We start from the raw sequence: 115,343 nt of genomic DNA on the forward strand, positions 1-115,343 counted from the left end.
GTGCTAAATCTAATCTGCCGCCACCACCTAAAAAAACAATTGGGAATTTAGAGCTTTTTAATAAATATGAACTATCTCAGGGTGTTATGTCTAACTACACAGTTGTAGATTCATTAGGTAAGACATTTACTGGGAAATTAAATAAAGAAGGGTATGCTTTGGTTTCAGGTTTAGCGACAGGGCGTGTACAGATACTTTTTGATAAAGATGAAAGAAATCCATTTGATCCTGCTAGTGAATTTAATAATCAACTTAAATTTGATGTTAAAAAGAAAGCATCAGACGGGCTAAATAATGTGGCTAAAGGATTACAAAAGACTATTAACACTCAATTTAAAGAGCTCTTACAAAATCCTACTCAAATGAAAAATGAAATTAAAAAAATGAAGAATATAAATGGAACTAGTGCTATTCAATTATTTCAAGAATTATCAAATTCACAGATTAAAAACAACAATAATTTAGCATTACCGAATTTAATGAATTTTAGAGGATAAGCTAGACATGAGTGATATTGAAAATAATAATGAACCTGTTCAATTAGCAACAATCGTTGTAACTGCTGAAGCTATTGAAGAGGATGGGGTAAATCTTGCAAATGATTTCGATGCTTGGTTAAGGAAAATTAGTGATGGATATATAACGTTAGACAGACTTGAAACAGTTGCTAGTGTTGTACCTGTCGTTGGTAATGTTATTGCAGCAGCTAGTACTGTATCAGTAATGGTTGATTTTATTGAAAGAGATTTTGAAGTAGAAAATTTAGATTGGGTTTTGTTATGTATTTCTATTTTAGGTATCGTACCCGCGATGGGATCTGCAATAGCCCCATTTAGAGTCACTATAGGGAAAGTTTCTAAAGCAGTTCAAAAGCAAAAAAAAGTATTAGCTAAAAGTAGCCTAAATAAAAATGAGGTTGATTTACCTGAAATTATTTTTAATCTAATTGAAAATGATCTTTGGTTTTTTGCAGCTGGAAATTTAGAAGGCTTTGTAAACGAGGCAAAAGTAAAATTACCGACATGGTTAGATGAAGTTGCAAAAAAAGGTGATGAGCTAATTTCAGGATTAATACAAGGTATTGATGATATCGCCAATAAACCAGCAAGTGATTTTGTAAAAAATATAAATGCAGATATGGAAAAAGACATAGCTGGTTGGTATGAACCTAAAAAGCCAGTGCGTAATTTTTTTAAATATTTAGGAAGCTATTATAAAAACTTTAGTGTTAATACATTTAAATCAACATGGCAAATTGCATTACCAGAAGACATAAAACAAATTTTACGTGAACAATTACCAAAATTAAATAAATTGAAAACTGAATTAATAAACAAAGTAAAGTTTATGGGGGACGCTAAAAATGCCGAAAGTATTGCGTGGTATGTTGAAGTATTTGCAGCTGGTTTAGCCGGAAGAAAAAGTAAAAGAAAAGGTGGGCATGTTCCTGCAAATCAAACGGGGCAAGCCCATAATCAACACGGGCAAAACCCTAGTGAGGTTGTTCCAGGGCAGAAAAAAACACATGAAGATACAACTCCAAATTCATGCTTGAATTGTCCTGCACCTGTAGATACAGGTTCTAGTATTAACTTTGCACTAGGTTATGAGTCTATTGAGCATTTAGATGCGCGATTAAACAATATATTAGGCATAAATGTTAGTCGAAAATATGCTTCAAATTTAGTTCAGCTTGATGAAAGCGAGTTTGGTTCAAGATGGGTGTTGCCATGGACTATACAAATTGTTCAACATCATAAGAATAAAAATAAGTGGCAATTTATTGATGAAAATGCGCGATCTATAAATTTACCTGATATGAAAATTGGGCAGAAATATCATCTGGAAATTGAAAATTTTTCAATCAAAATGATTGATGAAAATACTATAGTAATAATTCGTAGAGATGAAACAGTTTATTATTTTGAAAAGGATTTAAAAAGATTCCGTTTAAGTGCTATTCAATATCCGAAGGGATTTTCTTTAGGAATACGTTATGACCATAAAATAAAAAATAAAGCTGGTTATGATAAAACCTTAATCTCAGATATAGTGCTTAAGCAAGGTGATAAGGAGTTATTCCATATTGCTTGTGAATTGAGTAAAAATGGATTAATAAATAAGTTATGGTTAATTAAAGATAATCAATTATTTAAAAAACTAGCTGAATATCAATATGACATTAATGGAAATTTAACGGAAGCGATAAATGAATATGGAGCATCTCATCGATATAAATATTCAAACCATTTAATTACTTATTATTCAGATTTAACAGGACGTGGAATGAATTTAGCTTGGGATGGTACTTCGTATCTTTCTAGAGCTTTTAGAGAGTGGGCAGATGATGGGAGCTTTGAGGTTACTTTAACTTGGTCAAATCGTTTTAGATCTACAACTGTAAAAGATATTACAGGAGCAGAAACGGTCCACAATTATGACATTGATGGATACACGACATCAATTGAATATGCGTCAGGCTTAGAGGAGTGGTTTTACCGCGACCATGCAAAAAGAATTACTAAGCATTTTGAACCTAACGGTGCAGTAACTTGTTTTGAATATGATGAATCTGGAAATTTAGTTAAAAAGATTCAACCAGATGGCTCGATAATCGTGATTGCATACGATGAAAAAAACCAACCAGTTGCAATTTCTGATGCGAATGGTGGTCGATGGTTCCGAGAATATGATCAAAAAGGAAACATAATAAAAGAAATTGATCCGCTTAAACGAGAGATAAAATACAACTACAATGAATCCGGTTTGCCAATAAGTATTACTGATGCAAAAAATGGAGTTAAAACCTTACAGTATGATAGTGCTGGAAATCTTGTGGAATTTACGGATTGCTCAGGTAAGTCGAGTAAATGGGTATATGATAATGATGGAAGATTAGTTTGCAGTGAAAATGCTTTAGGTCATAAAACTGAATATTTTTACTCAGTCGAAAATCATGAAGATAGTAGTTTATTACGCAATGCAAATGGTCAATTAGAAACTATAAAATCTCCAGATGGCACGGTTGTAAAATATATACATGATGCAGAAGGGCGTGTATTGGTTTTTGAAGATTCAAATAATCAAGTTACTCAATACAAATATAATGAAGCAGGGCTTATTGTTGAAAAAATTGATGCTAATAATCATAAATTGAAATATGAATGGGATTTACTTGGTCGGTTGAAAAATTTATTTAATGAGAATGGAGCAAAATATGAGTTTTTTTATGACAAAGTTGGTCGTTTAGTTAAAGAAATAGATTTTGATGGAAAAAATACCGAATATAATTATCGTTATTCAACTGGTGAGTTGGTAAGTACAGTAGAAAAAGTGGTTTCAGGTAAAGATAGAGTTCAGCTATTCGAATTCGACATTAATGGACGACTAGAGCAACGTAAAATCGGTTTTGGATCAATCGAACATGAATTAGAACAACAATTAATTGAAGAGTTTGCATATGATTCACATGGGAGGCTTATTTTAGCGAAGAACGCTGAAAGTCAACTGAAATTCTTTTATGACCCTGTCGGAAATTTGAACATTGAACATCATGAAGATTTTATAGCTAAAACTACTGCCGTTTGGAAACATGGCTACGACGAAATTAATGATCGGATTAAAACAATACGTCCCGATGGTCAAAATATAGATTGGCTTACCTATGGAAGCGCTCATGCACAAAGTTTGATTGTCAATGGTCAAGACATTGTCAGTTTTGAAAGAGATGATCTACACAGAGAAAGCATCCGTCACTATGCTAATGGGATCAGTCAAGAGCAACATTATGATGTAATGGGGCGATTAGTTCAGCAGCAAGTTATTCGTGATCATGAGTTTGGCTATCAGTCATCGATTAAACAACAAAATAATGCACTTAAAGATTCGCAAAAACTAGTCCAGCGTTTATACAAGTATGATAGAACAGGACAGTTAACAGATATTAAGGATACTCGAAGAGGAAGTATCAGTTATAAGTATGATCCTGTAGGCAGATTGCTAGAGGCGAATGGTAAATTAGGCAAAGAAACGTTTGATTTTGACCCAGCAAATAACATTATCGATCAATATAATAAAAATAAAAACCAACGCGATTCTCAAACAGTTGAAGAAAAACGCTATGGTTATAATCGACTTGTTAATAACGTGGTTCAAGAGTATCTTGATCAGCAATATCAGTATGATGCTTATGGTCAGCTCACTCGGCAAAAATCAAGTCAAGGTGATTTAATTTTAGAATGGGACGCATCAGGGAGATTAGTACATAGCCATAATGCTCAATATACAACTGTTTATCGTTATGACGCTTTAGGTCGTCGGATTCAAAAACTTAGTAAGCACCACTATACAGGTGCTGAACATAACATCATCTATGGATGGGATGGTGACACATTGGCTTATGAATCGACAGAACAAGTCACCAAGCATTACATTTACGAAAAAGACAGCTTTGTACCAATGCTACAAGCTGTCTATCAAAGCCCTATTGAATTACATCAAACACCTGATTGGTCAGATAAACCATATAGTGTACATCGTGATCCACTATGGAAAATCACCAAGCAAAGTAAAGGCTTTGATGATGTATGGTTCTATCACTGTGACCACTTAGGTACGCCGCAGGAAATGACCGACCATACAGGTGCAATTATTTGGAAAGCCGAATATAAAGCTTGGGGTGAATGTAAGGTTGAAAAAGTAAAAACTAATTTCTTTGAAAATTCAGAAATTATTTCAAATAACATTCGTTTCCAAGGGCAGTACTTCGACCAAGAAACAGGATTACATTACAACCGTTATCGGTATTATTCGCCTTATGCAGGACGGTTTGTAAGTAAAGATCCGATAGGATTGTTGGGTGGGCATAATGTTTATGCTTATGCGCCGAATCCAGTGGAATGGGTTGATCCTTTGGGACTCAATCCTAAGAAAACACCTGCGCAGTTAACAGCAGATAGGGCGAGGTCCGAATTAGGTAAAACATCTGGTGCCGCAGCGAATTTACAAGTAGGGAATATCAATATTACAGGTATAAGTGGTAGAGTGGGTAAAGATGTTCATCCACAATTACAGAAAGCTCTTGACAATGTTCCAGAGGATGAACAGGCACCTTGGCATGGCAATTGTGCAGAAGTTGATGCGATTAACAAAGCCTTAAAACAAGGTATTAATGTTGCAGGTGCTACAGTTGATGTCGTAAATATCAATTGTAATGATAAACGTCATGGAACTCATAAACCTGCATGTAGTAGTTGTAGTAATGTTTTGAAACAATTTGGGATACATAGTAATGACAGAAAATGATCAAAAAATTATTGACATATTAGATCAGATGCATGATATGCCGCTAGATAAGTCATATTTAGTGTACATAACTTTTTGTTATAAAATTATCCCTTTGTTAGATAATGATAAAATAGGTTCAGATTATATTTTAGACTCAGTTAGTAAGGCTAAATCTTTTTGGTTTGATAAAGAAAGTAGTGTTACTGAAGATGAAATAATTTCCAGGAGAGTTAATATTATAAGGTATATGAAAGAAGAAAATATTTCATATGATATTAATATTAAACCAGAATTAAAGTTTTCGATTATACCTTTATGGACTAGACCACCTTCAGTGGATATTGGGGATAGTTTAGATTGGGGGCTTTCTTTGCTTAAAATAATTAATATATCGGACAATGTTATTAAAGTTAAACTTTTAGAGGCATTACAATCTGTAAATTAATTAAAAGTATAGAGTAGATTTCTTGCGAAAGTGGTTTTTTAAATCATTTGGCTTTGTGTAATACCTTATAAATCAAAGGTCGTGCCTGCTTACATTTTGACTAACGCAAGACGTCTATTGTACTGCTGAAGTAACTAGAAACAAAGAAATTATAGGATAGTAAAAATTAAATTAATTATTATCTATTTATTAAAATACAATAGCTTATATTTTGAATATGACTGTCACCGCTTCCGCCAAATTTTGAATTAAGCCCTTGTATTTGCAAGGGCTTTTTCTTACCTATGCTTTTGTCCCACATAATTGATCCGTTGGGATTAGCTGGTTTTACAAAGGATGGTAAAGGTAACGACATTCCTTTAGATGCATATAGGATTTCTGATAAGACAATGTTTGAGCCAGACCCTTCAATTAAAACAAAATATAAACGTAAACTAGGTACAACAAGTGATCAAAAAGATTTAGTGGCTGGGCAGCCTTGTGTTGTTTGTGGAACAACAAATAATATTCAAGTACCAGATCATAAAGATGCATTGGTAGTCGAGTATTATAGGACAGGAAATAATGATACTGTTTTACAAAATAGTACCAGTGCTGTACAAGCCCATTGCAGTAAATGTTCATCTATACAGGGTGGTAAAGCTTCATCATTTTCTAAAGAGATGAGAAAGAAATTAGGAATTTAAATTATGAGTAGTTTATTAAATATTCAAGAGGAAATTTGTAAAAAATATGGTTCAAACTTTGAACCATTAGATTCTAATGAGATGGTTGCTATTGCTATTGCTATTGCTATTGCTATTGCTATTGCTATTGCTATTGCTATTGCTATTGCTATTGCTATTGCTATTGCTATTGCTATTGCTATTGCTATTGCTATTGCTATTGCAATTGATCAAATGCCAATTAATGGAATTAGACATTTTTTGAAAGGGAATGAAAAAATATCTTGGTTTATATATTGTGGTGAGTTTTCAGAAAAAAATTGATTTTTTTAAGCCTATGCATGCTGAGCATTTAGAAGATTTTCTAGCAGAGGTAATACCATATTTAGCATTAGAAAAGGGGTTTCGATTTATCATTGATGATACTGGTTATGAAGATGTTTGGACAGCAGATGAGGATTAGATGTTTTGAAAGTTATCAGCAAACTGTTGAAAAAAAGGCTATGGCTACAACCGCTTAGTCAGTAACGTTGTCAAAGAATACCTAGATCAACAATACCAATATGATGCATACGGACAGCTCATTCGGCCATATACATCCCACTCAAGGTTTAAATCGCCTTGACTAGATTTTTTTCGTAATCATCCTCGGTTTCGATTTTTAAATTTGAACACTTATACAAAACAGTTGCAGACCACCACTAATAAAATAATAGATCGACTCATTAATGTTTTCGATAGCTGGATGACCAGAGCGGTCTTGGGAAAAGCCCGATTACGGGAGTAATAAAATTGGAATATCAAGTCAATGATCAAGAAATAGATTGGCAGAAATGGTTTGATCAGGAAATCAAAGATTCGGATAGTTATAGGGGTAGTTTTCTGGAAGCAGAAATGTATCAAAGAAGATTTAATACCGTTCTAAATGGCATTTACTCAGTGACTGATGGCTTTAGTAATTAACTCGAATCCTACTTAAGCCGATATTTTCACAAGATGAATCATTGGCTTGTTTGTATAGTAGTATTGTTAGTCATACAAAATTCCGAAAATTATATAAAACAAAAGAAACACATAATGAATTGAGTGAAGCATTATAGTACTGATTTTTATCTAATTTTATGTTTTGTAATATAAGGTATCCATGGTATTGACTTTGTCTTGTTGTGGTTAAAAAATAGACTTGATAAGAATGATAATCTTGAGTTTCATTCCTTTTTTTAAGCTATGGCAGGTGTAGTGTAGAACGGAAGTTTATATTACACACTTAACCTCAAAATCGGAGGATATGCCATGAATTTCCTCAAATTTTTAATAACTGCTGGATGTATTTCTTTATTATCGCCCATGACTTTCGCTATGGACGATTACAACGGTTCTAATATGGACATGGCAATGCATAGCTCACATTCCGTCGATGATAAAAAAGCGATGATGAGTGCTATGAGTGCAGCACCAATGAATGTCAGTGCAGAAGCGACCATTATGGCAATGGATGCCAATGGGAAAATGCGTGTTTTGCGTAAAGGAAAAAATAACTTTACCTGCATGCCCGATAACCCTGCAACACCTGGCCCAGATCCCATGTGTATGGACCCCGCTGCACTTGCATGGGCAGAAGCTTGGATTGGTCATAAAAAACCAGTAGAAGGTAAAATTGGTTTTATGTACATGCTTATGGGCGGGACTGATGCGAGCAATGTCGACCCTTATGCCACCAAACCAACCGAAAACAATCATTGGCTGCAAACAGGTCCACATGTCATGATTGTGGGTGCATCACAAAGTTTTTATGATATGTATCCCAAAAGTGCGCAACCTGATACCACAGTTCCTTATATCATGTGGTCAGGAACCCCTTATCAACATCTCATGATTCCTGTGAAATAAGCGAATACAGCACTTATTTTTATCTCTTAAAATTGAAAAAAAGCCATGTAATTATCATGGCTTTTTTATGCTGAATATATAGTTGCTATTCATTCAGTACATATTCTGGATTAAATATCCAACATTTAGAGGTTTGAGTAGGGCCTAAGGTTGAGGATGTTTTAAATTAAGCAACGCAATTCATTTGCCGCATGTCTCAACAACGGTAAAACTTGCTGAATTAAATACTCTTCACTGGTACGGTTACTTTGCGACATACAATTAATGGCGGCAATAGTCTGACCTTGTGTATTTAATACGGGTACTGCTAGCGCAATAATACCTAACTCATGTTCTTCTTTAGACAGGCAATAATCCGATAAAGCCACTTTCTCGAGTTCGGTATAGAATTGATTTCTATCGGTAATCGTTAAAGGAGTTAAACGCTTTAATCCATACTTTTCTACCCAAGTCTGTTGCTCCTCTTTCGATAACGCGGCTAATAAAACTTTACCTGTCGAAGTGGCATGGGCAGGCAGGCGATTGCCCAAATGCATACCATATGGATTGACCCGAAACTGATCTTGTTGTGGTAGATAACTTCGGGCAATCGGCACCACTTCATGTTCATCTAAAACCACCATGGAAAAGGTGAGCGATGTCTGTGCACAGAGTAAGTTCAGTAAAGATTGCGCCACTTTAGGCAGATGTGCCGAACTTAAATAAGCGCTGGAAAAACGCAACACCCGCGGGGTGAGCCAAAAATAATGTTCATCGGTTTCCAAATAACCTAAAAACTTCAGGGTTTTTAAATGTCGTCTCGCTGCAGTACGACTGATGCCTGTGCGTTCAGCCACTTGGGTCACATTCAGGCGCTGTCGATCGACTCCGAAGGCTTCCAAAATATGTAAGCCTTTGGCTAAACCTGCAATGTAATCGGCTTGAAGTATAACGTCTTGTGAATGTGGATGTATGACCTTGTTTTGCTCAGCTTCCATACTGCTTATCCTGAAAAATGAATTATTTTTGTCCGATATTCGGACAACTCTAATGGTATACGGTCAATTTCAATATGGCGATATAGCTCAAAAAAACATCCCAGCGTAATCTGAAACAAGGAACGAACAAGGATGAACAGCATGGAAATTGTAAAAACCAAAGTGGCAATTATTGGTTCAGGTCCCGCAGGGTTGTTACTCGGACAGTTACTTTATAAAGCAGGCATTGATCATATTATTATTGAGCAGCGCAGCGCTGACTATGTTGCGTCGCGTATTCGCGCAGGAATTTTGGAACAGGTTTCGGTGGATTTGTTGACTGAAGCAGGTGTCGATCAAAACCTTAAGGCGCATGGTTTACCGCATTCAGGCATTGAAATTCTGACTCAAGGACAAAAGCATCGACTGGATTTAGCTGCACTGACAGGCGGTAAGCAAGTGACCGTGTATGGTCAGACCGAAGTGACTAAAGATTTAATGCATGCCCGTGAGCAAGCGGGTTTGAGCTCATATTATGAAGCACAGAATGTGCAGATTGATGATTTTTATATGCAGCCGAAAGTGACTTTTGAATATCAAAATCAGTCGTATCAAATTGAGTGTGATTTCATTGCAGGTTGTGATGGTTTTCATGGCGTGTGTCGAGCTAGTGTGCCTGAAGACAAGATTAAAACCTTTGAAAAAGTCTATCCTTTTGGCTGGTTAGGTGTGTTGGCGGATGTGCCACCTGTGGCAGATGAGTTGATTTATGTGCAGTCGGAACGAGGCTTTGCCTTATGCAGTATGCGTTCAGAAACCCGCAGCCGTTACTATTTACAAGTGCCATTAACCGATCATATTGATAATTGGTCTGATGAGCAGTTTTGGGATGAATTGAAAAATCGTCTAGACCCTGAAAGTCGGGGAAAATTAGTCACAGGTCCATCGATTGAGAAAAGCATTGCACCACTGCGTAGCTTTGTAACTGAACCGATGCGCTTTGGAAAACTGTTTTTGGCTGGCGATGCGGCGCATATTGTCCCACCGACAGGCGCGAAAGGTTTGAATCTGGCAGCATCAGATATTGCCTATTTATCCAGTGCCTTCATTCAGTATTATTTAGATGGCTCCGAGCAGGGCATCGATGAATATTCGGAAAAATGTTTGCAACGGGTGTGGAAAGCAGAACGTTTTTCTTGGTGGATGACGCATTTATTGCATCGTTTTGAAACCGAAAGCGAGTTTGATCATAAGATTAAACAGGCTGAATTGAGCTATATCCTCGGTTCATTGGCTGGGCAAACCACATTGGCAGAAAACTATGTCGGTTTACCGTATGAAATTAAGCATTTAAGTGAATTTCAGCAAGCCAGTTAACCCATTTTTTTCTATTCTAAAAAGAGAGCACAATGCTCTCTTTTTTATTTTTAAACAGATGGAATTGAGTTTAACCATCCAGAGGATCTAGAGGGGTCGTAAGCGTTAGTTGATAAAATGCGGCATCTAACCAACGCCCAAATTTAAACCCTGCCTGTTGAATCGTGCCTGAATGGCTAAAGCCGAGTTTCTGATGCAACTGAATGCTGGCAGTATTGTCGGCATCGATACAGCCCACCATGACGTGCAATTGTTGCTGTTGTGCTTTTTCAATCAGTGTCTGCATCAGAATTTTACTCAACCCGCAACCGCGATGCTCATGGTGAATGTACACACTGTGCTCAACCGTATATTTATAAGCAGGAAAGGCTCTAAAACTTCCCCATGTTGCAAAACCGAGTAATTTTCCAGTCGGGTTGATAATGCCGAGTATAGGAAAATTCTGCTCTCGTTTGGTCGCAAACCACGTTTGCATATTTTTTAATGTGCGTGGCTGATAGTCATACAGGGCGGTGGAATTTAGTATCGCCTCATTCAGAATCTCTAAAATAGCAACGGCATGCTCGGTTTCATTACATTCAATCAGTTTAAACTCGGTTAAAGAGGCTTCACTTTGTGACATCGTAGGTTCCAAGCAGGTGTAAGGCGCATATTGTATGGGATTTTTCTATCTTCAATCGCTAAAACATAACGATAAGGCTCTACATTTGGATTGATAAAAATAATGGGATGATCTACACAGAGGGCAAGGTCATCGCCCTGATACAGTTGATAAGTTTGTTCACCCAATTGAATCTCAAATTGCCCAGTGATAATCCAGATTGGCTGCTGCATGGCATGATGTCGTAGGTGACGTGTGCATGTACGGGAAAATGCACTTCGACCAGTTGCGTTGAAGTTTTCAAGCCCTGAGGAGGGAGACTACGACGAATATAGCCAGATTCAGGATCTTGCCAAACGGGTTGCTCTGCATGACGTAACAGCGGATCAAAGGATGTGAGGAATTCCATGCCACTGAATACATTGGCAAGCGAAACTCCCAGTCCATTCGTCAGATCTTCCAAGGTATAACCTCGCTAGACCTAGTTCACGAATACGCTGTGAAATCTGTTGATGTATATCCATGTCAGCATCTGATCAGGATTTAAAATCCAATATATTAGAAATAATTTAAGATAATAGATTTTTACCGCAAAATGATGCTAATCAATATCCTGAAGATACAGTTTCGAAGATGGGAATCGAGATCAATCAACAACAGATCACTGGCATTTATTGAAAAATCATCAAGAAGCATGAATGAAGACGGGATTGAATGTGCTTGATATCTTATTGCAAAATCAATAACTATTTGGACATCTATTCTTCATTCATCTGGGCAATTTTTTATTTTTTAGGAGTAAATGAGACTACACAAAACCATGGGGCATTGTTGAATAAGTAATCGTGGAACATGATGAACTATTAAAAAATTCCAAGACATCTGACTTGGGTTTTATTAAGTCAATTAAAATATTGAATTATAATAAATAAAACAAAAAAAATCGTATAGCGTGTATTGTGTTAATTTTAGATTTTCTTAACTTTAGAGGCTATGTATTAGATGAACATTAAAAAAATATTGCCTGCTGTATTCAAACAAGGTTCTCAAATAATCGCAGCGACTACAACTCCATTACTTCAAACATGGATTCCAGACCCTACAGGAATTATTCCAAATTCCATTGGAGTAGTAATGACTACAGTTGGTGAAACCATAGCAGATACATTAGATAGAAATATGTCACAGCAAGAAGTTATGCGTACGAATAAGGCTTATATTTATTTCGTAGAAAAATTAGAAAGAAATTTAAACCAAGGGCTTCAAATAAGAAATGATGATTTTTTTATATCTCCTGTAGGATACAGAAAGCCTGCAGAAGAACTATTTGAAGGGATGCTTGTAAAAGCAAGAAATCAATATGAAGAAGCAAAAGTTGAATTTTTTTCCAATTTATATGCAAATGGATGCGTAGATCCAGATCTTTCCCCACAAATGATCTCATTATTTATTTTGATTTTAGATAGATTGAGTTTTAATCACTTAGATCTACTTAATAGATTCGAAATATTAGGGCAAGAATCTTTGTGGCAGGCTAACGATGTTTATACTTTACAAAAAGAAAATCTACCTCTACTAACTTGTATAGAAGAACTCAAGAATCTAAATCTAATTACTCCTACCTTTTGGGGTGACTCACCTCTATTAATTACTGATTTAGGGGAAAAATTTATCAACTCTATTGAGTTTAAGGATATATTTGAATTTACTCATAATGAATGTATTTCTAGGAATAATCCTGCTAGGTAGTAATTTAACCGAAATAGTAGAGATCAAATTCCTTTAAAATTTCCCCCTATTTAACATAATGGCGATTATACGAAATTAAAATGTTAGAACCCATTTAAAGTGACTAAGTTAGATACGACTCTCTGTTCATTTCTTTGTGAGATCTGGTGTCTATTAGAATAAGAATATGTATCTTATAAAGTAAGCGGGGGTAGAAGTGATTTCTGCTCAATGATCCGTTGAAAATAAACAGATCCAAAACGTCTTATCGTGAGTAAATAAAAAAGCGAAAGGAGAACCTTTCGCTAGAGAGGGTTGAAGTACGCAAATTTATTATGCGTGTTCAGCCGCTTTTTCAACTTGAATACTGTCACGATAATATTGGCAGCCTTTGTACAGTAAGAATGTCCCCAATACGCCCGCTACGGCATTTACAATCGAAATTGAATTACCCACCATCACGGTATTTTGGAAATATTTATCGGTGATTAAAGCAACTGCCGTGGTGCCAATGCCTAATGCAATCAAGTTTGACACCAAAAGGAACTTGGCTGAGACTTGGGCACGTAACTGGTTTGGCGTGAGCATTTGTGTTGCTGCCGCTGAGGCTGGAATCGGGAAGGTCGAGAAGAACATCGCTACAAAAATTAGTGCAAATGAGAGGTATATGTTATCCACTTGGGTGAATAAAACACTTGGAATAATCAGGGCTGCACAGCCGATCATGCCGCTACGAATTGCTGCATCGCTGTAGCCACGTTTAGAGAACCAGTCGATCAGCCAACCGCAGAATAATGCCCCCGACGTATTGGCAACCAAAATAATTATCCCGAGGATATAACCTGTTTGGCTGGCATCTAAACCATGATTACGCATATAGAACGCAGGTGCCCAACCGAGTAAGGCATACAGCATCATGGTGTAAAAAGAGAAACCGATGAAATGACAGAAGAAGGTCTTTTTATGGGTTTTGATAAAGGCAATTGAGTTTTTGAAAGAGGCTTTTACCACTTGACCATCTTGACCAATTTTTAAACCCTTACGCTCAGGCTCACGCACGGTCAAAATCATCAATAACGCCAATAATACCCCGGGTAAACCGACAATCATAAAAGTCAGTTGCCAAGTTTTAATTTCACCAATCAGCGGTAGGGTCACCAAGTTTACATTTTTAAGTAAACCAATCACGTACCCCCCAATCAGGAAGGCAAGCCCTGAACCAATAAAGGCACCAATTGCATATAGACCAAGGGCACGACCGAGTTTTTCTTTAGGAAATAGATCGGCAACAATCGAATAAAACGCTGGCGAAAGCGCCGCTTCACCTGCACCGACACCTAAACGGGACAAGAACATTTGTAGAAAATTCTTGCTTAGGCCGCACGCCGCCGTAGCAAAACTCCAGAAGGCAATCCCAATCGCAATAATTTTAATCCGTGATTTTTTGTCGGCAAGGGCTGCAATCGGTACACCCATAACCGCATAGAACAATGAAAATGCTAAACCTTGCAACAAGCTGAATTGGGTGTCGCTCAGCATCAGGTCATGTTTAATTGGTTCAATCATCAAGGATAAAATTTGACGATCTACAAAAGAGAGAATGTAGGCCACCATACAAATAATCACGACATACCAATGGTAGGCGCTGCTACGGCTTTGCGCGGTTGGTTCATGCGTAGGCGAATGTTCTGAAAGTGGGTCGTGTTCAAAATTTTGTGCTTCAGGTTGAATCGTCCTTTCAACCAGTTCTATATCGATGGATTTATCGTTCATCACGCAACTTCCTGTGCTGACTGTTTGAGGTTATTTGATACTTTTATATTTATATTTATATTTATTGTGTATCGTCTTATTTTTAATCTACGGGTTAAAGCAGGCGGGGTCAATTACTTTGTGATAAAAAGATACAATTATTTTTTATTATAAAAAAAAGAGAATCAAATGATTCTCTTTTGTTATACGTCAGACTTAGGCAGCCCGTTCAACCAAGGTTAAAATATCATAGGTGGCCACCAATTCATTACGCTGGTTTTTGACTTTAATGTCCCAAACCACCACACCATGCGGTTTTTGCTCTGGATCACGCAATGGTTTTGGTGTTTTTTGCTTACAGGTCAATTCGACTTGAATGGTATCGCCAATTTTTACGGGTTCTACAAAACGCAGGTTATCCATACCATAATTGGCAATCACTGGACCTGCTGCGGCGTCTACAAACAGACCAGCAGCGGCAGAGACAATGAAATAACCATGTGCCACGCGATCACCAAACAGAGAATCTGCCGCTGCAATCTTATCCATGTGTGCATAGAAGTGGTCGCCACTTAAGCAGGCAAAATTCACAATGTCTGCTTCGGTTACGGTACGACGTGCTGTAAGTAAACGTTCACCCACACGGAGTTCATCAAAGTCTTTTTTGAATGGGTGTACGCGGTCTTCAAACACTTGTGCACCTGCTGTCCAGCTATGACCGACTTGGGTCATGGCATTTGGTGAACCTTGTAAAGCGGTACGTTGCATATAATGTTTTACGGCACGTAAACCACCAAGTTCTTCACCGCCACCCGCACGTCCTGGACCACCATGCACCAAGTATGGAAGTGGTGAACCATGTCCAGTACTTTCTTTTGCGCTTTCCGCATCCAGAATGTGTACACGACCATGCCATGGGGCAATTTTGGTAATGAGAACTTCGATATTTTCATCTACATTACGCACCACGGAAGCCACCAAGCTACCTTCGCCACGTGCAACTAGATCTGCCAATTCAGCCAGATTTTGATACGGCATCAGGGTAGAAACTGGACCAAACGCTTCCACTTCATGAATATGTTGTGCTTGAGTCGGTTGTTCACAAACCAATAAAGTTGGTGGATAAAATGCGCCTTTATCGGCATTTTTCGCTTGAATTTCGAAGTCTTGGCGTAAGTGACTACCCAATACCACTTTAGCATCTTGGCTAAGTTGTTCCACTTTTTCCGCAACGCTGAACTTTTGTTTCACACTCGCCAAAGCACCCATGGTCACGCCCTCAATTTCAGGGTCGCCCACCACGACTTTTTGTAGCTTAGCCACTAAACGCGTTTGTACGGTTTCGAGTAAAGCTGCGGGAACAAAGGCTCGACGGATCGCCGTACATTTTTGTCCTGCTTTGGTGGTCATTTCACGGAACACTTCACGCACAAACAAATCAATGGTTTCGTCGTTGGCGTGTTCAGTCAAAATCGCACTGTTAACAGAATCGGCTTCCATACAGAATGGAATTGAATAGTGGTTTAGGTGTGGATTTGCACGTAGGCTTTGACCTGTTGCTGCTGAACCTGTGAAAGTTACGGTATCTTGTGGATTTAAATGTTCAATTAAATCATAAATTTGACCGCAGATGAGTTGCAGTGAACCTGCTGGTAGGAAGCCGCTTGCCAGAATGTCTTTTACTACTGCATGGGTAAGCTCAGCACCTTCAGTTGCAGGTTTCACAATACATGGCACACCCGCCAATAACGTTGGTGCAATTTTTTCTAACATGCCCCAGATTGGGAAGTTGAAGGCATCAATATGCAATGCCACACCCGCTTTAGAGGTTAGAATATGTTTGGCACCGAAATTGCCGTGTTTTGATAATGGAATCCATGCATCTTCTACTAGCGCAGTTTCATCACTCAGTTCACGACGTACAAGGCTTGAGTAAGCAAATAAGGTTCCAATCCCGCCTTCAACATCAATCCATGCATCTTTACGGGTACAGCCCGTTGCTTTAGCCAGTTCGTAATAGTGTTCTTTACGTTCTAATAAATATTGCGCCACTTGTTTTAGGGCATTGGCACGTTGGTGGAACGTCCAAGTCGCAATGGCTGCACCTTGCTTTTTCGCATAATCCACAATGGCTTTGGTGCTAATGCCATGGCTACTCACTTGATAAATCGCTTCACCTGTAATGGCATGATAAACCGTACGTAATTCCGCCTGAGAAGAATATTCCTGTCCATATACCAAAGAACTTAGGGTTTTAAGGGGCTGAGCTTGGTGCTCTTCAGTTGTATCGTGTTGCTCCATTGAGTTGTTGTCTAACTCTAGCATGGTAAAACTCCTTTTATGATACGTTTTTAACTGTATTTTAGTTTTGATGTTTCATAATTTGGTATTAAAACGTCTGAAAGTCAATCGTAATTCGTATGTAAAAAAATCAAACTAAAATTTAATTCAAACTAAATTTATTAAAAACAATATCTTAAGCACAAGTGCAAAATTTAATTAAATGATACCTTAAAAATAATATTGATTTTATTTGTGTATCGTTTTAATTTAACTGTAACGACACTTGGGATAAGTGAGGGAAAAATGAATAACCAACAACAAGCTTTTGATCAGCGTATTGAAAAGGACATTTCAATTGAGCCAAAGGATTGGATGCCAGATGCCTACCGTAAAACCTTAATTCGCCAAATTGGTCAACATGGCCACTCTGAAGTCGTGGGCATGTTGCCAGAAGGCAACTGGATTACACGTGCACCATCGTTAAAACGTAAAGCAGTATTGTTAGCTAAAGTCCAAGATGAAGCAGGACATGCCTTGTACCTTTACAGTGCTGCAGAAACTTTAGGTGCTGACCGTGATGACATGATGGATAAGCTCATCGCAGGCCGTATGAAATATTCATCGATTTTTAACTACCCAACTTTAACGTGGGCTGATGTGGCTGCGATTGGCTGGTTGGTGGATGGTGCTGCCATTGTGAATCAGGTTGCGCTTTGCCGTACCTCTTATGGTCCTTATGCGCGTGCCATGGTGCGTATTTGTAAAGAAGAAAGTTTCCATCAGCGTCAAGGCTTTGAAGCGATGATGCAATTGGCAAATGGCACTGAAGAACAAAAGCAAATGGCGCAAGATGCGGTGAATCGTTTCTGGTGGCCAGCCCTGATGATGTTTGGCCCAAGTGATGATAATTCTCCAAATAGTGCACAAAGCATGCAGTGGAAAATCAAATTATTCAGTAACGATGCTTTGCGTCAAAAGTTTGTCGACAACACCGTGCCACAAGTCTTGCAACTCGGTCTAAGCGTTCCAGATCCAGACTTGAAATTCAACGAAGACACTGGTCATTACGAATTTGGTGAGGTGGATTGGAATGAATTCTTTGACGTGATTGCTGGTAAAGGTCCATGTAACCACGAGCGTATTGAAGCACGTCGTAAGGCATGGGAAGGCGGTGCATGGGTACGTGAATCTGCCGCCGTGTATGCCAAGAAACAGCAAGAACAGCAGCAAGCACAGAAAGTTGCTTAATTCAGATCAGAGATGAAGGGAAATAAGGTCATGGATAACAAAAATAACTGGTCACTTTACGAAGTGTTTATCCGTAGTAAACAAGGTTTAAGCCATCGTCATGTGGGCAGCTTACGTGCATCAGATGATGAAGTGGCACTGCAAAATGCACGTGATGTGTATACACGTCGCAATGAAGGCATCAGCATTTGGGTGGTAAAATCTGAACTGATCACTTCTTCTCAACCAGATGAAAAACCAGAGTTTTTTGATCCGTCTTTAGACAAGGTGTATCGCCACCCAACGTTTTACAACATTCCAGATGGCATTGAGCACATGTAAGGGAAGGGAGAAAAACGATGAGTACACAAGTTTTAGCAGAATTCCTGTTACATGTGGGCGATAGCCAACTAATCCTGTCACACCGTTTGGCAGAATGGTGCGGACATGCACCTGAATTAGAGTTGGACATTGCCTTAGCCAATATTGGTCTAGATTTGTTGGGTCAGGCACGCACAGCTTTAAGCCTTGCAGGTCAGATTGAAGGTTTAGGCCGTGATGAAGATCAACTGGCGTATTTCAGAACCGAACGTGAATATCGCAATTTATTGTTGGCTGAACAGCCGAATGGTGATTTTGCACAAACCATCGTGCGTCAATGGTTGATGGATCATTACCATGCATTGTTGTTGGCAGCTTTAACCAATAGCAGTCATGCTGATGTTTCTGCTTTTGCACTCAAATCTTTAAAAGAAGTGAAATATCACTTACGTTTCTCGACCACATGGATGGAGCGTTTGAGTTTAGGGACTGCTGAAGCGCATGAAAAAACTCAAAATGGTTTAAACCAGTTATGGCGTTTTACTCAAGAATTGTTCCAACTTAGCACTGCTGAAATGCAGTTGGTGGATGCAGGTTTAATTCCAAATCTTGAAATTTTAAAAGATCAATGGCTTGAGACAGTGCAGTCAGAATTGGCCCGTATGCAACTCAGCCTTCCAGAGACTGGTGCCTATCGAAGTGGTGCAAAACAAGGACTGCACACGGAACATTTAGGTTACATCCTCGCAGAAATGCAATACATACAACGTTCATATCCAAATATGGCTTGGTAAGACGAAATCACAGGGAGTGAGTCGTATGAATTTAATTCGACATGTCGCAGATGTATGCTGGAGTGTTTTGGCTGAGGTGTCTGATCCTGAAATTCCAGTGTTGTCGGTACTCGACTTAGGCATGATTCGTGGCGTTGAACTCAATGACCAAAATGAAATTGTCGTACGACTCACGCCCACCTATAGCGGTTGCCCCGCAACAGATGTCTTAACGGCAGATATTACCCAAGCCTTTGCAGCCAAAGGTTTGACCCCAGTAAAAGTGGTGGTGGATCTTTCTGAAGTTTGGACCACGGATTGGATGAGTGAAGCTGGCAAAGAAAAATTGCAGCAATACGGAATTGCTCCTCCACAGGGTAATTCTCACAGTTGTGGTACGCATGTCGCTTTGACCGATGGCATTCAGTGTCCGCGTTGCCACAGTCAGCACACCAAATTATTAAGTGAATTTAGTTCGACAGCATGTAAAGCCTTATATCGTTGCCAAGACTGCTTAGAACCTTTCGATTATTTCAAGTGTATTTAAGACAAGACTATTTAATCTAAAACATTGAAAAATCGAAAAGAAAGAGGGAATTTTAGATGAGCCAATTTGTACCATTAACGATTAAATCCATTCAGCCACAAACTGAACAGGCGATTTGCATTTCATTTGATTTGGCACCTGAGCAGTTCGCTGCATTTGATTATCAACCAGGACAACACTTAACGATTCGTCATATGACGGATGAAGGTGAGCTGCGTCGTTGCTACTCCATTTGTAGCGATGTTGCTGAAGACATGAGTATTGCGATTAAGAAAATTGATCAAGGTCAATTTTCAACATGGGCCAATGATCACTTGAAAGCAGGTGATGTGCTTGAAGTAATGCCACCACAAGGCGTGTTCTTCCAAAAAGCTGCCAAAGTGGGTGGACAGAATTATCTAGGTTTTGCTGCGGGCAGTGGTATTACCCCAATCTTATCGATTGTGAAATCGGTACTGAACCGTCAAGCCGATGCACGTTTCACTTTGGTTTATGGCAACCGTTCTTGGAAACAAACCATGTTTGCAGAACAAATCATGGACTTAAAAGACCGTTTTAAAGAGCGTCTACAACTGATCAATATCTTTTCACGCGAAATGAATGACAGTGAAATTTTTAATGGTCGTATTGATGCTGAAAAATTACAGCAACTCATCAAAGCTGGATTAATTAATGCAGACACGGATCATTGTTTTGCCTGTGGTCCAGAAGAAATGATGACGGCTGTAGAAACGGTTCTTCCAGAATTTGGCATTGAACGCAGCAAAATTCACACCGAACGCTTTAATACCGGTACAGCACCACGCGCGACTGCACAGCAGATCGAAAGCCGTAGCGAAGAAAAGGTCAATATTATTCTTGATGGTCGTGAACTGATCATTGAAGTGTCTAAACAAGATGACAGCATTTTAGATGCAGCGCTGCGTGCAGGTGCAGATTTACCGTATGCATGTAAAGGCGGTGTTTGTGCAACCTGTAAATGTAAGGTGCTGGAAGGTCAGGTCGAAATGGCGATCAACTATAGCCTTGAACAAGATGAAGTGGAAAAAGGTTATGTGTTGAGCTGTCAGGCATTGCCAACTTCAGCCAATGTTCGTTTGAGCTTTGACGAATAAGCCTGAACAAGGAGCGGCAAGATGGAATACATTAAAACCAGTTCTCCAAAATCGGGCGTAATCCTGATTGAACTGAACCGACCTGAAAAACGTAATGCCTTAAACAACGCCACCTTGCAAGAAATTGCCGATTATCTACAACAGCTAGAAGCAGATTCATCGGTCAAAGCGGTGGTGATTACAGGTAATTCACAATGTTTTGCCGCAGGTGCAGACCTGAATGAATTGTCTAAGCTGGATGTGGTCAGTATTCAGCAAGATTTGCGTCCACAGTTGTGGAAACGTATTGATGAGTTTTCTAAACCACTGATTATGGCAATCAATGGCTATGCCTTTGGTGCGGGCTTTGAATTGGCACTGCATGGAGACATCGTGCTTGCGGGTGAAAATGCACAATTTGCTTTGCCAGAAATTGGTTTGGGTATGTTACCCGGTGCTGGTGGCACACAACGTTTAGCACGTCTAGTGGGACAGCAATTGACCATGCGTTGGGCGATGACAGGTGAAATGATTTCTGCGCAAACCGCATTGCAACATGGCATTACCAGCCAAGTGTGTCCAGTCGGTTTAACCGTGCAATATGCCGTGGAATTGGCGGAAAAAATTGCCAAACAGGCACCATTGGCGATTCGTGTGATTAAACAATCTTTGAAATCGATTCATGAAGTGACCTTAAGCCAAGGCTTAAAGCTGGAACGTCAGCATTTTGTTTGGTTGGCAGCAACGCAAGATCGTCAAGAAGGCATCAATGCATTTTTAGAGAAAAGAAAACCAGAATTTAGAGGTGTGTAATGGAATACCAAACCGTAATTGTTGAAGAAAAAAATGCAGTGGGCTATCTCACTTTTAACCGTCCACAACAACTCAATAGCTTTAATGAAACTATGCACAAAGAAGTCTCAAGCGTACTCAAAGCATGGTCGAAAGACAGCAATATTCGTGCAGTGGTAATTTCGGCAGAAGGTCGTGGTTTCTGTGCAGGTCAGGACTTAAATGACCGTGTGGTTGACCCCAATGCAGATGCACCCGATTTAGGCTTGTCGATTGAAAAATATTACAACCCGTTGATCAAACTGATTACTGAAATGCCTAAACCTGTGATCTGTGCCGTGAATGGCGTTGCAGCTGGCGCGGGTGCCAACATTGCTTTGGCTTGTGACTTGGTGGTTGCTGCAAAATCAGCATCATTTATCCAAGCGTTTTGCCGCTTAGGTTTGGTTCCAGATTCTGGTGGCACATGGTTCCTGCCACGTTTGGTGGGTCGTGCGCAGGCAATGGGTTTAGCCATGTTGGGCGATAAAATTCCAGCAGAGCAAGCGGTGCAATTGGGCATGATTTGGCAAGTGGTTGAAGATGATGCCTTAAAAGCAGAATCACAAAAACTGGCTGAACATTTGGCGAAACAACCAACTTATGGTTTATCGCTGATTAAGAAAGCCATTCATGCGGCTGCACACAATAATTTAGATGATCAGTTGATTCTAGAGCGTGATTTACAGCGTTTGGCAGGTCGTTCAAGCGATTACCGTGAAGGCGTACAAGCCTTTATGCAAAAGCGTACTCCAGAATATAAAGGTTGCTAAAACATGGATAAGATCAATTTACAGCAGGCGCCCGTCGCTGTAATTGGTGCAGGTACCATGGGAATTGGTATCGCCCAATTGGCTGCGATGCATGGACATCCAACCTTTGTGTATGATGTCGATGCGACGAAAACTGAAGCTGCATTACAGCAACTTGCGGCACAACTCACAAAACGTGTGCAAGCAGGGAAAATGACGCAGGAACTGTATGACAGTACTTTTGCCAATTTAACCGTTGCGCATGAGTTAGCACAGTTAGCACCTGCACAGCTGATTATTGAAGCGATTGTTGAAAAGAAAGAAGTAAAGCAAAGCTTATTTCAACAGTTGGCCGAAGTGTGCTCTAAAGAAACAATTTTTGCATCGAATACCTCTTCAATTTCGATTACAGCCATTGCTGCTGCGATTCCACATCCAGAGCGCGTAGTGGGGTTGCATTTCTTTAACCCTGCACCTGTAATGAAACTGGTGGAAATTATCCGCGGTTTAAAAAGTTCAGCAGCAATTGCAGATGCTCTGTTGGAATTGATGAAGTCATGGAAAAAAGTGCCAGTCTTGGCAAAATCCACCCCAGGTTTTATTGTGAATCGTGTGGCGCGTCCATATTATGCGGAAGCCTTCCGTGCGTTACAGGAAAATGTCATACGCCCTGAACAATTAGATTTTATCCTGCGTGAATGTGGTCGATTTGCCATGGGGCCATGTGAATTGACTGATTTAATTGGTCAGGATGTCAATTTTTCGGTCACACAAAGTGTCTATCAAGAATTCTTTTATGAGCCGCGTTATCGTCCATCACTCATTCAAAAAGAATTGGTCGATGCAGGCTGTTTGGGGCGTAAAACCAAACAAGGTTTTTACGATTATGCGCAAGCAACGCCAAGCCCACAGTTTGAATTGCCTGTACGTTATGCCAAATCGATTGAGAAATTGGCGGTCACGGTCAAAGGCGATTGGAAACATTCTTCAGGTTTGATTCAGCGTTTGGCACATGCCTCGCACCTTGAAGTGAAGTTTCAAGACGGTGTACAGGATGAAATCCTAGTCGGTGAAGTTTCAATTCGGCTTTCATTGGGTGAATCGGTTGATCTGGATTATGCAGATCAGAAAGTCGTGTTAATGGATTGGCATGCAGATTGGGTGCAAGCCAAGGCGATTCCTATTGTAGCTTCAGTGGCATGTTCGGAAGTTGATCAGTCTGTTGTTGATATTTTGTTCATTGGTATGGATGTGATACCACTTTGGACACAGGATCATGCAGGACTTTATGTGTTACGAACTATTTCCATGTTGGTGAATGAAGCGTGTGAAGCCGTTTTACATGGTATTGCATCTGAACAAGATATTGATTCTGCAATGAAATATGGCGTGAACTATCCGCAAGGTCCATTTCAGTGGGCAGAAAAAATAGGATATAACACTATTTTAAAAATTCTAAAAAATCTGTATCGTGTTTATGGTGAAGAACGCTACAGACCAAGTATATATTTAGCGAAGAAAACTGCACGAGGACAGGTGCAAAACAGCCCGCAATCACAACAATTTCTTATTGCCGGCTAAAGGAAGAAGACAAATGGAACAAGTTTATATTTTAGACGGTATTCGTACACCGATTGGTCGCTATGCGGGTGGTTTAAGTGGCATTCGTGCCGATGATTTGGCTGCCTTGCCGATTCAATATTTGAAAAATCAACATCCGCATTTGCCTTGGAATGAATTGGATGAGGTGATTTTAGGTTGTGCCAACCAAGCAGGTGAAGACAACCGTAATGTCGCACGTATGGCATCCTTATTGGCGGGTTTACCTGATTCAGTTCCAGCCATTACCGTAAACCGTTTATGTGCCTCTGGTTTAGATGCGGTAGGACTGGCGGCACGTGCGATTAAATCGGGTGAAGTGCAGTTTGTATTGGCCGGTGGTGTGGAGTCGATGAGCCGTGCACCATTTGTACAATCGAAAGCAACCACAGCTTTTAGCCGTACACCTGAAATCTTCGATACCACCATTGGCTGGCGTTTTATCAATCCAAAATTTAAAGCGAATTTTGGTGTTGATAGCATGCCTGAAACGGCTGAACATGTGGCGGAAAAGTATCAAGTTAGTCGTGATGATCAAGACTTATTTGCCTACCGTAGTCAGCAAAAAACCGCAGTGGCACAGCAAAATGGTGTGTTGGCAGAAGAAATTTTGCCAGTGACCATTCAAGACCGTAAGAAAAACAGCATTACCATCGATACCGATGAACATCCGCGTGCGGATACCACGTTTGAGACCTTGGCAGCTTTAAAAGCGCCTTTCCGTAAAGAAGGCGGTTCGGTGACTGCGGGCAACGCCTCAGGTGTAAACGATGGCGCGGCTTGTGTATTATTGGGCAGCCAAGAGTTTGCAAGCAAGCATGGTTTAAAACCACTGGCGAAAGTGGTGGCAATTGCACAAGCTGGGGTTGAAGCCAAATACATGGGCATTGGTCCTGTGCCTGCGGTACAAAAAGTATTGAAGCAAACAGGCTTAACGCTTGATCAAATGGATGTAATTGAACTGAATGAAGCCTTTGCAGCGCAATCGCTTGCAGTGATGCGTGAACTCGGTTTGCAAGATGATGATCAGCGTGTCAATCCAAATGGCGGTGCGATTGCACTGGGTCATCCATTGGGGATGAGCGGAACACGTTTGGTGATTACTGCGATGAAAGAACTCAAGCGCCGTAATGGAAAATACGCACTGTGTACGATGTGTGTTGGTGTAGGACAGGGTGTCGCACTGATTATAGAAAATGTGGATTAAGGAAATAATCCAAAAACGGAATACCCCGCAGTCAGGATGACTGTATTAGGAGACAGAATATGAATAACAATGCAATGGAAAAAATCGAAACGGTATCAGTAGATGAATTACGTAGTGTGCAATTGGAGCGCATGAAAAAGACACTGCAACACGCCTATCAAAATAGCCCAGTCTATAAAAAGAAATTTGATGAAGCAGGGGTACATCCTGATGATTTCAAATCTTTAGAAGACTTGGCAAAGTTTCCATTTACCACCAAAAAAGATTTACGTGATAACTACCCGTTTGGCATGTTCGCAGTACCACAAGAACAGATTATCCGTATTCATGCATCATCGGGTACCACAGGTCAGCCAACTGTAGTGGGTTATACCCAAAATGATATTAATGTCTGGTCAGATGTTGTGGCGCGTTCATTACGTGCAGCGGGCTTGTCGAATAAAGATACCATTCAAGTGTCTTATGGCTACGGTTTGTTTACAGGCGGTTTAGGTGCGCATTATGGCGTAGAACGCTTGGGTGCAACCGTAATTCCAATGTCAGGTGGTCAAACTGAGCGTCAAGCACAATTGATTCATGACTTTAAGCCGACAGCATTGATGGTGACACCATCGTACTGCTTAAACATTATTGAAGCGCTAGAAAAGAAATTTGGTACAGCAAAAGACTGTTCAATCAAAACAGGCATCTTTGGTGCAGAGCCATGGACCAATGAAATGCGTCGTGAGATTGAAGATCGTCTCGGTATTAATGCCTTGGACATTTATGGTTTATCTGAAGTGATGGGTCCGGGTGTTGCAATGGAATGTCTAGAAACCAAAGACGGTCCAACCATTTGGGAAGATCATTTCTATCCAGAAATCATTCACCCTGAAACAGGTGAAGTACTCCCTGATGGTGAGTTGGGCGAGTTAGTGTTCACGACCATTACCAAAGAAGGCATGCCTGTGATTCGTTACCGTACCCGCGATTTGACCCGTTTATTGCCAGGGACTGCACGTCCTATGCGCCGTATGGATAAAATTGTGGGTCGTAGCGATGACATGATGATTATTCGTGGGGTAAATGTGTTCCCATCACAAATTGAAGAGCAAATTTTACATATTCCACAATTGGTACCGAACTACCAAATTCAAATTTGCAAAAAAGGACACTTGGATACTTTGCATATTCGTGCTGAAATGCGTAGAGATGTGAGTGAAACCTTAACCCCACAAATTGCAGCTTTATTGAAAGCCCAAATTAAGACTATGGTGGGTATTTCAGTGATGGTTGAAATTTTACCAGAAGGCAGCTTGCCACGTTCTGAGGGGAAAGCGCAACGCGTCTTTGATATTCGAAAATCGGCATAAGTTTTAGTTGAATGATAGATCACATGATTTATCATTCCGATCTGACAAGGTAATAGTTGAACGAAATGAATCTAAAATTAAAACAAGTTATTGATGATTTCATTAGCAACGAAGCACTGAGCGGTACCTCTCTGATTATGACCATCTTTGGTGACTGTATTTTTCACCGTGGTGGCATTATTAGTCTTGCCAGCTTAATTCAGTTAATGGATGTGTTTGGTTTTAACGAGCGTTCAGTTCGTACAGCCGTATTTCGCCTTGTCCAAAATGGTTGGCTGATTTCCGAGAAAATTGGACGTACGAGTTACTACCGTGTCACGGAAAGCAGTCGCCAGCGCTTTATTATGGCCGACCAGAAAATTTATAGTTTCACCCAACAAGAATGGGACCAAAAATGGGATTTGGTCTTACTCAGTTCGGTAGAGCTGGAAAATAAAGTCACCTTGAAAAAAGAGTTGGAATGGCTTGGTTTTGCCAACATTGCCACCAATGTCATGGCGTATCCGGGTTGTGATCACCTGAAATTACAAAATTTGTTGCTTAGCCTAAAAATGACCGACCAAGTGGTGATCTTTAAAGCTGAAGCCTTACAGATTTGGCAAGAGTCTTATCCAACTGTGAAGCGCATGGTCGAAATCAATTGGCCTGTACAAGAGCTACATCAGCGTTATGAAAAGTTCATCAGTGATTTCAGAGAATTCTTCAATCTGGTCGAAAGCGAAGATGAACTCGATCCGATGCAAGCGTTTCAAATTCGAATTTTATTGATTCATCAATATCGTCGAATTTTATTGAAAGATCCGAATTTACCTTTTGAATTATTGCCATCGAATTGGCTGTCGCTCAATTCACGTAATTTAAGCAGTAATCTCTATCAAACCGTGGTGCTGGCAGGGGATGAATTCTTCCTCGACATCGCACGGACGTCAGAAGGTTCAATGCCACCTGCACATCCACAATTTTATAAGCGTTTTGGTGGCTTAAAGCAGGAAGAGCCGAGTTACTAAGCTCAAATATAGCCCTACAGTTTAAGGAACAAACTATGCCGTGTTATGCCATCGATGGCGTCATTCCAGTGGTTAGCCCCAAAGCTTATGTGCATCCCACAGCAGTTTTAATTGGGGATGTAATTGTTGAAGAAGGGGCTTATATTGGTCCTTTTGCTGCCTTGCGCGCAGACTTTGGCGGCATTCATATTCATAAAAATGCCAATGTGCAGGATTCCTGCATTATTCATGGTTTCCCAAATAATGTGACCGTGGTGGAAGAGTTTGGTCATATTGGACATGGCGCAATTTTGCACGGTTGCCGTATTGCTAAAAATGTCTTAATTGGCATGAACAGCGTAATTTTGGATGAAGCTATTATTGGCGAAAATACCATTGTCGGTGCCAATAGTACGGTGAAAGCCAAAGCCGAAATTCCAGCAAATTCCTTGGTGATCGGTAGTCCTGCACGCGTGATTCGTAGCTTAGAGGAAAAAGAAATTGCGTGGAAATTTAAGGGTACACAGCAATATATGGATTTGACTCTACGCTGTTTAAACAGTCTACAAGAGGTTGAACCCTTAACGGAAAACGCTGCAACGCGTTTAACACATACAGATTTTAATACTGACCATGTAATTAAGAGCAAAGCAGTTTAAAGTTGAGACTTCGGAATATATGGCTTCACGTGGAGCCATAACATTGTTTAATTATCTATTTTTCCAAATTGTTATATTTAATATTCTTCAACACTTTAAATTTTAGATCGCGAAAATCGTCCTGTTCTGTGTTTGGGGGAAGACAACTTTTCACATCGATTGGATGTGTTAAAAAGTTGAATGGATACAGTCTTTAAAAATCGCCAGTAAGGCATTTTAGAGCGGATTACAGGAATTTGCTTTATAAAATAAAATGTTCCAGTATGATGATATTTCCAACAATAAAATATTGAATATCAATTGGAACTTTATAATGAAAGGTACATTAGTAGATTTTAATTTCCAGATTAATGAAGGCGTGATTCAAGGGGACGATGGAAAGCGCTACAGCTTTTTTGGTTCGGAATGGAAAGACCATACTTCACCCGCACGTGGTCAAAATGTCGATTTTGCTGTGAACGATTTAAATCAGGCTGTCAGTATTTATGTGCAGGCATTTGCGCGTCAGCCTGTTTTTAAAAAAACAAATAATCAGCATGCAGAACAACTACAAACCGAAGAAAACTTTGGTTTCTTCGATTGGGCAATGAAATGTTTAAAAAATTACGTAAATTTTTCGGGGCGTGCTCGCCGTAAAGAATATTGGTATTTCTATTTATTCCAAATTTTAATTGGACTCATCCTTGGTTTAAGTCTAGGTATTATGGGGGTGAGCGAAGGTGGAATAGATGCCATTTCGAGTTTACTTTCATTGTTCTTCTTTTTACCTACACTGGCAGTCGGGGCACGTCGCTTACATGATGTGAACCGTTCAGGTTGGTGGATGCTTTTGGCGCTTACCATTATTGGTCTTATTCCATTGTTAATTTGGGCTGTAATGGAAACTAAGCCTGAGTCGAACCAGTGGGGAGAGCCAGCGAAGTAGTTTGAGTATATGGTTAAGATCTGACAGTGACTATTTTTTAGTGTTGCTGTCAGGTGGATTTACACTAAATATTCTGATTCCTTATCTTTATCTGATTCAATCGAATAGAAATTAATAGAAGTGTAAAGTTATATTCGTAATAAGATTATTTAATGGGTTTGAAGTGAGTAATATATATAATATCTATAAAGTTCTATCTGAAAAAAATGCAGATCTATTAAAGAAAATTGAATCTGTTGGCTTAGTTGAGCAAAAGACTCAAATTTATGAAAATTATGAGATGACTTTCTATTTTTCAGAAAAAACTGAAGGGAATGAAATTTGGTGGTTTGAAACTTATAAAGAATTTTTTAATCCTCAGAAAATGTATCCGAAAAATATATTTTATTTCGCTCTATTAATTTGTAAAAATTTAGATAATTCAAAAGAAGTTTTTGCTGTTAGTTTAGGTAAATCACATTTTTACCTGTCAAAATTCATTGAAGCGGACTTTGGAATTAGCTTGGCTATTCGTATGGCTAATGAGCAGTCTATCCTCCTAAAGAAAAGCCGATATTTTACGGGAACTAAACGCCATGAAGTTTCCTCTTATGAAAATTTTAATAAAGATAGTTATGACTCAGGCGAATCAGTTGAACATTTAAAATTAAAAGCTTCAAATACAGATGTATGGGGAGAGAAAAATATAGTTTTTGCTGACTCTATTCAATTGGATATAAACAAAGAACCTTGTGAGTTATCAAAAATACTTAATGATATTTCAGATAGTATGAGTGGCGATGAAATTATTAGGTTGCCAAAACTAGAGCTTGTATCAGATGAAATATTGATTGATGATCTTAATGCATCGATTTTAAGTTCAATCATTAATAAACAAGCTGATGTCGGCGTGGAAGAAATAAGTATATCAGGCATTAATATTATTTTTAGATTTAATGAATATAATTATGAATTGATTTTTAAACAAGGGCGAAAAGAAGTCGAAAAACTCGATGTTGGAAATAGTTTAGATATTGTAAAGATTTCAAATTTTTTAATACAATACAATATACAAAATATAGATGAAGTAAAAGTAAAATTTAAGCGTGAGGAAAGTAGTAGATTAACCAAAGATTTAAAAGAACTTTTAGATTTTTATACAGAACATGATGGATATAAATATTTTCTAAGAAATGGAAAGTGGTTTAAGTTTAATCAAACATTTATGGAATATTTAAAAAAATCATTAGTAGCGATTGAGATAATAGATGGTGATGCTCTGATTGAGCAGGAGTATTTAGATTGGAAGTCTCAAAAAGAAATTGAAATTGCTAACAATTCTAGTTTGAATAAGTTAACTTATCGTGAATATTACTTTAATGAAAAGATGAGTCGCGATAATGGATATAAATTGTTAGATCGACAATTAGAGGTAATACGATCATTAGATCCAGAGGGTAAAAAATACAAAATAGAGGTTGCTGATTTATATAAAGATAGTGAAATTATTTCCGTGAAAATTTCAAGTACTACTCAGGATTTAATTTATAATATTGAACAATCAAAAAGTTCACTTGAGTTAATTAAACAAAATAAAATTTCACTTGACTGTGAATTAAAGGTTGTAGCGTTATGGGTTGTTTTAGAAAAGCCTATTTCATCTATCATTGAAATTAATTCCATTCAATTCTTGTTAGCTCTTGATTCATGGAAAAAGCGCGTAGAATTTTTTGGATTAAAACCTCGGATACATATTTCTAAACATATTAAATAATGGAATTAATTAAAAAGCCCCTACAATGTAGAGGCTTTTTATTTAAGAATTAAATCTTAAGAAACTTTATCGCCAGCTTTAGCACCAGATTCAGGTGAAATTACCCAAACACCTTCGCCATTACCCGCTGCAAGGACCATACCGTTAGAAATACCAAAACGCATTTTACGCGGTGCAAGGTTCGCCACCATCACCACCAATTTGCCTTTTAAGTCTTCTGGTTGGTAGAACTCACGAATACCACTGAACACATTACGCGGTTCAGCTTCACCGACATTTAAAGTTAACTGAAGAAGTTTGTCTGAACCTTCTACCGTAGCTGCTTCTAAAATTTCAGCAACACGTAGGTCAACTTTCATAAAGTCTTCAATACCAATAATTTCCGCTTCACCGACTTTAGGCTCTGGCTTTTTCTCGACTTTCTTTTCTTTTTTCTTTTCAGCTTTAACAGGTTCAGCAGCAGGCGAACCTAAAGATTCTTTAGATGCATCCACCATTGCCGCAACCGCTTTCGGGTCTACACGTTGCATTAAAGGTTGGAACAATGCAATTTCATGATCTACTAATGCAGTTTTCGCTGAAGCAAAGTCAAAGCGATCTAACTTCAAGAAGTCTTGAACTTGAGCTGCTAAAGTTGGAAGGACAGGAGCTAAGTAAACTGCTAATTGACGGAATAGGTTAATTCCTACCGAACATACATCGTGTACTTGTTGTTCTTCACCTTCAATTTTCGCTAAAGCCCATGGCTTTTTCTCATCAATGTATTGGTTTGCTTTATCCGCTAGTGCCATGATTTCACGAATCGCAGTAGAGAATTCACGTGCTTCATAGGCTTTGGCAATTGAATCGCCTGCATCAATAAAGCTTTGTACCAGTTCAGGCTCTGCACAAGTTGCAGATAGCTTATTATCAAACTTGGTGTTAATGAATTTTGCACAACGGCTGGCAATGTTGACCACTTTACCGACCAAGTCTGAGTTTACTTTCTGAACAAAATCATCCAAGTTTAAATCAGAGTCTTCAACTTTGTCTGAAAGTTTAGATGCGAAGTAGTAACGTAAATATTCAGGGTTTAAGTGCTGTAAATAAGTTTCAGCTTTAATGAATGTACCGCGAGACTTCGACATCTTCTGACCGTTCACCGTTAAGAAACCATTCACAAATAAACCTGACGGCGTACGGTAGTTTGCGCCTTCTAACATTGCAGGCCAGAACAGCGCATGGAAGTAAACAATGTCTTTGCCAATGAAGTGATAAACTTCATTTTTAGAATCTTTTTTCCAGAAATCATCGAAGTTGAGTTCAGGGCGTTTGGTTTTAATGTAGTTTTCAAAACTCGACATATAACCAATCGGTGCATCGACCCAAACATAGAAATATTTGTTTGGCGCATCTGGAATTTCAAAACCGAAATACGGTGCATCACGAGAAATATCCCAATCTGCCAAACCTGCTTCGAACCATTCATCTAACTTGTTGGCAATTGAAACAGGTAAACGACCTTCATCACGCGTCCATTTCTGTAAGTATTCACCAAAGTTTGGCAATTTAAAGAAATAATGATCTGAAGATTTTTCGACAGGTGTCGCACCACTTAAAGTCGATTTTGGATTTAATAGTTCTGTTGCGTTATAGGTTGTACCGCAAACTTCACATGAATCGCCATATTGATCTTCCGCTTTACATTTCGGGCAAGTGCCTTTAATGAAACGGTCAGACAAGAACATGCCTTTTTCTGGGTCAAACAGTTGTGATACAGGGCGAACTGCAATGTTGCCAGCTTCGCGGTTTTTTACATAAATTTCAGAAGCACGGGCACGGTTGGTGTCACTATGGGTTGAATCATAGTGGTCAAAATGTACACCAAAACCGTCAAAGTCACGAATGTGTTCTTTCTGAACATTAGCAATTTGTTGCTCTGGGCTAATACCATTCGCTTCGGCACGCAACATGATTGCGGTACCGTGAGCATCATCCGCACAGACATAAGTCACATCATGTCCCATTGCACGCATGGCGCGAACCCAGATATCTGCTTGGATATAACCGAGTAGGTGACCCATATGGATCGGACCATTGGCGTATGGAAGGGCGTTAGTGACTAAAATATTGCGCACGGATATAACTCTCTCATTCGTAGTTAATGCAAGGGCATTGATTTTACCTTAGTTACTGCAAAGTTGCATAAGGGATTACATGAATTCTTTGCAAATCCACCAGACTTTAGCGCAAGTGCAGATAAAAAAATGATGCCCAATAAAAATGCCAAATGTTTTCCTATCTATCAGCATACTGTATCAAGACGAAGATCAGCGCTTGGGTAGTTGGCGATCCTGACAGTACAAATTACGTAGTATTGGTGATGTTTTAAAGATGTAAAGTCAAGGATGGAAGATCAACTCAACTACGCTACATTCTGTAGCGTCTTTGTTTCAATATGCTGTTTTGTATTTTATTCAATTCAGATCACGGTATAACTATAGACAGGTGCTATAACAGAAAAAGGTGTAAAAATGACCGTTGAAAATAAGATTGATGAAATAAAAGATAAGGCTGTGGAACTTGGCGATGACTTGAAACAAGCCGCAAAAGATGTACAAACAGAAGGTGAAAAGGCAATTGGTGATTTAAAAAGTGCTGCGGTTGAAGTGAAACAAGATGCGGAACAAAAACTGGATGATGTAAAGCAGAAATTGGACGAGCAACAGGCTGCGGACGAAGATGCAGGTTTTGACAGTACCATTGATGATGCCAAAGCCAAATGGGCTGAAGTACAACATCAGGCGCAAGAAAAGTACGAGCATTTAAAAGCAGAAGCGAGCCATTTACTTGATGAAGCTAAGGTCAAATCAGCAGAGCTGAAACAGGAAGCTTCGGTCAAATTTGACGAATTAAAAGTTCAAGCAACAGAAAAGTTTGATGAACTGAAAAAAGCTGCAACCGATACCCTGAACAAATTTAAGAAAGATGATCACGATCAATCTTAAATTTAATGAGTTGTTACAATCTCTCACTCGGCATGGAAGTTGAGTGAGTTTAGCAATCAAAACTCATCCATTTGACCTAATGAATCTGATGATCAAGCACAGTTAGAAAATACAGTTTCTTGTCTATTTCATGAACATAATCTATTACCTTGTCTTTATTCTTTTAGGCAATTGCAAGGCGATGTATCAATAAAATAGGAACAGCCATTTGTATCTCCAGAATAGGTTTTTGTTTAAAATCTGACAAATTTACTCGGTTTTTAGTGATTGATTTAAAAAGCAACGTAGTACAACGCTTAACCTGATTGAAAATAACCGTTAAACTATGTCATTCAGCTGTATATCCAGACTTGGAGTAAATGTATGTCGTGGCTTTCTTCACTTAAATCTGTTTTTTCACCCGCTCAGGAGGTGAAAGAAGAAGAAATCCAGCAAGTTTTACAACAATATCTTCTGCCGAATTCCAATCACGCATTAAAAGACCGTATTTCGCAAATTAATGTGCAAGATCGAGTCTTACAAATCACCATTAATACCTACCCTGAAGAAGCCGATCATTTACAGCAAATTCATGATGATCTGGCAGATGCCCTTGAAAAATGTGGCATTCAGGAACTCAATATGCATGTAATTCAGCAAAAAACAGGACATAAGGCGGGTGGTTGTGGACATGATCATGCCCAAGGTGAGAGTTGTTCTACGCCTGCCAAAAATGAAAAAAGTAATTTACCTCCAGTGATGGATGCCGCTGCATCGACTCAGACTGAAACAGAAACCGATCCGAATAATCCTCCAATTGCTAAAGCTGCACCACAGCAACGTGATGTACCTAAACACCCACGGATTCAAAATGTGATTTTGATATCTTCAGGTAAAGGTGGCGTTGGAAAATCTACGACAACGGTGAATCTGGCGTTGGCATTACAGCAATTGGGATTAAAAGTTGGTGTATTAGATGCTGACATTTATGGCCCAAGTATTCCTACCATGTTGGGTAATGCTGGTAAAACCCCAATGATTGAAGCGGAAAACTTTGTTCCGCTTGATGCTTATGGGCTTGCTGTACTTTCGATTGGGCATTTAACAGGTGACAATAATACCCCTGTGGCATGGCGTGGACCTAAAGCAACAGGTGCATTAATGCAACTATTCAATCAAACCTTATGGCCAGATTTGGATGTGCTAATGATTGATATGCCTCCAGGAACTGGAGATATTCAATTGACTTTGGCACAGCGTATTCCAGTGACTGGCGCAGTGATTGTGACTACGCCACAAAATGTGGCACTTCTGGATGCAACGAAAGGTATTGAGTTGTTCAACCGCGTGCAAATTCCAGTGATGGGTGTGATTGAAAATATGTCGACCCATATTTGCTCGAATTGTGGATTTGAAGAGCAAATTTTCGGTACAGGTGGGGGCGATAAATTGTCAGAGCAATATCACATTCCATTGTTGGGGCGTTTACCGCTTGATGCAGCCATCCGTGAAAATGCAGATGCAGGTCAGCCTTCTGTAATAGCAGGTGATGCAGCAGCAGAAAGTTATTTGGCGATTGCAGAAAAAATCGCGGCTCAATTAACTAAGTCAGATAAAGATAAAAATCGAATTTTTTAAAGTCTAAAAGGGGATGTTAGCAACATCCCTTTTTTTACATAATGATTTTGCAGAGTGTTTCTTTTAGGGATGAAATCTTTTATTCCATTTACGTAGAACTGACCAACGCCAAATAATACGTGTACAAATATATAGAACAAAAGCGCTTAACAAGGCTTCTAACACTAATCCTGTCACTAAAATTTTGGCCAGATGTAAATCAATATGACCATGCCCAAAGTTTTTAACCCAGTTTAAAATTTGGTGTAATACCCCTAAAATCATATCTTTATCAATCATATTGACGTGGAATATTTTGCTGCCTAGCCAAAAACCTAAATACAAAATTGGCACAACAGTAAGTGGGTTAGATAACCATGCAAGGGTTAAGCTTAGCGGTAGATTGACTTCAATGAGTAATACAGTCAGTACAATAAATACACTGTGAAACGGCACAGGTAGAATGCCCCAAAAAGTGCCAATAAAAACGGCATGGGAAATTGATTTTCGATTGACGTACCAAAGCACAGGATTCAAGGTGCGTTGACCAAAAATCCGCATAAACTTAAGTTGATTGACTTTTTCAGGAGAGGGAAGCCACGATTGGAAAAATTTCTTTGCCATACGAAATCAGCTTTTCAGGACAGGGTATTGTGCATGATTTAAGTGAAAAACGATAGTTGATTCACCTTTTTGCTATAAGGAACTGTGCTTTAGAGTTACATACCAAACTGAAAGTAAACTTAAAAAAACTGCTGAATCATGGCTTTAAATTGTATGGCACGACATAAAAATTAAATGAATTGTGACAAAAAATATAAAATATCTTCATAGCGTGACCCATAGGTTTTATTGGGTTTCTTGTTGTTAAAATGATGATTTTTATCGAATATGTTAAAGTCTTAAGAACTTTCCCGATTTTCCTTTACAATATTTTTTTTGCTATATTGAAACAATTCAACTACGCTTCATTTGCTCAAATATGAGGTAAGGGTATGGTTTCTTTGTTTTTTATAGGGTTGGTGGTTTCTTTATTATTAACCCCAGGTCCTACTAATACTCTACTTGCTTCATCTGGTATTCAGGTCGGCATTCGAAAATCATTTCGTCTTATTCCTGCAGAAGCATTTGGTTATCTAATTTCTATAACCGTGTGGGGTATCATCATTGGTACCGTATCGCGTCATTATCCTGTCATTCCCACCGTCCTTAAACTTTTTAGTGCGAGCTATATTTTATTTTTAGCGATTAAACTGTGGAAAACGGCAGATGTAGAAGAAAGTTATAATCAACCGACGATTCGTGCTCGTGAGCTATTTTGTGCAACATTGTTGAATCCTAAAGCGCTTTTATTTGCATCTGCTATTTTTCCTGCAGTTGTTTGGAGCAGTGTGGATGCTTACATTGCACATATGTTGGTATTTTTAATTTTGATTGTCCCTATTGCTTTTTTCTGGACATTTATTGGTTCGATCTTGGCATCTAACCGAGTACGTTGGTTAACTAAATCTAATTTGCAAAAAACAGCATCGATTGTGTTGGTTAGTTTTTCTATTCCATTGAGTTATTCGGCATTATTAAGCCTTTAATTTTACGAGAGCGTAGTTGAATTCGCATTTTGAAAGCATGCTGGATCAACCCTGTCTGTATTTCCATTGCGGCTGAATTAAGTTAAAGTACAGCGCAAGAATTGCTTGAAGTTTTGGAAATAGAATAATGGCTATTAAGTCTGATCGTTGGATTCGCGAAATGAGCGAAAAACACGGCATGATTGAACCGTATGCGGAAAATCAAGTGCGTTTTGATGAGAATGGCGAAAAGCTCATTTCTTATGGCGTGTCGAGTTATGGCTATGATGTTCGTTGTGCACGTGAATTCAAAGTGTTCACCAATGTTCACTCTGCAATTGTCGATCCAAAACATTTCGATGAAAAAAGTTTTATTGATATCGAATCTGATGTTTGCATCATTCCACCAAACTCATTTGCCTTAGCGCGTACAGTGGAATATTTCCGTATTCCCCGTAATGTATTAACCGTGTGTCTGGGCAAATCAACCTATGCACGCTGCGGTATTATTGTGAACGTGACGCCGTTAGAACCTGAGTGGGAAGGTCATGTCACGCTTGAGTTTTCTAACACCACCAATTTACCAGCGCGTATTTATGCGGGCGAAGGTGTTGCGCAAATGCTCTTTTTCGAAAGTGATGAAGTATGTGAGACTTCCTATAAAGACCGTGGTGGTAAGTACCAAGGTCAAACGGGTGTAACTTTACCAAAAGCTTAATTTGTATTTGGTATGACATCCAAAAAACCTGTTTGTTCAATCAAACAGGTTTTTTTTATCGCTAAAAACGCCTCAAGTTCTGAATCTTCATTCATCGGAAAATGTCGACATTTCCTGAGTTTTTTTTGCAATCGTGTAATTATTCAGCATAATGAGGGTTAAAAATGTCTTGGTGAAATGTACCTAATACGGAACATTTGACAGTAAAACAAAGCATAACCAAGTCTAGGATGAACAAAATAATGATGCGGAGCATCAAATAACAAGGAAGGTCGCGATGACGGATCGGCATACGACAATTTTGCGTAGAACATTGCTGGCGAGCATGATTGGGTTCTGTTGTTCTTATAGTTTTGCTTTAGAAGTACTTTCAGATCAGGTATTAAGTAATTCTACAGGTGAAGGCATTGCTATTCTGCCTGAAAATTTCAAAATGGTATTTCAAACTGCCGAAGATGGTTTGAGCGCGGCTCAGAATCAAAGTCGTTTAGCCAACCGAAACTATGACACAGGTTTTGTGCGTTTTATTCCAGTGGGGCCACTTTCAGACACGGCTAAAACCGCGGGTGCAAAAAAAGCAGATGTCTTCCTGTACGGTTTAGCGCTATCGGCATCCGATAATGATCTAAACTCTCGTTTCAGCAATCTGGGCTTCAATTGGGGGCAAGAAACCAATCCTTGGGTATTTAGTGTGAAGTCTATTAGTACTACTGCCAACCGCGTGGTATATGACTTTGCAGGGGTTGCACAAGATTTTAGTTACTTATCTTTGGAAGCCCCTTATGCTCTTGATGGTGCTGCCAATACTGCAGCGGATAATAATATTAAATTAGGCTTGTGGGGAGACTTCTTTGCACGTAATCCTTTGGTTGCTGCACCTGTCGATGCTAAAAACGGTGCACCTGCGAATTTAAATGGTTTAGACAGTCGTTTAAGACTGCAAATGGTGGCCAATGGTTTGTCTTTAAATGGATCTAATTTAAAGTTATTCCAGACCTTGGGGGGAGCAGCCAGCTCATCGCTACCAACATCTTATAACAATACTTTAGGTTTGGCGGCACTCATTCGATTAAATACCAATGATAATCCAAGCACTGCAACTGAAGATAAATCCAAAGCATTGCGTATTAGTACAGCGGAAACCTTAGGCACAGATATAACCAATGATTTAACTACGCCTGCGATTTCTAAAACCTCTGCACCAAATTTTAATGCGAATGATGGCGTGTTTTTATATAGTCCAAATATTAATTTGGTGCTAGGAAGTGTTTATCAGCCTTTGATTGTTGATACCGCAGCAGATGGTCAAAACTTTGTGATTGAATTGACCCGTATTCCGAACAAAGCCAATGTTTATCAACAAATTTATACGGACTACACCGCATTGGCGAGTGGTGCGGCTTCAGCTTATAAGGGTTCAACCTGTAATGTTCAATACTGTGGTGATCCCATCACCATGGGGCAAACTTATCAAGGTAATACAGCCACACACAGCAGTATCTCGATTGGTACAGTCGGTTTTACCAATAACAATAAATTTTTAAAAGCAGATACTAGTACCAATGCAGTAGGGGTGAGTTTTGTTACCCCGACAGGAACCAAGACCAATTTAGGATCCGCAGCGATCGATGGAATGTTAATTCAACATCTGAAAATTACGACGACAGGGCTATAAGGAGAAATAAATGAAACATTATATTTTTGCTGCCCTAATGTTAAGTTCTCAGTGTGCTTCGGCAGCGTTAGATGCATTAGATGCGAACCAATTATCGAATATACGTGGACAAGGCGGGGCAGATTTAAGCTGGTCATTTTCTTTAAATCATAACTTGCCGACCAATACTACAGAAGTCCCTTATGAGTATTCCTGTAATGGCGCAAGTAATGAATTTTGCCGTTTAGCCTTTAACGTGAGTAATCGTAAAGATGCCAGTGGAAACTTGTATTGGCTAGTTTTCAAAAAAATACAAGGCACAATTGCGATCGATAAATTTCAATTAGATGGCACCACTGTGACGACTAGTGCAGGCTATAAAACGGCGATGAAATTGACCTTTCTAGATGGTTATCCAATCCAGATTCGTAATTTTGGTTTTGAAGCACTGGCCATTGAAAAAGACTCAGGTACAAGTGATGCACAAAAAGGTTATTTAAAACAGACAACTTATAGTTCATCGCATGAGTCTGTGTTTGATCGTGGATTAGAGACAGGCTTTACAGGCTTAAATATGCATGGAAATTTAGCCATGTCAGGAACAATGAAGTTTTTTAGTTGTAATTCTACTGCGACTTCACGTTGTTAATTCAATCACATAAGGAACTGTGAATGAGTACAAACAAAATTATAAAACTCAGTGTGTTGGCTTCGAGTGTTTTATTGGCGCAGCAGATTTATGCTTTAGAAGCACTTTCAGATCAAAGCTTGCGTACTGTTTCAGGGCAGGATGGAATTAGCTTAAGTTATGAAACAGACCGAGTCACCATTGACCAATTAAATTGGAAAGACAATACCAATTTCTCAAATGGTACTTCAGGGAATTTGAATCTTTCCTTGAATAATATTGAAGTGAGTAAAATTGATAATAATAAAATTGGCGGAAAAGTTAAGCTTGATGTGGGCACCAATGCCAATAAGACGGGCATGCGGATAGAGGCGGTGGTTAATCCTGCCAATATACATATTGCCAAAGTGGCGGTTTGTGGTGATGGTACACGTGGTGCAGATTGCACGAGCCAAAATACTTTAGGTGCTTTAACTCTGCAAAATCGGGCACCGATGAATTTTGTCTTAGAAACCAGAAGTGGTTTATTTAACTCAAAAGATAAAGCTTATTTGGAATTTGGCCTGCAAAATGCCAATATTTTCCATACACTAAAAAATGGTAATGAATATAACCAATTTATTTTAAAAGATTTTAATTTTAATTTTAAAGGTACAGGTTATTTATATCTAGATGCCAATAAAGGCATGGTGTTATCGACCAACTCTCCAAATGCTTCGGACAGTACAGTGAATGAAGTTGTCCTTGAGCGTGTTCAAGACTTGGATAATCCAGGCAAGACTCGCCCTGGTTTTAATATTGATGTGAGGTATAAAACCAATGTCGGCAATGATGGAAAATTGTATACCGCCAATGAGAATACAGACCAACTCAATTCTATTATCCGTTTAGGTGCATCGGGACGACTCCGAGATGCTGAAATATCTGTTAATGCTGACCGAACGAATTTGGGTGGAGCAGAAGGGGCTTCAACTTCTAGCACTCAAATGGCGGGTTCAACAGGGCTACATCTGAACGTAAAAACCAGTTTTACTCGTGATGAGAAAAATTCATCTGGTGTAGTGACAGCAGAAGGCACAAAATTTGAGCTTGGACATACAGGTAAGAATTCCTATGCAATCGAGTTTGGTAATTTAACACCGTTACAAATTCGTACCCAAAGTGGTTCTAGCTTAGTTGCTAATAATAATTTGGCTTATATTAATTTTGGTGACATTTATATTAATGCGGTACAAACCAAATCATTAGAGTTTGAAATTGGACAAAATATTGCCAAATTATTAGGCAAGCAAGCAGGCATTGGTCGTTATAACTTGAGTAATAATGCACAGAATGCTGTCGCAATTGCAGTACGAGGTATGGATTTTCAAGCCATTGCCCGAAATGCTAAGTTTATTGCCAATAACAGTAATGACGCGAGCCATCAAATTACCTCTCAAAGTGCAACATGGGGGCTGGGTATTCCCATCTATAATTTGAATGCCAATTTAGGTTTATATGGTACGACCTACGGTGCGAATAATGCTGAAGCGATTGGTTTTGGATTAACCATGTCCACTCAGGGGCGTGATGCAGCTGGTACTAAAACAACCTCCATTATTTTGATTGATGGTGCACCAAATAGTTTTAATACTGCGGAAGAGGTGAACTATTATACGGGGCTACGCAATATTGATTTCTTCATGGATACGCAAGGTGTGCTTGCTATGGAGCAATCAGGTATTAAGCTAGACTTGCCTCGTTTAGTTATTGCAATGGGGGCTGAAATTGCATTGGGGCAATTACCTGGCAGTCGCTACGAGGCCGCTGCTTGTGCGAATGTCGCAACAACCAGCTTAAATTGTTTTGTTCCTGCCAATAGTTTTACCAATACGGATGATGTGTTATTTGGCTTGGCATTACGTTTGGACTCTTCAGCACAATTGAACATTTTACCGGGTACAGCAGCAGATAATCATTTGGCGATTCAGGGCAATATTAAGCTGAATGCGTCTGATGCTACCACCAATAAAAACTACCTGCATTTTACCAATGTGCAAGATAATGCCACCATTGGTTTTGATCGAATTCAAGGCGAGCTTGATTTGAATGCCAAAATTTTGGTAGAGAAGGATCAAGTCAAATTTAATAATAACATTCGTTTGAACCCGACTAATCAGGCAGCAGGTGTCTTAAAAGCCGATGTTAATTTATACCCGACAGCAGATCGCGCTCAGAATTTAGGCACAATGGTGTTCACTGGTGGGAATATTCGTAGCAGTTTTGGCATTACACCAAGATAAAAAGAATGAAAGGAATTTAAGTGGTCATGAAGACGAAATTATTATTAAGCATTTTACTGGCTACCGCTATTACACCTGTCATGGCAAAGAGTTTGCAAAGCCTATCTGATCAGGAGTTATCGGATGTATCGGGTCAAGCTTTATTAACCTTGCAGTATTTACAGGGCACTACACAAACCGATCAAAAAGGGGACACTTATAATCAATCTAATATTGGTTTTTATAAGTTAGGTTTGGAAGCAGTTATGGAGTTGAATGCCAATATCAATAAATTGGCACTGGGTTGTGGTGGGGTCAACAACAGCGTGCGTGCCAGTAGTTGTGATATTGATATTGATAATATTTCTTTAAGTGGTTTACCTGCGAACGCAAATTATACTTCTGATGAACGAGCAGCAACTTCGGCTAAAATTACCAATCCATTTTTACAATTTGCGATAAAAAATCCAAGTTCGGCAGCGACGCGTGAAGTGGTGGGATTTCGGGTCAGTGCCGAGAAGATTTCAGGACTCATGACTTTGGGTACAGAAAACTCTGCAACACCCAATGGAATTAACACTTTTAGTGGCTACATGAAGACTAAAACCGCCTCTGGTACAGCTGTAACTCAGGCACGTAACATGACGTATGCAGATACAGGGTTAACGATTAATGGTATTGTGCAAGGCCGATTATTGGGAAGTAGTTCTGGAACAACGTGTGTCGATGGTTTTTTAGACCCTTGTTATGATATTTCTTATACCTCGAATAATTATAATTTAAGCCTTTCTTCAACTTCGGCTCCTTTTACGATTAACTCTACCATTGTGTCGGGAACGAGACTAAAAGATGTAGTTTTAAAAGGCAGCGGGACAGTTGGGCAGATTGACTTTAGCGGACAATTAAAGGCGACAGTGGCTGGTTTTTTGAATTTGGATAAGCAGGTAACAGGCAACATTACAGGTTTGAAAACTGACATTACGGTCAATCAGAATTTGGGTTTAATTCATGCTTTATACTTAAATAACCCTGCATCCTTATCATTACAATCACAAAAGATCTTATGGCCGGGTGCCGCTGTTGCAGCCAATCAGGGGTGGTGGTTGTCGATGGAAGATGAAGTGGAATTGGGAAGTTTAAGTCCAACGACGCAAGTCGCGATTACCAATGAGGTGTTAAAGCAAACCATTGCTGGGATTAATAAAGACTTAACCGAGCATCCACGAAATTGTGGAAATTTATTAACGGGATGTGTAGGAGGCTCTGCTTTGGTGGTGGGTAATGTCCCTATGAATAGCACGACTTTGGATTTCCCACTGACCAATTTAACCTTGCAAGGGCAAAATTTCCGTTCCAACTGTTTTGGTGGCATGAAATTTTGTTAATTCAGTTTTAACAAAAAAATCCCGCAACTTGCGGGATTTTTTTATTCTAAGGAAAAAATTACTTGGCAATTTTTGCTAATAATTCATCTTTAGAAATGTTTACAGATTCTGCATCGGTACGGCCTTTATATTCAAACGTGCCTGCATCTAGACCTTTCTCACCAATCACGATACGGTGTGGAATACCTGTTAATTCAAGATCTGAGAATTTCACGCCAGGACGTTCGTTACGATCATCGAGTAATACATCATAACCCGCAGCAGCTAACTCGGCATATAAAGCTTCAGCAGCTTCTAAAGTACGCGGAGATTTGTGTGCATTCATCGGCACAATTGCGACTTCAAACGGTGCAATTGCTGCTGGCCAGATGATACCTTTCTCATCAAAATTCTGTTCGATTGCAGAAGCCACCACACGTGTAACCCCAATGCCATAACAACCCATAGTGACAGTAAATGGTTTGCCATCTTCGCCCAATACCTTGCAGCCTAAAGCTTCTGAGTATTTTTGACCCAATTGGAAAATATGACCAACTTCAATTCCGCGTTTAATTTGCAACGTACCTTTACCGTCTGGAGATGGATCGCCTTCAACCACATTACGTAAGTCATAAACTTCGGTGAATTGAGCATCACGTTCCCAGTTTACACCAGTTGCATGTTTGTCTGCTTCATTGGCACCCGCCACAAAGTCAGACAGTACCGATGCAGCACGGTCAACAATTACCGTTAAACCTTTTTCAACTAAACCTTGTGGTCCACAGAAACCAGCAGTTAAACCAAACGCTGCAAGTTGCTCGTCAGTTGCAAATGTTAATGGCGATGCAATGAGTGGGTGCTTCTCAGCTTTAATTTCATTCAGCTCATGATCACCACGCAAGAATAAAGCGATAACTGGAGTTTGACCGTTCTCATCTGTTACACCTTGTACCAACAATGCTTTAACAGAGTGTGCAGGATCAGAATTTAAGAATGCAGAGACATCTGCAATGGTTTTCTGATTTGGTGTATCGACAATTTCCAAAGCTTGGGTTGGAGCAGCGCGTTCACCGACCAATATTGCTTCAGCCATTTCAATGTTGGCTGCATAGTCTGATTCGGTTGAGAAAGCGATATCATCTTCACCGCTTGAAGCCAAAACGTGGAATTCATGTGAACCTGAACCACCAATTGAACCTGTATCCGCTTGTACTGGACGGAAATCCAAACCTAAACGGGTGAAAATGTTGCAATAGGTTTGATACATTAAATCATAAGTTTCTTGCAAAGAGGCTTGATCTGCATGGAAAGAGTAAGCATCTTTCATAATGAATTCGCGTGAACGCATTACACCAAAGCGCGGGCGAATTTCGTCACGGAATTTGGTCTGAATTTGGTAGAAATTAATTGGTAATTGCTTATAACTTTTTAATTCATTACGTGCTAAATCTGTAATCACTTCTTCATGGGTAGGGCCCAAAACGAATGGATTATCGTGACGATCTTTAAAACGTAATAATTCTGGACCGTATTGTACATAACGACCAGACTCTTCCCATAGGCTGGCTGGTTGCGCTACGGGCATGAATACTTCAAGTGAGCCTGAACGGTTCATTTCTTCACGTACAATCGCTTCAACTTTATTTAGCACACGTACGCCCATCGGCAGCCAAGTGTATAAACCTGAAGCCAATTTACGAATCATGCCCGCACGGAGCATAAGTTGATGTGAAATAACTTCAGCATCGTTTGGGGTTTCTCTTAACGTTGCAAATAAAAAGCGACTCGCGCGCATGAATACTGTCCTAATATTAATCGTGAAGGATAATCCAATCTAAAATGAAACAGTCATTCGATGCTGACTGTCCATTGAACTGCCATGGATTATGCCATGATTTTCTGTTTGAGACGAAGTAGAAAATTCTTAAAGTCATCTAAGTAGGTAAAGATCACAGGAACCACCACCAAGGTGAGCAGGGTAGAGGTAATGACTCCACCAATCACAGCATGCGCCATAGGGGCACTTTGCTCACCACCTTCACCAAGTCCGAGCGCAAGTGGAATCATACCCATGACCATGGCACTGGTGGTCATTAAAATTGGACGTAAACGGGTTTTACCTGCTTGTAAAATCGCATCATAACGACTGCTGCCAGACTCCATGGCTTTTTTAATAAAATCGATGAGTAAGATGGCATTTTTGGTGACCAGTCCCATCAGCATAATGATGCCAATAATGGAGAATAGATTCATGGTCGAATTGAACAAGAACAGGGCTAAAAATACCCCAATCAGCGATAGTGGGAGTGAGGCCATAATCGCAGCAGGGTGAATAAAGCTATTAAACTGTGAACCTAAAACAATATAAATAAACACAATTGATAAGGTAATTGCCGTGAGTGCATAGCCCGCCGATTCAGCCATATCGGCATTTGCTCCTTGAGTATCGAAGCTATAGCCCGCAGGCAGTTTAAAATTATCCTGAATTTTTTGTATATCGGCACCAATATCACCCGCAGGGCGCCCAGCCGTATTGGCTTCAACTAAGACTTCTCGTGCCAAATCACGACGATTAATCTGAGAAGCCCCTAAGGTTTGTTCTAGGCTCGCGATACTGCCAAGAGGCACTAAAATATTTTGTCCTGACTGATCTTGTTTCGCAGAGTTAATGTATAAATTGCCTAAATCATTCGGTAGGCTACGTTGGCTTTCAGCTAATCGAACATTGACATCATAGGTTTCACCTTTGTCATCTTGCCAAGACGTGACATCATCTCCTGCAATTAACGGGCGTACAACATTGGCAATTTGATTGACAGATAAACCTAAATCATTCGCTAAAACCCGATTAATATGGACGGCCAAAGTGGCTTTAGGTTCTTTGAGTGAACTTTCTAAATCGACCACGCCTCGAACTTGAGCAACTTGTTGCATGAACTGATCTGATATTTTTTGTAGTTGGTTTAAGTCAGGTCCTTTAATCGAAATCATGATCGGTTTTTGTCCGCCAGAAACATTTTCATCGGCAGAGGCAACCGAAGTCACACGAATTCCTGCAATACTTTTAAGTCGATCACGGAATTCATTATTCAATTGAATCAGTGTTTTATTACGATGTTGGCGTGGCGTTACTGTCACATGTAGGCTAACGTGGTTTTTCCCACGATCTGTAACGCCGTTAATCACGCCATAAGTGCCAAGTACTTCAGGATTCTGTCTTAGAATTTGCTCGACTTGTAACAGTTTGGCCTGCGAATATTCCAAAGAGGCATTGACTGGCGTTTCAAATTTGATCCGAATCTGAGCTTTATCTGGCGTAGGTACAAATTCGGTACCAATCATTTTAGATAAAGCGAGAGCTCCAAAAAGGGAGGCAATCGCAATCATGAGCGTGATTAACCGAAAACGCAGTGCCAGTTTTAATAAGTACTCGTAAACGTGGGTAATACGTTCTAGCAGATGTGCAATCGCATCAAAGAAACGGCTTAATAAGTTTGGCTTCTTAGATTTTTTGTCTGAATCTGTCCAATGTGCAGAGAGCATGGGATCAAGGGTGAAACTGACAAACATGGAAATTAGCACGGCGGTACTAACCGTTACCCCAAATTGGTAAAAGAAACGACCGATAATACCGCCCATAAAGGCAACAGGTAAAAATACTGCCACAATGGTTAAGGTAGTGGCTAAGACTGCTAAGCCAATTTCTTTGGTTCCATCTAAAGCAGCACTGACGTGATCTTTACCCATATCGGCATGGCGGACAATATTTTCCCTAACCACAATCGCATCATCAATCAGTAAGCCGATGCTGAGTGACAATGCTAAGAGCGTCATCATATTAATGCTAAAGCCAAAAGCCCAAATCATGGCTAAAGTGCCCAATAAAGAGATGGGCAGGGTCATACCAGTAATAATGGTGGAGCGGAAGGAACCAAGGAAAAGTAATACAATCAAAACCGCAAGTATTGCGCCTTCAAGGATCGTTCGCGTGACATCTTGAATACTGCCACGAATGCCTTGAGAGCTGTCGACTACGACTTTGACACTGACGCCTTTGGGGAGTTGTTGTTCAATTTTGGCTAAAGCTTTACGAGTGCCATCCACCACTTGAATAATATTTGAATCGGAGTTGCGCAATACATCAACCGCGACAGCAGGGTTGCCATTTAAAAACGCGCTAGAGTCAAGTTCTGCCTGACTGTCTTCAACCGTCGCAACTTGTTTGAGAAAAATAGGACTGCCATTTTTGGTGGCAACGATTAAATCCCCAAAAGCGTAGGGATGAATCACTTTGGATTTAATTTCGACCACAAGTTCGGAATTGGCTTGTTTAAGGGTGCCACCTGGAACTTCAATATTTTCACTTTTTAGGGTATTGATGACTTGGTCGATGCCAATGCCGTAGCTTTGTAATTTATAAGGATCAATGACAATTCGAATTTGACGCTGGCTATCGCCCAATAAATTGACTGCACCTACGCCAGATACCGTTTGTAATTCGGGCACAATCCGCTGGTCGATATAAGTACTGAGTTCACGTAAGGACTGGCTATTGGATTCAAAGACAATTGACATAATTGCACTGGCAGTCGGGTCATAGCGTTCTACCACAGGATCCTGAATTTCATCTCGAAATTCAGCAGTCACAGGTGCTATTTTGTCACGAATATCTTGAGCAGCAACAGCAGAGGGAACGTCTAAGTTAAACTCAACAATGATGGTGGAAAGCCCTTCACTGGACTGTGAAATGACCTGCTTTAGCCCTGAAATGGTATTGATCTGATCTTCCATTTTCTTGGTAATTTCAGATTCAATGGTTTCAGGCGAAGCACCAGGATAAGTGGTATGCACAACAACAAATGGAAAGTCGACATCAGGAAATTCCTCTACGCTCATGCGTTGCCAAGAAGTTAAGCCGAGCACCATCAGCGATAACATCATCATGATAGTAAAGACAGGATATTTTACGCTGATACGGGTTAACCACATTTTGAGACCCTAAACTTATTTAGTTCGCTGAATCGTAACGGTTTTATGAAGATCATCATCGTTGAACTTTACGCGACTAATTTGATCGCCATTGGTCAGTCCAGAGACGACAGCCATATTTTCGCTATAGCGCTGTTCAAGTATTTGTATAGGAACGCGTTCAATTTTTTGCTGACGAATCACCCAGACATAAGGCTTTTGTTCAAGGTTTTGAATCGTGTCTAAGGGAATTAATTGTCCCGATGCATAAGGTACTGCCAGGATATTACCTTCAACAAATGCGCCTATACTTAATGGATTAAGCTCTGAGTTTGGTGTGGCATAAAACTCAATTTGACGACTGTTTAAATCTGCCAGTGGTGAAATACGACTGAGAGTCGCGGTCAGTGTTTCAGAACTTCCTTGTATGCGGTATTCAATTTTTTGCCCAACTTTTAAAGCATTGCGCTGATCACTCGGTAAACGCGCTTGAAGTTCTAACTTTGTTGGGTCAACGATTTCAAATAAGGTTTGCCCCGCCGTGACGGTTTGACCAGGTTCAACCTGACGTTTGGTGACAACGCCTGTTATAGGGCTATGCAAAGTCCCATCTTGTTCAGCTTTCAGCGCAATATCAACAGCAGCTTGTTGCGCCTTAGCATTTTCTAATTGCGCCTGATAGTCCACTTGACTTTGTTCAAATTCAACTCTAGAGATAAAGCCCTGATCAAGTAACCGTTGCTTACGTCTCATCATGTTCTGAGCAAGGTTGGCTTGTGCTTTAGCTGCTGCCAAATTTGCTTTCGCTTGAGCTAGACGAGCTTCATTATCTTGATTGTTGAGTTGAATTAAGATCTGACCTTGCTGTACAGCATCACCAACATTGGCACGGACTGAAGTTGCGGTTGCTGTCACTTGAGATTGCAAGCTGCTTTGATTTACAGCACGAATGCTGCCTGTAAATGAGGTTCTTTCTACAGATTGACTGAAATTAATTGCAACTAGATCTTGTTGAATAAGCTCAATCTTCTTATTTCCACTGGGGGGAAGTGTTTCGGGTTGTTTTTGACAAGCAGCGAGTAAAAGACAAATCGTGAGAGCGGATGATCTAAATAAACGGGGTGCATACTGCATCAAAAATGTCCTTACTTCATTGCAGGATTAGTTTTCCATGGCTTTTAAGCGTGCAATTATATTCGCGTATTCTGCTTGCGTATTGTGATAGTTGGTTTGTAACGTCTGAATTTGCTCTTTTTTATTACTGATATTGGCCGCATTATTGTTGAGGTTACTTTTTAAGATTGCTGGAACGGGATCACCTTTACGTAAATATTCCATTTCTTGTCGTTTAAATACAATACGATCACTTTGTAATTGTTTGAGCTGGTCTTGTTGAAAACTGATCTGCTTTTTGAGATAAGCTAAAGCATCATTACGTTTTTGGGTTGCCACTTGGCTGTTGGTGTAGGCGCGTTTTAAGCGTAAATCTGCTTCACGTTGTTTTGCTTGAGCAGCACGTTGAGGTGCTTTTTTTTCTTCTGTTTCCGCATTATAGGGACGATTACGTTTAATCACCTGCATATTGCGGTCGAGAGCTTCATAACCATAACGAATATGATTGGGGGTTACACTGGTGCTGATATTGGCTACACCTTTGCTATCGTAGTAACGATACCAAACAGCTTTTACTCCGTCAGCAAAAGTAAATGCTGATTGGAGGAGCAACAGACTAATCAGCAAAAGTTTAAATGCCGTTTCCTTTTCTGCAATGAAAGCAAGTTTTCGACTAAACTGACTTTTCATTGAATCCCCCACAAAAAGTTAAAGTTGACTAAATTACTTATTTTTAAGTAATAATAAAGTTATATTAGAACTAATCTGGCGAAGAAAAAACCTCTATTCATTAAAAAAAATATTGGAATGAATGAAAGTGTGAAATTGTAGGTTAAATTAATCAAAAGTGTCGAATTAGTTCGAAACTGTTCATTGAAAATACAAGTAAATATATGTTAAAAATGTTAGCAACTTGTAATAAAACTTCATATACCAAATGTATGTACATTCTAAAAATTGGACGGGTCATTAAATGGACGATAAATTTCAAAATCTAAAAGTCATGGTGATTGATGATTCAAAAACCATTCGCCGTACAGCAGAAACATTATTACAACGCGAAGGTTGTGAAGTTGTTACCGCAGTAGATGGTTTTGAGGCTTTGTCAAAGATTGCTGAAGCAAATCCAGATATTGTTTTTGTCGACATCATGATGCCACGTCTAGATGGCTATCAAACTTGTGCATTGATTAAAAATTCGCAAAATTATCAAAATATTCCTGTCATTATGCTATCGAGTAAAGATGGTTTATTTGATCAGGCTAAAGGACGTGTTGTCGGTTCTGATGAATATTTAACAAAACCATTCAGTAAAGATGAACTTTTAAACGCAATTCGTAATCACGTAACAGCATAAGTTTTGTATTGGGGAAGAGCATGGCTCGTATTTTGGTTGTAGATGATTCGCCTACAGAAACATTTCGTTTCAGAGAGATATTAGGCAAGCACGGATTTGAAGTCATTGAAGCTTCAAATGGTGCAGATGGGGTAACAATGGCGCAAGCAGAACTTCCTGATCTGGTACTAATGGATGTGGTGATGCCTGGTGTAAATGGTTTTCAGGCTACGCGTCAAATTGCGCGTGGTGAAACAACCAAACACATTCCAGTTGTGATTGTGAGTACTAAAGATCAGGCTACTGACCGCGTTTGGGGTAAACGTCAGGGGGCATGTGATTACTTAACTAAGCCAATTGATGAACAGCAATTGATTGATACCATTAAGCAGCACCTCAACGCAGGATAAACTATGGCAGCGAACGGATTTATCGAATTACTTCGCTTGGCGAAACGTGGTAATAAAAACTACGTTTCGACTGAGAATGAAGTGAACCGATGGTCAGGGATTGCATTTGAAATGATGGGGCAATATTTCGTTGCTCCTCTAGGTGAGGTTTCGGAAGTTATTTATCCACCTAAATATACGCCAGTGCCAAATACCCAGTCCTGGGTGATGGGATTGGCTAATATTCGTGGACGATTGCTCTCTGTTGCAGATTTGTCACATTATATTTCTGGACACCGAAGCCAATATTCACCGACACAAAAAGTCTTATGTATCAGTCATCATGATCATTATGTCGGATTAGTCGTCGATCAGGTTTTGGGCATTCAACACTTTAATAAGAAAAGTTTCTTTTCTAAACACAAAGATTTAGATAGTAATTTACAAGAATATTGCCAAGGGTATTTTCATCAACATAACCAACAATGGCATGTTTTCTTATTTAGTCGTTTATTGCAAAATCCAAAATATATGAACGCATCTATAAAACTTATAAATTAAATAGTCCAACTCATTAAGAATGAAGGCAAAATTCGGGGAGAAGCTGCATGGGCTTTAAACTAAAAAAGAAAAATGCAGGTGAAAGTACCAACCGTGCGGGTGGTAATGCTTTAGTAGCAAAAATTCAATCACAGACGGAACAGTTTTCACGTGTATTCGGTGACAGTGAAAAGTCCAAACCATTAATTTTGGGTGCAGCGTTTTGTATCATCTTGGCCCTATTCCTTCTGTTATATCTATTCTATAGCGTACCGCGTAATAACGAATTTACCCGTAGTTTGGGTGATTTACGTCTTTTATCACAAACGATTTCGCGTCAAGCGACAGAGGCAACTGCTTCTGGTACACCAGAAGCAATTAAAAAATTGACAGATTCGCAAAAGGCTTTCGCTGAAAACCTTGAAACGGTTAACGATATCCAAGCGAGTACTCCTGCACTACGTGAAGTCGATGCACAATGGAAAAAAGTTTCTGAAAATATTGATTTAATTGCTTCACAACAAAAAATCATTAATCAGTTATATGACACTAACATTGCAATCAGTGAAAGTATTCCAGGTATTCAGGCTGAATATAACTTGATGGTTGACCAAATGGCACGTCAAAATATGCCAAGTAGTCAGGTAGTTATTGCGAAAAACCAGGTGTTTATTGCGGAACGTATTTTACGTTCGATTAACTCGGTATTAACAGGTACTACTAACTCAAGTGCATCAGCAGATGACTTTAGTGCGGATACTGAAACATTTGGTTCGTATTTGAATGCGCAAATTAATGGCAGTGCAGAACTAGGTGTACAACAGATTACAGAACCTGCTTTACGTGAATCTTTAGACGGTATTAAAGCGGAATATGATGAAGTATTAAAATCTGCGGCAGCAACAGTTTTAAAGAATTCCACGCAAATTGTAAAAGTACGTCAAGCTTCTTCTTCAATTTTTGAACAATCAGATGCATTGTTAACAAACTTAAACAAGTTATCTGGCGGTACAGGTTGGTTAATTGCAATTCCTGCCTTGGGCCTAATTCTGGCATTGATTGGTTTCTTATTCTGTGGATTTAAATTACTAGCACTTCGTGGTGAAGCCGATAAGGTTCGTGTATCACGTTTACAAGAAGAATATGACCGTAACCAGAATGCGATTTTACGTTTACTAGATGAAATTGCCGACTTAGCAGATGGTGACTTACGTTCATATGCAACGGTATCTGAAGATTTTACAGGCGCAATTGCCGACTCGATTAACTTCGCGATCGACCAATTACGTGAGTTAGTTTCACGTATTACTGAAACTTCTGCAGAGGTTGCACACTATACGCAAAATACTCAGGTCATTACCAACCAGTTAGCTGAAGCTTCTGAGCACCAAGCACAAGAAATTGCAGGCGCATCAGCGGCAATTAATGAAATGGCAATGTCGATTGACCAAGTATCTGCCAACGCATCAGAATCAGCTACGGTAGCAGAACGTTCAGTACAGATTGCGACCAATGGTGCAGAAGTTGTAAACCGTTCAATTGAAGGTATGGATATCATTCGTGAGCAGATTCAAGAAACATCAAAACGTATTAAACGTTTGGGTGAATCATCTCAAGAAATTGGTAACATTGTTGCCCTGATTAACGATATTGCAGACCAAACGAACATCTTGGCATTAAATGCAGCCATTCAGGCATCTATGGCGGGTGAAGCTGGTCGTGGTTTCGCGGTCGTAGCTGATGAAGTACAGCGTCTTGCAGAACGTTCTGCCTCTGCAACCAAGCAGATTGAAACACTGGTAAAAACGATTCAAACAGATACCAACGAAGCCGTTATTTCAATGGAACAAACGACTTCGGAAGTTGTCCGTGGTGCGAACTTGTCTAAAGATGCTGGTGTAGCACTAGATGAGATTCAAAACGTATCGGGGAACTTGGCAAAACTGATTGCAAGCATTTCGGATGCAGCAAAACTGCAATCAGCATCAGCGGGTCATATTGCAACCACGATGAACGTTGTACAAGAAATTACGTCACAGACTACAACAGCGACTTTCGACACAGCACGTTCGGTTTCTGAACTTGCCAATATGGCGGAATCACTACGTGAATCTGTAACTGACTTCAAACTACCTGAATAAGTTAGCTAATTAATGGTATTCCGATCTGACATAGGTCGGAATACACATCTAGTTTTAAGCATCGAAGCGCTGTACTTGCAAATATGGTGCAGCGTGATGATTACACTCAGGTTTTAGCGCCTTTTATGGTGGCGAGAAACGTAAGAAGCCAAAGCTATGAAAGAAATATTAAAAAATTTAGTCGATACGACAACGCTTCCAGAAGATAGTTATCTTGACCAAGATGCTGAAATTCTAGAGATCTTTGTAGAAGAAATTGAAGAAATTTTTGAAGAATTAGATACCATTTTTGAGCAGTGGTTAGCAAATCCTTCGGATCAGGATACTTTAACAACCATTCGACGCCATTTTCACACTTTGAAAGGCTCGGGGCGAATGGTGGGGGCAAAGTCTGCTGGTGAGGTGGCTTGGGCTGTCGAAGATACTTTAAATCGTGTTATTTTCGGTTCTGTACCTTTAGAACTTAAGATTCAGAAATTCGCTGAAACGGTTTATCGCGTTTTTCAATTTAAGCTTTATCCTCAGTTCAAAGCGGTCAAACCCATAGAAATTGATTTAAGACCTCTGGTGCTATTGGGGCAGCAGCTACAACAAGGTCAATCAATTGAACCTGCACTTGAAGAATTGTTATCTTTAGCAGATCAACTCAGATCTCCAGATGATTTGACTGGACTGGAATTAAATTCTTCTCAAGCAGAAATTGCATTGGTGGAAGAAGCAGTGGTTGCTGAATCAAGCGATCTACAAGAAGTGACGACATCCATTTTCATTGAAGAAGCTGAAGAACATCTTGCAACGATTGACCGCTTCTTGAAACAAGATACTGACGAAGTGCTTGATTATAATGGACTGATTCGTGCCTTGCATACTTTGCGTGGTAGTTCGTCTATGGCGCATATCCAGCAAATTTTTGATGCCAGTTCAAAAGTTGAAAATTTATTTAAGACGCTTTTACAAGAAGAAATCGTTTCAACTTCAAATGAGACAGCATTACTTATTCAATATGCTGAATTTGTGCGTGACTATTTACATATTTTACGTCAGGGTAAAGTTGAAAATTTAAATCAAATTGATCAAACATTTAATCAGGCATGGGAAAATTACGGTTTTAATCAAGAAGAATTTGAATCTAGTGCAAATCCACAAGGTTTGGTATCGAAATTAATAGAATTAGATATTGATCTGTTATTTGATGCAGAGCTAGAGTTTGAAAAACGCATTAAAAATGAATTTCCTATTTATGTAGAGCAATTAAGTCAAAAAGCGAATTTACTCGCGGAGCATACCAATAACCGTGCTTCACAAGGGATTCATGATTTTATTCAGGTTTTAGATAAGTGTTACCAAGCTCTTTTAGCTAAACCAACATTACTCAACATTGACTATGCATATGAGCTATTCGCTCAGGCGCATCAAGAATTTATTTATCTGTTTGATACGCTGGCTGCGGGTCAGCGCATAAGTTTATCTACACCAGTAGAACAAGTGCTTCAGAATTTAACTGCATTTGTGCAGCAAGACCTGGAAATTTTTGATTCAGTTGAAGAAAATCCATCTGTAGAGAATACTTCTGAACTTGAAACAGAGTTAATGAGTGAGTCCAGCCCTCAGACTGCAGCTGTTGACTTTGCGGCTTTGTCAAAACGCCTACATAGTGATGCGAAATTAGTTGATACAGATGAAGCTAATCGTCAATTTGACGATGATCTTTTGGATATCTTCCTTGAGGAAGCAGATGAGCTACTCATGGGGATTGACCAAGATGTACATACATGGAGCAGTGATCAGTCTAATACCGCAGCATTGAATAATTTAATGCGATATTTGCATACCCTGAAGGGTGGCGCAAATATGATTCAAGCGACGCATATTGGTTTAATTGCACATGAATTAGAAACTATTTATGAACGTATTATCAATCAGCAAATTCAGGCATCGCCTGCGCTGATCCAGATTGTTCGTTTGGTTCAGGACAACATTGCTGACCGTATTCAAACGATTCGAGAAGAAAAAGTTGATTATCCAGCTCCTGAAGCAATTGATATTTTAAATAATATTCATGCATTGGTTGCTGGTGCTGTGGTATCTACTGATACGGAAGTGGTTACAGAACAAAAACTACCTGCTGTTGAACATGTGGTTGTATATGAAGCTGCGACCAATGAGCCTCCAGTTGTACAGCCTGTACATGCAGAAGTTAGTTCATTTGAAGAAGAATCTGAAACTCCAGATTGGGTTGAACCCGTACCACAACCGAACACTGTTGAGCCATCAGTTCAAGACGTTGAATCTTTAGCATTTGATGAGAGTGTACGCTCAATTGTTGAAGAAACATTCTTTGAAGAAGCGGCAGAAATTTTCGATACAATGGAAAAACTGTTGCAGAATTGGTTTGAGCAACGTAGTGACCGTAGTTTATTGCTTCAATTGCAACGCGCAGCGCACAGCCTCAAAGGTGGTGCACGTATGGTTGAAATTGAGCCTGTAGGGGCGATTGCATATCGTTTAGAAAGCGCCTTCGAACAGTTCGCTGTTCATCACTTCAATTCAAATATTTATGATCCACTACTCAAAACCACGATTACATGGTTAAGACATGCTATTTTTGATCATGATTATAGTAATTTTGACAGTTTAAAAGCAGGTTTGGAAGCGATTGAATATGCAGATGTTACTGTTCAATTACCAACGCGAAACAGCCCTGATTATGCACCAATAACTGCACCAAGCTTTGAGTTTATTCAAGGGGATGGAACAGAGCCACCAGCTATGATGGGTGAGTGGGAAAGTTTTGGGGCCAATGATCAATCGAATGAAATGATTCGAATTTCAGCAGATTTGATTGAGAAAATGATTGATTTATCTGGTGAAAATTCGATTAACCGTTCACGTATTGAAATGGATCTTGGTCAATTAGGCAATACATTGAATGAAATGGAATTGGCAATTAAGCGTCTTGCCGACCAGTTGCGTCGAATGGAAGGTGAATTAGAGTCACAAATTATTGCCAAACATGGCAGTGAAGGCGGGCGATATGCCGACTTTGACCCATTGGAAATGGACCAATATTCATCATTAAATCAGTTGTCTAAATCCTTGGCGGAATCTGCATCCGACTTGGTCGACTTCAAGAGTACATTGGCTGAGAAAATTCGTGATACAGAGGGTTTGTTATTACAGCAATCCCGTATTCAGGCCGAAATTCAAGAAGGCTTAATGCGAACTCGCTTGGTTCCATTCTCACGCTTATTGCCTCGTTTGCAACGTATTGTGCGTCAGACTGCTTCAACTCTAAACCGGCCTGCTGAGTTAATTGTAAATAATACTGAAGGTGAGTTGGATCGTACTATTCTTGAGCGTTTAGTTACGCCGCTTGAGCATATGTTACGAAATGCCATCGACCATGGTATTGAAGATCCTGAGCAGCGTCAGTCGGCAAACAAACCTGAAATTGGGAAAATTGAACTCAATATCAGCCGTCAAGGTACGGATGTTGTAGTCGAATTCCATGACGATGGTAAAGGGATTGACGTAAATCGAATCAAGGAAAAAGCCATTTCTTTAGGTTTGATGAAAGCAGATCAATTACTTGAAAAAGAAGAAATTTTACAGTTGATTTTCCATCCAGGTTTTAGTACTGCACAGCAAATTACCCAAATTTCTGGGCGAGGCGTTGGTCTGGATGTCGTACAAAGCTCGATTAAGGCGTTGGGTGGTCATGTCACTGTAGATTCAACCCTTGGAAAAGGAACAAGTTTTAGTATCCGCGTTCCAACGACTGTAGCAGTAAGTGATGCCTTAATGGTGAAATCTGGGGATCAGCAATTTGCAATTCCTTTGGCACAAATTGAGCGCATCATTCGAATTGCACCAACGACTTTGGAAACTTACTTTAATAGTAAAGAAGATTATTTCAAAATTGATAACCAAAGCTATAAGTTACGTTATCTTTCTGAATTTGTTTCCAATCAGCCTTTACCGCGTTTAAGCAATATTGCTCATTCGTTACCTGTATTGTTGATTAAGGGTAATAGTGGTCAAACGATTGCCTTATTGGTTGATCAGTTGATCGGCTCACGTGCGCAAATTGTCGTGAAACCAATTGGCCAGCAATTTGCTGCAATTGGTGCGATAGCAGGTGCAACGATTCTAGGTGATGGACAAGTGTGTTTGATTCTGGATGGACAAAATATTGCCCGTCAAGTGCAAACCACACAACGTGTGAAACATGGCCATGATCAACGTGATTCTTATCGTTATAGCAATACACGTCGTTTAATCATGATTGTCGATGACTCGGTTACAGTACGTAAAGTTACTTCACGTCTATTAGAGCGCCAAGGTTATGATGTCGTCACTGCGAAAGATGGTGTGGATGCCATGGAGCAGTTAGAAAATGTCAAACCTGATTTAATGCTGTTAGATATTGAAATGCCACGTATGGACGGATTTGAAGTAACTAACTTAATTCGTCACCACGAAGTTCATAAGCAACTCCCAATTATCATGATTACATCACGTACGGGTGAAAAGCATCGTGAACGAGCATTTAGTTTGGGTGTAACTCATTATATGGGTAAACCATTCCAAGAGGCTGAATTGTTGAATAACATAGAAAGTCTTTTGACTGTGAAACAGGGGTAATTTGATGAGTGGAAAAATCGCGAATAAATCGGTTTTAGACCAAATTAGTCAGCAAGAGTTACATCATCTTATTACAGTTTCTACTGGATTTATTGATGCTTATATCATTCAGTGTTATGGCAAAGTTGCGATGTTATTACCTCAAAACATTGTACTTTCCGCATTGGATAGCCAGACACATGTTTCTTCAGTAGAGTGGCACGATGTAAAATTACCTGTTTATGCGGTGAATGATCCTGCAAAAGAGACAGGTGTTGCATTGGTGATTGAAGGTGATGAAGTAGATCAGCGTTTTGCCTTGATGTGTAATGAAATGCCGAAATCTGTACGTGTTCGTATTTCTGAGGTGGTTGACGAAGAAATGACAGTTACTGATCCTATGGTGTTTCAGTATGTGAGAATGGGCGAACAAACGTTCCAAGTCCCGAATGTAGTCCAGATTCAAGCCAGTTTAGGTATTAACTCATAAAAGCTTTAACAATAAAAAACCCATGTTCAACATGGGTTTTTTATTCGCTGTTTATTCAAAAGTCTTAAGCTAATAAGCCTTCTAAAATTTGCTCATAAATTTCAGCCAAAGGTTCTAAATCTGCTACATTAACGTGCTCATCAATTTGATGTATGCTGGCATTAAGTACACCTAGTTCAAGTACTTGAGCGCCTGTAGGTGCAATAAAACGACCATCTGATGTTCCGCCACTGGTCGATAATTCAGTTTCACGACCAGTAACATTACGAATTGCATTTTTCGCAGCATTTACCAACTCGCCTACTGGGGTGAGGAATGGTAAGCCAGAATGTGTCCATTGGATTTCGTAAGTTAAACCATGACGATCTAAAATTTCTAACACACGTGCTTTTAATTCTTCTGCTGTGACTTCTGTCGAATAGCGGAAGTTAAATGTTACCGTCATTGTCCCAGGTACCACATTGGTTGCACCTGTACCCGCTTGGATATTAGAAACTTGGAAAGAAGTTGCAGGGAAGTACTCATTCCCTTGATCCCAAACGGTATCGCATAGTTCTGCAACAGCTTTAGAAGCCATGTGAATTGGATTAATCGCAAGGTGAGGGTAAGCCACGTGACCTTGCTTTCCTTTTACAGTCAGTACTGCATTTAATGAACCACGACGACCATTTTTTACAATATCACCTAAATGATGCGTACTTGATGGCTCACCTACAAGGCACCAAGTCATTTTTTCTTGGCGAGCTTCTAGCGTTTCAATAACTTTGACAGTTCCATTAATCGCAGGACCTTCTTCATCAGAGGTGATTAAAAATGCGATTGAGCCTTTGTGATTTGGGTGCTTAGCTACAAATCGTTCTGATGCCACCACCATTGCCGCCAATGCAGTTTTCATGTCTGCACTACCACGACCATAGAGTTTGCCATCACGGATTTCTGGAATAAACGGTTCTGAGTGCCAAGCATTTAAATTGCCTGTTGGTACTACATCTGTATGCCCTGCAAAACAGAACACTGGAGCTTCAGTCCCTTTGCGCGCCCAAAGATTATCAACATCATCAAAACGCATAGGTTCAATGTTAAAACCAATTTTTGCTAAACGCTCAGCCATAATGTTTTGACAGTCATGATCGACAGGCGTAACAGAGGGTTGGCGGAGTAATTGCAGACTAAGTTCGAGTGTTTCGGAGTGGTTCATACAGAAAAGCAAATGAAAAATATGCTGCTATGATAGGCGAATCGAATCAAGAAAGGGAGTTTTGATATAAAAAAACCTTATCGTTTTGATAAGGTCTTGATGTTCTTTTGGGGGATTATAATTTGTCTGCTGATTTTTCCGCGCTGTCTGTAACCACATCCCCAACTTTGGAAACGTCTTTACCTACACCTGCGACCGTATTACAGCCTGCTAGAAAAAAAGTGAGTAGTAATGAGATCGCGATTGCTTTTTTCATAGTGTTCTCCAAAACATGAATTATTATCTTGAGCACATATAGATTAAAAAACATTCAGCATAAACAGTACCATGATTTCATTATAAAAAAGTTAAAGAATGTATATGGCGTCATTTTAATGCTGAGCATAATGCTGTAGCAGAGGGCGGTTGCGATACATATAAAAATTTTGTTCCTCATCTTTATCTAAATAACAATACAAACCATCAGTCCAGAGCAGAGGTGTTACACTGGTTGCAGCAGCATGAGGGCAGAGCCATTCGTGGCGTTGTAAGCGATAGGGGAATGCTGTTTGAGGAATAAAATCATAGCCCCACAAGCCTATTCTTCTATGTGAGTTCAGCCAATGTGGGATTTGCTCTGTGGTTGCATGCAAAGGCAAATACAGTTGCCCCTTTAAGATGACAAAGCGTTGTTGTATTGGGTAATTCAGTGCTTGATCAAATTGAAACTGCTTTTGGGTAAAATGGTTTAATTTACGTTTTAATGTATCTGTCCGATTAAGCCCATACCAATGCGGAAAAGAAAAATCACATTCTGCTAAATAGTATTTTAAAGCCACTTCCCAATGTTCAATTTGATTGGTCTGCGTATTTTTAAGTAAAAAATCCAATTCGCCTAAAGTTTTAGGGCCTGCAATTTGTTGGATGCTGTGCCCTAAAAGTTCATAAGGGTGATAATTATGATCACATAACCAAAACCAAATAAACATTTCAAAGCGTAATCCTAGTCGAGTGCTTTTTAATTGATTTAAAAAGTTTTCTAATTCAGTTGGATGTTGATCTAAATAATCTAAACGAGTTTGGTAGAGGTGAAAGTACTGAGTCCAAACCGACTCTGTATGAAATTGAAATGCCTGTTGAACGTCAAATTGCTCGGGATAAGCACTTAGAATATTGGGGCTGGCAAGGCTAAAAGCCAATTGCCTCACCAGCGGATTTTTAAAATTGAGCCATGGTTCAAAAAGATGGTCTTGTTGTAAGGTTGGAAACATAGTGAAAACCGAAACGGCAGAACAATGTACAGAATTTAAAAAGGATAAAGTGTAAAAACATTTTATACTAGCGCAATTCTAGATTAGGGCTTGAAGATGAAGATAGTGTTTTGGCGAAGTTTAGTGGTGCTTTTTGTCATCCTTGGCTTTATTGGTGCTGTACTACCTGGTATGCCAACAACAGTATTTTTAATTTTAGCCGCGTGGGCAGCCTCAAAAGGTTGGCCACAAGTAGATGATTGGTTGTTAAATCATCCAAAGCATGGCGCAACACTTCGAGCTTGGCGTGAAAATGGCACTGTACCACGCAAAGCCAAATGGATTGCTTCCAGCATGATGCTGCTCAGTGGCGTATTGATGCTATTTACAACAGCGCCTTTTGCGGTCAAAGTCTTTACAGATTTGACCATGTTGATTGTTGCAATCTGGTTATGGTTGCGCCCAGAACCAGTTTCGAGTGAAGCACGATAGATAATACCCATAACAAGTTGTACGTTTTTTAGGACAGTTCAATGCAATATTCATTACAACAAGCAGATATTTTAATCGATTTAGCAGAGCAAATTTTGCAACTGCCTAAGCATAATAAGTTTTATGTGATTTCATCGGGTAAAAATGGGATTGGTGAACAAGAAAATAGTGGCAAGACACCAAGAGGATGGCACCAAGTAGCGTTAAAGTTTGGTGAGTTTGCACCAATCAATGCGGTCTTTATTGCACGTAAAGAAACAGGGGAGGTTTATGATCTGGAGCTTGCCACAGCGTTTCCAGAACGTGACTGGATCTTGTCACGTATTTTATGGCTTGCGGGTTTAGAGCCACAGTTTAATCAAGGTGAGGGATGCGATACCTTCAATCGTTATATTTATATTCACGGTACACCAGATAGCGAACCCATGGGTATTCCAATGTCGCATGGTTGTATTCGTATGCGCAATCAAGATGTCATCGAATTATTTGAACTGATTCCTGAAAATGCATTGGTCTATATTTCGGAACAAACTTTAAATTTAAGTTAAAGCGTCGTCATTTTCATTTATGGCATCAAAAATAAAGATAGGGCTATGTGTGAAAATTACGCATATTTTTGAAATAACTTGCAGAATTTGCTTGTTTTTATAGCAAAACACTTATTTTTTAATCACTCAAACATAAAATTATGAAAACAGTGAGAAAAGCGTTTGACACTCGGTCAGGATTCTCTATAATGCACCACACAAACGATGAAGACGTTAAGGGCGCTTAGCTCAGTTGGTAGAGCGTCTGCCTTACAAGCAGAATGTCGGCGGTTCGATCCCGTCAGCGCCCACCAAGCCTTTACGTTAAACTCTCAGTGCAGCGGTAGTTCAGTTGGTTAGAATACCGGCCTGTCACGCCGGGGGTCGCGGGTTCGAGCCCCGTCCGCTGCGCCACTTGATGAGTTTAATAATTGTTTGTACCACAAATGCGATATTGTGTAAGTGCAGCGGTAGTTCAGTTGGTTAGAATATCGGCCTGTCACGCCGAGGGTCGCGGGTTCGAGCCCCGTCCGCTGCGCCATTTATACAAAATAGCTTTTGAGGGCGCTTAGCTCAGTTGGTAGAGCGTCTGCCTTACAAGCAGAATGTCGGCGGTTCGATCCCGTCAGCGCCCACCATATTCTTTGCGATGCAGCGGTAGTTCAGTTGGTTAGAATACCGGCCTGTCACGCCGGGGGTCGCGGGTTCGAGCCCCGTCCGCTGCGCCATTTCAAAGAAGTTTTACAGTCTGACAAGCTGTGTTTTAAAAGATAATCCCTAGTGTTTATCTTGCATCCTAAAAATAGTGATGCTATTTTTAATGCCTTAGGGCGCTTAGCTCAGTTGGTAGAGCGTCTGCCTTACAAGCAGAATGTCGGCGGTTCGATCCCGTCAGCGCCCACCATAATTTTGACAGATTATGGATTTTGGTTTTAAGAATTCCGTGTTGCAGCGGTAGTTCAGTTGGTTAGAATATCGGCCTGTCACGCCGAGGGTCGCGGGTTCGAGCCCCGTCCGCTGCGCCATTTTAATATCTTATTTCCCTGAATAAGATGTTTAATCCAGATAAAGTACCTTTATCTCGGTTTTGTAAAAATAGGTCTCTATTTTTATTCTTCAGGGCGCTTAGCTCAGTTGGTAGAGCGTCTGCCTTACAAGCAGAATGTCGGCGGTTCGATCCCGTCAGCGCCCACCATATATCTCCTTCATGTTGTCTAGACTCAGTCTTTTATATAGAATTTATTATTCAATAATAATTCAATATATATCATTGATATGAGAAATCCTTATCAGCGTAAAGCTGCATCTAAAAGTCATAATTCTAGCCCAAGTGCGAAGAATATCTATCAGCAATTTATTGAAAACATGGTTGCTCAAGGATCTGTGAGTGCTTTATATCAGGATGGTTGGGCGTTATGCGCGACCCCAACAGGGCAACGTGCATTTGCAATTTGGCAAAATAAAAATTTAGCTAAATTGTTGATTAGAGACAATTGGGCAGATTATCAATTGAAAGAGATCAGCCTCAAAGATTTGGTAGAAAAACTGATTCCATATTTAAGAAAGGAACAGACCACCATTTCTTTGGACTTAACGCCTGAGGGGCAAAATATCTTGGTTGCGCCAGAGAAATTGTTGTTAGATTTAAAAAACTATTTATACCAAGTCTATATGCAAAAACCTGAGTTGTTTCAGGACATGAAGCTTCCTCTTCCTCGTCATATTCGTCTGAATTAATCCTTAAAACTCATTTAAGAGCCAACCACTACCATAAGCAAAATATTCTCTAAGCCATGAATTATAACGGTTAATGAAAGGTGTGGGCGCGGCTACAGTAATGATATGACGATAGCCTTGTTTATGGGCAATTGCAGCAGCTCTTAAGGTATGGAAATCACTGGTAACGATAGCAATAGGTTCATTCAATTGAATATTGAGCTGAGCAAGAATGGGTTTGCTATTCTTTAGATTTAAATCGGTACTGGTGCTTTTGTCTTCTAACCAAATACGAGTAGGGGATATCGAGAAGTTTTGCTGAACATACTTTGACATTACTTCTGCTTCAGTGAATTTTTCTCGAAAATCTAAACCGCCCGTCATAATGAGGGGGATTTTGGGTTGTTGTTTTGCCAGTACGGCAGCTCGATTTAAGCGCTGTGCTAAGGTGGCGGAAGGTTGACCATGCTCGATACCACTCCCCAAAACAATAATAGCTTTCACAGGCGTAGTTTGAGAATTGTTTTGGCTTGCTAGATGCAAATAGATGAAAAAGCAAAGTACGCTTGTACTCCAAAGTAAAAATCCCCAGCAACCTATACGCCAGATGATATGTCTATATCGAGTTTGGTGAACAAAGAGTTGAATTTTAGGGTATAAAAGTGCAAAGACCAGCAGTCCTAATCCAATTAACAACGGCAGTACAGTACCTAAATGAATTTTATTGAGACTAATTAAATAAGCCCCATCTAGGAAGAGTGCAGTTCCAATAATTGCTGCGAATAGTCTTTTTAATCGTATTGATTGCATAATTCTAGATTGGTTTGATGTGGTGAAGATAAATGCTTATGACATGAAACGTATTGTGGAATGGATAAATAAAATGATGAATAAAAAACCGAGCCTATTTAAGCTCGGTTTTTTATTTTATGCTACTGCTTTTTAGTATACATCACGACGATAGCGCCCTTCATGACGAAGTTGTTCTACCGTATTTTCACCCAGAATGTCGATGAGGGCATGCTCGACATCTTGGGCCATTCCCTGAATGCTACCACAGACATAAATGACTGCACCACGATTGAACCATGAGATTAGCTCTGCTGCTTGATTACGCAAAACATGGTGTACATAAACCTTTTCCGCTTGATCACGTGAGAAAGCCAAATTCAGGCGTTCTAACATGCCTGTGCTTTGCCACGCTTCAATCGTAGTTTGATAGAAAAAGTCATGTTCTCGTTGCCGTTCACCGAAGATCAGCCAGTTTTGGGTGTAATCAGCACGGACACGCGCATGTAATAGACTCATCAGTCCTGCAATGCCTGTGCCATTACCAATACAAATGATTGGACGATTGTCATCAATGAGGTGGAATGACTCATTATTACGAATACGAAGTGCAATCTCTTGACCAATTTCAGTATGTGCTGTTAGCCAACCCGAACCTAAGCCAAGTTCACCCGTATGATCACTTTGCTGACGTACCACTAAACGTAGTGTTTGCTGCGAGGGAATACTGGCAATCGAATATTCGCGTGAAGCTAAAGTGTGTAGTTGCTCAAGCAAATGTTCCATGTTGGCAAAAGGTTCAACATCGGTATTTAGTTGTTTATCCCATAATGCCTGCTCAATTGAAACAGCTAAGGATTCCACCTGAGTTTGGGGGGCAATTTGATGTTTTGCCATAAATTCAGCAATACGTTTTGCACTGTTGCCGGGTTGAATTTCGGCAATATCACCCGCTTGCCAATGTGCTTCATGCTGGGCTTGAAGTTCGATATTAAATGCAGGTGCACCAAGACTATTTGGGTTCAATAAATCACGTTGTGTTAATGTCCAGCGATCAAACGTTTTATCAATGTGCATAGCTTGTAGATCAAGCTTGCTGCTTTTTGCAAGTGCGTTATTCCAACGCTGTATATCTTCAGGGTTGGCATTATCGACTTCTATGGTGTCGAACAGTGCGTGTGCTTGATTTTGTTTAAGCCAAGCCGCAATGGCATGTCCGAAGCTACAATAACTGTCTAGATATTCTTTGGAGCCTAAGGCCAATACGGCAAAGTATGCATGGCTTAAATCTATTTGACTATTCAGTATTTTCTTGGCAAAACCTGAAGCAAGATCAGGTGCATCGCCGGTACCGTAGGTGCTTGCAACAAACAAGATTTGTTGAGCAGATTGCAGATCTTCTGGGGTTAGTTGTTGTACCGTTTTAACCGTAACAGGTTGGCGAGCCTCTTGTAAACTCGTGGCTGTACGCCAAGCCAACTGCTCAGCCACACCTGTTTGGGAAGCATAAGCAATCAGCCAAGGTTTTGCATTTGGATCTACAGTGATGCTGTGATGGCTTGCACGAGCTGCTAAGGTTAATTTTTTCTGCTTACGACGTTTAAGATATAGCATCCACCCAGTGACAAAGAACAATGGCATTGCAAATGCAGCAAGCATGGCAAAGAAGTGATATACAGGCCCAAAGAAGCTACCACGGTGTACGGGCAGCATACTGCTCATGATTTTTTCATTGAGCTTTTTGTCTGCATATAATTCAACATTTTTTATAGTCGCGGTTTGATAGTTATAGACGGCTTTATTTCGTGCTCGGTCATGTTGTGGAACTGGGTCGAGAAAACCAAGTTCAACTTTGCCATCTGCTTTTTTGGGAAGATTTAAGGTTAGTGTTGAATAGTCATGTCCCAGTTTAGCTTGCACGCCTGTCCATGTTTGTGAAAGTACCATTTGCATTTGTGCTGGACTGAATTCAGCATGGTCTCGAGCTTGTATATTGGCATTATGAGAACGGCCCTGTGAGGCATGTTCACCACGTTGTTCACCTGATGCTCCACGTGGACCTTGGCCTTCAGGTTTACCGCCTTGCATTTCTGGTTTTGGTTGTTCAACATCCATCACTTTAAACATGCCGCTACGCCACCAATCATAAGACCAGTAAAGTCCTGTACATGCCATCAGTAAATAAAATACCACCACCCATGTACCCACTACAGCATGTAAGTCCCATAGGAAGTTGCGACCTTTGAGTTTTGGCTTAACAAAAAGCCATTGTTTGACCGAGTGTTTTTTGGGCCAGCGTAAATATAATCCACTCAGGACAAAGAAAATCAGCATGAGTGTACACGCAGCTGTAATTTGTTTCCCTACAGGACCAACAGTCAAATTACGATGCAATTGCTGCACAAACTGAAAAAAACCTTGTCCCTTTATTTCTGGCAGAACTTCAGCAGAGTAGGGGTTGACCATCATGTTATAGCCGCGTCGTGCCCCTTCTTTGACAATATTGACCGTGCTTGATGCTGTCGGGTCTTTCGCAATTGTGATGCTATTAATCTGGATCTTTGGATCGGCTTGCTGAAAATGTAAATAGAGTTCAGCTGGTGTAAGCTTATCTCGATTTTCCGCCTGTACAACATAACTATCCGTATTGATCCATTGAAGGATTTGCTGATCATAAGAATAAATAGCGCCAGTCACGCCCATAATGGACAGTATTAATCCAGCGGTAATCCCCATAAACCAATGAATTTGGAAAAATATTTTTTTCAACATGATGGTCAAGTGTTGGAAGTGTCAAAAAATTGGCGAAATTATAACTTAAGATTTAGCAGACAATGTGGATTTTGAAGATAATATTTATTCTCATTATCGTTTTTAATTGGTTTTGTAAAAAAGCCTTCATATTTCAGAAGGCTTTTCAGGAATCGGGTCGCTTAGATTTTCTTCGCTTCACCTACAGATTCATTTAAATGCTTGCGTATGGTTTCAAAAGAGAAATTACGTGAGTCCATGCGCTTAGGTAAAATATAGGCACCTTGTTGACCTTTGACTTTAAAGTTCAACAACATAAATTCTGGCGTGTTGTACCATTCATAAATGTCTTTCCAGCCAATTGCACCAACGCCTTCTTGCATACCCATTTGCTGGCGCATCACGATACCGTGAGGTTGTACACCCAGTTTTACACCTTTAATTTCCTGAACAGGAAACTCATTCATTTTGCGTTTAACATACCATTCTAAGCCATAAGTGCGGATTGCAAGGTATAAAGCCACCCCGACAATTGCCACCCAGCAAAAAATAGTTGAGTAGTTTTTTAATAAGATGATGCCCACAATCGCAAGAGCTACGATGGCACCCATAATCATCCATGCTTTGGTGCTAATTTTATTGGTACTACGCCAAATCACCATCTGAGCATGGCGTTGCTCAGCTTCAGAGATTTCGTAGTTCACAGGTTGTAGCGTATAAGCGTATAAATTTTTTGCGGTCATAGTGAAAAGAGCAAATTTAAAACTAGAGAAAGTTTAGCATTAAATAGTCAGGGTTGATACGTTATAAATGCATTGTATTGCGGGGAAATTGCTGCTTTTTTAACAGCAAAATTTTGGATGCCCCGCCAGCCAATCTATGATTTGTAAAATTCGATATTCATTATAAAGATGCAAACTCGGTCGCCTGATCATCACGTTCATTGCTCAAGTTTTGCTTGAGGTGACTCAATTGCTGCAAAATACTGAACATTAACGATAATTGCTGCAAAATAATCAAAGACAATTGATCTTCTTTTTTATCTTGTGTGAGGCGTTGCCGAATGGTTTGCAACATATTTTGTGCAGTTAAATCAGGCATTTCATCTTTCAGTAATGCACCTTGAATATCTTCCTGTGCCTGACTGAGTAAATTTAGAATTTCAGGATCTGTGATTTGGGCACGATGTGCACCGAGGGCCGCAATATAACTCAAAAAGGTGTGATTCAAACAAAGAAACTCAAATGCCTGACTTTTTTGTGTAGGGTCAAAGTCGGGTTCGGTGGCAAGGGTTGAAATCAGGGAGGCGACATCGGCATCGGTGTTATGTGCGGCACGTCGCACCACACGATAATTCAAACCATTATTACGACCTTGTTTGTATTGCTGAATCACTTCATTTAAGTAGGCACATTGCGCCTGTAAGCTACGTTGGATACTATGCGGTAGCCGACGGAATTTCCAATCTGGAAAAATAAAGCTCACGCCTAACCATGCCAAGGCACAACCGATCAAAGTATCAATCATTCGAGGTACAGCGGCTGAAAAACCAAGACCATCTAAATTAAAATTAATTAAAGCCAAAATGGTGATAAAAGCTGTCGCTTGTGCATACTGTTTACTGCGTAATTCAAAAAACAGCACGCCACTCAAAACTAGCAGCAGTAACTGACCTTCAACCGAAGGAATAAAATACAACACCGCTTCACCAATGATGATTCCGATGAGTGTGCCGACGACTCGTAGACGGAGTCGGCGTTTGGTGGCATTAAAGTTGGGTTGGCAGACAAATAATGCGGTTAGAATAATCCAGTATCCGTATTGAATCTGCGTGACTTGTACAAAAATATAGCCGACCAGTAAAACAATTGAGAGTCGGATAGCGTGACGGAACAACACAGATTCAGGTGTAAGATGTTGTTTGATTCGGATGACAATATCATCCCAACCTTTAAGATCATCATCTTTAAGCTGGTTTTCAATCTGTTTACTTTTATCAAAAACGATATTTTGTTCAGTTTCCAAGTTACGCAGTTGTGCATCGATCGACTTCAGGTTTTGGTATAAAGAGAACAGGGCATTCACCCAAATCGGATCGTAATGGTTATCGTCGCGTAATTTTTCTAAAGACACTTTTAGATTTTGAAAAGAATGTTTAAAGCGCTTGTTATGTTTATAGTTTTTCCGTAATAAGATGCTTTCGCTCAAATCTTTACAGGCTTTACCCTGAATAGTCAAAATTCGTTGGAAGCGAAATAGGATATCGCTGTGTTCAAAAACTTTGGTTAAAATTTGATAGTCAATGTGGGCAGAATCAGCGCGTTCATGGATATCTTGTGCGACAAAATAATATTGTAAACTGCGTCGAGTATCGCGTTGACCGCGGTCACCTTTTAAGCGAGTGAGCAGGGCAGTTTTCATTTCGTTGAAAATGCCCACCAATTTGCCATTTTCCAGTGACAAATCAATCATGCTTTGCTGATAGCTTTGTGGGGTCATGTCTACATCAAATAGATTGGATTTGGCAAAGAGGAAATTGCCCAGTGAGGAATAGCATTCGGACAACTTGTCTTGTACTTGACGCACAGGGAACAACAAGAAGCTGATGGTGGAAATGACACCATACCATGCGGCACCTGCGACCAGTAGTGAAGGTTGCATATACCATTGGTCAAATAAATGTACGCCCAACATGGAATACACAGAAATGACCAAACAACCATAAGAAATGGTGGCATAGCGTCGACCCAAAGAACCCAATAAAATAAAGCCAATACAAGAGATGATCAGCCCGATGGCAAACAGAATCGGGTGCGGGAAAAGAAAATAAATAGAGGTTGCTGTAACAAAAAAACCGATATAGGTATAAACCAAATTTAAAAGACGCACCGAGAAGCGGTCATCAATATCACTGAGACCTGCGGCAACAACACCCAGTGTAAGTGGGATGGTGGCCAGTTGATAGTCTAAAAAATAAGGAACAAATGCAGTCCCTGCGAACGCAATAATCATGCGCACGTTATACATAAAAGAGGTGTTATAAGTGGTTTGCTTCAGACGAGTAAGCCAAGTGTTCAAGTGGTTTCCTTCAAGAGATGTACATCAAACCTTTATGCAAAAAGTAGGCTTGAGTCAGGATTTAATTTCACTTTTTTGATCAAGAAATAATACTATGGAGAGTGTAAGCTTGTCTTGTTTCTTCGTAGTTAAAAATTAAATATGAATGCTGCTCAATCTCCCGTAAAAAAAACCTATTCGACTTCTTGGATTATGTTGTTGGCGTTATTAACTGCCTTAGGTCCACTCTCCATTGATATGTATTTACCTGCTTTGCCGCAAATGGCCAAAGACTTTGGGGTTAGTACCCAAATGGTGGCAAATACTTTGCCTGCTTATTTTTTGGGACTCGCAATTGGGCAGCTTATTTATGGACCATTGAGTGATCGGATTGGGCGTAAGAAACCGCTGTACTTTGGCTTAAGCTTATATGTCGTTGCCAGTTTGCTCTGCGTGCTTGCGAGTAATGAATGGGCACTCATAGCTGCCAGAGTATTACAAGCATTAGGAGGATGTGTAGGGGTGGTAATTGCACGAGCCGCTATTCGAGATCGTTTAGATATGAATGCCTCTGCACAGGCTTTTGCCAGTATGATGATTGTGATGGGGGTGGCACCAATTTTGGCACCAACTTTGGGAGCATTGGTGCTTAGTTATTTTAATTGGCACGCCATTTTTGTTTTTCTAATGATGATTGGCGCTGCATGCTGGTTGTGTATTCATTTCTTTTTTCAGGAAACCTTACAGCCTGAACATCGCCTACGTTTGAATTTACCTCAAGTTTTCCAATTGTATGCAGCTATTTTTCAAGATCGTAGTTTCCGTATTCCAATGCTGGCAGGCTGTTTCTCGGGTGGTGTGCTGTTTTGCTATATCAGCTCATCTGCATCGGTGCTGATGAATGGCTATGGTTTAAATCAACAGCACTTTGCAATTGCTTTTGGTTCGAATGCCTTTGGGATTATGTTGTTATCGACCCTAAATAAAAAAATGGGTAAACATCTTTCTGTCTTTACCCGTCTGAAAATTGGCGGATTTATTCAGCTTACAGGTGCTTTAGTGTTAGTACTTGCAGGTCTGTTGCAACAAGCTCCAATTGAACTGGTGTATGCAGGCATGTTCTTGGCGGTTTCAGGGATTGGTTTTACAGGCCCAAATGCGATGGCATTGGCGATGTCTGAACAAGGTGCACGTGCAGGAACAGCGAGTGCGGTGATGGGCAGTATGCAATTTGCTTGCGGCTTGCTAGGCGGGGTGATTCTGAATTTCTTAGTTTGGACAGACTTAATGAATATGGCAACCTTGATGCTGTGTTTCATTGCCATCGCAATGTTAGCAATCTTTAGTTTATCTCCAGAAAAAGTAATGGCTCAATCATAGGGCTGAAGCGAAGTAAGACAGCCATCATCATGATTGAAAAAAGATGGCTGTTTTTGAATACGCAGCTATGGGCTATTTACGAAGAAATTGCTTAAAGTTGCGCAGAATACGGAAGCTGACATACAAAGCAATTAGCGCAAAGATAGCAATCCCGAAGACCACATATTTTAACTGCTGAATGTCTTGTTGGAAGAACGTTTGGATTTGCGCATCAGTATAATTAAAACGGCTGACTTTCTGAGTTTGGCTGTCATGAAATTGAATATGTTGAATATAATGTTGCTGCCCAATTTTTTTTAAACCCAAAGTGTCAATTTGACGTCGATGGGTTTGATTCTCTGCATCGATACACAAGTCTTGTGCATAGTGCTCGCAGCTCATTTTGGCGATAAAGCCTTGGTTGGCGACGAGAATAAAAACAGATTCATCGGGTTTCTGATTATTGGTAACCAATACCAGAGGTTTAGCTCTAGTTGACTTTAGTTCAAACTGTTGCGCTTGAGCCAAAGCTTGAGTCGCATTTTTAATTTCTAATGTTTTGACGATACATGTCCAGACCAATGCCAACGTAATTAAAAAAATACTGGTTGCGAAACATAGGCGAAATACGGTTTTAATGGTCTGGTGCATAAATTAGCCAATCTCCTAAAAGTTTAAAGGGCAAAATAGTGGGAGTCATTTGAATAGGGATTCAATCTAAACGCTTTGTTTAATCCTGTACAAGTTTTATGTTAAAAAAATTTAACGAAACTAGGAGGCTAGCTTTAAAAGACGGTACACTGAAATGTAAAGAATAGTGTTTAAGTCAATATTTAGTTCGCAAATCATTGAGTTCATTCGCTTGATTTTATCTCTTGGTTAGCATCGGAACTCGCATGGGTAATTTTTTATTTCTTCAAATTTTCACGGTTATTTTTGCATTATCAATTGCGACCACGATTTTTAACAAGCGAATTTTAGGTTTTCCACAAGCCATAGGTGTTCCGATTGTCTCCGCAATTTTTGTCTTTATTTTGCAGTGGGGGGCAAGCCTGTTAAATGGTAATCAGTTTATTACCATCAATATTCATAATATTGAAAATGCCGTACGCCACATCGATTTCTATGATTTTCTGATCAACGGGGTGATTTGTTTTATTCTGACCTCTTCTGCTTTGAAGTTCAAAGTGTCTGATTTGCGCAGTTATTGGAAGCCGATCAGTATTTTAGCCAGTATCGCATTGGTACTCTGTGCCGTGTTTTTTGGAGTGGTACTTTATGGCTATCAATTCTTAGTTGGGCAGCATGTCGACCTATTGGTATTGTTGCTTTTGGGTGCAGCCTTAGGTGCAACCGATCCGATTGGAATTAAAGGGGTCCTAAGTTCAGTCCGTGCACCGCACCATTTAATGGTCAAGTTAGAAGGTGAATCCTTATTTAATGATGCTATGTGTATTGCCTTATTCATGACCTTGCTGAATGTGTTACAAGGCGAGCATTTTAGTTTAATCGGTACACTACAAACTTTACTCTATGAAATTGTTGTCGCAATTATTATTGGTTGGGGTTTTGGTCTGGCTATTCTGAGATTGCTTCGTGGCAAACATGAAATGGAATCTCTTATTTTAACGACCGCTTTACTGGCATGTGGATCTTACTTGGTCGCACTTTTTGCACATGCTTCTGCACCAATTGCCTGTGTGTTTGGTGGATTAGTGGTTGGGAATCGTTGGAAAGAAATCCTACAAGAACGTGAAATTCGGGAGGTCAATCACTTTTGGCATACCGTTGAGGGAATTATTAACTCCTTCTTATTTACCTTAATTGGTTTAGAACTCTTTATTCTAGATTTAAGCGTGAGTCTGATTTTGGGTGGCATTATTGCCTTTATTATTCTGCATGCATCACGTTTTGCAGCGAATTATCTTGCCTTTGCTTTTTTCCCAAGTTTCCGACACAAAAGTTATAACGGAAGTTTAGCGATTCTGTCTTGGGGTGGGGTGCGTGGTGGAATTTCACTGGCTTTAATTCTTGCTGTTGCCAATATTCCGCAATTGAGTGAATACAGCAGTATCCTGATTGGATACACTTTTATTAGCGTACTTCTATCGGGTTTGGTCTGTGGATTAGGGCTCCCTGCTGTGATGAATGCTTTTTATTACAATCCGAATGAAGAGACAGAGGGCTTTAAAGGTTGGTATCAGCGTTTGTGCCATAAGATGAACCGTAAAGGTTTTCAGTATATTGTCGGGGAAGATGCGACAGGCAATGAAACCATCACCATTTATAACCCAGATGCCTTTGTTGATGTAAAAGCAGAAGATGGTGTTGCTGCTGTACATAATCCAGAAAAAGTCCAAGAAGTAAAACGACTGGAAAGTCCTGGAAACTTCTAACTTCTCTGTTACGAAGGGGTTATATTGATATCAATGACTCAATCATCTTCAAAAGAATTAGCACAGTTAATTCTGCAAGTGGTTGCCTTAATTCCTTATGGAAAAGTTGCAACCTATGGACAAATTGCCAAGATGGCGGGTTTGCCTAAACATGCTCGTTTGGTTGGGCGTGTATTGCAACAAGTTGAAGATAAGCCCTTGCCTTGGCATCGTGTAATTAATTCACAAGGTAAAATTAGCCTAAGCAAACTGGATGCTCAAGGGGATAATCTTCAAATTATAAAATTACAAGCAGAGAATATTGTTGTGAATGCAGGGAAGATAAATTTGAAGCTCTATCAGTGGGATGGAGAAATTTCTAAAGTTATTTGAAGGGTCTTACATCCAATGCTGAGTATGAATGTAAGACCAAGTTGATGAATCAAATTATTGACGAACCACCAATACAGGTACGCTAGTCTCCCCCAGAATTTTTTGTGCGACACTACCTAAGAAGAATTTTTTCAATCCTGTACGGCCATGTGAACCAATCACGATTAAATCAGCATTGATTTCTTTAGCAGCATTAATAATTTCTTGATGGATCATTTGCCCTTCAAGTAAACGCGTTTCAACATTTAAGCCTTCCGCACTAAATTTAGCTTTGGCATCTTGAAGTGTACCTTCAATTGATGAACGAGCACGTTCAATCAAATCATTGGTCTGTGCCGCAGTAATATATTCGGCAGCAATGTATGGGTCTAAGGCAAGTACTTGAACAACAGTAATTTTACTACCAAATACTTTGGCGAGTTCTGCTGCTTGTTTTACTGCTGCAAAAGAAGTGTCTGAACCGTCAACTGGAACTAAAATATTTTGATAAGCCATCTGTATTACTCCTTGTTTTCATTAAAAACTTTTTAGAAGCTGCTTTATTTGAGAGTTGCGACTCAAAACTATTGTTTATACTTTTATACTAACGCTAATTTTGATTTTATAAAACCTAGTATTTTCATAGGGATAAGGCTTTATAAACCGTCGATTCCATAACTTAACTTAGCATGTTTTTTGCCTAAAAAGTATGCATTGTTGTACTAAAGTCGGGTAAAAATTGTGAGAAAAATGAAATGGCTATTAAAAAGAGAAAAGAAGGGTGCGAAAATTATAGGAATTGTATCTAGGCAGCGAACTTTATTGAAAATTAAGATGCTTGAATTGATTCACTCAACTACTCTTTGAGAGGTATTGTATTAGGGCTTCTACATCATTCGTCTGCAATTGCTCGCGCATTTTTAAAAACTGCTTTTCATCTAAGTCATAAAGTTTGAGGGCAAGCAGTTTTTGAATATCATCTTCTGGAAATCGGTATTTAATAATTTTTGCAGGTACACCACCTACAACCGCATAAGGTGGCACGTCTTTAGTGACTACAGCACCCGTCGCAACCACAGCCCCTTCACCTAGTGTAACCCCTTGCATAATCATGGCACGAGAGCCAATCCAGCAACCATCGCCAATAATAGTATCTCCAGCAGGGACAAAACTACGCGTGTCAAAGGGGAAAGCTGAAATCCAGTCGGTACGATGCAGTTGATTCCCTCCCATCATAATCATGCATTCAGCACCAAAACAGACAAAATTGCCAATATAGAGTTGATCAATTGGTTTTCCGAGCGTAGATGGTTTGTCATGCAAATAACGCACGACACAACGTTCAAAACCTTGGTCCCAATAGGCTGAATAATATGAATAATTCCCTTTGATATGAATATTCGGATTCTTCACGGTTTTTGCGATGAATTCGAATTCGCACCAGTGTTTGACAGGGGAGTTAATCAAAGGTTCAGACATACAATGTATTAGGTTGAAAGAAATGATGTCATTGTATATGACTTACCAGAAATTTCTATGTAATCATGATGCGAAGTAAATGCGTTGCTTGAGTATGTCGTATGCCATCTGCCCGCTGATGAAAGTACCGTTCTGTAATTTCTTTACCAGACAAATCTTCCAATACGATGTATCCCATTTGAAATAAAGCTTGATGCAAATGTTCGGTGTTTAACGCCCCAACAATGGGCTCATTTAAAATATGGGTAAATTTAGATAGGGCAAGTACGCCCACACGTTCTATCCCTTTCAGCGTTGTATAGTCTAGAGAATAGTCCAATACCAATTCGCTATTTGGTGCAGCATAGGAGGCAATATTTTGTAAGGTTGCTAAAGTTATTTCGGGTTTTAAATAGTGTGTAGTACCTAACCAAGAGAAAAAGCCGGTTTGTTTAGACTCAAAGCTGCTGTGCTGTAATGCAGTAGAAATGGCTTCATTCTCAAAATCAATAGGAACAAATTCCACATTGTTTGGAATTTTTCCTAAAAGCCTCAATTTATTAATTTTCAAGGCTTGAGTATCTGGATGATCAAGTTCATAGATTTTTAATTCAGGATAGAGTGCCGCTTGCCGTAACACAAAAGAATCTAATCCAGCACCAATCATGACATATTGTTGTATACCAAGTTCAATGGCTTCTGATAGCCAGTCCTCAGCATAAATGGAACGTCCTGTAACTTGGGCAGTTAATAATCCAAAGCTACGGTTAAATAGTCGTGAATTGAAGGCTTTCATAAACAACGGATTGGAAAGTAAAGTACGCCATCCAGAACTGGTCATTTTCCAAGCATAGGGATCTGAAAAAACAGGATTTGTATTATTCAGATAATGATTAGCACGAATTGCGGCTGCAGCTTCGGCAGTTTTACTCGCGTGTCCAGTTTTCATATTTTTGATAGTCTTAATTTTTTATTGGGTTTACTTTAAAGGAATGGGCTAAATCTACAATAGTCATTAAGCTCCTTGAACTGGCAATTTTGCTCATTTTGTATTGGAGCTGATTGCACATACCGAGATTTTAGATATTCATGGTCTTAGTTTATGAAAAAGCCCCTCAAAAGAGGGGCTTGAATCGCTAATTACATAAAATTAGAGATATTCAACGCTCACAATTTCGTATTCAACTTCGCCATTTGGTGTTTGAATCTTTGCTTCGTCGCCTTCACTTTTACCTAAAAGACCACGTGCAATTGGAGAATTGACAGAAATCTTATTAATTTTGAAATCTGCTTCGTCATCACCCACGATCATATACGTCTTTTGTTCTTCGGTATCTAAGTTTTCAATCGTCACCGTTACACCAAAAACAACACGACCATTTTGTTCAAGTTCTTTTACATCAATAACTTGAGCTGCACCCAATTTACCTTCGATGTCTTGGATACGACCTTCACAGAAACCTTGTTGCTCACGTGCAGCATGGTATTCCGCGTTTTCTTTTAAATCCCCATGTTCACGTGCTTCAGCAATGGCTGCTGTAATACGTGGACGTTCAATACTTTTTAATTGATGTAATTCTTTCTCTAAGGCTTCTTTGCCTTGGGGAGTCATAGGATAACGTTGCATTGTTGTCCCTCAAGTTTGTGAGTGTAAAAAATACAGGTTTATAAATGAAAAAAGCCCGCCACCGATAAGGTGACGGGACTTATCGGAAACGAATTAAACTACGGTTTGTAAATCTTGCAAACGGTATACATCCATTGGTAATTGGATTCCAAATGCTTGGCAAACTGCTTCAGCACCGTTAATGGTGGTTGTGTAATACACTTTACCTTGTAACGCAGCGCGACGGATCATTGCTGAGTCATACTGAGCACGTTTGCCCTCAGTGGTATTGACAATAAGGTGTATTTCACCATTTTTCAAGCGGTCTACAATGTGCGGACGGCCTTCGGTGACTTTATTTACACGTTCACATGTTAAACCTGCTTGGCTAAGTACATCATGTGTACCACCAGTAGCTACAAGTTTGAAGCCGAAAGAAACAAGCTTCTTCGCAATATCAACAATGTATTTCTTGTCAGATTCACGTACAGACAAGAATGCGTGTTTAACTTCGCCTTCTGTTGGTAAACCTGGTAAGCGTTCATTTGAACCAAGCACTGCTTTGTAGAATGCTTCACCAAATGTTTTACCTACACCCATCACTTCACCTGTAGATTTCATCTCAGGGCCAAGCATTGGGTCTACGCCAGGGAATTTAGCAAATGGGAAAACTGCTTCTTTTACAGCAAAGTGAGTCGGAATAATCTCTTTAGTGAAACCTTGAGATTCTAAAGACTGACCCGCCATACAACGTGCAGCAACTTTTGCCAAAGATTCGCCAATACATTTTGATACGAATGGAACTGTACGTGAAGCACGTGGGTTAACTTCAAGAACGTAAACATCATCGCCTTTAACTGCGAACTGAACGTTCATCAAACCAACCACACCAAGTTCTTTTGCCATCGCAACAGTTTGACGACGCATTTCATCCTGAATTTCTTTAGATAAAGAATAAGGAGGAATTGAACATGCAGAGTCACCTGAGTGAATACCCGCTTGTTCGATGTGCTGCATGATACCGCCGATTACAACGTCTTTACCATCAGATACACAGTCAACATCAACTTCAGTTGCGTCATCTAGGAAACGGTCAAGAAGAACAGGGGCTTCGTTCGATGCCTGTACTGCTTCACGAAGGTAACGTTTAAGTTCTTCTTCGTTGTATACGATTTCCATTGCACGGCCACCCAATACATAAGATGGGCGAACAACCAACGGATAACCTACTTTCGCAGCTTCAGAGATACCTTCTTCAGCAGATTTTACAATGCTGTTGTTTGGTTGACGAAGCTGTAAACGTTGGATCATTTGCTGGAAACGTTCACGGTCTTCTGCACGGTCAATAGCATCTGGAGATGTACCGATAATTGGAGCACCCGCTTCTTCTAAAGCACGCGCCAATTTCAACGGAGTTTGACCGCCGTACTGAACGATAATGCCTTTTGGCTTTTCAGTGCGAACGATTTCTAATACATCTTCAAGTGTAATCGGTTCGAAGTACAAGCGATCAGACGTGTCATAGTCAGTTGAAACCGTTTCAGGGTTACAGTTCACCATAATTGTTTCGTAACCGTCTTCACGCATGGCTAAAGCAGCGTGTACACAGCAGTAGTCAAACTCAATACCTTGACCAATACGGTTAGGACCACCACCGATGACCATGATTTTGTCTTTAGTTGACGGGTTTGCTTCACACTCTTCGTCATAAGTTGAGTACATGTAGGCTGTATCAGATTCGAATTCAGCGGCACATGTATCTACACGTTTGTAAACTGGAGTTACGCCCAAGTTCCAACGATGCTTACGGAATTGCTTTTGTGAAATACCCATCAAGTTTGCAATACGAAGGTCAGATAAACCTTTACGTTTGAATGAACGGATGTTTTCAGCAGTTAAGTCACCAAAACCTAAAGTTTTAATTTCATTTTCAGTTTTGATGATGTCTTCGATTTGAATCAAGAACCATTTGTCAATTTTGGTTGCTTCAAACACTTCATCTAAAGTGAAGCCGTGACGGAATGCATCCGCAACGTACCAAATACGCTCTGGACCCGGAACTTTAAGTTCAACCAGAATCTTTTCGCGCGCACCTTCAGCACCGATTTCGATTTTCTCATCGAAACCACAAACACCAACTTCTAAACCGCGAAGTGCTTTGTTCATCGATTCTTGGAAGTTACGGCCAATCGCCATGACTTCACCCACAGATTTCATCTGTGTCGTCAATACTGGTTCAGCTTGTGGGAATTTTTCGAAGTTGAAACGTGGAATCTTAGTAACAACGTAGTCAATCGCAGGTTCGAATGATGCAGGAGTTGTACCGCCAGTGATGTCATTTTTCAATTCATCAAGGGTATAACCTACAGCAAGTTTTGCTGCAATCTTTGCAATTGGGAAACCAGTTGCTTTAGACGCCAACGCAGAAGAACGAGATACACGTGGGTTCATCTCGATGATCACCATACGACCATCTTTCGGGTTAATACCGAACTGAACGTTAGAACCACCTGTTTCCACACCAATTTCACGTAAAACTGCTAAAGAAGCATTACGCATCAATTGGTATTCTTTGTCCGTTAGAGTTTGTGCAGGAGCAACAGTGATTGAGTCACCTGTGTGCACGCCCATTGGGTCAAAGTTTTCAATCGAACATACGATGATACAGTTGTCATTTTTGTCACGAACAACTTCCATTTCGTACTCTTTCCAACCAATTAAAGATTCATCAATCAATAATTGTTTAGTTGGAGAAAGATCGAAACCACGTTCGCAAATTTCGATGAATTCTTCTTTGTTGTAGGCGATACCACCACCTGAACCACCCATCGTGAATGATGGACGGATAATCACTGGGAAGCCAAAGCGTGCTTGAATTTCTAAAGCTTGTTCCATTGACTCAGCAATGTCAGCTTTTGGACATTCCAATCCAATTTTACGCATCGCGATATCGAAAAGTTTACGGTCTTCCGCTTTTTCAATCGCTTCTTTGGTTGCACCAATCAATTCAACATTGAATTTTTCTAAAATGCCATGCTCATCTAGTGCAAGAGCACAGTTCAATGCAGTTTGACCACCCATGGTCGGAAGAACAGCATCTGGGCGTTCTTTCTCAATGATCTGTGCAACAGTTTGCCAAGTGATCGGCTCGATATAAGTTGCATCTGCCATTGAAGGATCGGTCATAATGGTTGCTGGGTTAGAGTTCACCAAAATAACGCGGTAGCCTTCTTCACGAAGGGCTTTACATGCTTGCGCACCTGAGTAGTCAAACTCACAGGCTTGACCAATCACAATTGGACCAGCACCAATAATTAAGATGCTTTTAATATCCGTACGTTTAGGCATTATTTCGCTCCTTAATTACTTCTTAGATGCTTCAATAAGTTCGATGAAATGATCGAACAATGGGGCACAGTCATGTGGACCTGGGCTTGCTTCAGGGTGACCTTGGAAGCTGAACGCTGGTTTGTCTAAACGATGGATACCTTGTAAGGTTTGGTCGAATAAAGACTTGTGCGTAGCTTTCAGGTTTGCAGGTAGAGTTTCTGCATCAACTGCGAAGCCGTGGTTCTGAGAAGTAATCATCACAGTACCATCTTCAATGTTCTGTACTGGATGGTTTGCACCGTGGTGACCATGTGGCATTTTTACCGTTTTAGCGCCAGAAGCGAGTGCAAGAATTTGGTGACCCAAGCAAATACCAAATACAGGTACGTTGCGAGCATCCTCTATAATTGTTTTTACAGCTTCAATAGCGTAGTCACATGCAGCAGGATCGCCAGGACCATTTGATAAGAACACGCCATCTGGATTTAACGCGAGTACTTTCTCTGCAGGAGTCTGTGCAGGAACAACAGTGAGTTTGCAACCGCGGTCTGCAAGCATACGCAAGATGTTGGTTTTGACACCGTAGTCGTATGCAACAACATGAAATTTGTGTTCAGGTTGAGTAAAGCCTTGACCTAGAACCCAAGAACCTTCAGTCCATTCGAACCCTTCAGGATCACAGCACTCTTTAGCAAGATCTAAACCATTTAAGCCACCGAATGCACGAGCTTTTGCTAAAGCTTCTTCTTCAGTAATATTTTCGCCAGCTAGAATACAACCATTCTGCGCACCTTTGGCACGCAAGATACGTGTTAATTTACGTGTATCAATATCTGCAATTGCAACGACATTGTGCTCTATCAGGTATTCACCAAGAGATTGTTCTGCACGGAAGTTGCTATGCAATAAAGGTAAGTCACGGATAATTAAACCGTTTGCCCACACTTTATGAATACGGCCAGACTCTGCATCTTCAGAGTTACAACCTGTATTACCGATATGCGGATAAGTTAATGTCACAAGTTGTTGTGCATAACTTGGATCGGTCAAAATTTCTTGATAGCCAGTCATGGCTGTGTTGAAAACGACTTCACCAGTCGTACTTCCCGTTGCACCGATAGAGGTACCTTTAAAGATTGTACCGTCGGCGAGGGCTAAAATGGCGGGGATGCTCAAACCAAAGCTCCTGAACTAAAACCACAAAAAATAGGGCTGTAAAAAAGCGAGTAGACGAAAAAAAAGGAAGGCCGTAAAAAAACCTATCCTCCCTTGCGTCTGCTCGCTTGTAACTTAACAGCGCATTATACGCACCAACTGTGAAAAAGTCCACGTCAAAACGAAATAATAAAAAGATAAAAGGCTTGTTTTTATTCAAAAGCTGTTTTGTTGAGCAAAATAAAAAATGTAAGCAATTAAGAATTGTCTGACAAATCAAGATTTAAATTTGATCAACACCAGTTAAGCTTGCAGTCTTCTCACTAAATAAGAATAGGTTGTGTATTATGACAGCAGAAAAAAAACCAACAGAAGCTACAGAATCACTTAAAGAAGTTGTGTCTGAAAGTTCAGAAAAACTTGAGAAAGTAGCAAAACAGGCCAAACAACAAGTAACGGAAGCGGTCGTTGAGACTCAAGAGAAAGTGACCGAGGAAGCGAAGCAATTAAACGCAACGGTGCAAGACCAAATTCGTCAACTCAAAGAAGATGTATTACAGCGCATTGAAAGTTTAAAATCACAATTAAATTTGTCGCAGAAAGATTTAACAGATTTAAAAGACTTTGTGAAAACGGAAGTCAACGCCGTGATTGAAGATTTGAGTAAATTTGGTAAAGAGTTAAAGGATGATGTGAGTCAGATTTCGGTTAAGCACAAAGATCAACTCACTGAAACTTTTAAACGTTCTAAAGAGCACACGCTTGAGGCTTGGAACAAAGTATCAAGTAAAGATGTGTCTTGAGCGCGTGTTCGTAAATAAAAGTGTTTAAGGTACAATCTTCACCTCTCCTTGTAAAAGGAGAGGAGTTGAACTGCTTTAGAACAGATGAAGCCAATCACGTTTATTGTGGAAATCAGCATTTGGACTGCTATGCTGCATGGCGTAGAACTGTTCACCTTGGGTGGTGTTCAGTACAGCCGTCAAACCAATAAATAAGTCAGACCATTTCAATTTATACTTCAGCATAAATTCTGTTAAATCTAAACTTACATTCAGTCCATAGTGCGTACGCTTAAGTTGATTTAATTCGATATCATACGCAGCAAGTGGCGGCATCTCTTCAGGATAACGATATTCTTCAAATTGATAAACTTGCCATGCTTGAGAAGGTGATAAATTGATTTCACGATAAAAATCTTCGTGTTTCACACCAATGAAAATCTCAAAGCAGGTATTTTCCCAAAGAAAATCCTGACGAGGATGAGCAGCAACCAATGCAGGCCACTCAATCCACTGGTTCGGGTCTCGAATCCAAAAACCGACATTCAGTGTAAAAGGGCTGACTTGTTCAATCGCGCCGACCACTGAAATCGCTTGGAAGCGGCGATCAAATGCACTGAGCTCGTAGCTTGCCATAAATTGAAATTACTTAGATAAATGTGCGTGGCGAACAAGGTTCGAAAGTTTTGGATTTTGTTGCTTTGCTTTTTTATAAAGCAGGGCAATTTTACCAATCGTTTGCACGACTTCAGCGCCTGTCACTTCCGAGATTTCAGCAATAACAGCTACACGTGCTTCACGATCTTCACCAGCAATTTTGACTTTGATAAGTTCGTGATCATTTAATGCACGGTTAGTTTCCTCAACGACATTTTCAGTCAAACCTTGCCCACCAATCATTACTACAGGATTAAGGGCATGACCAATTTGACGTAAACGCTTGCGTTCCTGAATAGATAAAGCCGCCATGAAAGATAACCTAATTTTAAAAACGACCTAGTATAGCAAAATTGAGTTGAAGCGGTTGAAATAATCGATCTTGTTGATTGAAAAAAACAGCAGGATAAAGTCGATTTAGATACAGATGTATACTGCAAGCACTTGGTTTTTCACGTACAATAAAAAATTAGAAGTTTTTATACACATAGAGAGTTATGGCAACACGCATTACCAACCAAAAATTATCCAAAAGTAGTCGTGCGTGGATGAGAGAACATCTTGATGATCCCTTTGTGAAAAAAGCACAAAAGGAAGGTTATCGAGCGCGAGCTGCTTATAAGTTATTGGAAATTCAAGAAAAATATAAAATTATTAAGCCCGGTATGACTGTGGTGGATTTGGGGGCTGCTCCTGGAAGTTGGTCTCAAATCGCTGGAAAACTGGTCGGTGACAAAGGTTTAGTCATTGCATCGGATATTTTAGAAATGGATGCTTTACCAGATGTAACTTTTTTACAAGGTGACTTTCGTGAGGAAGAAGTCTTCGAAAAATTGTTAAATATTTTAAATGGGCGTGTTGTTGATGTTGTAATTTCTGATATGGCCCCCAATACATCTGGTAATAGAGCTGTAGATCAACCTCGTCAAATCTACCTTTGTGAGCTTGCATTAGATTTTGCCAATAAGGTTTTAGGACCAAATGGGCAGTTTGTGGTGAAAGTTTTCCAAGGCTCAGGCTTTGACGAATTCCGTAAACAAGTGGTCGATAGTTTTGACGTGTTGAAGACGGCTAAGCCAGCTGCATCACGTGCTCGTTCGAAAGAAGTTTTTTTAATCGGCCAAGGGCGCAAGAAGGCTTTGAAATAAAGTTTACTTGCCAACGCGTTAAAAATTGTGCATTTTGTACTTTTTTACATTATTGAACAGCTGGGTTTACAGCTTACATTATTAAGGTCACCCATCCTTGGGCATGATCAAATTAGATTGATATGGGAATAAAGCTTTGAGCGATCTCTTCAAGAATGCCGTCTTGTGGCTCATTATACTCGGTGTGCTGATTTTGATTTTCAGTAACATCAGTGACCGTGATAAGCCAACTGCAATGAACTATTCAGAGTTCGTTACAGCGGTGAATGCTGGTCAAATTAAGCAAGTCACAATTGATGGTGAAAGAATTAGTGGCACTAAATCAAATGGATCTGAATTTGAAAGTATCCGTCCAGCGGTGCAAGATCCTGAATTGATGCCTAGCCTGATTAAAAACAATGTTGTCGTTGAAGGAACTGCACCACAACGTCAAGGTGTGTTGATGCAACTTCTGATTGCAAGCTTTCCTGTCCTTTTAATCATTTTGTTATTCATGTTCTTTATGCGCAACATGGGTGGCGGAGCAGGTGGTAAAAACGGCCCAATGAGTTTTGGCAAGTCAAAAGCAAAAATGCTTTCTGAAGACCAAATTAAAATTACATTTACGGATGTAGCAGGCTGTGATGAAGCAAAGCAAGAAGTGGTTGAAATTGTAGACTTCTTGAAAGATCCTGCGAAGTTTAAACGTCTAGGTGCAACCATTCCAAAAGGCGTTTTAATGGTGGGTCCACCGGGTACGGGTAAAACTTTACTTGCAAAAGCGATTGCGGGTGAAGCAAAAGTTCCATTCTTTAGTATTTCTGGTTCTGACTTCGTTGAGATGTTCGTGGGTGTTGGTGCATCACGTGTCCGTGATATGTTCGAACAAGCGAAACGTCATGCGCCATGTATCATTTTCATTGATGAGATTGATGCCGTAGGTCGTCATCGTGGTTCGGGTACAGGTGGTGGTCACGACGAACGTGAACAAACCTTGAACCAGATGTTGGTCGAGATGGATGGCTTTGAAGGTAATGAAGGTATTATCGTTATTGCTGCAACGAACCGTGCAGATGTATTAGATAAAGCTTTACTACGACCTGGTCGTTTTGACCGTCAAGTCATGGTGGGTCTTCCAGATATTAAAGGTCGTGAGCAAATATTAAATGTTCACTTGAAAAAATTACCTTCTGTGACTGGTGTAGATCTAAAAGTTCTTGCACGTGGTACGCCAGGTTTCTCTGGTGCACAATTGGCAAATTTGGTGAATGAGGCTGCATTGTTTGCTGCTCGCCGTAATAAAAATACGGTTGATATGCATGACTTTGAAGATGCGAAAGATAAAATTTACATGGGACCAGAGCGTAAATCGATGGTTCTTCGTGAAGAAGAGCGTCGTGCAACGGCTTACCATGAAGCTGGTCATGCCATTGTTGCTGAAATTTTGCCAGGTACAGACCCTGTTCATAAAGTCACAATTATGCCACGAGGTTGGGCATTGGGTGTAACTTGGCAGTTGCCTGAACAAGACCAAATTAGCCACTATAAAGATAAGATGCTGAATGAACTTTCAATCTTGTTTGGTGGTCGTATTGCTGAAGAAATTTTTATTAACCAACAATCTACTGGTGCTTCGAACGACTTCGAGCGTGCAACTAAAATGGCACGTGCGATGGTGACCAAATATGGTATGTCGGACAAGCTTGGTGTGATGGTTTATGAAGATGAAAACCAAAACGGTTTCTTTGGTAATGTTGGTAGCCGTACCATTTCTGAAGCTACACAGCAAAAAGTAGATGAAGAAGTACGTCGTATTTTGGATGAGCAGTACCGTGTAGCACGTGAAGTCTTAGAAAATCACAAAGATATTGCACATGCTATGGTAAAAGCTTTGATGGAATGGGAAACCATTGATCGTGAACAAATCCGTGACATTATGGAAGGTCGTGAACCACAACCACCAAAAGTGTATGTTGCTGAGAACCCAGTGATTGATGTGACGCCAACCAATGGTCCATCTACTCCACCACCATTACCAGCAAGCTAATTTTAAAAGTTAATAAAAAAGAGTCTCTATTAAGAGGCTCTTTTTTTGTGCTGCTGTTTTGAATGGAGTTTAACTTAAAACTTTTCAGCCAGAGATCCCCCTGAATTGTTACACTAGGAATACTTGTTTCTGGAGTGTCTTCATGCAACTTATGCCCTTGCCAAATCGCGTTTTAACCTGTGGTCGTTTAAGTTTAGATTTGTCTATACCAAGGGTAATGGGTATTTTGAATGTGACACCTGATTCTTTTAGTGATGGTGGGTTGCACAATACCAAGGATGCAGCCGTAGCACGTGCATTACAGATGATCACTGAGGGTGCGACTGTAATTGATGTGGGTGGGGAATCTACCCGTCCAGGCGCAGCAATCGTTGATGTGGGTGAAGAAATTCATCGAGTGATTCCTGTAGTGGAAGCACTTGCACAACATGATGTGATCATTTCTATTGATACTTCAGCACCAGAGGTCATTCGTGCAGCTGTAGCAGCAGGTGCCCATATTTGGAATGATGTGCGGGCATTAACTCGCCCTCAAGCTCTTCAAACTGCTGCTGAGCTCAATATACCAATTATTATTATGCACATGCGCGGTGAGCCAACCACCATGAATAATTTAGACCAATACCAAAATGTCACGGAAGATGTGATGGCTGAATTACAGCAAAGGATTGATGATGCATTGGCTGCTGGAGTGAAGCCTGAGCATATTTTGATTGATCCAGGTTTTGGTTTTGCTAAAAATGCCCAGCAAAACCTTAAATTGCTCAAGGAGTTTTGGAAGTTGAATGCTATGGGTTATCCAATTCTCTCTGCGTTGTCACGTAAACGTTTTATTGGTGAAGCATTAGGAGGAGCTGATGCAGGGCAACGAGCAATAGGTTCAGTCGCTGCACATTTACTTAGCATTCAGCAAGGCGCATGTATGGTGCGTGCACATGATGTTAAAGCGATGTCGGATGCAATTAAAGTGTGGCAAGCTATGCAATTGGCTTAGTTGTTGATTGAATTTTTCAAAGAAATAAAAGGGTTATTGCTTTAATCTTTTTGGGTTGTCACGCAGTAAGTGTGTGCTGTAAAGATGTAGATGAGTTTGTTAAATACTTGAAAATAAAATAACACGGGAATAATGATGATTGTGAAACCGAAATTGTTGGTTGTGAGCCTGAGTGGTTTATTGTTGGTGGCTTGTGGGAAAATGCCTGCTCAACAGATGTCTATGGGCAAAATGGCAGCTGTGGAAGTGGGAATGCCAGCACCCTCAATGGTAAATGCTTATGAAAGTATGCCTCAACCTATTGAGAATACTGAAAACTATCAAAAAATAGAAACCAATCCAGTATATGTTGTTGCACAACAGCCCGTCTCTACCTTTAGTGTTGATGTGGATACGGGGAGTTACAGCAATGTAAGGCGGTTTTTAACGCTTGAGGGTCAGTTGCCCCCTGTAGATGCAGTTCGGATTGAGGAAATGGTGAATTATTTCAACTATGATTATCCCAATCCTACAGGACAGCATCCATTTTCTGTAAATACTGAGGTTGTGAATTCGCCATGGCAGCCAAATGCTAAGATTATAAAAATTGGTATTAAAGCCAAAGACTTGGAAATGAAACAATTACCAGCTGCTAATTTAGTATTTTTGGTGGATGTTTCGGGAAGTATGGATGCGGAAAATAAACTGCCTTTGGTCAAAAAGACCCTAACTTTACTCACTGAGCAATTGCGCCCACAAGATAAAGTCACCATTGTAACCTATGCGAGTGGTGAAGATTTGGCATTGGCACCAACTTCTGGTGCAGACAAGGATAAAATTTTAAAAGTTATTCATCGATTAAAAGCGGGTGGAGCTACTTCGGGCGAGCGAGCAATTCAATTGGCCTATGAACAAGCACAAAAATCTTATATTCAGGGCGGCATTAACCGAATTCTGATTGCAACTGATGGGGATTTTAATGTTGGCATTACCGATTTTGAAACCTTAAAAGGAATGATCGCTGAGAAACGGCAATCAGGGATTTCTTTCTCTGCCTTTGGTTTTGGAACAGGCAATTATGATGAACAGTTGATGGAACAATTGGCTGATGCGGGCGATGGTAACTATAGTTATATTGATAATGAGCGTGAAGCAAAAAAAGTATTACAGCGACAACTGAGTTCAACATTGGCAACGGTTGCTCAAGATGTAAAAATCCAAGTCGAGTTTAACCCTGCTACAGTTAAGGAATACCGTTTAATTGGTTACGAGAATCGTGTATTAAATAATGAAGATTTTAATAATGATCGTGTTGATGCGGGTGACATCGGTGCAGGGCATACGGTCACAGCCCTATACGAAGTTATTCCTGTAGGTCAGAAAGGTTGGCTAAGTGAATCACGCTATCAAGCACCAAGTAATTCATCTAAAGCCAATAAACAAGAATACGCTTATGTGAATGTGCGTTATAAACAACCACAAAAAAGTCAAAGTGTTTTATTGAGTCAACCTGTACCCGCACGCAGTGTGGCATTAGCACAGGCATCTTCAGATACGCGTTTTGCTATTGCGGTTGCATCTTATGCTCAACAGTTACGTGGTGGGCAATATAATGCCAATATGAAGTGGGATGATATTTTAAAATTAGCTCAAAGTGCGACTTTACCAGATGAATTTGGCCTACGTGCCGAATTTATAGACTTGGTGAAAGCGGCAAAAAGCTTAAGTGCTGAGTCTGTAAAACCCTAAGTATTCACGTTATTTTCTTATTAAGATAACTGGGCGGTATTTATACTGCCCATTTTTTATTTGGTAAATGTTCATCTTTATGCTATATAGGCTCGCGTTTATAAGTAGTTTTGAGTGGCTGTATGTTTGCAGATTTACTTCTCCCAATGTTTGATGATGATTATTACCCAGATGTATTGGTGGCTGAAGTACAACAATGCATTGTGCAATTTGCTAAGAAAGTCGCAAAGGTTAAAGAAAGCACAGCTGAAATTTATCGTTTTGCTAATGAAACAGTTTTGGCAATTAATGAAATGAAGCCACAATTTGAAGATTTAGATTCATCGTTAGATGATACTGCTGCGGATTATATTGCTGAGGCGATGATGATGGTGGTGCAGGAGCACGGTCATTTCGATATAGAAATGGAAGAGTTGATTGTAAATAGAGAGTGGTAACACTCTCTATTTATTTATTTTAGATATAAAAAAACCAGCTTTCGCTGGATTTTTTATTACACCATTTTAAGAAGTATTAAAATGGTGCCCGGGGCCGGACTCGAACCGGCACGCTTTGAGGGCGGGGGATTTTAAATCCCCTGTGTCTACCTATTTCACCACCCGGGCATGAGCGCAATAATAGAGTACGAATTTATTCTTTGCAAGACTATTTCTTTGTATTTGCTTTATTTTCAGACAATTCAGAAGCTTGTGCTCAAAAAAATCACAATTTCAACGCCAATCTAGTTTTTATTGTCATCATATGTTCATGTAATTGAGATCATCATTAAATAATTATTGCCTATTTTTAACTCACGTTTGTAGTGGATTAAAAAAATGACAAATACTTTAACGCGCCGTGAACTCATTCAAAAAACTTTAGCGGGTTTTGGTGCAGTCTCTTTACCTATTTCGCTCACCGCATGTGGTGATGACTCGGATGATTCTTCAGGTTCGGGTGTGAGCGTTCAATTTGAGCATGGTGTGGCCAGTGGTGACCCTTTACAAGACCGCGTCATTATTTGGACGCGTGCTACACCTAGTGATGTGCAAGCCCGCTTAGAAATTGTTTGGGAAGTTGCTTTAGATGCACAATTTACTCAAATTAAAACCTCAGGAAAAGTACAAACCAGCCCAGCACAAGATTTTACTGTAAAAGTAGATGTTACTGGCTTACACGCACAGCAGCGCTATTTCTATCGTTTCCGCTTTGGGCAGACGGTTTCACCGATTGGGCAAACCAAAACCTTGCCGTTGCAAACCAATCAGGTGAAATTAGCCGTCTGTTCCTGTTCAAATTATCCTGCTGGCTATTTTTACGTTTATCGTGAAATGGCTAAACAAGATATTGATGTGGTGCTGCATCTGGGGGACTATATTTATGAATATGGTCAAAATGGTTATGCGACAGAAGATTCGGAAAAGTTAGGACGCTTACTGGCAGCAGATAATCAGCAAGAAGTATTGAGCTTGGAAGATTATCGCAAACGTTATGCTTTGTATCGTCAAGATGCGGATTTACAAGCATTACATCAGAGACATCCTTTTATTGTGATTTGGGATGACCATGAGCTAGCTAATGATACGTGGCGTAATGGAGCAGAAAATCATACTGAGGCAACAGCTCAGGCACAAAATGAAGGTAAGTTCTCAGAGCGTAAGCTGGCGGCATTACAAGCCTATTTTGAGTGGATGCCTATTCGTCCTGTTTCAGAGGATGATCATTTACATATCTATCGTCAGTTTAATTTTGGTTCATTGGTACAGCTCACCATGTTGGACACTCGAATTATTGCGCGTGATCAGCAATTGGATTATGCCAATTATATGACGGCGCAGGGCTTAAATACGGTGCAGTTTCAGCAAGATTTGTTAGCACAAGACCGAACTTTGCTTGGCTATGAGCAGCGTGATTGGTTGTTGCAGAAAATGATGCAAAGCAATGCGCAGTGGAACGTATTGGGGCAACAAATTTTAATGTCAAAGATGTTTATTCCTGCTGAGTTGCTTTTATCTTTGGCGGAAATTACCAGTGGTTCAGTTAGTGCTGAAACGCTTACAAAAATGAATGTGCAAATTACAGAGTTAGTGAGCATTAAATTGCGTGCACAAGCAGGTGATCCTACATTAACCGATTTGGAAAAGGCGCGGGTAAATACACTAGCACCTTATAATTTGGATGCATGGGATGGTTATTTTTATGAACGAGAAGTGTTGTATACCACACTTAAAGCATTAAATAAGAAAGTAGTAGTTTTGGCGGGGGATACACATAATGCTTGGTATTCTAAATTACTGAGCAAGGATCAAGATGTGGTTGGTGTCGAATTGGCGACGAGTTCTGTTTCTTCACCTGGCTTGGAAAAATATTTAAGTATTCCTTTGGCACAATTGCAGCAATTTGAATATGCCTTTCAAACACTGATTAACGATTTAGCTTATTGTAATTTGAATCAGCGCGGCTATCTATTGGTGAGTTTTACTGAACAGAACATGCAAGCTGATTGGATCTTTGTTGATAGTATCAAGCAAAAAAGTTATGTGGTTGATGAAACCAGGGGATATCAGTTGATATTCAATGCACAGCTACAAGTGCTAGAATCATTACCACAATCGGCTTAAATGAAATGATAAAAAAACTGGGAAAAATCCCAGTTTTTTTATTACATCAAGCTATCCAAATAATTTTCTAAATCTTGATGTTTATGTGTTTGGCAAAGTTGCTGTTCCATATGCATAGATTTTAAATGCAAAGCATGAAAGTGCTGTAATTGTTTTAATTTTTGCTGATATTTCTCAGTATCTTTTCTTGTAAATTGAAGGATAAATTTCAGTTTAACTGTCTGTTTATAGCTCCAGAAGTTAAAACGTCTTAATTCCTGCAAATAATACAGTCCAACGTGAGTTACGCTGTTGCGAAAAAGATTTTCTTTATAAAACTTCACAAAGCCAAAACCCATAGCAAAGAAAAACAGCACAATTTGCAGAAAAGTACTTTCAATAAATGCGATATTAATTGCTTGTAGAATAATTAATGCAGCGATTTTAATGGGTGCATGTTGTTGTTGTTCATAACAAGAGCTTGAGCTGTGTTTCATTTGTTTGAGCACAATCGGAACGTACAGCATAAATAACAACATAAAGCACAATACAGCAAAGCCATGTGCTTGAAAGGGTGTAAAGCGAAGGAAATGGATTTCGAAATAATGTCCTAGGCTTATGGACAGAGAAACAAAAATCATAATCGCTAAAATCCAAGGGATAAACTCTTTGATTTCATCCATTAAGCCTTTGGTTTTGAGCATGCCGTAAAATACAAAATTACGTTTAAATGCTGCGGGATACTGCATTTGTAACGGCTTTAAAAAAAGTGCTGCCTGCTTATCACTGACCATAAAAATGCGTACTTGAAAGTTACGGCATTATAAATCAGAAATGCACTTTTTGTTTAACTGATCTTAAAATCGATTAGAAGAGTTTAAAATTTGATCGTGAAGTAAAACCATGACGCAATCGAATTAACATACTTAAAAAAACTATAATTGATTCTCATATTTTATGAGAGTTACTGCTGCGGCATTACATAATTTGCATAAACCTTGGGGGCTGCTTTTTTTATTTGTTATTACTTAGCAATCAGATATGCCAAAAGGTGGTGGTTTTGATGATCTAATATAATTTTTCAAACAGATTATTATTAAAGAAATGACAATACGGATTTACACTTTTCTATTTCTATCACTGGTCTAAAGCATTGCGTGTATTACTGGATTTCTTTCGGGAGTTAAAGGACTACGTGTAATACTCGCTACAGCATTTTGTCAAATTTAACTTTGCTGGATAGAGTAATGGGGGATATTTTAGACATAAAAAAACCAGCTTTCGCTGGATTCTTTATTACACCATTTTAAGAAGTATTAAAATGGTGCCCGGGGCCGGACTCGAACCGGCACGCTTTGAGGGCGGGGGATTTTAAATCCCCTGTGTCTACCTATTTCACCACCCGGGCGTTTTAACAAGATTGGAGGCGGAGGTCGGAATCGAACCGGCGTACACGGAGTTGCAGTCCGCTGCATGACCACTCTGCCACCCCGCCATGTCTTGTTGATGCACATATTAGCAACCTTTAAAAAAATTACAATACTTTAAATCGTGCATATGCACATAAAATCAGCATGTAGAATAAAATTGCCTAAATAATCATGTATTATTTGCAAAATTGATTCATATCTACCTTGGAGATGTGCTGTGGCATTAGTTTTAGATGGTCGTGCGTTGGCTAAACAAATTGAAACTGACTTGTTAACCCGTGTTGAAGCGTTAAAAGCAAAATCAGGTCGTACCCCAATTTTGGCAACGATTTTGGTTGGTGATGATGGTGCATCAGCGACTTACGTGCGCATGAAGGGAAATGCCTGCCGTCGTGTCGGTATGGATTCATTAAAAGTTGAACTGCCGAAAGAAACAACAACTGAACAATTATTGGCTGAAATTGAAAAATTAAATGCGAATCCTGATGTGCACGGTATTTTGTTGCAGCACCCAGTGCCTGAGCAAATTGATGAGCGTGCATGTTTCGATGCCATTTCTTTAGAAAAAGATGTAGATGGTGTAACTTGCCTTGGCTATGGTCGTATGGCAATGGGTGAAGCGGCTTATGGTTCTGCAACACCAGCGGGAATTATGACCATCCTAAAAGAAAACAATATTGAAATTGCAGGTAAACATGCTGTGGTTGTTGGTCGTTCTGCAATTTTAGGTAAACCAATGGCGGCAATGTTATTGGAAGCAAATGCAACAGTAACGATTTGCCATTCACGTACTCAAAACCTTTCTGAGTTTGTTAAACAAGCTGATATTATTGTGGGTGCGGTCGGTAAAGCTGAGCTGATTCAAAAAGACTGGATTAAGCAAGGTGCTGTTGTGGTTGATGCTGGTTTCCATCCGCGTGATGGCGGTGGTGTAGGTGACATCCAATTGGTTGGTATTGAAAAGATTGCATCTGCTTATACGCCTGTTCCAGGTGGTGTAGGTCCAATGACCATTACGACTTTAATTCGTCAAACAGTTGAAGCTGCTGAGAAAGCTTTAGGTTAATACTTTAAGTATGCTTCTAAAAAGCTGTATAGCATAAAACTATACAGCTTTTTTTATGGGATAGATTTCATTTAAGAGAAATTTAGGCGTTGTCGAAAAACCCTCTATTTAAGTTGCTTTAAGTGATTGCGTAGGTTTACTAAGTGGATTATTACTTTTCAGTCATGCACAGCTAGATTATGATCGCCTGATCTGTGGATTCTAGTGACAGCGATGACAGTATTTGAATTGCTGTTTTTGAACGATGCATATTTTGCATGGCATTAAAGGTTTATAAGTTTAATGAGCTGTACTTTTCAAATGGCGAAAGCACCGCAACATTTATTGGATGCATTGCATGAGGTCATTCCTCAGGCGGAGCTATTGGCGCAACAGTTGCCAGAAACCCCTATTTCTTTGTGGCTCATTCCACCTGTCTTTCCAACAGATCGTCTAGATGATGAGGTGATTCGTCGCATTTGGAATGAAACCCCATACTGGATTTTTTGCTGGGCTTCGGGGTTGGCAATGGCACAGTGGTTATTGGCAGAGCCACATCATGTGAAAGATAAAGTAGTCCTCGATTTTGGTGCAGGCTCAGGCGTGGTTGCGATTGCTGCCAAAATGGCGGGTGCGAAACGTGTGATTTGCTGTGATATCGACAAAGTGAGTTTGGCATCGTGCAAGGAAAATGCGATGTTAAATCAGGTTGAATTGGAATATTTAGATGATTTGTATCAATCAGAGCAAGTTGATGTATTGTTAGCAGCTGATGTCTTATATGATCAATGTAACCGTTTTTTCTTAGATGAATTCTTAAAGTTTGCCCCCGAAGTTTGGGTGGCAGATAGTCGAGTGAAAAATTTTAGTCATCCAAAATATATGAAAATTGATGAGCGCAGTGCCACAACTTGGCCTGATTTGGATGAAGCAAAAGAGTTTCGCAATGTGAGCTTTTATAAGACGCTATAATGCATAGCGTCTTATAAGGCTTTGATTTTATGAGCAGCTATAACGCACAATACGCAAAGTACTTGGACGCGCTTCTAAAGCCTGACGTGTTGCGTAGTCTTCACCATTATGTAAATCTGGCGTGTTGCTTAGACCAATCGAGGTTCGTGAGTTACCAATCTGTCGACCATAACTCTCAGATGCCATCGCAGCAGGGTTAGCAACTTCATTCACGCTAAGAATTTGTAATTTAAAGGTTTTATTTGTACCTAAAACTTTCTGGCAAGCACGCTGTAGTTTTTTGGCATCTAAGTCTTGATTTTGACGACCAGCAAGGGTGTACGCGAGGGTTGCTGAGTCTGCTGTTTGGCTTTCTACACGGTAACCGACTTGACCATTATACTGTTGGGGAGTGCTTTGGCAGGCTGCGAGTCCCAAAGCGATAAAACCAAGCCCTAAAAATTGAACCGTTTTTTTCATCGTGAAAGTTCCGTGTTTTATTCTTGCGCACAGTATGACATAAGCCTACGAAAATAACGATGTGGTTCAAAGTAAAACGACCTACCTGTAACAAAATAAAGGTAGGTCGTCAGTGTTTATTTTCAGCGTTTAATGGTCTGTGATCAGACTATGTTTTTTAGTGTCCTTCATAAAGATGTAAGTGATGAGTGAGAGACCAATCATGAAGGTAATATAGTAGAAGAAATAACTTTCGTGTCCCGCATTTTTAAAGCTCAAAGCCACCAATTCTGCCGTACCGCCAAAAATGGTGTTAGCAATCGCATAAGGCAGTGCGACACCTAAAGCACGGATGTGTGGTGGAAATAATTCTGCTTTTACGACAGCATTAATTGCGGTATACCCAGTAGCAATAACCATCCCGCTCATACAGAGCCAGAATGCAGTGGTTGCATCAGTAGTTGTTCCTAGACGATTGAAAATCGGTATTGTAAAAAGTACGCCACAAATACCGAAAGCAATCATAATTGGTTTACGTCCAATTTTATCGGACAAGGCACCTACCACAGGTTGAATTAGCATAAAAATAAAGATGGCTGCGGTGGTAATTTCAGTGGCAGTGCCTTTGTCAAAACCAGAAGTATTCACCAAGTATTTTTGTAGATAAGTAGTAAAGGTATTGAATGCGAGTGTGCCGCCTGCAGTCAGCATAATGACAGTAAAAGCCGCTTTAGGATGTTTAGTAAATAACTCGATTGCCCCTGATTTTGGGCCACCTTGTTTGGCTTGCTCCTGAGCTTCTTTTGAAGATTGGGTTTCAACCAGTCCACGACGAATCCAGAACACAACAATGGCTAACATGGCACCAATCAGGAAGGGAATACGCCATCCCCAAGCATGTAGTGCTTGTTCAGAAAGTGTATGTTGCAAAATAATCAGTACGCACAGAGCGATGAGTTGTCCAGAAATTAAGGTTACATACTGAAAACTAGAGAAAAACCCGCGATGATTTTTACCTGCCATTTCGGTTAGGTAGGTCGCACTAGAGCCATATTCTCCGCCGACACTGAGACCTTGCAGTAAACGTGCAAATAATAAAATTGCGGGAGCCAACATTCCAGCGGCATCATAGGAAGGAGCGCAGGCAATCATCAGTGAACCAATACACATTAAGGATACAGAGAGTGTTAAACCTGCCTTACGACCTTTGCGATCTGCATAGATGCCCATAATCCAAGCGCCAATAGGGCGCATTAAAAAGCCCAAGGCAAATACGGCTGCGGCCTGTAATAGTTTGACGGTTTCATTACCTTCTGGAAAGAAAACAGGTGCAAAATAAAGTGTGAAGGCTGCATAAACGTACCAATCGTACCATTCTACAAGGTTTCCAGCGGAGCCACCTAAAATAGATTTAAAACGTGTTTTTCGATCAAATGGCGTGTGTACAATTTGTGGGGATGAGTTTGACACAAGAAATTCCAAAGCTGTGGCAAAACACATTCTTTTAAATTCTTCAGAAAGGGGGAGAAAAATCTAAAAACATGTATTTTGAAAAAGAGGGTATATGTTACTTTTCACATAATCTTTTATACGCCGATGCGGATGAATCTGCATTAGACATTCGTCGCACTTAAGTCTATGTTTGCCGATGAATCGTATAAATGCTGGACAGATGTTAAATCTGGAAGATGGTTAAGCTTAAAAAAGCTTTTGAGATAAAATAATTCAATTTAACCGTCTTGGTTGGACAATTAATCTATAGTGATTTGGGTTTTCTGTTAGGATTGAAGAAAGAATTAAATAACAAAATAAAAGGTGCTTAAAGCGCGCAAAATAGGAGGAACCTGAATATGGATCAACATCATACATATGACCTAGTGGTTATCGGTGGGGGAATCAACGGTGTGGGGATTGCTGCTGATGCCGCAGGGCGAGGTTTATCTGTTTTGTTATGTGAAAAGGATGATTTAGCCAGTCATACCTCGTCAGCTAGCAGTAAATTAATTCATGGTGGTTTACGTTATTTGGAGCATAAAGAATTCCGCTTGGTACGAGAGGCTTTAGCGGAACGTGAAGTGCTGATGGCCAAAGCGCCACATCTTATTCGTGCTATGCGATTTATTATGCCGCATCGTCCACATTTACGTCCTGCGTGGCTCATTCGGACAGGTTTATTTTTCTATGATCATTTAGGTAAGCGGGAAAAGTTAGCAGGTTCAAATTTGGTGGATTTTGATCCGAAAACCAGCCTATTTAAGCCTGAAATTGTAAAAGGATTCGAGTATTCAGATTGTGCGGTAGATGATGCGCGTCTGGTGATTGCGAATGCAATCCAAGCCCATGAAAATGGAGCAAGTATACAGACACGCACACGCTGTATTACTGCACAGGCAGAGCAGAATACGTGGATGGTACAGTTACAAAATGCACAGAGTACATTTACGGTACGTGCCAAAATATTGGTCAATGCTGCAGGGCCTTGGGTGACTGAATTTATCCAGCAAGATTTGAAGATGAAGGCCTCTTATAGTATTCGATTGATTCAAGGTAGCCATATTATTGTGCCGAAGATTTATGCGGGAGATAAGGCATTTATTTTGCAAAATGATGATCAACGAATTGTTTTTGCTATTCCATACTTAGATGAATACACCTTAATTGGTACCACAGATCAGCGTTATTTAGGTAATCCAGATCAAGTAGACATTACAGAGAGTGAAATTGATTATCTGTTGCAGGTCATGAATGCACATTTTCAGCATCAACTCACCCGTCAGGATATTATTGCGACCTATTCAGGTGTACGTCCACTGTGTGATGATGAATCTGATAATCCATCTGCTATGACCCGCGATTATACCTTGGTGTTGACTCAACAGCAGCATGCCCCATTGCTTTCAGTGTATGGGGGAAAGCTTACGACTTATCGTAAATTGGCGGAATCTGCCATGCATCAACTTAAGCCTTTTTTTAGTAAATTAAAACCGAATTGGACTGCTAAAGCCCTGTTACCAGGCGGAGAAAATTTTTATGATGAGATTCGTTTGGTTGAAGAGTTACAACAGCATGTACAAGGTATAACTCAATCACTTGCGCAGCGTTGGATACATACTTATGGTTCGCGTGTTTGGAGAATGTTGGATGGTTGTGAAAGTATTTCTGCACTTGGGCAGCACTTTGGACATGAGTTATACCAGCAGGAGGTTAACTATCTCGTGGCTAACGAATGGGCAGTGAATAGTGAAGATATTTTAAAACGCCGTACTAAGCTTTATTTAAAATTTGGCCAAGACCAGATTACTCAATTGGACGAATATCTGGTTGAATTACATAAGCGCCGTGCACAAGAAATAGCAGCTTAATATTCTTTGAATTTATATTGGCTTCTGACCTAAGGAAAAGCTGGTTATTTAGCTGCTAAAAAAAAGCCGCGTAAGCGGCTTTTCTACATTTAGATCTCGATACCACCAATTTGCTGGCAGTTTACAGGCGTATTCCATTTAACAGCTGTACCCCATACAACTGGACGTACAATACGCCAAGGCCAGAAACCAAATCTTTGACTAGCATTGTAATTGATAACCACATTACCGCCCACTTGGTGCGCACGCTCTGCGAAGCGAGGGTAGAGTTCTTCTACACTTCCATAAGTCCCTTTAGCGACTTTAATGCGTTTTTTAATCTGAAACTGGCTAGAATCAGGCGTACCCTTGATGGTACAGATTCGTAGGGCTGATTGTTCTGTTGTTTCTGTGTTGGCTAGAGCAAGACCAGATAGACCAAACAAGCAAGTTGTCAGTGTAAGTGCTTTTAGCATGAATTTCCCCTTTTATGTTTTTGTAAAATTATAAAGTTTATAAAATAGGTAGAAAAAAGACCGTTTATACGGTCTTTTTTCTGAGTCTTATTTTGTACTTAAGCTGATTGCTTAACGGCTTCTAAAAGTTGGTTTTGACGAACTTTTAGTGCTTCTGGAAGACGGTCACCTAATTGGCTGAACAATTCAGTGTGGCTCTCAATTTCTTTGATCCATTGATCTTTATCTTGAGAAGTTACAAGTTCAAACTGCTCTTTAGTGAAATCAGAACCTGTCCAGTTTAATTGTTCGTAAGTTGGTACTAAGCCAATTGGTGTTTCAACAGCGCTTGCACGACCTTCGCAACGATCAATGATCCACTCAAGCACACGCATGTTTTGACCGAAACCAGGCCATACGAAGTTGCCTTCTGCATCACGGCGGAACCAGTTTACATTGTAGATGCCTGGAAGTTTGTTACCAGCAGCTTTTGCTTTTGCTTCAACTTCTGCACCAAGTTCTAACCAGTGAGAGAAGTAGTCTGCCATGTTGTAGCCCGCGAACGGAAGCATAGCAAATGGATCACGACGAACAATACCTTGTTGGCCCACAGCAGCTGCAGTAGTTTCAGAACCCATAGTTGCAGCTTTGTATACGCCATCAACCCAGTCAAATGCTTCTGAAACTAATGGAACTGTGTCTGCACGGCGACCACCGAAGATGAACGCAGAAATTGGTACACCTGCTGGATTTTCCCAGTCAGCATCAATAGAAGGGCATTGACCTGCAGCAACAGTAAAGCGCGCATTTGGATGAGCCGCTTTTTCAGTACCTGTGTGAGGTTGACCTTTCCAGTTAGTTAGGTTTGTAGGTGCTTCTTTAGTAAGACCTTCCCACCAAACTTCGCCATTGTCAGTCACAGCAACGTTGGTATAGATCACGTCTTTATGAAGTGTCGCCATACAGTTCGGGTTAGTCTTGGTATTTGTACCAGGAGCAACACCGAAGAAACCAGCTTCTGGGTTAATTGCATATAAGCGACCATCTTCACCTGGTTTAATCCAAGCAATATCATCACCTACAGTTTCAATTTTCCAACCTTCGTAACCAGCTGGTGGAATCAACATTGCAAAGTTTGTTTTACCACAAGCAGAAGGGAATGCTGCTGCGATGTAGTGTTTCTCACCTTGAGGATTCGTTACGCCAAGGATCAACATGTGTTCAGCTAACCAGCCTTGTTCACGGCCCATTGCAGAAGCAATACGGAGAGCTAAGCATTTTTTACCCAATAATGCATTGCCGCCGTAGCCAGAACCGTATGACCAAATTTCACGAGTTTCTGGATAATGTACGATATATTTTTCAGGGTTGCATGGCCATGCAACGTCTTTCTCACCTTCAGCAAGCGGAGCGCCTACTGTATGTACGCAAGGAACATATTCGCCATCAGTACCAAGAACGTCATAAACGGCTTTACCCATACGTGCCATTTTAGACATGCTTACTGCAACGTAAGGAGAGTCTGTTAATTCGATACCGATGTGCGCAATGTGACTGCCCAACGGACCCATAGAAAAAGGTACAACGTACATTGTACGACCTTGCATAGCACCGTCAAATAAACCATTTAAACGAGCGCGCATTTCTGCAGGAGCTTCCCAGTTGTTTGTCGCACCAGCATCTTCTTCTTTTTCAGAGCAGATGTATGTACGACCTTCAACACGAGCAACGTCAGAAGGGTCAGAATTTGCAAGATAAGAACCAGGGTGTTTTTCTTGATTTAAAGCTTGCATAGTGCCGTTAGCGATCATCAAGTCGATAAGACGTTGATATTCTTCTTCGCTGCCGTCACACCATTCAATCTTTGCTGGTTTGGTTAATTTCGCAATTTCTTCAACCCATGCAATAAGCTTAGGGTGACGAACGAATTCTGGTGCGTTCACTTGGGTCATGGTGAGGCCTATCTTAAAAGTGTACAAATTTTGTACAAAGTCCAATCTAAGTAATCAGATTACCTAGATGAAAGTAAAAAAAAGTGGCAGTATTAAAGCACAAAATGATGAAAAAAATAAGACACCCCTATCTACTTGTAGATATTGATAATTTGTATTGGACTTTAGTTTTCTATATATAAATCAGTTGTTTATATTTTTTTAATTTACATTGCTTCTATATTTATTTTGTTTATGAGTATCATTTATTTTAATTATTTTGTTTATTTACAGTGATTTATAGCTAATTTTTTTATGAGAATTATTATTGATTAAATAAATGGTTGTAATTTGAATTTTGCATAAAGGCATTGTTAATTGATGATAAATTGGACAAAATTAGAGCAAATACTTCATAGAAGTGAATTGCTTGCATGACTTTAAAACCTCTTTCTATTATTTACAATGCACGCTCTGGTTTTCATGCCAGCAATAAAGAACAAGTCTATGAGCAATTGCTAACATATTTCACTGAACAAGGTTTTGAAATTCAGGCTTTTGAGTTGGGTGAAAAAAAAGATTTTCCTACTTTGATGCAATCCATTATCCAGCGTCATCAATCTTCAGAGAGTATAGGTGTTATTGTTGCTGCTGGTGGTGATGGCACTTTAAATGCAGTTGCTAAAGCACTATTGGGCAGTAACATCCCTTTAGGTATTCTTCCTTTAGGGACATTCAATTATGTTGCTCGGGTTTTAAATATTCCAATCGATATTATGCAAGCGGCAGAAGTGATTGCTACAGGGCAAATACGCTCCATTCATGTGGCTAAAATTAATGACCAGATTTACTTAAATAATGCCAGTTTGGGTTTATATCCTTTATTTATTCAACGTCGTGAACTTTATAATGCCAAGTTTGGACGTTTCCCTTTACATGCCTACACTTCGGGTCTGGATGTGTTAATCCGAGATCGTAAAGAGTTGAAATTGGAGGTGGAAGTCGATGGTAAAATCTATCCTGTAAAAACGCCTTTAATCTTTTTTGGTAATAATCAACTACAGTTAGCAGAAATGAAATTGCGTATCGCCAAATGTGCAGAGCAAGGACAGGTTGCAGGTGTCGTGGTTGCAAAAAGTGATAAATTGACCTTGTTTCGGATGTTATTACAGTTAATTCGTGGTGAATTAGAACAAGCGCCTGATGTGTATAGTTTTGCCGCAGATGATGTCAAAGTCTTTTCGCGACGCGAAAAATTAACGGTTGCACTTGATGGTGAAATTGTAGAAATGCGTCCACCACTACATATCACTGTACAAAAAAATGCAGTCAACATAATGGTGCCCTATGTTGTTACATCTGTCTGATTTGCATTTTGGTACGGAGCGCCCCGAATGTCTTACGGCAATTCAGCAGTTTTGTCGTGAACAACGACCTGAACTGGTGGTCGTGAGTGGGGATCTTACTCAGCGTGCACGTTATAGGGAATTTTTTCACTGTAAACAATTTCTCGACAGCTTGAATTGCCCTTATTTGGTCGTGCCAGGTAACCATGATATTCCGCTGTACCATTTATGGGACCGTATTTTTAATCCCTTTACCCGTTACCAATTGTTTTTTGGCAATATGGAAATGACCTTGGAAACTGAGCATTTTTATGTGATTGGCGTGAACAGTATTCGTCGACGTTATCATACGCGTGGGCATATTTCTTTAGAACAAATTCAACAGATTGATCAAATTTTAAAACGTGCACCTCAACATAAAATAAAAATTATTGCAGCACATCAGCCTTTTTATACATCACCAGAAGATCCACATGGTATTAAAGACTGTCCTGTACTTGGACGTATGGCACTAGATGTTTGGAGTAAAAGTGGTTTAAAGGCACTGCTACATGGGCATTTACACCAGTCAGCTGTATTCGATTTAAATTGTTTATATCGTTTGGGTGTTGAGCATCCTGTGCTTGATATTCATGCAGGAACAGCAACGTCTTATCGTTTACATCATGCTTTAAGTAATAGTTTTAATGTGATTGATGCACAGGCCGATGTCCGACATTATCAATTTAGCCTTCAAGATTTAGAATTTGTATTGGTATAAATTGCTGAATTAATCAACGAATCATTCATATTGCCCAAAAAAAATACAAAAAAGATGCTTTTTTTTTAAAGCAGCCCTTGAAGCGTTCTTTTCCATCCCCACAAAAGTGTCATCTAAATTCATTTTGATGATGACCAAAGGAATAAATAAGTCGTCATCAGTCATCTTAATAGACTTAGTCTGATGGAGTTATTTATGAGCAACATTCGTCCATTACATGACCGTGTAGTTATTCGTCGTGTTGAAGAAGAAACGAAAACCGCTGGCGGTATTTTATTGCCAGGTTCTGCAGCAGAAAAACCAGCACAAGGTGAAATTATTGCTGTAGGTAATGGTCAAATTACGGACAACGGTGTTCGCGCTTTAGACGTAAAAGTTGGCGATAAAGTATTGTTCGGTACTTATGCAGGTACAACTGTAAAAGTACAAGGTGAAGAACTTCTTATCATGAAAGAGTCTGACATTTTAGCTGTATTAGAAGGCTAATTCTGTCCTTACTCGTTCAATATCAGATTGGTAAAGATTAAAAATTTCGGAGTCTATAAATGTCAGCTAAAGATGTAAAATTTGGTGATTCAGCTCGCGCAAAAATGATTGCAGGCGTTAACGTTCTTGCAGATGCTGTAAAAGTTACTTTAGGCCCTAAAGGTCGTAACGTTGTTATCGACCGTTCTTTCGGTGCACCGCACATCACTAAAGATGGTGTTACTGTTGCAAAAGAAATTTCACTTAAAGACAAGTTTGAAAACATGGGTGCTCAACTTGTTCGTGAAGTGTCTTCAAAAACTAACGACATCGCAGGTGACGGTACAACAACTGCAACCGTACTTGCTCAAGCAATCTTAAATGAAGGGATCAAATCTGTAACAGCAGGTATGAACCCAATGGATCTTAAACGTGGTATCGACCTTGCAGTTAAAGCATTGGTTGCTGAAATTAAAGCAACTGCAAAACCTGCATCTGATACGAAAGCGATTGAGCAAGTAGGTTCGATCTCTGCAAACTCTGATGAAACAGTAGGTAAATTGATTGCGCAAGCAATGGAACGCGTTGGTAAAGAAGGCGTAATCACTGTTGAAGAAGGTTCAGGCTTTGAAGATGCGCTTGACGTTGTAGAAGGTATGCAGTTTGACCGTGGTTACATCTCTCCATACTTTGCAAACAAACAAGATACATTAACTGCTGAATTGGAAAATCCGTTCATCTTGTTGGTTGATAAGAAAATCAGCAACATCCGTGAATTGATTACTGTTTTAGAAGCAGTTGCTAAAACTGGCAAACCGCTTTTAATCATCGCTGAAGATGTTGAAGGTGAGGCGTTAGCTACTCTTGTTGTGAACAACATGCGCGGCATTATTAAAGTATGTGCGGTTAAAGCGCCTGGCTTTGGTGACCGTCGTAAAGCAATGCTTCAAGACATCGCAATCTTAACTGGTGCGACAGTGATTTCTGAAGAAGTAGGCATGTCTTTAGAGCAAGCTTCTCTTCAAGATTTAGGTACTGCACACAAAATCACGGTTTCTAAAGAAAATACTGTGATTGTGGATGGTGCTGGTAATGCTGCTCAAATCGCTGAGCGTGTTCAACAAATCCGTGCACAAATTGAAGAATCTACGTCTGAATACGACAAAGAAAAACTTCAAGAACGCGTTGCTAAATTAGCTGGCGGTGTGGCTGTAATCAAAATTGGTGCAGCAACTGAAGTTGAAATGAAAGAGAAGAAAGACCGTGTTGACGATGCATTACATGCAACGCGTGCTGCGGTTGAAGAAGGTGTAGTTGCTGGTGGTGGTGTTGCACTTGTACGTGCTGCAACTGCGCTTGACGGTGTAACTGGCGCGAATGATGACCAAAATGTAGGTATCAACATTCTTCGTCGTGCAATTGAAGCACCACTTCGTCAAATTGTTGCAAATGCGGGTGATGAACCTTCTGTTGTGATTAACGCGGTGAAAAATGGCGAAGGTAACTTCGGTTACAACGCTGCAACTTCTGAGTATGGCGACATGCTAGAAATGGGTATCCTTGATCCTGCAAAAGTAACACGTTCTGCACTTGAACATGCTGCTTCTGTTGCTGGTCTAATGCTCACAACTGAATGCATGATCACAGATATTCCAGAAGACAAACCTGCGATGCCTGATATGGGTGGCATGGGTGGTATGGGCGGCATGATGTAATTATCAGTCCAAACTGACCCATTTAAAAAAATCCTCACTTCATGTGGGGATTTTTTATTTTTGCCGCTACTATTGAAGTATAAAAAGATTTAAAAGTCATAAAAAACAGAATGTTAAAATATTATATAGAGCATTTTATCGTACTGTTTTTCTATGCTTCACAGAAAATGCAGCATCCGTAGCTGGTAGAATAAAAAGGAGTTGTATTTTTAATTGAGTCACATTGGTTGTATCAAGTAATAAGTGCTTTTAAAGCTCGTCGATTAGCTTACATAACATGAAATCAAAATTTGCGCGCTATTTGTTAATCAATACAAGCTAGAGGCAACTGCCATAGCATGTTCACTGATACTTATTACAGTTCCGCATGGACATATATCAAAATTTCTACCTAAAGTGCCTGTCCAAGTTAGGTCGAGCTATTTCTCTGATTGGCAAGCTTGCGCCAGATTTTAAGGAGATGTCTTAAGTGAAAATTAAACCAGTAAAATAAGTGACCAAGTGATGGCAATTATACTTAAGGCAACAAATTGTGCTGCGCTACCCATGTCCTTGGCATTTTTAGAAAGCGGATGTCGTTCTAAAGAAACACGATCGACAATAGCTTCCAAAGCTGAATTGAAAAGTTCGACAATAATTGCTAACAAACAAACGGCGATAAGAATAGCTTGCTCACTACGGCTCACATTAATAAAAAATGTGACTGGAATTAAAACAAGATTGATATAAATAATTTGCCGAAAAGCGGCTTCATGTTGAAAAGCGGCTTTAAAGCCAGCGATAGAATAGCTGGTTGCATTAAAGATTCGTTTAAAACCAGTTTTACCTTTAAGTGGAGAGTATTCGCTCATGATGGATTAAGTCGTTTGAGATAAGTTAAGAATAGCGGCAATATATTAAAGAGGGCTTAAAATAACACGCTCTAACTTGTAAAGTTTAACATGGATTTTCCACATGCAAATGAGCCAAAAGTGGCAATTCAATTTAGACAATGATGTTGTTTTTTTAATTTGAGAAGAACCTTTAAAAAAAAGTAAGTAAAGTTGCATTTGAAGAAATATCAACCTACAGAATCAGAAGATTGGCTCTCGTCCTCGTAGATAAATTTGAGAGGGATTGAATATGACCTCTTCACAATTCCTCCATAATTGAACAATAAATCCGTAACTATGTTAATAATGATTGTGTTTTAAAGTTGAGTCATTGAATATCAACATAAATTTGCTAGTTTTCCGAATCTTCCTTTTTACTTCTTCTTGATAAGTGGCGCAGACCTATGTTGTCTAAGTTTTTTATACAACGTCCCATTTTCGCGGGTGTACTTGCAATTATTGTGATGGCTTTGGGGCTTTTTGCCGTTCTAAATTTGCCAGTAGAACGTTATCCCGATATTGCGCCACCAAGAATTACTGTAAGTGCAAGTTATACTGGTGCATCTGCCGAAACCGTGGAAGAAAGCGTTACACAAATTTTAGAACAACAAATCAAAGGGATCGATCATCTTTTATATTTTAGTTCCAGTAGTGATTCTTCTGGGCGTAGCCGAATTAGCATCAGTTTTGAAAACGGTACAGATCCAGACACGGCGCAGGTACAAGTTCAGAATGCAATTAATGGTGTCGTCAGCCGATTACCAGAAGATGTACAGCGCCAAGGCGTAAATGTCTATAAATCACTGGGGGATACCCATATGGTGATTGGCTTGTACGATGCTTCTGGTCGTAGTGACAATATTGAGTTGTCTGATTATATGATGACTCATTTGGAACAAGATATTGCCCGAATTGAAGGGGTGGGCGAGGTCGATGTATTTGGTTCGCAATATGCGATGCGTATTTGGCTCAATCCTACAAAATTAAAGCAATATAATTTAATGCCATCAGACATTAGGACTGCAATAGAGGCGCAGAATACTCAAGTGGCTGCTGGGGGGATTGGTGATTTACCTACAGTTGAAAATCAATATCTAAATGCTAAAGTCACATCTGGATCACGCCTCAAAACAGTGCCTGAATTTGAGCAGATCATTGTGAAATCAAACCGTGATGGTAGTTTTGTCTATTTAAAAGATGTGGCGCGTATTGAACTTGGTGCGGAAAACTATCAATCTTTTAACACCATCAATGGTTTTGCATCAGCGGGGATGGGGATTTCGTTGTCATCTGGGGCAAATGCCCTAGCAACTTCTGCATTGATTAAGGCTGAAGTTGAGCACTTATCCAGTAAACTACCTGCGGGCTATAAAATTGTTTATCCGCGAGATAATACACCCTTTGTACAAGAGTCGATTAAGGAAGTTGTCAAAACGCTGCTTGAAGCAGTCATTTTGGTGGTGATTGTCATGTTCCTGTTTTTACAGAATTGGCGCGCTACTTTAATTCCCACCATTACTGTACCCGTAGTGTTTTTGGGCACCATGGCAATTCTGTATGTTTTAGGCATGAGCATTAATACCTTAACCCTATTTGCTTTGGTTTTAGCCATCGGGTTATTGGTCGATGATGCGATTGTGGTGGTTGAAAATGTAGAGCGTCTGATGCATGAACAGCATTTATCTGCCAAAGATGCCGCTATTGAATCCATGCAGGAAATTAGTGGCGCCTTAATTGGGATTACTTTGGTGCTTACCGCAGTCTTTATTCCGATGGCATTTTTTGGTGGGTCAACTGGGGTAATTTACCGTCAGTTTTCCATCACTTTAGTGGCTGTCATGGGGCTTTCCTTAATAGTGGCTTTGGTGTTAACGCCAGCCCTTTGTGCTTTAATTTTGCAGCCCAGCAATAAGCAAAAAAAATGGGCAGTGTGGTTCAATGAAAAGTTAGACCAGTTAAAAACACACTATCTTAAACTCGCACAATTGACCATAAACCATAAACGCATCAGTTTGGTGATATTTACTGCATTAATCGCCGTATTTGCCTTGTTTTATCGTGCTTTGCCCACCAGTTTTATTCCGAGTGAAGATCAGGGCATATTAAGTGTGCAATTTGAGCTGATTAATGGCGCACCGCTGTCCAAAAGTCGCGAAGTTGGTGAGGAAATTCGACAGTATTTCTTGAGTCAAGAAAAAGATAATGTCAATTTGGTGATGGTGCGTTATGGGCGTAATTACTCTGGAACGGGACAGAATTTAGGGCAAGGTTTCATTGCCTTGAAACATTGGGACGAACGTAGAGATCAACACAATTCAGCTCAAGCAATTCGTGAACGTGCAATCAAACATTTCCGTCAGAATCGTAATGCCAAAATTATGGTAAATATGCCTTCATCTGTGAGTGGGCTAGGTCAGACAGATGGTTTAGAGTTCTGGATTCGAGATATTAATGGCAATGGACGTCAATTCTTAGATTCAGAGTTTAAAAAGTTACAAATTGCCTCGGAACAATATAAGAGCTTTGAAAATCTGGATAACAAGGCAAACCCTGACAAAGCTGAATTACAAGTCAAGATTGATCAAAAACAAGCCATGGCTCTAGGTTTATCTCAGTCTGCGATTAATAGTACCTTATCGGCAGCGTGGGGCGGTTCTTATGTGAATGATTTTATTGATCGTGGGCGGGTTAAACGTGTGATGATGCAGGGGGATGCCGAATATCGGTCCAAACCTGAAGATTTGCAGCAATGGTATGTCCGCAATGATACCAATCAGATGGTGTCATTTGCCAATTTTGCCAACGTGAATTGGGGCGGTGGGCCAGAAGTCGTGAAACGCTTTATGGGCTATACCGCTTTAGAGATGGAAGCTGATACAGCCAAGAATGTTAGCTCTGGTGTCGCTATGGGCGATATTCAGAAACTGGTGGAGCAGCAGCCTGATATTGACTTGGCATGGAGTGGACTTTCATTTGAAGAACAAAAATCCAGTCATCAGGCTTTATGGCTATATTTAATTTCGATTGGTTTTATCTTTTTATGTTTGGCTGCGCTGTATGAGAGCTGGACGATTCCCACTGCGGTGATGAGTGCTATTCCTTTAGGCATTGGAGGAAATATTCTCTTTAGCTATTTTGTGGGCTTTCCAAATGACATTTATTTCCAGATCGCCTTACTCACCACGATTGGTCTGTCCTGTAAAAATGCCATTCTGATTGTGGAATTTGCTTCTATCGCACAAACACGTGGTCTTACCATCATTCAAGCAGCCATGGAAGGGGCGAGTTTGCGCTTACGCCCGATTTTGATGACTTCTTTGGCTTTTGGTGCAGGGGTGATTCCTTTGGTGTTTGCTTTTGGTGCTGGGGCGGCAAGTCGTCAAGAAATCGGTATTAGTGTCTTAGGCGGTGTGATTTTCGGGACAGTCTTGGTACTGATTTTTATCCCCTTTATGTATGTGTTGATTCGCTCCATGTTTGGAAATAAACAACAGCAGTTATAGTTCTTTATGCTGCTGATCGTTTTCTGCATAGGACCATCCATATTTATACTGAAAAGCATTGAGATCAATGAACAGCGGTTATTCAGTTTGCTGGAATATTGAATAACCCTTTGTTACTTTTTTAAAGATCAAAATGATCTAAGCTGTAGATAAATCAACATCCTATCGACATGCATATGCCTTCACAGCCATCAGCTACAAAAAAAACACCGCAAGAAGTCATTCGTTTAGAGCGTGATTTAGCGAAATATGCCAATTTGATGGATTCAGTGATTCGAATTCCATTTACCAAACAAGGCGTAGGTGCAGATGCTGCATTGGGGACTATTCCCGTGGCTGGGGATGTCGCAGGTTTTGCATTAACCTGTTATGCAGTGTATAAAGCCAAGCAGATTGGTGTACCACAACATAAATTAAATATAGTGTATAAACTGGCGCTAATGGACTTGGTAGTGGGATTTATTCCTATAGCAGGAACCCTATTTGATATTTTTATTCGTCCAAGCCGTAAAGCACTCGATGTCGTACATGAGCATATTCGGGAAGAATATCAGATCCGCGATACGACGCATGTCGTTCATCCATATTTACATGAAAAGTTAGAACAGAAGCAGCAACATTCAGCCTTTTGGCGCCAGCCTGTCATTGCGTGGTTATGGCTACATATTCCAGATTTGATTGGTCTGCTGGTGATTGTTTTGCTGCTTGTTGCCTCTTGGTATGGATTTACTGCGGTATGGTCTTGGTATCAAAACTGGTCTTAAACCGATTAATCTAATAAAAAAGCCTCCATATTGGAGGCTTTTTGAATCTTTAAACTTATGCGCAGTCTAACTGTTGTAAGGCTGCTACACGTTGTTCAATTGATGGGTGAGTTTGGAATAAGGCTGCTAAGCTAAAACCTTGTTCTTTACCTTCCGCAATAGAGAACGCTTTCATTTCTTTTGGCATTTGATCAGGAAGCTCTGATTCTGCTTGAAGACGTAATAGGGCAGAAATCATGGCTTGTTTACCTGCTAAACGTGCACCTGCTTCATCGGCACGATATTCACGGTAGCGTGAGAACCACATCACGATGGCAGAAGCTAAAATACCAAAGACGATGTCGAGAACAATTGTAATACCGAAGTAAGCTAAGCCAGGTGCTTCACCATCTTCACGACCGAAAACATTACGGTCAATGAAATCACCTACAACACGAGCAAAGAACATAACAAAGGCGTTGACGACACCTTGAATCAATGCAAGCGTGACCATATCACCATTAGCAACGTGACCAATTTCGTGAGCTAGTACTGCACGTAATTCATCTTTGTTCATGCGCTCAAGTAGACCTGTTGAAACAGCAACGAGCGCATCATTTTTATTCCAACCTGTTGCAAAGGCATTCGATTGGTAAGATGGGAAAATACCTACTTCTGGCATATTAATACCAGCGCGTTGAGACAATTCCGCAACTGTTTGTAGCAACCAAACTTCTGCTTGGCTACGTGGAGCATTAGGGTCAATAAGTTCAGTGCCAGTTGTTTTTTTCGCCATCCATTTCGACATGAACAGAGACACTAAAGAGCCAACCATACCAAACACGAAACAGACGACTAAAAGGTTGCCTAGATTCAAGCCACCCGCGCCATGGTAACTACCGACACCGAAGAGTGACAAAATAATGCCAGCTACAACCAGTACCGCGAGGTTGGTTAGCAAGAACAAACCAATCCGCATCATTGAGAAAATCCTCTTAATATAGAAATATAATCTGATTTATAACTTATAAATCATAAGGATCAATATGCGGTGAATATTGCAAAAATTCAAGGAAAAAACGTGATTCGTCGTTAAAAATAACATTTTTCTATTAATAGATTCGCGCAGATGCCGAAGCATGTTCTGTCGAATAAGTCCCAGAACGCGGTGCATCTGTATAACTACCATCGGCTGCAATGATGATCTGACGTTGACTACTTCTGGATGAAGGATTTGGAATGGATTCAGCCTGTGCTGATGGAGCATTGTAACTTACAGACTGGGCGACGATTTTCCCTGAGCTACTCCCACTGCTAATGAGACCACCTGAATACAGATTGCTATAACGGCTGCTCACACGGCGCACATAGTCTTGGGTTTCTTTAAATGGGGGGATACCGCCATATTTGTCGACATTGCCTTCACCCGCATTATAAGCAGCCAAAGCCAAAGAAGTATTACCATTGAAGCGCTTTAATAACCAGCTTAAATATTTTGCACCCCCCATAATATTTTGCTGAGGGTCATAAGCATTAGAGACATTAAAACGTTTTGCTGTTGCAGGCATCAGTTGCATTAAGCCCAATGCACCAACAGGAGATCGAGCATTCACATTAAAACCAGATTCAGTATGCATTACGGCTTTAATCAAACCTTCTGAAACGCCATGCGTTTGAGCGGCTTGGCGAATCATGCTATCAAACGCATTTCGATTGCGGCTGTAGCTAGGCAATACGGAAGCTTCTGAGTTTCCCCAGTTGCTGTAACTGTGCATATTACTGTCGGGATAATAGGTTTTTTTTTCGACTTTCAAATGACTATATTTACTTTTTTTATTGGTGAGCAGGGTCGTACCATTTGAATCGGTCAGTTGATAAATGGTTTCGCCAGCCATGCAGGCAGGACTTATGAGTAAGACTGATGCACAGCCAAGAAGGTAAGCTTGAACGTTATGCCATTTATTTTTCATTTTTTATCAATTTTTCTGTCCCCAAACAGTCAAGTTAAGTTTAGCAAAAAATACTTAGATAAAAAGCGCTACTGAATTTTATTTTTCATGACTTCGTAAAAATCAAGCTTAATTGCGGAGTTAATAATCAAAAAAAAATTTAATTTATTTTTAATCGGGATTGCTTGACTATGATAAGTTGCTGATATTTATATAAAATAAAATTGATCAAAAAATGATCAATTTAAATAGAAGCCTTAAACTATGGGAAGAATCACCTGTCAAGTGTTTTGAAATCCACAAAGTTATCCACAGCTTTTGTGGACAACTGTGGAAAAGTCCAAAAGATAAGCATTTGGGCTAAAAAGTGAACTGCAACGTTCAAATTTACCCTTTTTCTAATAAGGAAAAATGACAACAAGATTTGGTCATGAGAATTTACATTCTTTAGATGCGATTGCCTGACGAATCATATAAAATTGCGCGGTATTTTTATTTATGGGTTAATCGTGCCTATGTACTCGCCAGTTGAGTCCGAACAAGGGTTTAATTTCAAGCCAGAACTCCCAACCAGCTCTGCCTACTATCGTTTGTTAAAAAAACTTCGCCGCCAAGTGGGGCATGCTATTCGTGATTTTAAAATGATCGAAGATGGCGATAAGGTCATGGTCTGCATTTCTGGTGGTAAAGACAGTTATACCTTGCTGGATATCTTATTGCAGTTTAAACGTATTGCCCCGATTAACTTTGACGTGGTTGCGGTTAACCTTGACCAAAAACAACCAGGTTTCCCTGAAGATGTACTACCTCGTTATTTAGAAGAAAATAACATTCCATACTATATTTTGGAAAAAGACACTTACAGCATCACTAAAAAGTTAACCCCAGAAGGCAAAACTTACTGTGCGGTGTGTTCGCGTTTACGCCGTGGCTCTTTGTATGGCTTTGCACAAGAGATTGGTGCAACCAAAGTGGCACTAGGGCATCACCGTGATGATATCTTAGCAACGTTTTTTCTAAACTTGTTCCATGGCGGCAGCTTAAAAGCAATGCCACCAAAATTGTTATCTACAGATAAGAAGAATATGTTGATTCGTCCACTGGCTTATGTGGAAGAGAAAGACATTATTAAATATGCGGAAATGCGTAAATTCCCAATTATTCCGTGTAACTTGTGTGGTTCGCAGGAAAACTTACAGCGTGCCATTATTAATGACATGTTGCGTGCATGGGACAAAGAGCATCCGAAGCGCTTACACAGTATTTTTGGTGCATTACAGAACGTTTCACCATCTCAGTTAGCCGATCGTGAATTGTTTGATTTTGAAGTGCTGGATTCGCAACGTGAATTCGACTTCAAAGGTGAAAGTTGTTCGACTGAAGCTGAATCTGGAAACAAACGTATTAATATGGTGAATCTTGGCTTTGCTGTAGAGTAATTTTGTCATTTAGGCCAATGCAAAACACCAATCTATGATTGGTGTTTTTTTTATGTGAATGATTTTGATAAGTTTTGTATAAGAAATATAAAATATGAACGGTACGTGCAAAAAACTTTAGGTACATATCGGATATACATGCTATAACAATCAGCAAGCGTATTTTAGCTTCACAATGATGTCGTCTGGATAGGTGACACAAAATGAACAAATAAATTTGAGGAAA

The 115,343-nt window shown here is 39.9% G+C and carries 94 protein-coding genes, 11 tRNA genes and 3 pseudogenes; 70 read left to right on the forward strand and 38 right to left on the reverse strand.

The features are described 5' to 3' along the window. From F4W09_RS17050 to F4W09_RS00020, 9 genes and pseudogenes are all read left to right on the forward strand, one after another. A pseudogene (locus tag F4W09_RS17050) lies at positions 1-497 on the forward strand (hypothetical protein); the annotation flags it as partial. A gap of 7 nt (positions 498-504) precedes the next feature. Beyond that, positions 505-5,304 carry an RHS repeat-associated core domain-containing protein gene (locus tag F4W09_RS00005; RefSeq protein ID WP_171492369.1) on the forward strand — a complete coding sequence of 1,600 codons (4,800 nt, stop codon included), beginning with the start codon at positions 505-507 and terminating at the stop codon, positions 5,302-5,304. Then, positions 5,291-5,731, forward strand: a complete 441-nt coding sequence (locus tag F4W09_RS00010) for a hypothetical protein (protein WP_151503641.1) — start codon at positions 5,291-5,293, stop codon at positions 5,729-5,731. The genes F4W09_RS00005 and F4W09_RS00010 overlap by 14 nt, the downstream gene beginning before the upstream one ends. 284 nt (positions 5,732-6,015) lie before the next feature. Next, on the forward strand, positions 6,016-6,417 hold the full coding sequence (locus tag F4W09_RS00015; RefSeq protein ID WP_151503642.1) for a hypothetical protein: 402 nt from the start codon (positions 6,016-6,018) through the stop codon (positions 6,415-6,417). Between the two features lie 3 nt (positions 6,418-6,420). Further along, positions 6,421-6,720: an immunity protein Imm33 domain-containing protein gene (locus tag F4W09_RS17245; protein ID WP_171492367.1), complete on the forward strand. Its 300-nt coding sequence runs from the start codon at positions 6,421-6,423 to the stop codon at positions 6,718-6,720. Next, entirely contained in the window at positions 6,698-6,859 is a 162-nt protein-coding gene (locus F4W09_RS17060) for an immunity protein Imm33 domain-containing protein (RefSeq protein ID WP_171492368.1), read from the forward strand. Before F4W09_RS17245 ends, F4W09_RS17060 begins: the two co-directional genes overlap by 23 nt. 189 nt (positions 6,860-7,048) lie before the next feature. Continuing rightward, positions 7,049-7,177: pseudogene (locus tag F4W09_RS17250) on the forward strand (hypothetical protein); the annotation flags it as partial. 11 nt (positions 7,178-7,188) lie between these two features. After that, positions 7,189-7,350: pseudogene (locus F4W09_RS17065) on the forward strand (PoNe immunity protein domain-containing protein); the annotation flags it as partial. Positions 7,351-7,689: 339 nt separating this feature from the next. Then, positions 7,690-8,286: a hypothetical protein gene (locus F4W09_RS00020; protein WP_151503643.1), complete on the forward strand. Its 597-nt coding sequence runs from the start codon at positions 7,690-7,692 to the stop codon at positions 8,284-8,286. 161 nt (positions 8,287-8,447) lie between these two features. Here F4W09_RS00020 and F4W09_RS00025 read toward each other — a convergent pair whose 3' ends face one another. Then, positions 8,448-9,263, reverse strand: coding sequence for an IclR family transcriptional regulator (locus F4W09_RS00025; protein WP_151503644.1), 816 nt, complete (start codon positions 9,261-9,263; stop codon positions 8,448-8,450). A 141-nt stretch (positions 9,264-9,404) separates the two neighbouring features. Here F4W09_RS00025 and pobA point away from each other — a divergent pair, with 141 nt between their 5' ends. Then, positions 9,405-10,619: a 4-hydroxybenzoate 3-monooxygenase gene (gene pobA, locus F4W09_RS00030; RefSeq protein WP_151503645.1), complete on the forward strand. Its 1,215-nt coding sequence runs from the start codon at positions 9,405-9,407 to the stop codon at positions 10,617-10,619. 70 nt (positions 10,620-10,689) lie between these two features. On the opposite strand, the gene F4W09_RS00035 is transcribed toward pobA, so the two are convergent. Both F4W09_RS00035 and F4W09_RS00040 read right to left on the reverse strand, forming a co-directional pair. Next, a complete protein-coding gene (locus F4W09_RS00035; RefSeq protein ID WP_151503646.1) occupies positions 10,690-11,241 on the reverse strand; it encodes a GNAT family N-acetyltransferase in 552 nt (183 codons plus the stop codon). Between the two features lie 112 nt (positions 11,242-11,353). Then, the gene (locus tag F4W09_RS00040) at positions 11,354-11,683 is read right to left on the reverse strand and encodes a hypothetical protein (protein WP_151503647.1); all 330 of its coding nucleotides are present in this window, start codon (positions 11,681-11,683) and stop codon (positions 11,354-11,356) included. Positions 11,684-12,222: 539 nt separating this feature from the next. Here F4W09_RS00040 and F4W09_RS00045 point away from each other — a divergent pair. After that, a complete protein-coding gene (locus F4W09_RS00045; protein ID WP_151503648.1) occupies positions 12,223-12,969 on the forward strand; it encodes a hypothetical protein in 747 nt (248 codons plus the stop codon). A 312-nt stretch (positions 12,970-13,281) separates the two neighbouring features. Here F4W09_RS00045 and F4W09_RS00050 read toward each other — a convergent pair whose 3' ends face one another. Both F4W09_RS00050 and paaZ read right to left on the reverse strand, forming a co-directional pair. Continuing rightward, on the reverse strand, positions 13,282-14,724 hold the full coding sequence (locus F4W09_RS00050; RefSeq protein WP_171492371.1) for a spinster family MFS transporter: 1,443 nt from the start codon (positions 14,722-14,724) through the stop codon (positions 13,282-13,284). Between the two features lie 192 nt (positions 14,725-14,916). Next, positions 14,917-17,001: a phenylacetic acid degradation bifunctional protein PaaZ gene (gene paaZ, locus F4W09_RS00055; protein ID WP_244948532.1), complete on the reverse strand. Its 2,085-nt coding sequence runs from the start codon at positions 16,999-17,001 to the stop codon at positions 14,917-14,919. A gap of 285 nt (positions 17,002-17,286) precedes the next feature. On the opposite strand from paaZ, the gene paaA reads away from it, so the two are divergent. The 14 genes from paaA (at position 17,287) to F4W09_RS00125 (ending at position 31,009) form a co-directional block, all read left to right on the forward strand. Continuing rightward, the gene (gene paaA, locus F4W09_RS00060; protein ID WP_151503651.1) at positions 17,287-18,231 is read left to right on the forward strand and encodes a 1,2-phenylacetyl-CoA epoxidase subunit PaaA; all 945 of its coding nucleotides are present in this window, start codon (positions 17,287-17,289) and stop codon (positions 18,229-18,231) included. Between the two features lie 30 nt (positions 18,232-18,261). Further along, on the forward strand, positions 18,262-18,552 hold the full coding sequence (gene paaB / locus F4W09_RS00065; RefSeq protein ID WP_016167097.1) for a 1,2-phenylacetyl-CoA epoxidase subunit PaaB: 291 nt from the start codon (positions 18,262-18,264) through the stop codon (positions 18,550-18,552). Between the two features lie 17 nt (positions 18,553-18,569). After that, complete coding sequence (gene paaC, locus F4W09_RS00070) at positions 18,570-19,325, forward strand: 1,2-phenylacetyl-CoA epoxidase subunit PaaC (protein WP_151503652.1); 756 nt, start codon at positions 18,570-18,572, stop codon at positions 19,323-19,325. Between the two features lie 25 nt (positions 19,326-19,350). Further along, positions 19,351-19,851 (forward strand): 1,2-phenylacetyl-CoA epoxidase subunit PaaD, encoded by a 501-nt coding sequence (paaD, locus tag F4W09_RS00075; RefSeq protein ID WP_151503653.1) that lies wholly within the window; start codon positions 19,351-19,353, stop codon positions 19,849-19,851. A gap of 56 nt (positions 19,852-19,907) precedes the next feature. Beyond that, entirely contained in the window at positions 19,908-20,966 is a 1,059-nt protein-coding gene (paaE, locus tag F4W09_RS00080; protein WP_151503654.1) for a 1,2-phenylacetyl-CoA epoxidase subunit PaaE, read from the forward strand. A 21-nt stretch (positions 20,967-20,987) separates the two neighbouring features. After that, positions 20,988-21,758: an enoyl-CoA hydratase-related protein gene (locus F4W09_RS00085; protein ID WP_151503655.1), complete on the forward strand. Its 771-nt coding sequence runs from the start codon at positions 20,988-20,990 to the stop codon at positions 21,756-21,758. After that, the gene (gene paaG / locus F4W09_RS00090) at positions 21,758-22,549 is read left to right on the forward strand and encodes a 2-(1,2-epoxy-1,2-dihydrophenyl)acetyl-CoA isomerase PaaG (protein ID WP_016167092.1); all 792 of its coding nucleotides are present in this window, start codon (positions 21,758-21,760) and stop codon (positions 22,547-22,549) included. Before F4W09_RS00085 ends, paaG begins: the two co-directional genes overlap by 1 nt. A 3-nt stretch (positions 22,550-22,552) precedes the next feature. Continuing rightward, on the forward strand, positions 22,553-24,109 hold the full coding sequence (locus F4W09_RS00095; protein ID WP_151503656.1) for a 3-hydroxyacyl-CoA dehydrogenase: 1,557 nt from the start codon (positions 22,553-22,555) through the stop codon (positions 24,107-24,109). 13 nt (positions 24,110-24,122) lie between these two features. Then, positions 24,123-25,334: a 3-oxoadipyl-CoA thiolase gene (pcaF, locus tag F4W09_RS00100; protein ID WP_151503657.1), complete on the forward strand. Its 1,212-nt coding sequence runs from the start codon at positions 24,123-24,125 to the stop codon at positions 25,332-25,334. Positions 25,335-25,393: 59 nt separating this feature from the next. After that, positions 25,394-26,686 carry a phenylacetate--CoA ligase PaaK gene (gene paaK / locus F4W09_RS00105; RefSeq protein WP_016167089.1) on the forward strand — a complete coding sequence of 431 codons (1,293 nt, stop codon included), beginning with the start codon at positions 25,394-25,396 and terminating at the stop codon, positions 26,684-26,686. A 65-nt stretch (positions 26,687-26,751) separates the two neighbouring features. After that, positions 26,752-27,693: a PaaX family transcriptional regulator gene (locus F4W09_RS00110; protein ID WP_044738258.1), complete on the forward strand. Its 942-nt coding sequence runs from the start codon at positions 26,752-26,754 to the stop codon at positions 27,691-27,693. Between the two features lie 35 nt (positions 27,694-27,728). Further along, positions 27,729-28,331 (forward strand): gamma carbonic anhydrase family protein, encoded by a 603-nt coding sequence (locus tag F4W09_RS00115; RefSeq protein WP_151503658.1) that lies wholly within the window; start codon positions 27,729-27,731, stop codon positions 28,329-28,331. Positions 28,332-28,644: 313 nt separating this feature from the next. Then, positions 28,645-29,256 (forward strand): DUF805 domain-containing protein, encoded by a 612-nt coding sequence (locus F4W09_RS00120; RefSeq protein ID WP_151503659.1) that lies wholly within the window; start codon positions 28,645-28,647, stop codon positions 29,254-29,256. Positions 29,257-29,419: 163 nt separating this feature from the next. After that, positions 29,420-31,009 (forward strand): DUF6119 family protein, encoded by a 1,590-nt coding sequence (locus tag F4W09_RS00125; RefSeq protein WP_151503660.1) that lies wholly within the window; start codon positions 29,420-29,422, stop codon positions 31,007-31,009. 56 nt (positions 31,010-31,065) lie between these two features. On the opposite strand, the gene metG is transcribed toward F4W09_RS00125, so the two are convergent. Continuing rightward, the gene (gene metG / locus F4W09_RS00130) at positions 31,066-33,126 is read right to left on the reverse strand and encodes a methionine--tRNA ligase (protein ID WP_151503661.1); all 2,061 of its coding nucleotides are present in this window, start codon (positions 33,124-33,126) and stop codon (positions 31,066-31,068) included. 396 nt (positions 33,127-33,522) lie between these two features. Here metG and F4W09_RS00135 point away from each other — a divergent pair, with 396 nt between their 5' ends. Both F4W09_RS00135 and apbC read left to right on the forward strand, forming a co-directional pair. Next, positions 33,523-33,996 carry a hypothetical protein gene (locus tag F4W09_RS00135; RefSeq protein WP_104441610.1) on the forward strand — a complete coding sequence of 158 codons (474 nt, stop codon included), beginning with the start codon at positions 33,523-33,525 and terminating at the stop codon, positions 33,994-33,996. A 363-nt stretch (positions 33,997-34,359) separates the two neighbouring features. Continuing rightward, complete coding sequence (gene apbC, locus F4W09_RS00140; protein ID WP_151503662.1) at positions 34,360-35,613, forward strand: iron-sulfur cluster carrier protein ApbC; 1,254 nt, start codon at positions 34,360-34,362, stop codon at positions 35,611-35,613. Between the two features lie 63 nt (positions 35,614-35,676). Here the strand turns inward: apbC and F4W09_RS00145 are convergent, their stop codons facing one another. Further along, the gene (locus F4W09_RS00145; RefSeq protein WP_016167079.1) at positions 35,677-36,216 is read right to left on the reverse strand and encodes a DUF2062 domain-containing protein; all 540 of its coding nucleotides are present in this window, start codon (positions 36,214-36,216) and stop codon (positions 35,677-35,679) included. Positions 36,217-36,587: 371 nt separating this feature from the next. On the opposite strand from F4W09_RS00145, the gene F4W09_RS00150 reads away from it, so the two are divergent. From F4W09_RS00150 to F4W09_RS00175, 6 genes are all read left to right on the forward strand, one after another. Continuing rightward, positions 36,588-37,181, forward strand: coding sequence for a LysE family translocator (locus F4W09_RS00150; RefSeq protein WP_044738264.1), 594 nt, complete (start codon positions 36,588-36,590; stop codon positions 37,179-37,181). A gap of 127 nt (positions 37,182-37,308) precedes the next feature. Then, positions 37,309-37,878 carry a dCTP deaminase gene (gene dcd / locus F4W09_RS00155; protein WP_004814752.1) on the forward strand — a complete coding sequence of 190 codons (570 nt, stop codon included), beginning with the start codon at positions 37,309-37,311 and terminating at the stop codon, positions 37,876-37,878. Between the two features lie 277 nt (positions 37,879-38,155). Next, positions 38,156-39,553 carry a hypothetical protein gene (locus F4W09_RS00160; protein WP_151503663.1) on the forward strand — a complete coding sequence of 466 codons (1,398 nt, stop codon included), beginning with the start codon at positions 38,156-38,158 and terminating at the stop codon, positions 39,551-39,553. 10 nt (positions 39,554-39,563) lie between these two features. Next, positions 39,564-40,181 (forward strand): hypothetical protein, encoded by a 618-nt coding sequence (locus tag F4W09_RS00165; RefSeq protein WP_044738266.1) that lies wholly within the window; start codon positions 39,564-39,566, stop codon positions 40,179-40,181. Between the two features lie 23 nt (positions 40,182-40,204). Beyond that, positions 40,205-42,442 (forward strand): DUF6160 family protein, encoded by a 2,238-nt coding sequence (locus F4W09_RS00170; protein ID WP_151503664.1) that lies wholly within the window; start codon positions 40,205-40,207, stop codon positions 42,440-42,442. Between the two features lie 26 nt (positions 42,443-42,468). After that, positions 42,469-43,806, forward strand: a complete 1,338-nt coding sequence (locus tag F4W09_RS00175; RefSeq protein ID WP_151503665.1) for a hypothetical protein — start codon at positions 42,469-42,471, stop codon at positions 43,804-43,806. A gap of 58 nt (positions 43,807-43,864) precedes the next feature. On the opposite strand, the gene F4W09_RS00180 is transcribed toward F4W09_RS00175, so the two are convergent. From F4W09_RS00180 to F4W09_RS00195, 4 genes are all read right to left on the reverse strand, one after another. Continuing rightward, on the reverse strand, positions 43,865-45,580 hold the full coding sequence (locus F4W09_RS00180; RefSeq protein ID WP_044738269.1) for a proline--tRNA ligase: 1,716 nt from the start codon (positions 45,578-45,580) through the stop codon (positions 43,865-43,867). Between the two features lie 89 nt (positions 45,581-45,669). Beyond that, positions 45,670-48,774: an efflux RND transporter permease subunit gene (locus F4W09_RS00185; protein ID WP_151503666.1), complete on the reverse strand. Its 3,105-nt coding sequence runs from the start codon at positions 48,772-48,774 to the stop codon at positions 45,670-45,672. Between the two features lie 15 nt (positions 48,775-48,789). Further along, the gene (locus F4W09_RS00190) at positions 48,790-49,887 is read right to left on the reverse strand and encodes an efflux RND transporter periplasmic adaptor subunit (protein WP_151503667.1); all 1,098 of its coding nucleotides are present in this window, start codon (positions 49,885-49,887) and stop codon (positions 48,790-48,792) included. 27 nt (positions 49,888-49,914) lie between these two features. Beyond that, the gene (locus tag F4W09_RS00195; RefSeq protein WP_016167070.1) at positions 49,915-50,556 is read right to left on the reverse strand and encodes a hypothetical protein; all 642 of its coding nucleotides are present in this window, start codon (positions 50,554-50,556) and stop codon (positions 49,915-49,917) included. A gap of 283 nt (positions 50,557-50,839) precedes the next feature. Here F4W09_RS00195 and pilG point away from each other — a divergent pair, with 283 nt between their 5' ends. The 6 genes from pilG (at position 50,840) to F4W09_RS00225 (ending at position 59,385) form a co-directional block, all read left to right on the forward strand. Continuing rightward, positions 50,840-51,223 (forward strand): twitching motility response regulator PilG, encoded by a 384-nt coding sequence (gene pilG / locus F4W09_RS00200; RefSeq protein WP_004723803.1) that lies wholly within the window; start codon positions 50,840-50,842, stop codon positions 51,221-51,223. Positions 51,224-51,243: 20 nt separating this feature from the next. After that, on the forward strand, positions 51,244-51,612 hold the full coding sequence (locus F4W09_RS00205) for a response regulator (protein WP_016167069.1): 369 nt from the start codon (positions 51,244-51,246) through the stop codon (positions 51,610-51,612). 3 nt (positions 51,613-51,615) lie between these two features. Further along, complete coding sequence (locus F4W09_RS00210) at positions 51,616-52,152, forward strand: chemotaxis protein CheW (RefSeq protein WP_016167068.1); 537 nt, start codon at positions 51,616-51,618, stop codon at positions 52,150-52,152. Between the two features lie 47 nt (positions 52,153-52,199). After that, the gene (locus F4W09_RS00215) at positions 52,200-54,272 is read left to right on the forward strand and encodes a methyl-accepting chemotaxis protein (RefSeq protein WP_016167067.1); all 2,073 of its coding nucleotides are present in this window, start codon (positions 52,200-52,202) and stop codon (positions 54,270-54,272) included. Positions 54,273-54,428: 156 nt separating this feature from the next. Further along, entirely contained in the window at positions 54,429-58,916 is a 4,488-nt protein-coding gene (locus F4W09_RS00220; protein WP_151503668.1) for a hybrid sensor histidine kinase/response regulator, read from the forward strand. A 4-nt stretch (positions 58,917-58,920) separates the two neighbouring features. Then, positions 58,921-59,385, forward strand: coding sequence for a hypothetical protein (locus tag F4W09_RS00225; protein WP_016167065.1), 465 nt, complete (start codon positions 58,921-58,923; stop codon positions 59,383-59,385). A gap of 64 nt (positions 59,386-59,449) precedes the next feature. On the opposite strand, the gene dapE is transcribed toward F4W09_RS00225, so the two are convergent. The 3 genes from dapE to F4W09_RS00240 all read right to left on the reverse strand — a co-directional run bounded on the left by dapE (position 59,450) and on the right by F4W09_RS00240 (position 61,833). After that, a complete protein-coding gene (gene dapE, locus F4W09_RS00230; RefSeq protein ID WP_044738274.1) occupies positions 59,450-60,583 on the reverse strand; it encodes a succinyl-diaminopimelate desuccinylase in 1,134 nt (377 codons plus the stop codon). Positions 60,584-60,698: 115 nt separating this feature from the next. Next, the gene (locus F4W09_RS00235) at positions 60,699-60,839 is read right to left on the reverse strand and encodes an entericidin A/B family lipoprotein (RefSeq protein WP_016167063.1); all 141 of its coding nucleotides are present in this window, start codon (positions 60,837-60,839) and stop codon (positions 60,699-60,701) included. 115 nt (positions 60,840-60,954) lie between these two features. Then, positions 60,955-61,833, reverse strand: a complete 879-nt coding sequence (locus F4W09_RS00240) for a DUF1853 family protein (RefSeq protein WP_151503669.1) — start codon at positions 61,831-61,833, stop codon at positions 60,955-60,957. 96 nt (positions 61,834-61,929) lie between these two features. Between F4W09_RS00240 and F4W09_RS00245 the strand changes: the two genes are divergently transcribed. The 11 genes from F4W09_RS00245 (at position 61,930) to F4W09_RS00295 (ending at position 64,568) form a co-directional block, all read left to right on the forward strand. Further along, positions 61,930-62,304 carry a YbaN family protein gene (locus tag F4W09_RS00245; protein WP_016167061.1) on the forward strand — a complete coding sequence of 125 codons (375 nt, stop codon included), beginning with the start codon at positions 61,930-61,932 and terminating at the stop codon, positions 62,302-62,304. A 41-nt stretch (positions 62,305-62,345) separates the two neighbouring features. Then, a complete protein-coding gene (gene elsL, locus F4W09_RS00250) occupies positions 62,346-62,852 on the forward strand; it encodes a cell wall-recycling L,D-carboxypeptidase ElsL (RefSeq protein ID WP_151503670.1) in 507 nt (168 codons plus the stop codon). A 217-nt stretch (positions 62,853-63,069) separates the two neighbouring features. Then, a tRNA-Val gene (locus tag F4W09_RS00255) sits at positions 63,070-63,145 on the forward strand. A gap of 23 nt (positions 63,146-63,168) precedes the next feature. Next, a tRNA-Asp gene (locus tag F4W09_RS00260) sits at positions 63,169-63,245 on the forward strand. A gap of 50 nt (positions 63,246-63,295) precedes the next feature. Next, positions 63,296-63,372, forward strand: a tRNA-Asp gene (locus F4W09_RS00265). A 21-nt stretch (positions 63,373-63,393) separates the two neighbouring features. After that, positions 63,394-63,469: transfer RNA gene (locus tag F4W09_RS00270), tRNA-Val, on the forward strand. 13 nt (positions 63,470-63,482) lie between these two features. Beyond that, a tRNA-Asp gene (locus F4W09_RS00275) sits at positions 63,483-63,559 on the forward strand. Between the two features lie 100 nt (positions 63,560-63,659). Then, positions 63,660-63,735, forward strand: a tRNA-Val gene (locus F4W09_RS00280). Between the two features lie 44 nt (positions 63,736-63,779). After that, a tRNA-Asp gene (locus tag F4W09_RS00285) sits at positions 63,780-63,856 on the forward strand. Between the two features lie 94 nt (positions 63,857-63,950). Beyond that, positions 63,951-64,026 (forward strand) — tRNA-Val (locus tag F4W09_RS00290). Between the two features lie 80 nt (positions 64,027-64,106). Beyond that, positions 64,107-64,568, forward strand: coding sequence for a DUF2750 domain-containing protein (locus tag F4W09_RS00295; protein ID WP_016167059.1), 462 nt, complete (start codon positions 64,107-64,109; stop codon positions 64,566-64,568). A gap of 3 nt (positions 64,569-64,571) precedes the next feature. Here the strand turns inward: F4W09_RS00295 and F4W09_RS00300 are convergent, their stop codons facing one another. The 4 genes from F4W09_RS00300 to yccS form a co-directional block, all read right to left on the reverse strand. Next, positions 64,572-65,357, reverse strand: coding sequence for a YdcF family protein (locus F4W09_RS00300; protein ID WP_151503671.1), 786 nt, complete (start codon positions 65,355-65,357; stop codon positions 64,572-64,574). Positions 65,358-65,489: 132 nt separating this feature from the next. Next, positions 65,490-68,108, reverse strand: coding sequence for a PepSY domain-containing protein (locus tag F4W09_RS00305; protein WP_151503672.1), 2,619 nt, complete (start codon positions 68,106-68,108; stop codon positions 65,490-65,492). A gap of 161 nt (positions 68,109-68,269) precedes the next feature. After that, positions 68,270-68,830 carry a 6TM ABC transporter family protein gene (locus F4W09_RS00310; protein WP_016167056.1) on the reverse strand — a complete coding sequence of 187 codons (561 nt, stop codon included), beginning with the start codon at positions 68,828-68,830 and terminating at the stop codon, positions 68,270-68,272. 160 nt (positions 68,831-68,990) lie between these two features. Beyond that, positions 68,991-71,165, reverse strand: coding sequence for a YccS family putative transporter (gene yccS / locus F4W09_RS00315; RefSeq protein WP_151503673.1), 2,175 nt, complete (start codon positions 71,163-71,165; stop codon positions 68,991-68,993). Between the two features lie 141 nt (positions 71,166-71,306). On the opposite strand from yccS, the gene F4W09_RS00320 reads away from it, so the two are divergent. After that, positions 71,307-72,524, forward strand: coding sequence for a multidrug effflux MFS transporter (locus F4W09_RS00320; protein ID WP_151503674.1), 1,218 nt, complete (start codon positions 71,307-71,309; stop codon positions 72,522-72,524). A 72-nt stretch (positions 72,525-72,596) separates the two neighbouring features. On the opposite strand, the gene F4W09_RS00325 is transcribed toward F4W09_RS00320, so the two are convergent. Next, positions 72,597-73,154, reverse strand: coding sequence for a hypothetical protein (locus F4W09_RS00325; RefSeq protein ID WP_151503675.1), 558 nt, complete (start codon positions 73,152-73,154; stop codon positions 72,597-72,599). A 245-nt stretch (positions 73,155-73,399) separates the two neighbouring features. Here F4W09_RS00325 and F4W09_RS00330 point away from each other — a divergent pair, with 245 nt between their 5' ends. Together F4W09_RS00330 and F4W09_RS00335 are read left to right on the forward strand one after the other, a co-directional pair. Continuing rightward, positions 73,400-74,899 carry a cation:proton antiporter gene (locus F4W09_RS00330; protein ID WP_151503676.1) on the forward strand — a complete coding sequence of 500 codons (1,500 nt, stop codon included), beginning with the start codon at positions 73,400-73,402 and terminating at the stop codon, positions 74,897-74,899. A gap of 33 nt (positions 74,900-74,932) precedes the next feature. Then, positions 74,933-75,271, forward strand: coding sequence for an MGMT family protein (locus F4W09_RS00335; protein ID WP_151503677.1), 339 nt, complete (start codon positions 74,933-74,935; stop codon positions 75,269-75,271). Positions 75,272-75,325: 54 nt separating this feature from the next. On the opposite strand, the gene F4W09_RS00340 is transcribed toward F4W09_RS00335, so the two are convergent. The 6 genes from F4W09_RS00340 to carA all read right to left on the reverse strand — a co-directional run bounded on the left by F4W09_RS00340 (position 75,326) and on the right by carA (position 82,820). Next, positions 75,326-75,766, reverse strand: coding sequence for a universal stress protein (locus tag F4W09_RS00340; protein WP_016167050.1), 441 nt, complete (start codon positions 75,764-75,766; stop codon positions 75,326-75,328). A 336-nt stretch (positions 75,767-76,102) separates the two neighbouring features. After that, positions 76,103-76,729: a CatB-related O-acetyltransferase gene (locus F4W09_RS00345; protein ID WP_151503678.1), complete on the reverse strand. Its 627-nt coding sequence runs from the start codon at positions 76,727-76,729 to the stop codon at positions 76,103-76,105. 55 nt (positions 76,730-76,784) lie between these two features. Continuing rightward, complete coding sequence (locus F4W09_RS00350; protein ID WP_151503679.1) at positions 76,785-77,657, reverse strand: class I SAM-dependent methyltransferase; 873 nt, start codon at positions 77,655-77,657, stop codon at positions 76,785-76,787. Between the two features lie 201 nt (positions 77,658-77,858). After that, the gene (gene greA, locus F4W09_RS00355; RefSeq protein ID WP_016167048.1) at positions 77,859-78,335 is read right to left on the reverse strand and encodes a transcription elongation factor GreA; all 477 of its coding nucleotides are present in this window, start codon (positions 78,333-78,335) and stop codon (positions 77,859-77,861) included. Positions 78,336-78,428: 93 nt separating this feature from the next. Next, the gene (gene carB, locus F4W09_RS00360) at positions 78,429-81,662 is read right to left on the reverse strand and encodes a carbamoyl-phosphate synthase large subunit (protein WP_151503680.1); all 3,234 of its coding nucleotides are present in this window, start codon (positions 81,660-81,662) and stop codon (positions 78,429-78,431) included. A gap of 15 nt (positions 81,663-81,677) precedes the next feature. Beyond that, entirely contained in the window at positions 81,678-82,820 is a 1,143-nt protein-coding gene (gene carA, locus F4W09_RS00365; protein WP_151503681.1) for a glutamine-hydrolyzing carbamoyl-phosphate synthase small subunit, read from the reverse strand. A 326-nt stretch (positions 82,821-83,146) separates the two neighbouring features. Here carA and F4W09_RS00370 point away from each other — a divergent pair, with 326 nt between their 5' ends. After that, complete coding sequence (locus F4W09_RS00370; protein WP_016167045.1) at positions 83,147-83,602, forward strand: hypothetical protein; 456 nt, start codon at positions 83,147-83,149, stop codon at positions 83,600-83,602. A 75-nt stretch (positions 83,603-83,677) separates the two neighbouring features. Here the strand turns inward: F4W09_RS00370 and F4W09_RS00375 are convergent, their stop codons facing one another. Together F4W09_RS00375 and yhbY are read right to left on the reverse strand one after the other, a co-directional pair. Then, the gene (locus F4W09_RS00375; RefSeq protein WP_151503682.1) at positions 83,678-84,217 is read right to left on the reverse strand and encodes a DOMON-like domain-containing protein; all 540 of its coding nucleotides are present in this window, start codon (positions 84,215-84,217) and stop codon (positions 83,678-83,680) included. 9 nt (positions 84,218-84,226) lie between these two features. Continuing rightward, positions 84,227-84,550, reverse strand: a complete 324-nt coding sequence (yhbY, locus tag F4W09_RS00380) for a ribosome assembly RNA-binding protein YhbY (RefSeq protein WP_016167043.1) — start codon at positions 84,548-84,550, stop codon at positions 84,227-84,229. 185 nt (positions 84,551-84,735) lie between these two features. Between yhbY and rlmE the strand changes: the two genes are divergently transcribed. The 5 genes from rlmE to F4W09_RS00405 all read left to right on the forward strand — a co-directional run bounded on the left by rlmE (position 84,736) and on the right by F4W09_RS00405 (position 90,571). After that, on the forward strand, positions 84,736-85,386 hold the full coding sequence (gene rlmE, locus F4W09_RS00385; protein ID WP_044737920.1) for a 23S rRNA (uridine(2552)-2'-O)-methyltransferase RlmE: 651 nt from the start codon (positions 84,736-84,738) through the stop codon (positions 85,384-85,386). Positions 85,387-85,522: 136 nt separating this feature from the next. Beyond that, complete coding sequence (ftsH, locus tag F4W09_RS00390; RefSeq protein ID WP_044737919.1) at positions 85,523-87,412, forward strand: ATP-dependent zinc metalloprotease FtsH; 1,890 nt, start codon at positions 85,523-85,525, stop codon at positions 87,410-87,412. Between the two features lie 142 nt (positions 87,413-87,554). Further along, the gene (gene folP, locus F4W09_RS00395) at positions 87,555-88,406 is read left to right on the forward strand and encodes a dihydropteroate synthase (protein ID WP_151503683.1); all 852 of its coding nucleotides are present in this window, start codon (positions 87,555-87,557) and stop codon (positions 88,404-88,406) included. A gap of 135 nt (positions 88,407-88,541) precedes the next feature. Beyond that, positions 88,542-90,134: a vWA domain-containing protein gene (locus F4W09_RS00400; RefSeq protein ID WP_151503990.1), complete on the forward strand. Its 1,593-nt coding sequence runs from the start codon at positions 88,542-88,544 to the stop codon at positions 90,132-90,134. Positions 90,135-90,256: 122 nt separating this feature from the next. After that, the gene (locus tag F4W09_RS00405; RefSeq protein ID WP_044737916.1) at positions 90,257-90,571 is read left to right on the forward strand and encodes a DUF5713 family protein; all 315 of its coding nucleotides are present in this window, start codon (positions 90,257-90,259) and stop codon (positions 90,569-90,571) included. 82 nt (positions 90,572-90,653) lie between these two features. Here the strand turns inward: F4W09_RS00405 and F4W09_RS00410 are convergent. After that, positions 90,654-90,739: transfer RNA gene (locus tag F4W09_RS00410), tRNA-Leu, on the reverse strand. A gap of 210 nt (positions 90,740-90,949) precedes the next feature. Here F4W09_RS00410 and F4W09_RS00415 point away from each other — a divergent pair. Continuing rightward, positions 90,950-92,734, forward strand: a complete 1,785-nt coding sequence (locus F4W09_RS00415) for an alkaline phosphatase D family protein (protein WP_151503684.1) — start codon at positions 90,950-90,952, stop codon at positions 92,732-92,734. A gap of 41 nt (positions 92,735-92,775) precedes the next feature. On the opposite strand, the gene F4W09_RS00420 is transcribed toward F4W09_RS00415, so the two are convergent. From F4W09_RS00420 to F4W09_RS00430, 3 genes are all read right to left on the reverse strand, one after another. Then, positions 92,776-93,507 (reverse strand): hypothetical protein, encoded by a 732-nt coding sequence (locus F4W09_RS00420; protein ID WP_044737377.1) that lies wholly within the window; start codon positions 93,505-93,507, stop codon positions 92,776-92,778. A 528-nt stretch (positions 93,508-94,035) separates the two neighbouring features. Then, positions 94,036-94,121, reverse strand: a tRNA-Leu gene (locus F4W09_RS00425). A 13-nt stretch (positions 94,122-94,134) separates the two neighbouring features. Further along, positions 94,135-94,208, reverse strand: a tRNA-Cys gene (locus tag F4W09_RS00430). Positions 94,209-94,360: 152 nt separating this feature from the next. On the opposite strand from F4W09_RS00430, the gene folD reads away from it, so the two are divergent. Further along, the gene (gene folD, locus F4W09_RS00435; RefSeq protein ID WP_151503685.1) at positions 94,361-95,209 is read left to right on the forward strand and encodes a bifunctional methylenetetrahydrofolate dehydrogenase/methenyltetrahydrofolate cyclohydrolase FolD; all 849 of its coding nucleotides are present in this window, start codon (positions 94,361-94,363) and stop codon (positions 95,207-95,209) included. Between the two features lie 282 nt (positions 95,210-95,491). Beyond that, positions 95,492-96,160 (forward strand): class I SAM-dependent methyltransferase, encoded by a 669-nt coding sequence (locus F4W09_RS00440; protein ID WP_151503686.1) that lies wholly within the window; start codon positions 95,492-95,494, stop codon positions 96,158-96,160. A 27-nt stretch (positions 96,161-96,187) separates the two neighbouring features. On the opposite strand, the gene F4W09_RS00445 is transcribed toward F4W09_RS00440, so the two are convergent. Next, positions 96,188-96,619: a hypothetical protein gene (locus F4W09_RS00445; RefSeq protein WP_104441627.1), complete on the reverse strand. Its 432-nt coding sequence runs from the start codon at positions 96,617-96,619 to the stop codon at positions 96,188-96,190. Positions 96,620-96,748: 129 nt separating this feature from the next. Then, complete coding sequence (locus F4W09_RS00450) at positions 96,749-98,098, reverse strand: MFS transporter (RefSeq protein ID WP_418655073.1); 1,350 nt, start codon at positions 98,096-98,098, stop codon at positions 96,749-96,751. Positions 98,099-98,448: 350 nt separating this feature from the next. Between F4W09_RS00450 and glpD the strand changes: the two genes are divergently transcribed. Next, positions 98,449-99,960 carry a glycerol-3-phosphate dehydrogenase gene (gene glpD / locus F4W09_RS00455; RefSeq protein ID WP_016167031.1) on the forward strand — a complete coding sequence of 504 codons (1,512 nt, stop codon included), beginning with the start codon at positions 98,449-98,451 and terminating at the stop codon, positions 99,958-99,960. An 89-nt stretch (positions 99,961-100,049) separates the two neighbouring features. On the opposite strand, the gene F4W09_RS00460 is transcribed toward glpD, so the two are convergent. Then, positions 100,050-100,415, reverse strand: a complete 366-nt coding sequence (locus tag F4W09_RS00460; protein ID WP_104441629.1) for a hypothetical protein — start codon at positions 100,413-100,415, stop codon at positions 100,050-100,052. 98 nt (positions 100,416-100,513) lie between these two features. Next, complete coding sequence (locus tag F4W09_RS00465) at positions 100,514-102,346, reverse strand: phosphoenolpyruvate carboxykinase (GTP) (protein WP_016167029.1); 1,833 nt, start codon at positions 102,344-102,346, stop codon at positions 100,514-100,516. Positions 102,347-102,759: 413 nt separating this feature from the next. Between F4W09_RS00465 and F4W09_RS00470 the strand changes: the two genes are divergently transcribed. From F4W09_RS00470 to groL, 4 genes are all read left to right on the forward strand, one after another. Next, positions 102,760-103,692 (forward strand): diacylglycerol/lipid kinase family protein, encoded by a 933-nt coding sequence (locus tag F4W09_RS00470; RefSeq protein WP_016167028.1) that lies wholly within the window; start codon positions 102,760-102,762, stop codon positions 103,690-103,692. Continuing rightward, positions 103,673-104,431, forward strand: a complete 759-nt coding sequence (locus F4W09_RS00475) for a metallophosphoesterase family protein (RefSeq protein WP_016167027.1) — start codon at positions 103,673-103,675, stop codon at positions 104,429-104,431. The genes F4W09_RS00470 and F4W09_RS00475 overlap by 20 nt, the downstream gene beginning before the upstream one ends. Before the next feature lie 195 nt (positions 104,432-104,626). Further along, complete coding sequence (locus F4W09_RS00480) at positions 104,627-104,917, forward strand: co-chaperone GroES (RefSeq protein WP_016167026.1); 291 nt, start codon at positions 104,627-104,629, stop codon at positions 104,915-104,917. Between the two features lie 59 nt (positions 104,918-104,976). Beyond that, the gene (gene groL, locus F4W09_RS00485) at positions 104,977-106,611 is read left to right on the forward strand and encodes a chaperonin GroEL (RefSeq protein WP_151503688.1); all 1,635 of its coding nucleotides are present in this window, start codon (positions 104,977-104,979) and stop codon (positions 106,609-106,611) included. Between the two features lie 476 nt (positions 106,612-107,087). Here the strand turns inward: groL and F4W09_RS00490 are convergent, their stop codons facing one another. Next, positions 107,088-107,462: a diacylglycerol kinase gene (locus F4W09_RS00490; protein ID WP_151503689.1), complete on the reverse strand. Its 375-nt coding sequence runs from the start codon at positions 107,460-107,462 to the stop codon at positions 107,088-107,090. Between the two features lie 425 nt (positions 107,463-107,887). Here F4W09_RS00490 and F4W09_RS00495 point away from each other — a divergent pair, with 425 nt between their 5' ends. Continuing rightward, positions 107,888-110,986 carry a multidrug efflux RND transporter permease subunit gene (locus F4W09_RS00495; RefSeq protein WP_151503690.1) on the forward strand — a complete coding sequence of 1,033 codons (3,099 nt, stop codon included), beginning with the start codon at positions 107,888-107,890 and terminating at the stop codon, positions 110,984-110,986. Between the two features lie 176 nt (positions 110,987-111,162). Further along, positions 111,163-111,750: a DUF4112 domain-containing protein gene (locus F4W09_RS00500; RefSeq protein WP_151503691.1), complete on the forward strand. Its 588-nt coding sequence runs from the start codon at positions 111,163-111,165 to the stop codon at positions 111,748-111,750. Between the two features lie 55 nt (positions 111,751-111,805). Here the strand turns inward: F4W09_RS00500 and htpX are convergent, their stop codons facing one another. Both htpX and F4W09_RS00510 read right to left on the reverse strand, forming a co-directional pair. After that, positions 111,806-112,711 carry a protease HtpX gene (gene htpX / locus F4W09_RS00505; RefSeq protein WP_016167021.1) on the reverse strand — a complete coding sequence of 302 codons (906 nt, stop codon included), beginning with the start codon at positions 112,709-112,711 and terminating at the stop codon, positions 111,806-111,808. Positions 112,712-112,841: 130 nt separating this feature from the next. Next, positions 112,842-113,699 (reverse strand): lytic transglycosylase domain-containing protein, encoded by an 858-nt coding sequence (locus tag F4W09_RS00510; RefSeq protein WP_044741227.1) that lies wholly within the window; start codon positions 113,697-113,699, stop codon positions 112,842-112,844. A gap of 494 nt (positions 113,700-114,193) precedes the next feature. Here F4W09_RS00510 and ttcA point away from each other — a divergent pair, with 494 nt between their 5' ends. Beyond that, on the forward strand, positions 114,194-115,117 hold the full coding sequence (gene ttcA, locus F4W09_RS00515) for a tRNA 2-thiocytidine(32) synthetase TtcA (RefSeq protein ID WP_044741228.1): 924 nt from the start codon (positions 114,194-114,196) through the stop codon (positions 115,115-115,117). Positions 115,118-115,343: the final 226 nt, after the last annotated feature.

The sequence above is a fragment of the Acinetobacter tandoii genome (assembly GCF_008867985.1).
Taxonomy (GTDB): Bacteria; Pseudomonadota; Gammaproteobacteria; order Pseudomonadales; family Moraxellaceae; genus Acinetobacter; species Acinetobacter tandoii.

Bases quoted from the DNA above. Each gene is read 5' to 3' on its own strand.
- F4W09_RS00165 (WP_044738266.1), top strand. From the start codon at position 39,564: ATGAAACATTATATTTTTGCTGCCCTAATGTTAAGTTCTCAGTGTGCT.
- F4W09_RS00210 (WP_016167068.1), top strand. From the start codon at position 51,616: ATGGCAGCGAACGGATTTATCGAATTACTTCGCTTGGCGAAACGTGGT.
- paaZ (WP_244948532.1), bottom strand. From the start codon at position 17,001: ATGGAGCAACACGATACAACTGAAGAGCACCAAGCTCAGCCCCTTAAA.
- groL (WP_151503688.1), top strand. From the start codon at position 104,977: ATGTCAGCTAAAGATGTAAAATTTGGTGATTCAGCTCGCGCAAAAATG.
- yhbY (WP_016167043.1), bottom strand. From the start codon at position 84,550: ATGGCGGCTTTATCTATTCAGGAACGCAAGCGTTTACGTCAAATTGGT.
- F4W09_RS00450 (WP_418655073.1), bottom strand. From the start codon at position 98,098: ATGTGTTTTGCCACAGCTTTGGAATTTCTTGTGTCAAACTCATCCCCA.
- paaA (WP_151503651.1), top strand. From the start codon at position 17,287: ATGAATAACCAACAACAAGCTTTTGATCAGCGTATTGAAAAGGACATT.
- F4W09_RS00490 (WP_151503689.1), bottom strand. From the start codon at position 107,462: ATGAGCGAATACTCTCCACTTAAAGGTAAAACTGGTTTTAAACGAATC.
- paaC (WP_151503652.1), top strand. From the start codon at position 18,570: ATGAGTACACAAGTTTTAGCAGAATTCCTGTTACATGTGGGCGATAGC.
- apbC (WP_151503662.1), top strand. From the start codon at position 34,360: ATGTCGTGGCTTTCTTCACTTAAATCTGTTTTTTCACCCGCTCAGGAG.
- F4W09_RS00445 (WP_104441627.1), bottom strand. From the start codon at position 96,619: ATGAAAAAAACGGTTCAATTTTTAGGGCTTGGTTTTATCGCTTTGGGA.
- F4W09_RS00375 (WP_151503682.1), bottom strand. From the start codon at position 84,217: ATGGCAAGCTACGAGCTCAGTGCATTTGATCGCCGCTTCCAAGCGATT.
- F4W09_RS00135 (WP_104441610.1), top strand. From the start codon at position 33,523: ATGACCGTTGAAAATAAGATTGATGAAATAAAAGATAAGGCTGTGGAA.
- glpD (WP_016167031.1), top strand. From the start codon at position 98,449: ATGGATCAACATCATACATATGACCTAGTGGTTATCGGTGGGGGAATC.
- F4W09_RS00220 (WP_151503668.1), top strand. From the start codon at position 54,429: ATGAAAGAAATATTAAAAAATTTAGTCGATACGACAACGCTTCCAGAA.
- F4W09_RS00145 (WP_016167079.1), bottom strand. From the start codon at position 36,216: ATGGCAAAGAAATTTTTCCAATCGTGGCTTCCCTCTCCTGAAAAAGTC.
- elsL (WP_151503670.1), top strand. From the start codon at position 62,346: ATGCAATATTCATTACAACAAGCAGATATTTTAATCGATTTAGCAGAG.
- F4W09_RS00300 (WP_151503671.1), bottom strand. From the start codon at position 65,357: ATGCAATCAATACGATTAAAAAGACTATTCGCAGCAATTATTGGAACT.
- rlmE (WP_044737920.1), top strand. From the start codon at position 84,736: ATGGCAACACGCATTACCAACCAAAAATTATCCAAAAGTAGTCGTGCG.
- F4W09_RS00025 (WP_151503644.1), bottom strand. From the start codon at position 9,263: ATGGAAGCTGAGCAAAACAAGGTCATACATCCACATTCACAAGACGTT.
- paaK (WP_016167089.1), top strand. From the start codon at position 25,394: ATGAATAACAATGCAATGGAAAAAATCGAAACGGTATCAGTAGATGAA.
- F4W09_RS00045 (WP_151503648.1), top strand. From the start codon at position 12,223: ATGAACATTAAAAAAATATTGCCTGCTGTATTCAAACAAGGTTCTCAA.
- F4W09_RS00185 (WP_151503666.1), bottom strand. From the start codon at position 48,774: ATGTGGTTAACCCGTATCAGCGTAAAATATCCTGTCTTTACTATCATG.
- pcaF (WP_151503657.1), top strand. From the start codon at position 24,123: ATGGAACAAGTTTATATTTTAGACGGTATTCGTACACCGATTGGTCGC.
- F4W09_RS00370 (WP_016167045.1), top strand. From the start codon at position 83,147: ATGACAGCAGAAAAAAAACCAACAGAAGCTACAGAATCACTTAAAGAA.
- F4W09_RS00480 (WP_016167026.1), top strand. From the start codon at position 104,627: ATGAGCAACATTCGTCCATTACATGACCGTGTAGTTATTCGTCGTGTT.
- F4W09_RS00460 (WP_104441629.1), bottom strand. From the start codon at position 100,415: ATGCTAAAAGCACTTACACTGACAACTTGCTTGTTTGGTCTATCTGGT.
- paaE (WP_151503654.1), top strand. From the start codon at position 19,908: ATGAGCCAATTTGTACCATTAACGATTAAATCCATTCAGCCACAAACT.
- F4W09_RS00175 (WP_151503665.1), top strand. From the start codon at position 42,469: ATGAAGACGAAATTATTATTAAGCATTTTACTGGCTACCGCTATTACA.
- dcd (WP_004814752.1), top strand. From the start codon at position 37,309: ATGGCTATTAAGTCTGATCGTTGGATTCGCGAAATGAGCGAAAAACAC.
- F4W09_RS00035 (WP_151503646.1), bottom strand. From the start codon at position 11,241: ATGTCACAAAGTGAAGCCTCTTTAACCGAGTTTAAACTGATTGAATGT.
- F4W09_RS00475 (WP_016167027.1), top strand. From the start codon at position 103,673: ATGTTGTTACATCTGTCTGATTTGCATTTTGGTACGGAGCGCCCCGAA.
- F4W09_RS00005 (WP_171492369.1), top strand. From the start codon at position 505: ATGAGTGATATTGAAAATAATAATGAACCTGTTCAATTAGCAACAATC.
- F4W09_RS00305 (WP_151503672.1), bottom strand. From the start codon at position 68,108: ATGTTGAAAAAAATATTTTTCCAAATTCATTGGTTTATGGGGATTACC.
- F4W09_RS00510 (WP_044741227.1), bottom strand. From the start codon at position 113,699: ATGAAAAATAAATGGCATAACGTTCAAGCTTACCTTCTTGGCTGTGCA.
- F4W09_RS00015 (WP_151503642.1), top strand. From the start codon at position 6,016: ATGCTTTTGTCCCACATAATTGATCCGTTGGGATTAGCTGGTTTTACA.
- F4W09_RS00115 (WP_151503658.1), top strand. From the start codon at position 27,729: ATGCCGTGTTATGCCATCGATGGCGTCATTCCAGTGGTTAGCCCCAAA.
- pilG (WP_004723803.1), top strand. From the start codon at position 50,840: ATGGACGATAAATTTCAAAATCTAAAAGTCATGGTGATTGATGATTCA.
- F4W09_RS00470 (WP_016167028.1), top strand. From the start codon at position 102,760: ATGACTTTAAAACCTCTTTCTATTATTTACAATGCACGCTCTGGTTTT.
- F4W09_RS00345 (WP_151503678.1), bottom strand. From the start codon at position 76,729: ATGTCTGAACCTTTGATTAACTCCCCTGTCAAACACTGGTGCGAATTC.
- greA (WP_016167048.1), bottom strand. From the start codon at position 78,335: ATGCAACGTTATCCTATGACTCCCCAAGGCAAAGAAGCCTTAGAGAAA.
- F4W09_RS00225 (WP_016167065.1), top strand. From the start codon at position 58,921: ATGAGTGGAAAAATCGCGAATAAATCGGTTTTAGACCAAATTAGTCAG.
- F4W09_RS00330 (WP_151503676.1), top strand. From the start codon at position 73,400: ATGGGTAATTTTTTATTTCTTCAAATTTTCACGGTTATTTTTGCATTA.
- F4W09_RS00500 (WP_151503691.1), top strand. From the start codon at position 111,163: ATGCCTTCACAGCCATCAGCTACAAAAAAAACACCGCAAGAAGTCATT.
- F4W09_RS00195 (WP_016167070.1), bottom strand. From the start codon at position 50,556: ATGAAAAGTCAGTTTAGTCGAAAACTTGCTTTCATTGCAGAAAAGGAA.
- F4W09_RS00400 (WP_151503990.1), top strand. From the start codon at position 88,542: ATGATTGTGAAACCGAAATTGTTGGTTGTGAGCCTGAGTGGTTTATTG.
- F4W09_RS00170 (WP_151503664.1), top strand. From the start codon at position 40,205: ATGAGTACAAACAAAATTATAAAACTCAGTGTGTTGGCTTCGAGTGTT.
- F4W09_RS00465 (WP_016167029.1), bottom strand. From the start codon at position 102,346: ATGACCCAAGTGAACGCACCAGAATTCGTTCGTCACCCTAAGCTTATT.
- pobA (WP_151503645.1), top strand. From the start codon at position 9,405: ATGGAAATTGTAAAAACCAAAGTGGCAATTATTGGTTCAGGTCCCGCA.
- F4W09_RS00295 (WP_016167059.1), top strand. From the start codon at position 64,107: ATGAGAAATCCTTATCAGCGTAAAGCTGCATCTAAAAGTCATAATTCT.
- F4W09_RS00350 (WP_151503679.1), bottom strand. From the start codon at position 77,657: ATGAAAACTGGACACGCGAGTAAAACTGCCGAAGCTGCAGCCGCAATT.
- folP (WP_151503683.1), top strand. From the start codon at position 87,555: ATGCAACTTATGCCCTTGCCAAATCGCGTTTTAACCTGTGGTCGTTTA.
- F4W09_RS00095 (WP_151503656.1), top strand. From the start codon at position 22,553: ATGGATAAGATCAATTTACAGCAGGCGCCCGTCGCTGTAATTGGTGCA.
- F4W09_RS00110 (WP_044738258.1), top strand. From the start codon at position 26,752: ATGAATCTAAAATTAAAACAAGTTATTGATGATTTCATTAGCAACGAA.
- F4W09_RS00020 (WP_151503643.1), top strand. From the start codon at position 7,690: ATGAATTTCCTCAAATTTTTAATAACTGCTGGATGTATTTCTTTATTA.
- ttcA (WP_044741228.1), top strand. From the start codon at position 114,194: ATGTACTCGCCAGTTGAGTCCGAACAAGGGTTTAATTTCAAGCCAGAA.
- F4W09_RS00405 (WP_044737916.1), top strand. From the start codon at position 90,257: ATGTTTGCAGATTTACTTCTCCCAATGTTTGATGATGATTATTACCCA.
- paaB (WP_016167097.1), top strand. From the start codon at position 18,262: ATGGATAACAAAAATAACTGGTCACTTTACGAAGTGTTTATCCGTAGT.
- F4W09_RS00420 (WP_044737377.1), bottom strand. From the start codon at position 93,507: ATGGTCAGTGATAAGCAGGCAGCACTTTTTTTAAAGCCGTTACAAATG.
- F4W09_RS00440 (WP_151503686.1), top strand. From the start codon at position 95,492: ATGAGCTGTACTTTTCAAATGGCGAAAGCACCGCAACATTTATTGGAT.
- F4W09_RS00310 (WP_016167056.1), bottom strand. From the start codon at position 68,830: ATGACCGCAAAAAATTTATACGCTTATACGCTACAACCTGTGAACTAC.
- F4W09_RS00010 (WP_151503641.1), top strand. From the start codon at position 5,291: ATGACAGAAAATGATCAAAAAATTATTGACATATTAGATCAGATGCAT.
- F4W09_RS00205 (WP_016167069.1), top strand. From the start codon at position 51,244: ATGGCTCGTATTTTGGTTGTAGATGATTCGCCTACAGAAACATTTCGT.
- F4W09_RS00180 (WP_044738269.1), bottom strand. From the start codon at position 45,580: ATGCGCGCGAGTCGCTTTTTATTTGCAACGTTAAGAGAAACCCCAAAC.
- paaG (WP_016167092.1), top strand. From the start codon at position 21,758: ATGGAATACCAAACCGTAATTGTTGAAGAAAAAAATGCAGTGGGCTAT.
- F4W09_RS00340 (WP_016167050.1), bottom strand. From the start codon at position 75,766: ATGGCTTATCAAAATATTTTAGTTCCAGTTGACGGTTCAGACACTTCT.
- F4W09_RS00325 (WP_151503675.1), bottom strand. From the start codon at position 73,154: ATGCACCAGACCATTAAAACCGTATTTCGCCTATGTTTCGCAACCAGT.
- F4W09_RS00245 (WP_016167061.1), top strand. From the start codon at position 61,930: ATGAAGATAGTGTTTTGGCGAAGTTTAGTGGTGCTTTTTGTCATCCTT.
- F4W09_RS00120 (WP_151503659.1), top strand. From the start codon at position 28,645: ATGAAAGGTACATTAGTAGATTTTAATTTCCAGATTAATGAAGGCGTG.
- carB (WP_151503680.1), bottom strand. From the start codon at position 81,662: ATGCCTAAACGTACGGATATTAAAAGCATCTTAATTATTGGTGCTGGT.
- F4W09_RS00215 (WP_016167067.1), top strand. From the start codon at position 52,200: ATGGGCTTTAAACTAAAAAAGAAAAATGCAGGTGAAAGTACCAACCGT.
- F4W09_RS17245 (WP_171492367.1), top strand. From the start codon at position 6,421: ATGAGTAGTTTATTAAATATTCAAGAGGAAATTTGTAAAAAATATGGT.
- F4W09_RS00335 (WP_151503677.1), top strand. From the start codon at position 74,933: ATGACTCAATCATCTTCAAAAGAATTAGCACAGTTAATTCTGCAAGTG.
- F4W09_RS00235 (WP_016167063.1), bottom strand. From the start codon at position 60,839: ATGAAAAAAGCAATCGCGATCTCATTACTACTCACTTTTTTTCTAGCA.
- paaD (WP_151503653.1), top strand. From the start codon at position 19,351: ATGAATTTAATTCGACATGTCGCAGATGTATGCTGGAGTGTTTTGGCT.
- F4W09_RS00320 (WP_151503674.1), top strand. From the start codon at position 71,307: ATGAATGCTGCTCAATCTCCCGTAAAAAAAACCTATTCGACTTCTTGG.
- F4W09_RS00160 (WP_151503663.1), top strand. From the start codon at position 38,156: ATGACGGATCGGCATACGACAATTTTGCGTAGAACATTGCTGGCGAGC.
- F4W09_RS00240 (WP_151503669.1), bottom strand. From the start codon at position 61,833: ATGTTTCCAACCTTACAACAAGACCATCTTTTTGAACCATGGCTCAAT.
- F4W09_RS00415 (WP_151503684.1), top strand. From the start codon at position 90,950: ATGACAAATACTTTAACGCGCCGTGAACTCATTCAAAAAACTTTAGCG.
- F4W09_RS00150 (WP_044738264.1), top strand. From the start codon at position 36,588: ATGGTTTCTTTGTTTTTTATAGGGTTGGTGGTTTCTTTATTATTAACC.
- F4W09_RS00495 (WP_151503690.1), top strand. From the start codon at position 107,888: ATGTTGTCTAAGTTTTTTATACAACGTCCCATTTTCGCGGGTGTACTT.
- F4W09_RS00190 (WP_151503667.1), bottom strand. From the start codon at position 49,887: ATGCAGTATGCACCCCGTTTATTTAGATCATCCGCTCTCACGATTTGT.
- dapE (WP_044738274.1), bottom strand. From the start codon at position 60,583: ATGAACCACTCCGAAACACTCGAACTTAGTCTGCAATTACTCCGCCAA.
- htpX (WP_016167021.1), bottom strand. From the start codon at position 112,711: ATGATGCGGATTGGTTTGTTCTTGCTAACCAACCTCGCGGTACTGGTT.
- F4W09_RS00085 (WP_151503655.1), top strand. From the start codon at position 20,988: ATGGAATACATTAAAACCAGTTCTCCAAAATCGGGCGTAATCCTGATT.